The organism is Lysobacter sp. cf310 (genome assembly GCF_900114355.1).
Taxonomy (GTDB): Bacteria; Pseudomonadota; Gammaproteobacteria; order Xanthomonadales; family Xanthomonadaceae; genus Lysobacter.
Map to the genome: position 1 here is coordinate 1 of NZ_FOSS01000006.1, position 114,393 is coordinate 114,393.

Here is a 114,393-nt window from a genome sequence, read left to right on the forward strand (position 1 = left end):
CACATCGAGCCACGCCGCCGCTTCACTGACTTCGCGGCTCACGCCGCTCCCACAGAAAGCAGCAACCGCGACGGCGGCGGGGTAGAGACGTCGCTTGGAGTATCGCGGTCGCGGTTTGCGCCGCTCCTACCCCTGGCGATCTAGCGTCCTCGTTGGGGTCGCCATGGAGCGAAAAGAGGCGGATATCGCTGCCTCATCTGTTTGCGGATCCTGGCGCTTCGCTCGCGCGGCTGCATCGGTCATCGGCTCTGGGTACACTCGCTATTGCCGTCGTGCGATTCAGCGCGGCGTGCCGGTCGCGGCCCGCTCGGGCTCGCGATCCTACTGATCCCCGGATGGGGAGGAGACTTGAGCATGAAGTTCACCAGCATCGGCGCGGTACACCGCTAAGTCCGCACACGCGGCCTGGTTTCAGGCCGCGCCAGGCAGACCGTCCGCCGTCAGGGCCTGTTGTGGCCGCTGATCGCGCGCGCTCGTCCGCCGCCCCACTCCCGATTCGTTGATCCGGCGCCGCTGGCGCCCGTTCGTCTACGCGCGTTCGCGCTCGAGCCCCATGGCCGAGGCGTTCGCCGCGCGACGGGAGTTTCCACGCTCAAACTAGGCTCAAGGCCATGATGATATTTCGTTGGTTCGAATCCCTGATCGACCCGTTCCGCCCCGCGCCCGAGGTCATGCCTCCGCGTACGGTCGCGGCGTTCTACTGGCATTACATCCGCCAGGCCTGGCCGGTGTTCGCGGTCCTGACCGTGGTCGGCTTCTTCGTCGCGATCGTCGAGGTGGTGATGTTCGACTACCTCGGCAAGGTCGTCGACTTGGTCAACACCGCAACGCCCGGTCGGCTGTTCGCGCAGCACGGCGGCGAACTGCTGTGGATGGCGGCGGTGATGCTGATCGCGCGGCCGTTCTTCCTCGGTCTGCACGATCTGCTGCTCAACCAGACCGTGCATCCCAGCATGACCAACCTGGTGCGCTGGCAGACCCATCGCTACATGCTGCGGCAGAGCCTGGGCTTCTTCCAGAACGATTTCGCCGGCCGCGTCGCCAATCGGATCATGCAGACCGGTCCCTCGTTGCGCGAATCCACCACCCAGGCCTTCGACGCACTGTGGTACGTGATCGTGTACTCGGGCTCGGCGATCTATCTGTTCGCGCAGGCCGACGCCTGGCTGGTGCTGCCGCTGCTGATATGGATCGTGGTCTACATCGGGCTGCTGCGCTATTTCGTGCCGCGGGTGAAGTTGCGTTCCTGGCGCGCCTCGGACGCGCGCTCCAAGCTGATGGGACGCATCGTCGACGGCTACACCAATATCGCCACGCTCAAGCTGTTCGCGCACTCGCGGCGCGAGGAGGAGTACGTGGCCGAGGCGATGTTGGAGCAGACCGGGCGCTCGCGCGAGATGACCCGCATGACCACGCTGATGGGCATGAGCATCACCGTGGTCAACGGCCTGCTGATTGTCGGCACCTGCGGCCTGGCGCTGTGGTTGTGGCATCGCGGCGCGATCACGGTCGGCGCGATCGCGCTGTCTACCGGCCTGGTGATTCGCATCCACAACATGTCGGGCTGGATCATGTGGACGGTGAACGGCATCTTCGAGGACATCGGCACGGTGCAGGACGGCATCGAGACGATTTCGCGGCCCTTGACCGTGGTCGATCGCGAGGACGCCAAGACCCTGACGGTGAGCGAGGGCGGCGTGCGCTTCGAGAACGTGCACTTCCACTATGGCCGCGATAGCGGGCTGATCGCCGACCTCGATCTGACGGTGCGACCGGGCGAGAAGATCGGCCTGGTCGGGCCGTCGGGCGCGGGCAAGTCGACCTTGATGAACATCCTGCTGCGCCTGTACGACCTGGAGGGCGGCCGCATCCTGATCGACGGGCAGGACATCGCCGGCGTGACCCAGGAGAGCCTGCGTTCGCAGATCGGCGTGGTCACCCAGGACACCTCGCTGCTGCACCGTTCGATCCGCGACAACCTGCTGTACGGACGTCCGGACGCGAGCGAGGACGAGATGCGCGCGGCCGCGCGCGAGGCGCGCGCGGACGAGTTCATTCCGCGTCTGGTCGACGGCGAGGGCCGACAGGGTTACGAGGCTCTGGTCGGCGAGCGCGGCGTCAAGCTGTCCGGCGGTCAGCGCCAGCGCGTGGCGATCGCGCGCGTGCTGCTGAAGAACGCGCCGATCCTGATCCTGGACGAGGCGACCTCGGCGCTGGACTCGGAGGCCGAGGCGGCGATCCAGGACAGCCTGGATTCGCTGATGCAGGGCAAGACGGTGATCGCGATCGCGCACCGGCTGTCGACGATCGCGCGCATGGATCGGTTGGTGGTGATGGATCAGGGACGCATCATCGAGACCGGTACGCACGAGGAGCTGATCGCGCGCGATGGGCTGTATGCGCGTTTGTGGAAGCGGCAGACGGGCGGGTTTGTGGGGGTGGATGCTTAAGAGCCGCCCTCACCCCAACCCCTCTCCCGCGGTGCGGGAGAGGGGCTTCAGCAGGCGGCTGTGCGGTGTTGCGGCTGCTTGCGGGAGCGGGGCCAATGCGAAGGCGGTTGGGTTCTCAGAACAGCGAGCCGGTGCTTCCGCGCTCGCCATCGCCGGGTTGGCCGCGGCGTTTGCGTACCCAGCCGCCGACGCCGGAGGGTTGGTGCGTGCCGGCGGCCGGTTTCGGTTCGGTGCCGTCGCGCGCCTGGCGGTGCACGGTCTCGGCCAGCACATTGAACTGGCGCAGTCGCTGCAGCCAGAGCTCGTCCATGCTCGGGTCGGCGACCAGCGACGCGGCGCCGAGGTCGGCTTCGGTGGCTTCGTCGGGGATGTGGCCGAACGGAATGCGCATCGGCGCCGCACCTTGGGCCAGGGCCTCGTGCATCGCGCCGAAGTACAGGCGATTGTTGCCGTAACGCTGGTTGACCCGGTCGAGCACGCGGGTCAGGGCCTGGTTGCGATGGCGATCGGCGAACAGCGCGCCGGTCTCGGCGGCGCAGGGCTGCAGGTCGATCAGCGACACCGCCACCGACAGCGGCGGATGGCGCTGCAGATTCCAGCGCCCGTTCGCGGCGGCGCGTACCAGCGGTTCGACCGCCTCGGCCAGCAGTTGCAGCAGGGTCGGGGTGTCGTCCAAGGCGGCGAAGGACAGGCTGCGGTCGTAACGCTGCTCGCGGCCGATGAAGCGCACGTGCAGGCTGAGCCCGCGCGCCTGGCAGCGCTCCTGACGCAGCCGCATCGCGGCCTTGGCCAGCAGCTTGAACATCACCGAGCGCATGCCTTCGGCGTTGCGCATCTGCGGGTCCAGCACATGCGAGTGGCCGACCGAGCCCACCGCCTTGCGCTGGCGCGAGGGCGGTTCGATGCCGCGCAGTTGCGCCCAGAAGCGTTCGCCCTCGATGCCGCCCCAGATCGCGCGCAGGTGTTCGCGCGGCGCGGCGGTGAGTTGCGCGACCGTGCTCAGGCCGGCCTCGTGCAGGCGCTGCAGCATCGAGGGGCCGACGCCGCAAAGATCCTGCAGTTCCAGACCGTGCAGCGCCTGCGGCAGATCGGCCAGCTCGAGCACGGTCAGGCCGTCGATCTTCTCCAGGTCGGAGGCGGTCTTGGCCAGGAAGGTGTTGGGCGCGATGCCGATCGAACAGCGGATCGCCGGACTCAGGCCGCGATCGATCAGGGTTTGCTTGATCCGCCGCGCGATCGCGATGGCGTTGTCGCGCTGGCGCTCGCGCCCCATGAGACGACACGCGACCTCGTCGATCGACAGCGGTTTGCCGTCGATCGGGATGCAGTCCTCGATCGCCGCGATCAGTTGGTGGTGCAGCTCGACATAGCGCGCCGGTCGCGCCTGCACGATCGCGATGTCGGGGCAGCGCTCCAGCGCCTCGCGCACCGGGGTGCCGGTCTTGACCCCGTGCCGCTTGGCTTCGGGGCTGGCGGCGATGCAGCAGGTGGTCGCCGCCATCACCGGCACCACGCCGACCGGACGCCCCCGCAGATCCGACCGGTCGTACTGCTCGACCGAGGCGAAGTAGGAGTTGAAGTCGACGAACAGGCAACGCAGGGTCACGGCGGCGGGCCACGCAGGGGTAGCGAAGTATCGCGCCGCGAGGCGGCCCCCGCGAGGGCCGCCGGCCGACGATCCGCCGAATCTGCCGGCGGATCGTCTCGGGTGCTGAGATCTACTTTCGGATCAATCGTTTACAGAACGATCGGCGGTTCGCCGCCGACGATCACGACATCGGCCGGGCGACGCGCGAACAGGCCGACGCTGACCACGCCCGGGATCTGGTTGATCGCGGTTTCCAGCGCCACCGGGTCGGTGATCGCCAGGCCGTGGATGTCGAGTATCCAGTTGCCGTTGTCGGTGACCACGTTCTCGCGCCAGACCGGCTGGGCGCGGGTCATGCCCAGGATCTCGCGCGCGACCAGGCTGCGCGCCATCGGCACCACTTCCACCGGCAGCGGGAACTTGCCGAGCACGTCGACGCGCTTGGCCGGATCGACGATGCAGACGAACTTGGCGCTGGCCTCGGCGATGATCTTCTCGCGCGTGAGCGCGGCGCCGCCGCCCTTGATCAGGCGCTTGTGCGGATCGCACTCGTCGGCGCCGTCGACGTACAGCGCGAGCGGGCCGGTGGCGTTGAGGTCCAGCACCTCGATGCCCAGCGCCTTCAGGCGCGCGGTGCTCTGCTCGGAGCTGGACACCGCGCCCTTGATGCGCTCCTTGATCCGGCCGAGCGCATCGATGAAGTAGGCCACCGTGGAACCGGTGCCGACGCCGACGATCATGCCGTCCTCGATGTAGTCGATGGCTTTTTCGCCGGCCAGGCGCTTGGCTTCAGTCATGGGTAGGGATTCGGGAGTGGGGATTCGGGATTGGTCAGAGCGGGCGGCGGCGTGGATTTCGGGGATTCGTTCGAGTATCGAGGCGCTTTTGCGAATCCCGAATCCCAAATCACGAATCCCGGCTTCACTATTCCATCGCCAACAGCAGCTTCCACTGCGCCGCCGTCACCGGCAGCACCGACAGGCGGTTGCCGCGCCGGGTCAGGGCGAAGTCCTCGCCGAGCTCGTCGGCGCGGGCCTTGATCTCGTCCAAGGTGATCACGCGCTTGAGCTTGCGTTCGAAGGCGACGTCCACCAGCAGCCAGCGCGGGTCTTCGCGCGTGCTCTTGGGGTCGTGGTAGTCGGACTTGGCGTCGAACTGGGTCGGGTCCGGGTAGGCGGTGCTGGCGATGCTGGCCAGGCCGGCGATGCCGGGCACGGCGGTGTTGGAGTGATAGAACAGCACGCCGTCGCCGGGCTTCATGCCGTCGCGCATATAGTTGCGCGCCTGGTAGTTGCGCACGCCGTTCCAGGGCTCGGTGCGCACGCGCTCGAGGTCGTCGATGGAAAAGGTGTCGGGTTCGGACTTCATCAGCCAGTAACGGCGGCGTGCGGTCATGGGGGCGTTCACGCGATCAGGGAATGTCGGCAGTCGTAGACGGCGGCGTCGCTGCACACGGCGTCGAGGGCCACGTCCCAGTCGGCGCGGTCCAGCGCGTCGACGCGCTGGACCTCGAACGCGGCGCCGACCAGCCAGGGCGGCGCGGGCTCGCGCTGGCGGAACGCGAAGCTGCGATCGTACCAGCCGCCGCCCATGCCCAGCCGGTGGCCGCGCGCGTCGAAACCGACCAGCGGGGTCACCGCCAGGGCGAGGTCGCGCGGTTCCAGCAGCGAGCTTGCGGCCACGTCGGGCTCGGGGATGCCGTAGCGGTTGCTGACCAGCGGATCGCCCGCGCGCCAGGGCGCGAAGCGCAGCGCGCCGTCGTCGCCGAGCACGGGCAGGCAGTAGATGCAGTCCGGCGGCAGCCGCAGCTGCCAGACGTGCAGGCCGATCTCGCCGTCCAGGGCCCAGTAGCCGGCCACGTAGCCGGCCTGCGGCGCGAACGGCAGGCCCAGCAGCTGCGCGGCCAGGCGCTCGGCGCCGGCGATGCGGTCGGCCGCGCTCAGGGCGCGGCGGCGCTCGCGCAGATCGCGGCGCAGGGCCGCACGGTCAGCCGTCATGCGGCGGGGCTTCCATCTGGGGGCGGTACGCGACCGCACGGAGCGGCGCGCCAAGAAGGAGCGGGCGCCGCGAGGCGCCCGTCCGGGATAAGTAGTCCTCCGCCAATGGCGATGCATGCCAAACGACCTTGAACCCGGGGTTCAAGTGGGGACGCTTGGCTGCCTTCGGGCTTCCCGCTACGAGGCGGACTTGCACTCCGGGCTTCCGCTGCGCCCCCGTGGTCGTCATTAAGGGACAAGGCGAATGTTTGTGCACGCCGTCGCGCACAGCAGAGGACGTCGGCGAAGTATAGCGCGGGAGTGCGGGTGCGCATGCCCGCTCGTCGGCAATGCTGCGTTGCGATTCATCGATACTGTGATCGCGTCGATGCCTGCGGCGATGCCGGGCTTGCGTTCACGGACGGCGCTTGCGCGCGTTGGCCGCGGAACCGAAGAAAACGCGGATTCAGCGCGGCGCGGCGTCGAACAGGCCGTCGAGCTTGCGATGCAGATCGCCGAGGGTGCGCGCGAGTTCGCGGTCGCGGCTTTCGTTCTCGCCGCGCAGCTGCTGCAGTTCGTGGGCGAGATTGAGCGCGGCCAGCACCGCCACGCGATCCAGTGCGGCCATGCGATTGCCGCCGCGGATCTCGCGCATCTTGCTGTCCAGCAGCTTGGCCGCCGACAACAGGCTGTCGCGTTCGGACGGCTCGCAGCCGACCGTGTACTCGCGGTCGAGCAGGCGGATGCTGACGGGTTCGCTGGTGCTCATCGGCTCGTGCTCAGGTGTGCTGCTCGAGCGACTTGAGCCGCGCGATCATCGCTTCGACGCGGGTGCGTGCCTGCTCATTCTTGGCCAGCAGGGCCGAGCGTTCGCCGGCCAGCTGTTCCTGTTGCTGGCGCAGGCTGCGGTTCTCGTCGTGCAGACGGCGCGCGCGCTCGGCCAACTCGTCGACGCGGTCGGCGAGCGATTGCATTTGGGCGAGCAGTTCGGCGCGGTCCATGCGGCCACGATAGGCAGGGAGCCGGGAGCCGGTCAAGCAGGCCAGGGCGCGGACCGCACCGCGAGGTGAACGGATGCGCCGGAGCGGGGCGGCGGTCTCAGTCCGCCGCGGGCGGGGGCGCGGCCGCCGCGGGCGTGCGCGCGAGGATGAAGGCCAGGCACTGCTCGACCTCCAGCGGCCGCGCCAGCCAATAGCCCTGGATCTCGTCGCAGCCGTGCTCGCGCAGGAACTCCATCTGCGCCTCCGACTCCACGCCCTCGGCGACCACGTTCAGGCCCAGCGAATGGGCCATGGTGATGACGGTGCTGGTGATCGCCTCGTCGTCCGGGTCGCGGCCGAGGTCGCCGACGAACTCCTTGTCGATCTTGAGGGTGTTGATCGGCAGGCGCTTGAGGTAGGCCAGGGAGGAATAACCGGTGCCGAAGTCGTCCACCGCCAGGCCGACGCCGAGGTCGCGGATCGCCTGCAGGGTGGCCGCGGTCTGCACCGCGTTGGCCATGATCACGCTTTCGGTGAGCTCCAGCTCCAGGCGCCAGGCCGGGATGCCGCTTTCGTCGAGCGCGCGCGCGACCGTGCGCGGCAGGTCGCTGCGCAGCAACTGCAGGGCGGAGACGTTGACCGACATCGACAGCTGGTCCAGGCCCTGCCGGCGCCAGCGTTCCAGGGTGCGGCAGGCCTCGTGCATGGCCCACTCGCCGATCTCCAGGATCAGTCCGCTTTCCTCGGCCAGGGGGATGAACTGCGCGGGCGAGATGTCGCCGTACTCGGCGCTGCGCCAGCGCAGCAGGGCTTCCACGCCGGTGATGCGCTGGTCCTGCAGCGACAATCGCGGCTGGTAGACCAGGCGCAGCTCGCCGCGGTCCAGCACCTTGCGCAGCGCCGCCGAGATGGTGGCGCGGCGGCGGATCTCGACGTCCATGGCCTCGGTGTAGCGCATGTAGGTGCGGCGGCCGGCGGCCTTGGCCTGGTACATCGCGGTGTCGGCGTGCTTGAGCAGATCGGTGGGGACCTGGGCGTGGTCGGGGTAGAGGCTGATGCCGATCGAGGGCGAGATCGAGACGTCGTGGCGCTCGTCGAAATCCAGCGGGGTTTCGAACGCGCGCATCAGCCGGCGCGCGACCGCCTCGGCCTCCTCGGGCGTGTCGATGTTCTCCAGCACCACGGTGAACTCGTCGCCGCCCAGGCGCGCGACGGTGTGCTCGGCGCCCACGGTTTCCTGCAGGCGGGTCGCGGCGGCGCGCAGGATGCGGTCGCCGGCGGCGTGGCCCAGCGAATCGTTGATGTCCTTGAAGCGGTCCAGGTCCAGGAACAGCACCGCGATGCGGTGGCCCTGGCGGCGCGCGCGCACGATCGCGCGCGACAGCCGCTCCGACAGCAGGGTGCGGTTGGGCAGGCTGGTCAGGGTGTCGTAGTTGGCCAAGTAGCGCAGTTCCTGTTCGGCGCGCTTCTGGTCGGTGATGTCGCTGAGCACCGCGACGTAATGGCTGCGCTGGCCGCCCGCGTCCAGCACCGCGCTGCTCTGCAGCCAGCACAGGAACTCGGCGCCGTCCTTGCGCGACTGCCAGATCTCGCCCGACCAGCGCCCGCTGCGCTGCAGCTCGGCGCGCATCTCCTGATAGAACTCGGGATCGTGCTGGCGGCTGTCGAGCAGGCTGGCCGAACGCCCGATCACCTCGGCGTCGCCGTAGCCGGTCATGTGGGTGAAGGCGGGATTGATCGAGACGAAGTGGAAGTCGCGGTCGATCACCGCCACCGCCTCGGCCATGCTGCGCAGGACCTCGCTGGAGATGCGGCGGTCGCGCTCGGCGCTGCGGTTGGCGGTGATGTCGCGCGCGGTACCGGCCACGCGCAGGGCGCGGCCCTTGGCGTCGCGCTCGACCACGCGGCCGCGCGCGCGGATCCAGCTCCAGCCGCCGCTGGGATTGCGGATGCGGTGTTCGGACAGGAACAGCGCGGCGTCGCCGCGCAGATGCTGCTTGAGCAGGTCGAGCACGCGCTGCTGGTCGTCGTTGTGGATCTCGTGATCGTCGACCACGTGGGTCTGGACGCCGATGTCCGGGGTCTGCGCGTGCTGCTCGTCGACGCGCATGCGGTGCATCTCGCGCCGGCTCAGGTCGTAATCCCAGAACTGCTCGCCCGAGGCCCACAGCGCCAGCTTCAGGCGCTCCTCGCGCTCGCGGATCTGCTGGAAGTAGCCGCGCTCGCGCTGGCGCGCGCGGTGCCAGCGCCAGCCCGCGCTGGCGAGCAGGGCGATCAGGGCCAGGGCCGCGGCCAGGATCACCATCGGGTGCCGCCACAGCGGCGGCGCGACGTGGATCGGGATCACCAGCTCGCGCGAGTTCCACACGCCGTCGCGGTTGGTGGCCTGGGCGCGGAAGGTGTAGCGGCCGGCGGGCAGGCGGGTGTAGGTGATGTCCTGGCGCATGCCGTTCTCGATCCAGCCGCGATCGAAGCCGTCCATGCGGTAGCGGTAGCGGATGCTGGAATCGGGCGCGAAATCCAGCGCGCCCACGCGCAGGCGCAGGATGCCGGCCGCCGCAGGCACGTCCAGGCGCGCGGGCTGCCACAGCGCGCCGCTGTCGACCGTGGCCTCGGCGCCGATCCAGGCCCCGAGCAGGCGCACCGGCGGGGTGTAGCGCGAATCGACCATGCGCGCAGGCAGGAACAGGTTCAGGCCGCGCACGCCGCCGAACACGAAGCGGCCGTCGCGCAGCTGGGTGACGGCGCCGCCGTTGAATTCCAGATCCTGCAGGCCGTCGGCCAGGCCGTAGCGGCGCACCCAGCCCGGCGCCACGTCGAAGCGGAGGATGCCGGCGTCGGTGCCCAGCCACAGGCGCCCGTTCGGCCCCTCGGCGATGGTGAACACCACCGGCACCGGCCGTTCGTTCAAGGCCGCGCCCAGCGGATGCACGAAACGGAGCTCGCCGCCGCGTTCGACCACGCGGTCGAGGCCGGCGTGGCCGCCGACCCAGATCGTGCCGTCCTCGGACTGGTGCAGGGCACGCACGAGGTTGCCGGCCAGGCTGTTGGGGTTGTCGGCTTCGTGGCGGTAGTGGCGCATGCGCCCGCTGGCGGGCTCCAGCAGGTCCAGGCCGTCGCCGGTGCCCAGCCAGATCCGGTGCTGGCGGTCCTCCAGCAGGGCGTGCACCACCGGATGGCTGAGGCCCTTGGGGTCGCCCTCGCGGTAGCCGTACTGGGCGATCGCGCCACTGGCGGGGTCGTAGTGCAGGGCGCCGGAGCCGGTGCTGCCCAGCCATAGGGTGCCGTCGCCGGCGACGAGCAGACTGCGCAGCGCGGTGGCGCTGTACGGGCCCAGATCGATGCGTTCGAGCTGGCGCGTGGCCGGATCCAGCCGGCGCAGGCCCTGGCTGGTCGCGACCCAGAGCCGGTCGCGGTCGGCGCGGCCGAAGGCCATCACCCGCACGCCGTCGCCGACCAGGCGGGTGTAGTCCTCGAAGCGGTCCTGCTGCAGGTCGTAGCGCAGCAGGCGCGCGTTGTCGCTGCCCAGCCAGAGCGCGCCGCCGGCGTCCTCGATGATGGCGCGCATGCTGTCGTCGGCGGCGGCATTGCGCGGGCGCCCGCCGTCGATGTCGAGCACGTAGCTGAAACGGGTGCCGCGCGGATCGGCCAGGGCGACGCCGCGGAAAGTGCCGCCGACCCAGAGCAGGCCGCCGTGATCGACCATCAGGCTGGCGATGGTGTCCTCGGGCAGGCCGGCGCCGATGCCGGCGTCCTCGCGCACCGCCTCGACCTGGCCGCTGTCCGGGTCGTAGCGGCGCAGGCCGTCGCCGAACACCGACAACCACAGGCGGCGATCGGGCGCCTCGACGATCGCGCGCACGTCGGCGGGCGGCGCCGGCTCGGCGCTTTCGGCCGGCAAGGCGCGGATCAGGCTGCGGCCGTCGCTGTGCAGGCGGAACAGGCCGTCCTTGCGGCCGATCCAGATCTGGCCACGGTGGTCGCGCAGCAGGCTGGCCACCGGCTGCGGGTCGATCCGCTCGACCCGGTCGTCGGTGCCGATCCGGTACAGGCCGGCGGCGTTGCCGTACCAGACGTTGCCGTCGATGTCGGACACCAGCTTCTGCCAGGGCCGGTCGCGCGCGCTGTCGGGCAGCTTCAGCAGGGTCTGGCGACGGCCGCTGGCCGGATCCATGCGTTCCAGCCCGGCCAGGCTGCCCACCCAGACCCGGCCGCCGCGGTAGAGCAGGGCCATGACCTGGCGCGAGGCCTGGCTGCCGCCCGCGGCCGAGTAGCGGCGGATGCGGCCGCTGGCCAGGTCCAGCCGGGCCACGTATTCGGAGTAGGTGCCGACCCACAGCGCGCGCTCGCTTTCCATCGCCAGCGCGGTCACGTAGCTGTCGGGCAGGCTGGCCGGATCGCGCGGATCGTGGCGGTAGGGCACGAAGCGCTGGCCGTCGTAGCGGTGCAGGCCGCCCTGGGTGCCGACCCAGACGAAGCCCTGGGCGTCCTGGGCCAGCGCGGTCACCGAGTTCTGGGCCAGGCCGATTTCGCTGCCCAGACGGGTGAAGTAATAGTCCCGGGTCGCCGCCGCGACCGGCAACACCATGCCCGCCAACGCCAGCAGAGCGCTGAGCAGACCGGCGACGCGAATAGCGGCGATGGAGGATGGACGCACGGACACCGGGGCGCAGGGCGTGGCAGCGCGCAGTGTAGGCAGGCGTCGTCCGCCGCAACAAGCCGCGCGCCGGCGTTGCTAAACTGGCGCAACCCCCACGCAGCCATGCCAGTGCCCTCCATCGAACTGCCCGACCTGTCCGCCGTCGACGCCCAGAGCCGCCAACTCTCGCTCGCCGCCTCGCCTTCCGAACTCCATGGGGCCCTGTGCGGCTGGCTCGCCGGCGGCGGCGCCTCGCTGCGCGAATGGCCGGCCAAGGTCCTGGCCGACGATGCCGTGGCCACGCCGGAGGCCGACAGCGCGCTGGATCGGCTGCGCCTGGCCAGCGCCGCGCAGTTGTCCGACCGCAGTTTCGATTTCGCCCTGCTGCTGCCCGACGCCGAGGCCTCGTTGTCCGAGCGCAGCGGCGCGCTGTTCGACTGGTGCCGCGGTTTCCTCGGCGGCTTCGGCCTGGCCGGCGCCTCGGCCAACGCGCTGTCGGTGGAAGGTCGCGAGGCGTTGGGCGATCTGGCCAAGCTCGCGGTCGCCCAACCGCAGGACGACGGCGACGAAGAGGACGAGGAAGCGCTGGTCGAGATCGAGGAGTTCGTGCGCGTGGCGGCGCTGCTGCTGCACGGCGACTGCGTGCTGGCCAGCCAGCATCGGCAACGTTTGAACTGAACCCGAGGACGTCGCGACGATGACTACCGCCGGCATCGCCAGCCAGATTTCCGCCAAGGCCTACGCGCGCCGCCGCAAGCAGCTCATGCGCATGGCCGGCGACGACGCCATCCTGGTGCTGCCGTCGGCGAACGAGTTGATCCGCAGCCGCGACACCCATTACCCGTACCGGCAGGATTCCGATCTGTGGTACCTCACCGGTTTTCCCGAGCCCGAGGCGGTGCTGGTGCTGGTGCCGGGCCGCAAGCACGGCGAAACCCTGCTGTTCTGCCGCGAGCGCGATCTCGAGCGCGAAGGCTGGGACGGTCCGCGTTTCGGCCCCGAGGGCGCGGTCGAGGCCTTCGGCCTGGACGACGCCTATCCGATCGCCGACCTCGACGACATCCTGCCCGGCCTGCTCGAAGGCCGTTCGCGCGTGTACTACCACTTCGGCCGCGATCAGGAGTTCGACCTCAAGCTGATCGGCTGGCTCAACCGCGTGCGCGCGATGGTGCGCCAGGGCGCGCAGCCGCCGCACGAGTTCCTCGAGCTCGGCCATCTGCTCGACGAGATGCGTCTGTTCAAGGACCGCGACGAGCTCAAGCTGATGCAGCGCGCGGCCGACATCAGCGTGCAGGCGCACGAGGTGGCGATGCGCGCGGCGCGTCCGGGCGTGCGCGAATACGAATTGCAGGCCGAGCTCGAACGCGTGTTCCGCATGCACGATGCCGAGCCGGCCTACGGCAGCATCGTCGGCGCCGGCGCCAACGCTTGCGTGTTGCACTACCGCGCCAACAACGGCGTGGCGCGCGACGGCGATCTGGTCCTGATCGACGCGGGCGCGGAATTCCGCGGTTACGCGGCCGACATCACCCGCACGTTTCCGGTCAGCGGCCGTTTCAGCGCGCCGCAGCGCGCGCTGCACGATCTGGTCGGCGCGGCCCAGGCGGCGGCGCTGGCGCAGGCACGCCCGGGCGTGGCTTACGAGGCGGGGCACAACGCGGCGGTCGAAACCTTGACCGAAGGTCTGCTCAAGCTCGGGCTGCTCAAGGGCAAGCTGGAGAAGAACATCGCCGACGGCAGTTATCGGCGCTACTACCGGCACAAGACCGGGCATTGGCTGGGCCTGGACGTGCACGATGTCGGCGAGTATCGGATCGAGGGGGAGTCGCGCCTGCTGGAGCCGGGGATGGTGTTCACCATCGAGCCGGGGTTGTACGTGTCGGCCGACGACACCAGCGTGGATCCGAAGTGGCGGGGTATCGGCATCCGCACCGAGGACGATGTGTTGGTCACCAAGGATGGCTATCAGGTGCTGACCGACAAGCTGGCGCGCAGCGCCGATGAGATCGAGGCGTTGATGGGGTAGGGGGCGTTGTTTTCGCCCGCGCCCCTCGTTCTGGTCGCTCGCTGTCGCTGTCGCTGTCCCTCGGCTGTGCTCGCCACTTCTCGCGCTTCGGGCTGGTCTAAGGTCGGCTCTAGTTGTTGCTCGTCATCTCCGCGAAGGCGGGCTCCGCTTTACTTCGGCGGAGCCGAGCATCCAGTGTCTTTAGCATGCGCTCACATGCAAGTCCGCTTTCGCCTTTGATTCCCTCCTTCGGGCCATTTTCTTTTGCCCCTAGCTCCCTCCTTTGGAAAAGGAGGGTTGGGGAGGATTTGCTTTGGCTTTGCTTTCGTCTCTCCGTCACGAAGGTCAAAGGCTTCCGCGCGCTTCGCGCACGGGTCACTTTCTCTTGCTAGCCCAAGAGAAAGTAACCAAAGAGAAGGGCTAGCTTGACCAAACCTCCCCTGCGGGTTCGGGGCTGGCGCGGGGATTTTTCGAATGGACGTCCCTGTCCATTCGAAAAACGGCGCGCGTCCTGCGCGCCGCCCTTCGGGTCTACGGTTGGTCGGGTGAGTGCGGGGCTTTTGGAATTGAATGCCGGGGCAACAGCAACAGCAACAGCAACGGCAACGACAACGACAACGACAACCGCAATGGTGTGCTGGCGCTGTCTCGCGGACGCGATCGGACTCGTAGGATGTGGTGAGCCGTAGGCGAACCGCATCGTTGCGTGGTGGCTGTTGCCGGCGAGGGGTGCGTGCAAGCTTTAGGTCGACATGCGCAGCGGCCAGCGCATGCCTGGCCCTTGGGCCTACGGCCCCATCGCGGCCAACACCGCGTCCACGAAGCGGCTGAGCTTGGGCAACGGCTGGCGGTCGCGTGGGTACAGCAGGTGCACCGGGCGCGGCGGCGGTAGGTCGTGTTCGAACAAGGGCAGCAATCGGCCGGCGGCGAGGTCGTCGGCCAACAGCACTTCGGGCTGCAGCAGAATGCCGCAGCCGTCCAGGGCCGCGCGACGCAGGGCGTCGCCGTGATTGGAGGCGAAGCGGCCGCTCAGGCGCAGCGGCTCGCCGCCCAGGCTCGCGAATCGCCAGCCCGCCTTGGGGTGCCAGAGCAGATGATTCAGGCAACTGTGCTGCGCCAGTTCGCTCGGGCTGTGCGGCGTGCCGCGTTCGCGCAGATAGTCGGGCGAGGCGCACACGATCATGCGGTAGGGCCGCAACGGGCGCGCGACCAAGTGGTCGGAATCGGGCAGGGGGGCGATGCGGATCGCGGCGTCGTAGCCTTCGGCGATCAGGTCGCTCATGCGATCGGCCAGGAACAGATCCACCGATATGTCCGGGTAGGCGCGTAGGAACGCGGTCACCATCGGCGCGACCGCGGCGGTACCCAGGGTCAGGGGCGCCGTCACCCGCAGATGCCCGCGCGGGCGCGCGTGGTCCTGCAGGCGTTCGGCCACGGTCTCGGCGCGGCGCACCTGCTCCAGCGCCGATCGCGCTTCGTCCAGGAAAGCCGCGCCGACTTCGGTCAACCGTTGCTTGCGGGTGTCGCGCTGAAGCAGGCGCGCGCCCAGGTGCGCTTCCAGCTGGCGTATGTGCTTGCCGACCATCACCGCCGACACGCGTTGCGCCTGCGCGGCCGCGGCGAAGCTGCCGGTGTCGGCGACCGAAACGAATACCGCCATCGCGCGCAGCAGGTCCATGGCTAACCGGGAGTTAGGAGTGCCCGAAATGCTAGCGCATAGCCCGACGCGGATCCGGCGCACAGACTGAGGACCTTCCCCACCGATGGAGTTCCACCATGAAGATCCTGCTAGTCGGCGCCAGCGGCACCCTGGGCCGCGCCATCGCCCAGGCCCTGTCCCATCACGACGTGCTGGCCGCCAGCCGCAACAGCGCCGACTATCCGGTCGACATCACCGACGACGCCAGCGTCGCGGCGCTGCTGCGCAAGACCGGCAAAGTCGACGCCATCGTCTCCGCGGCCGGCGTACTGCACTTCGGGCCGCTGCCGGAGATGACGCCGGCGCAGTTCACGGTCGGCTTGAACGACAAACTGCTGGGCCAGGTGCGCCTCGCCCTGCTCGGTCAGCACGCGCTCAACGACGGCGGTTCGATCACCCTGACCACCGGCATCGTCGCCGACGAGCCGATTCGTTCGGGCGCCAACGCCAGCGCGGTCAACCGCGCGCTGGAAGGCTTCGTGCAGGGCGCCGCATTCGAGCTGCAGCGCGGCGTGCGCATCAACGCGGTCAGCCCCAGCGTGCTGACCGAATCCTGGGGCGACTACGGCGCTTTCTTCCCCGGTTTCGAACCGGTGACCGCCGCCCGCGCCGCGTTGGCCTACCAGCGCAGCGTCGAGGGCGTGCAGAGCGGTCGGGTGTATCGGGTCTGGTAAGGCCTTGCGGCGCCCGCGCCGTAGCGGCGCGGGCGCGCTGCGCAGGGCCCCGTATCGGCCGTCGCGCGAACCTGGCTCACAAGTACCGCGGCACCTTCGCTTCCAGCAGCCGCACCAGCGCCGGGTCCATATAGTCGTACTCGTCCGGTATATCCAGGCACACCACGCGCTTGCCCAGCAGTTGCGCGCGAAAGCGCTGCTGCAGCTTGGCGCGCTGCGCCTTCTCCATCACGAAGATCAGCTGCGCCCATTCCACCAGTTCGGCGCCGAGCGGTTGCTCGGCGTCGTGCTTGAGGCCGGCCGAGGCGACCTCCAGATCGGCGCGGTCGCCGAACAGGTGTTCGGCGGTCGGGCTGCGCAGCCGGTTGTGGCCGCACACGAACAGCACACGATGCGGGGGCGTGCGTTGCAAGTGCGTGCGCGTCTCAGGCCGCTTCCGCGAAGCCGTCGCGGGTGAGGTTGATCGGGGCGCCGTCGGTGCAGACCACGTCGTCCTCGATGCGGATACCGCCGTAGGGGCGGAACTGGTCGATCCGGTTCCAGTCCACCGCGTCGGCGTGCGGGCCCTGCTTGAGGCCGTCCAGCAGCAGGTCGATGAAGTACACGCCCGGTTCGATCGTCACCGCCATGCCCGGCGCGAGCTCGCGGGTCAGGCGCAGATAGGGCTGGCCCTCGGGCTTGGCGATGGTGCCGCCGCGGTCGGAGGCGGCGAAGCCGGCGACGTCGTGCACCTGCAGGCCGATGCCGTGGCCGATGCCGTGCGGGAAGAACACGTTGCTGACGCCGGTTTCCAGCGCCGACTCCGGCGAGAGCTTGATCACGCCGAAGTCCTTAAGGATGCCGGACAGGGCCAGGTGGGCGTCGAGGTGGATGCGCTTGTAGTCGTGACCGGCGCGGACCTGGTCGCACATCTTCAGCTGGGCGGCGTCGACCGCGTCGATCAAGGCCTGGAACTCGCTGCCGGCATCGGCGGCGTAGGTGCGGGTGATGTCGCAGGCGTAACCGTGGTGGCTGGCGCCGGCGTCGATCAGGAAGCTGCGCAGCTGCGCCGGCGCCTCGCGGTCGAGTTCGGTGTAGTGCAGCACGGCGCCGTTCTGGTTCAGCGCGACGATGTTGTTGTACGGCAGGTCGGGGCCTTCCTGGCGCGCGGCCGCGCAATAGGCCAGGTGGATGTCGAACTCGCTGCCGCCGTCGCGGAACGCGGCCTCGGCGGCGCGGTGCGCGCGCACGCCGCGGCGGGTCGCCGCGCGCATCATCTGCACTTCGTAGGGCGTCTTGTAGGCGCGGTGGAACTCGAGGTAGTCGATCGCGGCCTGCGGGTTGTTGGGCAGGTAGGCGCCCAGCGCGCTGTGCGGCTCGCCCAGGATCGCGCAGCGCGCGGGATCGGCCGGCAGGTGGGCCAGGGCCTCCTCGGGCTTGCGGATCACCACGATGTCGTAGTGCTCGACCCAGTAGCCGCTGGGCGCCTGCGGCACCACGTGCCAGTAATCGAAAGGCTGCAGGTAGATCAGCTTGGGTTTGCGCCCGGGCGTGGCGATCAGCCAGCTGCCGGGGTTGCGGGTCAGCGGCAGCCAGGCCTTGAACTGCGGGTTCACCGCGTAGGGGTAGTCGCGGTCGTCGAACACCTGGTAATGCGAGGTGCCGCTGGGTACGACCAGATGATCGAGGCCGGCGCGCTCCAGCGCCTCCTCGGCGCGGCGCTGCAGCTCGGCGAGATGGGCGGGGTACAGGCTCGCTGGATCGTGCGACATCGTGGGCGGTCTCGTGGGGTCGTGCGGGGATTTTGACGGATTCCGCTCGCCGCCGCAGGCCGCCGGCGCGCGTAGCGACGCGCGCGACTGTGCCGGATCGGTCGGCGTGGCGCGCGCGCCGACGGCGCTGCGACCGTGCGCTTGCGTTCATGGGGCCGGCGCCGAGACCCTCGCGGCGCCGGAGCCTGGTTCCGCGTCGGCGAAATGCTGCGCCGCCGCATCCTGCGCGCTCCGAAAAAAAGCTGATTTCGGCTGGAAAAACGTGGTTTCGCGATGCGGCGACGACGCGTGCGCGGGCGTATACACGAGTGCCAGTCCGACGGAGTATGCTGCCGGCCTGCGCATACCAACGCGTATGGGGAGGTGACTCGATGGCCGATCCGGCGCCGTCTACGCGCGAACCGGCATCGCTCGCCGACTACGGCGAGGATTGCTCCAGCCAATGGGAGAACATCTCCCAGCAGTACCGCGCGCCACTGCGCGGATTCTTCTCCAAGCGAGTCAAGGATCCCGCCGAAGTCGAAGACCTGACCCAGGAAGTGTTCCTGCACCTGCTGCGGCGCGCGCGCGGGGGCCCGATCGAGCACGTCAAGCAGTACGTCTTCCAGATCGCCGCCAACGCCCTGCGCGACTGGGGCCGCCGCCGTCAGGCCCGCGACCAGGACGCGCACGTGTCCTTCGACGAAGAAATTCATCAACCCGCTACGGAAATCTCGCCGGAGCGCGTCTTACTGGGGGAGGAGGCGGTGAAATTGGCTGTCGCCGTCTTGCGCGCGCTGCCGCAGCGTACGCGCGACGTGTTCGTGTTGCGCACCATGGAGAAGCGGAAATATATGGACATTGCCAACATGCTGGGTATTTCGGTGCGCGCCGCCGAAAAGCACATGGCCAAAGCGCTGGCGCAATTGGGCCGGGCGATGGACGCGGAGAAGCCGGAATGAGCCGGGCTGCCTGCCTCCGGGTTCACGGCCCGGTCGTCCGCGCCCGCGCGCCGGGCCCGTCGCATGGAGGTGTGCGATGAAATGGCACGCCACCCCCATCGCCAACGGACCGGGCCCGCTGCCGGACGATATCGACGAAGCGGCCGCGCGCTGGAGCGAGGTTCTGAGCGAGGCCGACGGTGCCGACGGCACCCTGCGCGCCGCCTTCGAGGCCTGGCGCGACCGCTCGCAGGCGCACGCGGCCGCGTTCCGGCGCGTGGAGGCCGCGCGCGCGCTCGCGCAGGCGGTCGCCGATGCGCCCGACATGCTGGCGCTGCGGCGCGAAACCCTGGCGCGCGCTTCCAAGTCGCGGCTGTCGTGCGCGGCGCGCACCTACGGCTATTCGATCGCGGCGTCCTTGCTGGTGGTGGCCGCGGTGGGCCTGCTGATCCTGCGCCCGGACGCGCCGGGCCGGATGGTGCAGGGCGTGCAGGACGCGATCGCCGGCAATGTGCACGAGACCCGCATCGGCGAACGTTCGGAAGTGACCCTGGCCGACGGCTCGGTGATCACCTTGAACACCGACAGCCGCGTGTCCGTGCATTACGAGGGCAAGACCCGCGCCGTCACCCTGGAGCGCGGGCAGGCCTTGTTCAAGGTGGCCAAGGACCGCACGCGGCCCTTCATCGTCACCGCCGACGGCCGCCAGGTCACGGCCCTGGGCACCGAGTTCGAAGTGCATATGTCCGAGCGCCTGTTCGAGGTCACCTTGCTCGAAGGCCGGGTCAGCGTGACCCGGGAGCGCACCCGCACCGCCGCGATCGCCGTCGCGCCGACCGCGGAGCTGGCGCCCGGCCAGCAGTTCGTCGCGGTGGCGGCGACCGTGCCGCAAGTGCGCGTAGCCGACGTGAGGCGCGAGGTGAGCTGGCGCCACGGCCAGGTGGTGTTCGAGAACGAGAGCCTGGCCGACGCGGTGGCCGAGATCAATCGCTATTCGCGCAACCAGATCGTGCTCGGCGACACCCGCCTGGCCTCGCTGAAGATCAGCGGCGCGTTCAATACCGGCGACACCGACACCTTCGTCGAGGCGGTGACCGCCTACTTCCCGATCGAGCGCGCGCCCGACAAGCGCGACGCGATCGTGCTGAAGCCGCGCGCTCCAGAGCGCGGCTGAGGCTGCCCGACGCGTGTGGCGCGCGGCGCAACGATGCGCCGCGCCCTTTTTTGGATATCCCCCGCCCGTCGCGCGCCGGCCGCGGCGGCATCGCTGTGCGCGAATAGCACGCGCGTGCTTGTTGCGATGCAAAAAAATCTTGGGCGAGACGCGCGCACCGATTGCGCCGAAGCGGGTTCGGGTTTTCGAGCGCGCTGCGTCCCTATAGACACGAGGCCATGCGAGCGGGCCCGCAACCGGAGGGGAATCGATGCGAGTGCGAGACCAGAAGCGACTGTCGAGACGTGTGCTCCAACCCTGTGTGCTGCTGCTGGCCTTGCTGCCGTGTCTGAGCGCCTACGCGCGTGGCGACGTGGGCAACGCCAAGTTCGATATCCCGCAGCAACGGCTCGACGCGGCCCTGTCGGAGTACGCGCGCCAGAGCGGACAGCAGTTGCTGTACGCGCCCGAGCTCGCGGTCGGCAAGACCGGTCGCGCGGTGCGCGGCGAAAAGCCGGCCTTGCAGGCGCTGGACGAACTGCTCGCGGGTACCGGCCTGCAATACTCGACCAGCGCTTCTGGCGCGATCCTGATCAACGGCGGCGGCAACGCCAGCTCGGCGGCGGGGGCCGCCAAGCCCGCCGAACCGGCGCCACCGGGAAACGCAGAGGGGACCGCTGACACGCAGCCGGCGGCGGATTCCCCGGTAGAGTCGACGGCGCCCAATCCCACCGCCGCGGCCAATGCGCAGGCGGCGACCAATCTCGACACCATCGTCGTTACCGCGCAGAAAAAGGTCGAGAACATCCAGAAGGTGCCGATCGCGATCAGCGCCTTCAGCGGCGACGATCTGGGCAGCCGCAAGATCGAAACCGGCGGCGACCTGGTCACCGCGACGCCGAACGTCAGCTTCAGCAAGACCAATTTCGCCAGCTACAACTTCCAGATCCGCGGCATCGGCACCCAGGCCTTGTCGGTCACCACCGACCCGGCGGTGGCGATCAGCTTCAACAGCACGCCGATGATCCGCAACCGCCTGTTCGAGCAGGAGTACTTCGACGTCGAGCGGGTCGAGGTGCTGCGCGGCCCGCAGGGGACCCTGTACGGTCGCAACGCCACCGCCGGCGTGGTCAACATGATTCCCAATCTGGCCAGCCTGGACGGCTTCGACGCGGACGTGAAGGCCGAGGTGGGCAACTACAACACGCGACGCATCAACGGCATGATCAACGTGCCGCTCAGCGATACCTTCGCGCTACGCCTCGCGACCCAGTACACCAAGCGCGACGGCTACGACCACAACACGGTCACCGGCAAGGACATCAACGATCGCGATCTGCTTTCCACCCGCCTGTCGGCCAGCTATACGCCCAGCGACCGCTTCAACGCCAGCCTGGTGTGGGAGCACTTCCAGGAAGACGACACGCGCTCGCGCACAGGCAAGCAGCTGTGTCACAACGATGCCGGGCCGACCTCCATAGGCAACGTGACATTGCGGCCGAACGATGTCGGATTCCTGAGCCAGGCCTGCAAGGACGGGTCGCTGTACGACAACGATGCTTTCGGCGTGCCCAACGGCAACAGCCTGCCGTCGGTGCTGGCCGCGCAGACCACGGCGGGCGCCTTGGGATTCTTCGCGGACAACTTCAATCCGGCGTACCTGATCTCGCAAGGCGTCGATCCGTATTCCGGAGTCAAGCAATCGCGCGATCTGCGCGAGATCGCGACCAGTTACGACCCGAAGTTCCACGCCACCAACGACATCCTGCAGTTCAATTTCGATGTCGGCATCGGCGACCACCTGAACCTGGTGTCGCAGTCGCTGTATACCCGCGATCAGTACTATTCCACGCAGGACTACGGACGCTTCCAGTCCAACCCGATCTTTACCGACTCGAACAAGGTGGTCCAGTTCGATCCGGACGGAAACCTCGTTCCCGCCTACCCGCTTACGCCCGGCGGCGTGTTCTGCGACCCGCAGCTGGGCTGTTCCGACCGCCTGTTGCTGGTCGACCTGGTCGATGCCGACAGCCGGCAATGGTCGCAGGAGTTCCGCCTGCAGTCCTCGTACGACGGGCCGTTCAATTTCAGCGTCGGCGCGAACTATCTGGAATTCAAGATCGACGAAAGCTACTACGTTTTCAGTAACCTCTTCACTGCTGCTGCTCAAAACTTTTTCAACGGAAGAGGCGGTGTGCTGAGTCCAGCCACCTGTACGCCAGGGACGGCCCTTTCGGTGGAGACTGACTTCTTCGGAAGGCATTTTCCTTGCGTGTACATCGACCCCAATCCATTGGGATCCATCAATGGCCAGGGACACAACTACTTCCGTAGCCGCAACATCGCCAACACCCGCTCGTCGGCGGTCTTCGGCGAGGGCTACTGGCAGATCAACGACAAGTGGAAATTGACCGCCGGTCTGCGCTGGACGCGCGACGTCAAGACCACCACGCCCGTGCCCAGCCAGCTGCTGCTGGCGAGCTCCACGGATCCGGACTTCCCGCTGCTGGGCGGCGGCTACGTCGGCTACGGCTATCCGGCCATCGGCAAGATCAAACAGACCTGGAACGAGCCGACCGGGCGTCTGGTGCTGGACTGGTCGCCCGATCTTTCCTTCACCGACAGCACCATGGTCTACGCGTCGTTGTCGCGGGGCTACAAGGCCGGCGGTACCAACTCCCCGGGCATCGGCGCCAATCCGGAGGTGCTGTCCTTCACGGCGAAGGACCCGCGCTTCAAGGCCGAGTACGTCAATGCCCTGGAAGTCGGCATGAAGAACGTGATGGGCGGCGGCCGCTTCATCCTCAACGCAACCGCCTTCTACAACGACTACAAGGGCTACCAGGTCTCGCAGATCATCGACCGGCAGACGGTGAACGAGAACTTCGATGCCAAGACCTGGGGCGCCGAGATCGAGGCGGTGTGGCGGCCCACCTCGCAGTTCCAGCTCAGCGGAAACGTCGGCCTGTTGCGCACGCGCATCGGCGCCAACCAGTACTCCATCGACGTGATGGATCGAACCGCGGGCAATCCGGACTGGGTGGTCGTGCGGCCGTGGATGCAATTGGCGTCGAACTGCATCGCGCCCAAGGCGATGGTGGAGCGGTTCTTCGAGAACTTCTACCAGATCTTCGACGAGAGCAGCCTCGCCAATTACTTGAACAGCTTCTGCACGGTCAATCTTCCCACCGGCCTGGGCGGCTTCACCCAGGATCGGGGCCTCAATGGCGGGCCCGGCGACAACGCCTGGCTGCTGGGCGGCGCTTTCTACAATCCGGAAATCGACGCGCCCAACGGAGGCGCCGGATTCGCCAAGAACGTGGGCGGCCATGAACTGCCGAACGCGCCCAAGATCACCGTCAGCCTCAGCCCGCAGTACACGTTCGCGCTGGCCGAAAGCGACCTGACCCTGCGCGCGGACTTCTATTACCAGGGCAAGAGCTGGGCCCGCGTCTATCAGGACAGGATCGATCGCCTGCACGACTGGGGCAACGTCAATCTGTCGCTGACCTGGTACAAGCCCGAGCAGGATCTGACCGTGCAGCTGTACGTCAAGAACGCGCTGGATGGCGAGGCGATCACCGGCACTTTCCTCAACAGCGACGACAGCGGCTTGACGTCGAACGTGTTCCTGCAGGACCCGCGCATCTTCGGACTTTCGATCCGCAAGGGGTTCTTCTGAGTAGCGATTTCACCCCATCAACCGCCTGCAGCCGCGGGCGGTCGATACAGACCAAGGACGCATCTGTTTCAGCGCTCTGGCGAATGAGAGCAAAAGTTCGAACAGGCTGATGTTCGGTGCCCCTCGGTTCGGTGCCGCCACGGCACTTGCCTTTCCCCCGTGGCACGACCTCCGCGCGCTTCGCGTTCGGGGATTTCGATAATCGACTGTGGAGCAAATACGATGAGTAAGTTGAAAGCCACCCTTCTCGCCTCCCTGATCGCGGTGGGCCCGCTCGTGGCCTCGCCCGCGTTCGCCGGTTGGGAGTATTGGAACGGTAGCGCCTGGGTGAATACCACGCCCGCCGGTACTTACGTAACGATCACCGGCAGCACCACCGCTACGGTCTCGGGTATCGCGGTTCCGTGTTCCAGCGCCACCTTCAACATGCAGCTGGCCAGCGGCGTCGCGTCGATCGCCAGCGCCACCTTCACCGGCGGCTCGGCCTGCACGGGCAACGTGACGGCGGAGAACCTGAGCTGGGGCGTTTCCCCGGGCGTGGGGTCGGGCGCGACGAGCTCGAGCGTGACGATCGGCGGAGCGTCCTATCCGAACGCGATCCAGGTCAGGTTCAACACGCCGGCGCGCGTGTGCACGGGCGGTGTCGCCACCGGCACGCTCAATAACCTGAACAACACCGCGACCAACGCGACCTTCACCTTCACCGCGCAGTTCCTCCCCGCCCCGTCGCCTTGCACCAACGTCCGGTCCACGTCGACGCTGACGGCCAACGCGCCGCTTCGCTTCATGTAAGTCGGCCGCGAATCTCCTCGTCGCTTGGAGCGGTTGCCGAGGGACGCGGGGATGTCGTGGAAATAGCCGTTCGGCCATCCGCTGCATCAGGCGTGCGACTACGCGCCTGATGCGGCGTTCTTGGCGGGCGGTATCGAAGGCGCTGGGGCGGAGCATCGGGCCCCTCCGGTTGGATGGGGCTCGATCGAACCGGCGCAGGCAGCGATAGCCCGGTGATGCGGCGATCGCCAACGGGCGGCGGACTTGCGTCCGCTGGGCGCAGATCAGGATTCTTCCTTAGATTCAGGAGTTCATCATGTCCAAGGCATTGCTACTCACGGCCCTTGCCACGGCGTTGGCCGGAGTCGTCGTCACGCCCGCCGCGACGGCGGCACCACCGGCCCCAGGTTACGAGCGGTTCCAGTTCTGCCCGTACGAAAGCCTGCCCCTTCAGGAAGAAGGGACCGCTTGCGTGCACAGCGTGACCAGCTCGGGCTCGTTCACCATCGGTACCACCACCTTGCCGATCGACAAGCCGATCGTCCTGCAGGGCGGCATCACCGGAATTCAGCCGTCGCCGTTGTTCGAGGCGGTGGGCGCGCCGACGCTCAATTCCCCGCCGGGCAAGGTCCCGGGCGGTCTGCTCGGCATCGTCAACCCGGCGCCGAATTGGCCGCTGCCCTTGTGGCAGGCGTTCTGGAGCGTGGTCAATTCGGTCAACGACGTGACCGCGACGATGGAGCCCGTGCAGACGATACAGACCGATTTCGGTGCGGCCCTCAACCCGAACTGGGGTGGCGATCCGACCGCGGTGCGGCTTGCGCTGCGCGTGCGTCTGCAGAATCCGTTCCTCGGCAACTCCTGCTACATCGGTTCCGCGCAGAATCCGGTCGTGGTCAAGCTGCAGACCGGCACCACCGCTCCGCCGGCGCCCACCGCGCCGATCTCGGGCAGCCCCGGCAGCCTGGATTCCATCCAGGTCGGTAACGACCCGTACGCGTATTTCCAGAACACCGGCAATATCCTGGTCGACAATACGTTCGCGGTGCCGGCGGCGAAGGGCTGCGGCAACATCGCCCTGGGTTTGCCGATCCTGACGCAGTTGCTGGACTCGCTGGTCTCGGGTGCGGTTAATCTTAAGGTGGGATTGCCGTCGGCCGCGGGCAAGAACCAGGCGATCTTGAAGGGCGACACGGGCATTGCCGCCGCCGCATACGTGCGGGACGGCTCTCCGTACCAGTAGTGGTTCGCTGGTGAGCGCAGGGCGGCCTCGCGAGGGGCCGCTCTGCCGGTCACGTCCCGTCGCCGGTGCTTGTTGCGGTTCTGGAGTGGATTCGGGAATGCAATTTCGCTACATCCTGATCGCCTTGGTCGGACTGGCCGCATTGATCGGCGCCTACTTCCTGGGGCGAGGTCGGAGCCCGGAAGCCGCGGCCGCGGCTGCGCCGATCGCCACTGCCCGGGCGCAGGCAGGCGCGAATGTCGCCTCGATCGATCCGGTTCGGATGATGGCATCGCTGCCGGCACGCGATATGCCGCTGAAGCGCATCTTCAACGACCTGCGCTCGCGCGCCGACGCCGGCGATGTCGCGGCGGCCACGCGCTTGTACCAGGACCTGCGCACCTGCGCCGGTCTCGACAATCTGGAATGGTTCCTGACACGGGTAGCCGACGAAACCCTGGCCGACAAGATCGACGGGACCAGCGCGCAGGCGTTGGAGCGCTATCGGGTGCAGCTGGAGGCGGTGGAATCGCACAAGCAGGCCATCCACAAAACCCGCACGCTCTGCGACGGGCTCGATCGCGGCATGTTGGATTCGCAACTGTCCAGCTTGCAAAAGGCGGCGCAACTGGGCGAGGAGCATGCGCGCGCCTGCTACCTCGCCAGCGGGCCCGGCTACGATGCACGGGGACTCATGCGTCATCCGGAGTGGATCCAGGACTACCGCAGCAGCGTCAAGTCGTTGGTGGATGCCGGCATGGCCGCGGGCGATTGGAAAGTGGTGGACATACTCCGCCGCTCGTATGAGCCGGGCGCGGACGGCATGCTCGCCGGAACCTTGGGTTCGGATGCCGTCCAGTACTACCGTTATCTCAAGCTCTACCGCCTCGGCGCGGAACGCGGCCGCGCCGCCGATATGGATCGGAAGTTGGCGCTGGCGGCCGCACGCATCCAGCCGGAGCAGCGCGCGGACGCCGATCGGTGGGCGCAGGAAAGATTCCAGAACGAGTTCGGCAGCAGCAATTCCACCGATACGACCGCCCCCGGCTGGGATCCATGTTCGTTCGCGACGCCTCAAGAATGACGACTTTTTCGCTACGATCCGTGTGGATTTCGCTGCGAACCGGCCACCGAATCCGGCCCTTGCCGGCCCCCGCATCCAAGGCTTCGACATGAGCCCCTATCGACTCGCATTTCTGGCCGTCCTGGCCCTGGCGGCCATCGTCGGCGCCTACCTGTACGGCCGCAAGGAAGGCGCGAGCGTGCCTACGCCGCTGGAGTCGGCCGCAGTAACCGAGCAGCCGGTCGGCGGAGCGCCGGGCAGCAACCTGGCCATGGTCGCCCAGGCTTCGTTGAACTTCGATCGCGGCGCGCGGCTGCCGCCGCTGGGCGCGCCGCTCAAGTCGGTGTACGCCCAGCTGCAGGCGCAGGCGAACGCCGGCGACGGTCGCGCCGCGGCGCGGCTGTTGCGCGACCTCAACCGTTGCAGCCGCCAGCGCGCGATCGAATGGTCGACGATGCGCAACACCCACGATCTCACCGAACAGAAGACCGAGAACCTGAGCGCCGCGCAGTTGCGCACCTACCAGGCCTTGCTCGACACCGCCGCGATTCGCCAACGCGACGTCGACCAGGGACGGACGCTGTGCGAGGGCGTCAGCGACGAAATACTCGACACATTGAACGCGAACCTGGCGCAGGCGGCCAGGCTCGGCGACGCCGATGCGCGCGCCTGTTACCTCAGCCGCGGGCCGCTGTACGACACGCGCGGCCTGCTCAAGCAGCCCGGCGCGCTCGGCGTCTACCGCCAGCAGGCGACCCGGCTGATCCAGAGCGGTTTGGCCGCCGGCGACTGGCGCGTGGTGGACCTGCTGCAAAGCGCCTACGAGCCGGGTGCGCAGAGCATGCTCGCGGGCCTGGTCGGCAGCGACCCCTATCAGCACTATCGCTATCTCAAGCTCTACCGCCTTGGAGCGGAGAGCTTCCGGGTCGCCCAGATCGATCGCCAGCTCGCCATGGCGGGCGCAAGCCTGAGCCCGGCGCAGCGTGGCGAAGCCGACGAATGGGCGCAGACCACGCTGCGCGACAATTTCCGCGGCGACTCCACGGCCGGCACGCCGCAGGGCTGGGACGCCTGCGCAGCGCTGGGCGGATGAACCGCGCCGTCGGCCGAAGCAGGCCGCGCAAGCGGCCCGTCTGACGACGCGCGCCGATGTGCCGCGAGGCGGAATCGATGGCGGCGATCGTGTCGCCTTCGTCACAAAACATCGCAGCCTGCGTCACAGAATCCGACATCGACGCCGCCGCGCCGCGAGCGCGGGCCTGGCCGGTGGCCGCTGACCTCGCCCTGATTGCGTAAAAGGTCTGATAGACGAGTCGCAATACGCGGCGGTCGGGGACAGGCGTTTGCGCGCTGGGCGAATCGACGAGTGCGAGCGGGCGGGTACCCGCTTCGTGAACGAGATGTCGAAGCATGGCGAGGTGGGCCGGGTATAGGATCGCCGGATCGCGGGACTTCATGGAGGGTCGCTTGGGGACGTCCAGGGATGCAGAAGAGGTCTCTTCGTCCTCGCGGCCAGGTGCCCCGGGCGGCGCCCGCCGCTATGGCGGCGCGGCCGAGCCGCCGGCTGCCGGCGTGCCCGAACGGATCGCGCCGCTGGGCATCCCGGCCTGGGCCTGGAGCCTGCTCGCGCTGGCGTTCGGCGTCGGCCTGACCCTGTGGCTGGGCGGCGCGCAGCAGCGCCGGGTGGTCGACGACCGCACCGCCGCGCTCGACAGCAGCGCCGAGCGCGGTTACCACGCCATCGTCGATCGCCTGCAATCCTGCGAACTGCTGCTGCGCTCGGTCCAGACCCTGTTCCTGACCTCGGACACGATCACCGCCGACGAGTACGCCAACCTCTACGCCAACGTGCGTCCGCGCAACCGCTTCCCCAGCCTGGAGGCCATGGCCTATTCGCGCCGCGAGTCGCGCGTGGACGGCGATCACTACATCACCGAGCTGGTCGCGCCGCTGCACGGCAACGAGCGCCTGATCGGCCTGGACGTGAACCTGCAGCCGACCAACCTGGTCGGCGTGCTGAGTTCGCGCGACAGCGACCAGGCGGTGCTGTCGGCGCCGTTCCGCCTGGCCCAGCAGGCCGCGGCCGATCCGCGCCGCGACGGCGTGACCATGCGCCTGCCGGTGTTCTCGGCCGGCCCGCCGCCGCAGGACGTCGAGCAGCGGCGCGCGCGCATGCGCGGCTCGATCGCGATCTCCTTCCATGCCGGGCAGCTGATCGAAGGCAGCCTGGGCGAGGACGCGCGCCGCGAGCTGCAGGTCGAGGTCAGCGACATCACCGACGCCCCGGCGCCGCTGTTCGCGACCGGCCCGGCGCCGGCGACGGACACCGGTTATCGCTTCGAGCGTCGGCTCGACTACGGCGGCCGCCGCTGGCGGGTGCGCATGCACGCGCTGCAGCCGGTCGCCGATGCGGCCAGCGAACGCAACTGGGTGCTGCTGCCCGGCCTGCTCGCGAGCGTGCTGCTGGCCCTGCTGGTGTGGTCGGTCGCGCGCACGCGCCGGCTCGCGCTGGAGCTGGGCTCGCGCATGAGCCGGCGCTATCGCGAAAGCGAGGAGCGTTTTCGCGCGCTCAACGAACTGCTGCCGGCGCTGGTGCTGCTGGCGCGCCGCGACGACGGCCGCATCTCCTACGCCAACCAGGCCTCGCGCGCGCGCCTGGGCGAGACCGTGTACGAAGTGCCGCTGCCGGAGCTGTTCGAGGACGAACTGCTGCGCGACAAGCTGCGTGCGGCCGACCTGGTCGACTGCGCCAACGCCGAGGCGATGCTGCGCAGCGTGAACGGCGACCGCTTCTGGGCCAACGTCTCGATCACCAGCGTGGTGCTGGAGGGGCACGCCAGGCTGCTGATGGTGGCCTCCGACATCTCCGAGCAGCGCCAGCTCACCGAACTGCTGACCTATCAGGCCAGCCACGACACCCTGACCGAGCTCTACAACCGGCGCGAGTTCGAGCGCCGGATCGAGCGCGTGCTTGCCGGCGTGGCCGCGGGCGGACCGCCGTGCGCGCTGCTGTACATCGACCTGGACCAGTTCAAGCTGATCAACGACACCTCCGGCCATGTCGCCGGCGACCAGTTGCTGAGCCAGCTGGCGACCATGATGAGCAGCCACCTGCGCGGCGGCGACGTGCTCGCGCGCCTGGGCGGCGACGAATTCGGCGTGCTCGCCACCGAGGTCCACGACCAGGCCGGCGCGGCGCTGGTGGCCGAACGCTTGCGCGAACACATCGACGGCTATGTGTTCGTGTGGGAACAGCGCACCTACACCATCACCGCCAGCATAGGCGGAGTGATGCTGGACCGGCCCAACGTGACACTCAAGGACCTGCTGTCGCAAGCCGACACCGCCTGCTACATGGCCAAGGAGGGCGGACGCAACCGCGTGCACTTCTATTCCGAGCACGACGACAACGCCGCGCGCCGGCGCAGCGAGATGGAATGGGCCAACCGCCTGCGCTGGGCGATCGACGAGGGCCGCCTGCTGCTCAAGTACCAGGAGGTCTGGCCGCTGTCGCCCAGCGCGGAATCCGGACTGCATCTGGAACTGCTGCTGCGCTTCCGCGATGAGCAGGGCCGTTTGGTCGTGCCTGGCGCCTTCATCCCCGCCGCCGAACGCTACGGCCTGATGCCGATGATCGACCGCTGGGTGATCGAGACCGCGCTGGCCAATTTCGATCGCCTGCATCCCTCCGGCGCGCAACTGCGCACCGCGACGATCAACTTGTCCGGCGCCAGCATCGAGGACGAGACCCTGGCCGACCTGATCCTGGAGCTGCTCAAGCGCCATGCGGTCGCGCCGGAGCGGGTCTGCTTCGAGATCACCGAGACGGTGGCGGTGCGCAACCTGGCTCAGGTCGCGCGCTTCATCGAGCGCCTGCGTGCGGTCGGTTGCCGCTTCGCCCTGGACGATTTCGGCGCGGGCATGTCCTCGTTCGGCTATCTCAAGAACCTGCCGGTGGACATCATCAAGATCGACGGCGCTTTCATCCGCGACCTGCTCACCGATCCGATGAGCCATGCGATCGTGAAGGCGGTGACCGATATCGGCCATCAGCGCGGCCTGAAGGTAATCGCCGAATGGGTGACCAGCGACGAGATCCTGCTGGAGTTGGGCGCGCTGGGCGTGGACTACGCGCAGGGCTATGCGCTGCACCAGCCCGAGCCGGTGCCGTTCCACCGACGTTGAGCGCCTTGGCGCGGCGTTTCGGGCTGATGGCGATGGTGCGGTCGCCACCGCACCCTACGGCGGGCCGGCCAGGCCACCGAATCGGACGACGGACGTAGGATGTGGTGAGCCGAAGGCGAGCCGCATCGTCGCGCTGCGCCGAACCGCCTCGACACGCCATCCCATGTATCGAACATGGCGCGCGTCGCAAGCGCCCCCCGCTCGCTACTCACTCCTCCCCGCTCACTCCTGCCTTACCCGCTTCACTCGTAAGTGCCGCCCGGCGAATCCAGCCACTGCCTCAGCTGCAGCATCTCGCTCTCGAGCATGGTGATGAAGCGGAAGCCGGTCCAGGTCTGCCCGGGCATGCTGGTGCGGTCCTGCCACAGCAGGTGCGCGCCGACTTCGATGGGCGAGGTATGGTGCGGAGCATCGCGCAGGCTGAAGCGCAGTTGGTAGAGGGCGTCGTCGACCAGCGGCGTGTTCGCGATCAGCAGCATGCCGGTCTCGGACAGATTGCTGAGCTGGCCGATCACCACGTCGGTCATGGTGTCCACGACCTGCACCGTGTCCTGGACTCGGCGCCGGCGCACGCGGCGGAATTCCTCGCTCATGCCTGCGCCTCCTCGGTCTTCTGGCCGCCGCCGACGAAGCCGCGCAGCACGCTCAGCGCCGCGTTCCAGGCGCGGTCGACCAGGCGGCCCTTCTCGGCGGTGACCACGCGCGCCTGGCCGTGCGCCATCATCCGCGCCAGGCTGTCCAGCGACTGTTCGCCGATGCGCTGGCCGCGCTGGTTCACGAACAGCGCGTTGTCGGTGACGGTGCTGAACCACGACAGTCGTCTGCGCACCGCGTCGCCCTGTTGATTGGTCACGAATTCGAACCAGGTGCCGAAGGGCAGGGTGCGGATGTGCTCCCAGCAACTCTGCTCCTGCTCGTTGCGCGTCGGCAGATCGCGCTTGACGACGGTGCTGTCCTCGCCCAGGCGCGCGCGCGCCTTGAGCTTCATCGCCAGTTCGGTGCGCGAGGCCACGTCGTCGTTGGCGGCCGCGGCGCCGACGGTGAGCTGGCGCGAGATCGCGTTGGCCTCGTCGGCGTGATAGCCGACCAGGGTCAGCGCATGTTCGATGTCGCCGTCCAGCCCGCCGGGCGCCTGCTGGCTGGCGCCGACCACGTTGGCGGCGACGATCTGACGGGTCGCCTCGACCTGGCGCCGCCATTCGTCCGAATCCTCGCCGTGGCGCAGCAGGGTCAGGGTCAGCACGTCCGACCAGGCCTGGGTCAGCAGGGCCTGCACGAACTTGGGCAGGCTCTGGCCGTGCACCGCGGACTGGATCGCCTCGCCGGCCTGCTGCTTGGCCATCTCCAATTTTTCTTTGCCGCGCGCGGCTTCGACATGCCGGCGCTCGGCGACCTCGGCCTTGCGCGCCATCGCGCGCAGATGGTCCTGCAGGCTCTGGTTGGCGGCTTCGAACACCGCCGCGTCGCCGTCGTAGTGCTCGACCACGTGCTCGACCGCGCGCCGCAGTTGATCGTTGAGCAGCGGATCGGACTCCTCTTTCGGGATCCAGCTCGCGCCGGCTTCGGCGACCGCGTTCAACAGTTGGCGTGCCGGATGCTGGCTGCGCACGAAGAAGGCGCGGTCCTGCAGCGCCAGGCGCAGGAGCGGCACCTGCAGGCGTCCGAGCAGGCCGGTGGTGGCGGCGTCGCCGCGCAGCTCGCGCTCGATCTCGCCGTAGAACAGGTCCAGCAGCTCGAAGGCGTCGCTGTCCTCGCGCGACAGGGTCGCGGCCTCGCCGCGCTGCTGGCGGGCCTGAGCGAGCAGGGTCTGGCGCAGGTCGGCGACGCTGCGCTGCGGCGGCGCGGCCTGCGCGGGCGTGGCCTGGAGCGCGCGCAGGGCGTCGATCAGATCGTGAGTGGGCAGCGGCGGGCGCGCCGCGGGCTGCGCGCCGGGGCGCAGCTTGCCCAGCAGCTCGCGACGCCCGGACAACAACTGCTGCAGCGAGGCGTAGTCGCCGCTTTCGTCGCCGCTGGCGGCGACCGCGGCGGCATCGGTCTGGCCGGTCCAGGCGGTGTAGGGGCGCGCGCCGCGCGGCGTACGGCCGGCGTCTTCGCGCGCGGCGCGCGGGTCTTCGCCGCGATCGACGTTCTGCGCGGTCGGGCGCGCGCGAATCGGCACGAACGACAGGCTGGGCAGCACGTTCTCGCGCGCGAGCAGGGCGTTCATGGTTTCGACCAACTGCGCGTAGCCGGTCATCACCTGCAGGTCGTAGACCCGGTACAGGTCGAGCTTGGCTTCCTGGCCGATCTGCAGCACCGAGCAGGCCTCGGCCAGGATCCGGCCCAGGCTGTGCGGGCCCAACGGCAGGCGCTCGGCGTCGTAGGCGGGCGTGCCGGCGAGCACGCCGAAGCGCTGGCCCAGCAGCATCAGGGGCAGGCCGGCGCGCGCTTCCTGGCGCGTCGCGATCGCGCGCAGGGCGGTGTTTTCGTCGATTTCGCGATCGTCGACCAGGCGCAGGTCGCGGAAGGTCGGCAGGGCCTGCTGGTCCTCGACGGTCACCACCGGCTCGCGCACCTTGGTCAACGCGGTTTCCAGCCCGACCAGGTAGCGCGGCACCAGGTCGACCCGGTTCAGGCGCACCAGGCGCAGGGTTTCCAGATGCACCGACTGCAGGCTGGGGTTGCGCGCCTGGTCGGCCTGGCGGAACAGCTGCTGCTCGTACTCGACCAGCATCAGGTCCAGCGCGCGCGCCATTTCGTCGGAGACCAGGGCGTACAGGTGCTCCAGCACCCGCCGCACGCGCTTGGGCATCGCCGCGGAGGCCAGCGTGGGCCGCGGAAACGATTTGCCTAGCGGTTCGAACGTCGCGGACATGCGGGGCTCACCAATACCGGATCGGGCGATCTAATCACGCCCCCTTGAGACCCGCCAGCCCTGTCGCTGCCAAGCGGCCGGAATGGAGCGACCACCGATTCGAACGCAGGCCGGGGCCGCGCGCGGCCAGCGCGCGTTGGCGGACGGTCGGCCGCCATGCTGCGGGACAGCACGGCGGGCGCGCGAAACGCACGCGGGCGCGGGCGCTCAATCTTCCAGGAACAGCGCGACCACGTCGTTGGTGTAGCGCCGGCCGAGCTCGGTCGGGCGCACGCGCGCGCCCTCGCGTTCCAGCCAGCCGCGCTCGTAGGCGGCCTGCAGCGCCTCGGCGATGGTCGCCTCGGGCAGGCCGGTGCGGGCCTCGAAATCGCCCAGGGCGAAGCCGTCGACCAGGCGCAGCGCATTGAGCATGAACTCGAACGGGCGCCGCTCCGGCCCGATCCGATCGTCGCCGCCGATCGCCTCGGCGCTGCCGGCGCGGGCCAGGTACTGGGTCGGATGCTTGATTTTCCAGCGCCGCAGCACCGCCTGTTCGGCGCCCAGGGTGATCTTGCCGTGGGCGCCGGCGCCGATGCCCAGGTAGTCGCCGTAGCGCCAGTAGTTGACGTTGTGCGCGCAGCGCCGGCCCGGCTGCGCGTAGGCGCTGACCTCGTACTGGGCGTAACCGTGCGCGGCCAGCAGGGCCTGGCAATGCTCCTGCATGTCCCAGGCGCCGTCGTCGTCGGGGATGCCCTGCGGCGGGCGCGCGGCGAACACCGTGTTCGGTTCCAGGGTGAGCTGGTAATGCGAGACATGCGCGGGCTGCAGCGCGAACGCGCGCTCCAGGTCGTGCTCGGCCATGGCCAGGCTCTGTTCGGGCAAGGCGTACATCAGGTCGAGATTGAGATTGTCGTAGCCGGCGTCCTGGGCCAGTTTGACCGCCGATTCGGCATCGGCGCTGTCGTGGATGCGGCCGAGGCGGCGCAGGCAGCCGTCGTCGAAGCTCTGGATGCCGAAGCTCAGGCGGTTCACGCCGGCCGCGCGGTAGAGCTCGAAGCGGCCGTGCTCGGCGGTGCCCGGGTTGGTTTCCAGGGTGATCTCGCAAGCCGGCGCGAAACGCAGGCGCGCGCTCGCGGCCTGCAGGAAGCGGTCGATGGCCTCGGGCGGGAACAGGCTGGGCGTGCCGCCGCCGAAGAACACCGTCTGCACGGTGCGGCCCCAGACCAGCGGCAGGTCGTGGTCCAGATCGGCGAGCAGGGCGTCGACGTAGTCCGCGAACGGCAGCGGGCCGCGGCCCTCGTGCGAATTGAAATCGCAGTAGGGACATTTGCGTACGCACCAGGGCAGGTGCACGTACAGCGACAGGGGCGGCAGCGACAGCATGGGCTTAGCGCGCGGCGCGCGGCTGGCGCGCGCTCAGGTCGATGCGGTAGTCGAGGATGCGGATGCCGTAGTCGCGGCGCATCGACAGCGGGTCCAGCAGGGCCGCGTCGTCGGCTTCGCCGGCGTCGGGGCCGATCACCACGTAGGACGGCTGGTCGCGGCCCTGGTTGACCAGCAGCTCGCAGTCGCCGGGGTCGTAGGCGACCTGGCGGTCCTTGCGCGGCGCGCCCACAGCCAGGTACAGGCCGCGGCCTTGCGCCAGCGACATGCTCCAGCGGTTGGCGTTGTCGCAATCGCCGAGGTATTCGCGGCCGCGGTACACGCAGATCAGGCTGTTCTCGACCACGCTGCGGCGGCCGTCCTGTTCGTATTCGATCCGGATCGGGAAGGCGTAGCGGCGCTGCGCGGGCGTGGCGTCGCCCTGTTCGCGGATTTCGTCGCGGCTGCAGGTCAGCGGCGATAGGCCGTCGAACGAGCTGCAGGCGCTCAGGCTCAGTGCGCCGGTCAGGGCCAGTGCGGCGGTGCGGAGCGGGAAGGAAGACGGCATGCGGGTCGGAGGGGGTTCGATGGGGCGGGGCGGCCCGTGGAGGACGATGCGGCAGGGCTCAGGATACGCGGGCGGGGAGCGTCGGCCGGTGACGCGCGCCGCGTTCCGGTGCCGCTGTCGTGGACCGCGCTCATAGCCCGCGCGTCTATAAGCCTTGATAACGGCCGATGCGGCGTTCGGATAGGGTCAGCGCGTCGCCGCGCGCATCGATCTGGGCGTAGCGCGGCTGCTCGGCGGCGAGGAAGGCGTCGTAGTCGGCCTGCGAGGCCCAACGGTCCATCGTCAGGTAGTCGCCGCTGGCTTCGTCGCGCCACAGTTCGGTGCCCAGGTAGCCGGCATGCTCGCGGAACAGCGCGACCCAGTCGCCGTCGGGGCCGTACAGGGCCTCGAACGCGGCCTGCGCGCCCGGACGCAGCTGGTATTGCCACAGCACCGCGAACATGGCCGTCAGCGTATCGCGTCGAGCAGCTTCTCGCGCAGCGCGGCCAGGGCGCGGCCGCGGTGGCTGAGGCGGTTCTTGAGCTCGGTGTCCATCTCGGCTGCGGTCAGGCCGTAGTCGGGATCCAGGAACACCGGGTTGTAGCCGAAGCCGCCGGTGCCGCGGCGCTCACGGATGATCAGGCCCGGCCACACGCCTTCGGCGATGATCGGTTGCGGATCGCCGGGGTGGCGCAGCAGCACGATCACCGCGTAGAAATGCGCGGCGCGCTGGCCTTCGGGCACGTCCTTCATCGCCAGCAGCAGCTTGTCGATATTGGCCTGGGCGTCGCCGTGCACGCCCGAGTAACGCGCCGAATACAGGCCCGGCGCGCCGCCCAGGGCGTCGACGCAGATGCCCGAATCGTCGGCCAGCGCCGGCAGCCCGGTGATCGCGCAGGCGTGGCGCGCCTTGAGCAGGGCGTTTTCGACGAAGGTGCTGGCGGTTTCCTCGGCGTCTTCCACGCCCAGGTCGCTCTGCGCGACCAGTTCGATGCCGGTGTCGGCCAGCAGTTCGCGCAGTTCGACCAGCTTGCCTGGATTGCTGCTCGCCAACACCAGTTTCATCGCTTCAGCTCCAACAGATCCCAGCGGTTGCCGTACAGGTCCTCGAATACCGCCACGGTGCCGTAGGCCTCGTGGCGCGGCGCCTCCATGAAACGCACGCCCCGGGCCGACATCGCGGCGTGGTCGCGGGCGAAATCGTCGGTGTGCAGGAAGAAACCGACCCGGCCGCCGGTCTGGCGGCCGATCGCGGCGCTTTGTTCGTCGCCGACGGCCTGGGCCAGCAGCAAGGCGGTCTCGTTGCCCGGCGAAGGCGACACCCGCACCCAGCGCTTGCCGCCGCCCTGGTCGACGTCCTCGAGCAGGACGAAGCCGAGCGCGCCGGTGTAGTAGGCGATCGCCTCGTCGTAGTCGCGCACCACCAGGGTCAGGCTGCCCAGCGTGCGCTGCGTCGCCGTGCCGCTCATCGCGCCAGGGCGTCGCGCTGGTGCTGGATCAGTTCGGCGATGCCGGCTTCGGCCAGGCCGAGCAGGCCGTCGAGTTCCTCGCGCCGGAACGCATGGCCTTCGGCGGTGCCCTGCAGCTCGATGAAGCCGCCGCCGTCGTTCATGACCACGTTCATGTCGGTGTCGCAGTCGCTGTCCTCGGCGTAGTCCAGGTCCAGCACGGGCACGCCGCGATACACGCCGACCGAGACCGCCGCGACCGCGCCGAAGATCGGGTCCTTGGCGATCTCGCGCCGCGCCTGCAGCCAGCGCACCGCGTCAACCAGGGCCACGTAGGCGCCGGTGATCGCGGCGGTGCGGGTGCCGCCGTCGGCCTGCAGCACGTCGCAGTCCAGGGTGATGGTGCGCTCGCCCAGGGCCTTGCGGTCGATGCAGGCGCGCAGGGCGCGGCCGATCAGGCGCTGAATTTCCAGGGTGCGCCCGCCCTGCTTGCCGCGCGCGGCCTCGCGGTCGCTGCGGGTGTGGGTGGCGCGCGGCAGCATGCCGTACTCGGCGGTGACCCAGCCTTCGCCCTTGCCGCGCAGGAAGGCCGGCACCTTGTTTTCGACGCTGGCGGTGCACAACACGCGGGTCTGGCCGAAGCTGACCAGCACCGAGCCTTCGGCGTGGGCGGTGTAAGCGCGTTCGATGCGGACTTCGCGCATCTGCCCGGGCGTGCGCCCGCTGGGACGCGCGAAGGCGTCGGTGGGGGCGGCGGAAGTGCCGGTCATGGCCATGAGTTACCGTTTTGGTGGCTGGCGAGTTTACCATTCGCTCCCTGTAGGCCTTGGACCACCGCATGATCCGCAGCATGACCGCCTTCGCCAGCGGCGAACGCGTCACCGAATGGGGCACGCTCGGCTGCGAGCTGCGCTCGGTCAACCACCGCTTCCTCGAGCTGGGCCTGCGCCTGCCCGACGAGCTGCGCGCGCTGGAACCGGCGCTGCGCGAACGCATCGCCAGCCGCGTCAGCCGCGGCAAGCTCGACTTCGTGCTGCGCCTGCGTGCGCCCGAGGGCGCCGCCGCGCTGCAGCTCAACCCCAGCCGCCTGCGCGAGCTGGGCGATCTGGCGATCGACCTGCAGGCGCGTTTCCCGGGCCTGCGCACCGAACTCACCGATCTGCTGCAGTTCCCGGGCGTGCTGCAGACCCCGGCCACCGACCAGGCCGCGCTGCAGGCCGCCGCGCTGGACCTGCTGGACGGCGTGCTGGACGAATTCCTGGCCGCGCGCGAGCGCGAGGGCGCCAAGCTGGCGACGGTGATCGCCGAGCGCGTCGACGGCATCGCCGCGATCGCCGCCGATGTGCGCGGCATGATGCCGGGCATCCGCACCGGCCAGCGCACCAAGCTGGAAACGCGCCTGGCCGATCTGGCCCAGTCCAGCGGCGTCGGCGGTTTCGATCAGGGCCGGGTCGAGCAGGAACTGGTGCTGTGGCTGCAGAAGCTCGACGTGGACGAAGAGCTGGACCGGCTCGACGCCCATGTCGCCGAAGCCCGGCGCGTGCTCAAGCTGCGCGAGGCGGTCGGTCGCCGGCTCGATTTCCTGCTGCAGGAATTCAACCGCGAGGCCAATACCTTGGGCTCCAAGTCGGTCGACGCGCGCAGTTCGGCGGCGGCGGTGGAGCTGAAGGTGCTGATCGACCAGGTCCGCGAGCAGATCCAGAACATCGAGTAGTGAGCGAATGGAAGTGAGGCGCGAGCGGAACCTCCGCCGCTGCTCATTTCTCACTCCTCCCAGCTCACTCCTGTTATCAATTGGTCTCAGCCTAATGCGCGGAACCCTCTACATCGTCGCAGCCCCGTCGGGCGCCGGAAAATCCAGCATCGTCAACGCGGTGCTGGCCCGCGACCCGAACATCAGCCTGTCGATCTCGTTCACCTCGCGCCAGCCGCGGCCGGGCGAGCGCCACGCCGAGCACTACCACTTCGTCAGCGCCGAGGAGTTCGAGGGCATGGTCGAGGCCGGCGATTTCTTCGAGCACGCGCGTGTGCACGGCGACTGGAAGGGCACCGCGCGCCAGTCGGTGGAGCCGCAGTTGTCCAGCGGCCGCGACGTGCTGCTGGAGATCGACTGGCAGGGCGCGCGTCAGGTCCGCAGCAAGGTGCCGGGCGCGGTCAGCGTGTTCATCCTGCCGCCGTCGCGCCAGGCCCTGGAATCGCGCATGCGCACGCGCGGGCAGGACAGCGAGGAAGTGATCCAGCAGCGGCTCGCGGCCGCGCGCGAGGAGATGTCGCATTACGGCGAGTTCGACTACGTGATCGTCAACGAGCACTTCGACACCGCGGTGGACGAGATGTGCGCGATCTTCGTCGCCAGCCGTCTGCGCCGCGATCCGCAGGTCGCGCGCCATTCGCGCCTGATCACCGCCCTGCTGGCCGACGAGGGCTGAGCCGGGCAGGGGTAGGCTGGTCTTATCCGCCCTGGGGTAGGAGCGGCGCGAGCCGCGACCCGGCGGCCCTGGACCTACCCGTAGTGACGCCAGAGCCCATAGGCGCGGTCGCGGCTTGCGCCGCTCCTACAGTCGTTGTGCCGCTGTGGCGCGGGTAAGTGATTGATTCTTAATGTCGAAAGGTCCCGAATCTTGCTCTAGGGCGCGGGCGCGGCTAAACTTCCCGGTCCCCATCCGCTGTAAAGACGGCCGCACCGGCCGCCAGGAGCCCCATGGCCCGCATTACCGTCGAAGATTGCCTGGAAGTGGTCGATAACCGCTTCGAACTCGTCATGCTGGCCGCCAAGCGCGCCCGTCAGCTGGCCAACGGCGTCGAGCCGCAGCTGGACAACAGCGAAGCCAACGACAAGCCGACCGTGTTGGCGCTGCGCGAAATCGCCGCGCGCCAGATCAACCCCGAATACATCGACGCGGTCGAGAAGTCCGAGCGCGAGCGCAAGGAGCGCGAGGCGCTGGAATGGGCCGCCGCCGAAGTGGTCGCCGACGACGACCTGTCCAAGGGCGACGACTGAGTCCGGCCGCGGCCTCAGGGCCGCGCCCGCGAGACCAACGGCTCCGCCTCGGCGGGGCCGTTTTCGTATGCGGATGCGATTGCGGCGCCTTGGCGGCTCTGGCGTCGGTTTCCGGGCTTGATGCGGGAGCGGCGTAAGCCGCGATTGAATCCCGGGTCGGGACCGCGCGATCGCGGCTTACGCCGCTCCCGCAGGAAGCAGGGGAGTGCAGTCGCGGCCGCCGCGAACGGGCCTTCCCTTAGCCCCGGAATACCGGCCTTCCACATACGGATTCCGATAATCGCCACCATATTCATGTTTCCGGCGCCGGATTCGCATGCGACCGCGTTGCAAGCCGCGCCGCCGCCCGCGTAGATTGCCCTTATGACCCCCGCCGAGCCCGCGCTGCAGTCCTATCCGGTTCCCGCCCACGACGACGCGGACCTGCCGGACTATGTGCGCGAGTTCGAGCAATCCGCGCATTACCTGCCCGAGGCGCAGCGCCAGTTGCTGCGGCGCGCCTGGGCGATCGGCGCCGCCGCGCACGCCGGCCAGACCCGCAAGTCGGGCGAGCCCTACATCACCCATCCGGTGGCGGTGGCCAAGGTGCTGGCCGACCAGGGCCTGGACGTCGAGACCCTGATCGCGGCGATCCTGCACGACACCATCGAAGACACCCCGCTGACCCGCGAGGGCCTGGCGACCGAATTCGGCGAGACCGTGGCCGAGCTGGTCGACGGCGTCACCAAGCTGGACAAGCTGCAGTTCCGCGACCGCCAGGAAGCGGCCGCCGAGAGCTTCCGCAAGATGCTGCTGGCGATGGCGCGCGACCTGCGCGTGATCCTGATCAAGCTCGCCGACCGCCTGCACAACATGCGCACCCTGGGCGCGCAGAGCGCCGAGGCGCGCGAGCGTATCGCCCTGGAAACCCTGGAGATCTACGCCCCGATCGCGCAGCGCCTGGGCATGAACCTGATCAAGGCCGAGCTGCAGGACCTGGGCTTCCGCGCCCTGCATCCCTGGCGCCACGCGGTGATCGAGAAGCGTATCCGCACCCAGCCGGTGGTGCGGCGCGAATCGCTGGTGCAGATCGAAGCGCACCTGGCCCAGCGCCTGGCCAAGGAAAAACTGCAGCACCGCCTGATCAGCCGGGTGAAGTCGCCGTGGAGCATCTACACCAAGATGCACCACGAGCATAAGAGCTTCACCCAGGTCATGGACGTGTTCGGCTTCCGCGTCGTCGTCAAGAGCGTGCCGGACTGCTATCACGCGCTCGGCGTGGTGCACTCGGCCTACAAACCGCTGGACGCGCGCTTCCGCGACTTCATCGCCATTCCCAAGGCCAACGGCTATCAGTCGCTGCACACCGTGCTGTTCGGGCCCTACGGCTCGCCGGTGGAGGTGCAGATCCGCACCGAGGAAATGGACCTGATCGCCGAGCGCGGCATCGCCGCGCACTGGTCCTACAAGCACGGCGGCGAAGGCCCGAACAGCGCCCAGACCCGTGCCCACAGCTGGATCGCCAGCCTGGTCGAGTCGCAGCGTTCGACCGGTTCCTCGCTGGAGTTCCTGGAGAACGTCAAGGTCGACCTGTTCCCGGACGAGGTCTACCTGTTCACGCCCAAGGGCGACATCCTCTCGCTGCCGCGCAATTCGACCGCGCTGGATTTCGCCTACGCCGTGCACACCGACGTCGGCAACCGCGCGGTCGCCGCGCGCGTCGACGGCAAGCTGGTGCCGTTGCGCACCAAGCTGGCCAGCGGTCAGCGCGTGGAGATCATCACCGCCAAGTCCTCGACGCCGAAGCCGCAGTGGCTGGAGTTCGTGGTCTCGGGCAAGGCCCGCACCTCGATCCGCCAGCAGCTCAAGCAGCTCGAGCACGAGGACGCGGTCCAGCTCGGCCATCGCATGCTCGACCGCGCGCTGGAAGCGCTGGAGACCTCGCTGGATCGGGTGCCGGCGCTGCGCCTGGAAGCCTATCTGGGCGAGAACCGCTACCCGCGCCTGGAGGCCCTGCTGGCCGACATCGCGCTGGGCAACCGCATGCCCAACCAGGTCGCGCTGGCGCTCGCGCGCGAGACCCCGGGCAAGCCGCGCGGGCGCACGATCGACCGTCCGCGCATGACCGAGGACAAGATCCTGATCACCGGCGCCGAGCGCGGCGTGATCAGCTTCGCCAACTGTTGTCTGCCGCTGCCCGGCGACGAGATCATGGGCTACCACACCGCCGGCAAGGGCATCGTGGTGCACCGCCTGGACTGTCCCAACGTCGCCGACTACCGCAAGTCGCCCGACCGCTGGGTTGCGATCGGTTGGGACCGCCAGGTCAGCGGCGATTTCGGCGCCGCGCTGCGTATCGAGGTCGACAACCGCCCCGGCGCGCTGGCCCAGGTCGCCGCGGCGATCGCCGAGGCCGAGTCCAACATCGATCGCGTCGAGTATCTGGAGCGCGATTCCAACATCGCGATCATGCGTTTCTCGATCGAGGTCGGCGACCGCCGCCACCTCGCCGACGTGATGCGCAAGGTGCGCCGCCTCAACGTGGTGTTGGGCGTGCAGCGCATGTAAACGCGCCGGCGCGCGCGCTGCGGTTCGCCTTCGGCTCACCGCATCCTGCGGGTCGCGCGTGGACGACAGAACGATGCGCTGCGCAACCCGATACGTCACGCCCCGAAGCGCGGGCGACAAACAGCAGTCAGCGCAGACCCCGATTCGTCATCCTCGCGAAGGCGGGGATCCAGTGATTTAAGCGCTTCGCCGCGTGTTTTGGCGAATGGTGGTTAGCAAGGTCAACGGCTTTCGCCCGCTGCGCGTGCGAGTCACTTTCTCTTGCTTGCCCAAGAGTCCGTCTGGATTCCCTTCGGTCAAAAGTAACCAAAGAGAAGGGCAGGGTCTCGCCAAACCTCCCCTGCGAGAGCGGGGTGTGCGCCGGGATTTTTCGATAGGACATCCTTGTCCTATCGAAAAACGGCGCGCGTCCTGCGCGCCGCCCTCCGGGTCTGAGTGGAGGCTGGGCGAGTTCGATGCTATGGATTCAATTGCCGCGGCAACGGCAACGGCAATGGCACGGCAACCGCGCTGTCGGCGGGTTGGGGGGGCTTTCTTTTTTGCTCGTCATCGCCGCGAAGGCGGGGATCCAGTGACTTCAGCGCCATGCCGCCAAAGCCGTCGGCGCGACGATCCCGAATTCGCCCGCCACACCCCGCAAACGCAGACGCCGCCCGAAGGCGGCGTCTGTCGTATCCCGGCGCGGTCGCAGGTTTAGTTCGCCTTGCGATCCTGGTTGTCCAGCGCCGACTTCTCGCCCGCGAACGGGTTGAGCTTGCGCCAGTTGCCCGGGTAGTCCGGCCACTCGCCACTCTGCAGATACGGGTGGTTGGGGTCGTTCTGCTGCAGCACGCGCTTGGCGTCGGCGGCCAGGGTGTCGTTGCCCAGGCCGGCGTAGGCCACCGCCAGGGTGGCGACGGCGTCGTTCTGGTACTTGCTCTGCGGGTAGGTCTCGAGCAGGTACTTGGCGCGCTCGGCCGCGGCCACATAGGCGGTGCGGCGCAGGTAGTACAGGGCGACGTCGAGCTCGTGGCGCGAGAAGGTATCGCGCAGCGCCATCATGCGCTGGCGCGCGTCGGCGGCGTAGCGGCTGTTCGGATAGCGCTCGGCGACGATCGAGAAGTCGTTGTAGGCCTGCATCGGCGTGGCCAGGTCGCGACGGCTGGAGTCCAGGCGCCACACGCGCTGCAGGAACACCGTGTCGCGGCTGGAGTTCACCAGGCCACGCAGGTAGTACATGTAGGAGGCGTAGCGGTGGGTCGGGTAGGTACGGATGAAGCGGTCGATACTGCTGATCGCGTCGTCGTGCTTGCCGGACTTGAACTGGGCGTAGGCGGTCTCGACCAGGGCCTGCTCGGTGTAGGGACCGTAGGGGTACTGGGCGACCAGGCGCTTGAAGGTGCTCTCGGCGGCGGCCCAGTTGCCGTTGGTCATCGAGGTGTGGGCCTTGTCGTACAGCGCCTCGACCGGCTGGCCCTCGTCCGCGTCCTTGTCCTTGAACATCTTGCCCAGCCGGCCGCAGCCAGTACCGGCGAGTACCACGATCAGCAGCAGGGACAGCAGTCGGACGAGACGGTGTGAACGGGCGAAACGAAGGGTCATGGCAAGGTTCGCGGGCGCCGGAGGCACGAAGCGCCGATAATAGCAGTCCCCGCGCCCAGCCCCTGAATCCTGCCCATCCGATGAACGAGTCCGTAAACCCCCTCCAGGCCACCGTGCCCGACAGCGCCGCCGGGCGCCGATTCGACGCGGTCCTGGCCGAGCTGTTCCCGGACTATTCGCGTTCCCGGCTGGCCGCCTGGATCAAGTCCGGCGATGCCCGCCTCGACGGCCGCGAAGTCCGCCCGCGCGATCCGGTGCGCGGCGGCGAGACCGTCACCCTGACCGCCGTGCTCGACATCCAGACCCACTCCGAGCCCGAGGACATCGCGCTGGACGTGCTGTACGAGGACGAGCACGTGATCGTGATCGACAAGCCGGCCGGGCTGGTCGTGCACCCGGGCGCCGGCAATCCGGCCGGCACCCTGGTCAACGCCCTGCTGCACCGCGACCCCGGCCTGGCCGCGCTGCCGCGCGCCGGCATCGTCCACCGCCTCGACAAGGACACCTCGGGCGTGATGGTGGTGGCGCGCACCCTGCCGGCGCACACCGCCCTGGTCGAGCAGTTGTCCTCGCGCGAGGTGCACCGCCAGTACCTGGCCGTGGTGGTGGGCGCGCTGGTCTCCGGCGGCACCGCCAACGCCCCGATCGACCGCCATCCGCGCGACCGCATCCGCATGGCGGTGCGCGAGGACGGCCGCGACGCGGTCACCCATTACCGTCTGCGCGAGCGCTTCCGCGCCCACACCCTGCTGGAATGCCGGCTCGAGACCGGGCGCACCCACCAGATTCGCGTGCACATGGCCCACCTCAAGCACCCGATCATCGGCGATCCGCTCTACGGCGGCCCGCTCAAGCTGCCGCGCGGCGCCACCCCCGAGCTGATCGAGGCCCTGCGCGGTTTCCGTCGCCAGGCCCTGCACGCCGAGACCCTGGAGTTCGTCCACCCGATCAGCGGCGAGCCGGTGCGCTGCAGCGCGCCGGTGCCGGCCGACATGCGCGCGTTGATCAAGACCCTGCACGACGACACCGTCGCGGCCGCCGAAAAGGCGCGCTGAGCCATGCGCGACGGCGATGCCTGGCTGCAAGCCGACTGGCCCGCGCCGGCCAACGTGCGCGGCTTCACCACGCTGCGCACGGGCCCGGGCGTATCGGCGCCGCCGTTCGACCGCTTCAACCTCGGCCTGCGCGCCGGCGACGAGGCCGATGCGGTGCTGCGCAACCGCGCCGCGCTGATCGAACACGCCGCGCTGCCGTCGCCGCCGCGCTGGCTGCGTCAGGTGCATGGCGTCGAGGTGGTGCGCTTCGAGGGCGAGGCGGGCTCCAGTGCCGACGAACCCGCGGCCGACGCCTCGGTGACCTCCACGCCCGGCTGCGTGCTGGCCATCCTCACCGCCGACTGCCTGCCGGTGCTGTTCGCCGCGGACGACGGCAGCGAGGTCGGCGCCGCGCACGCGGGTTGGCGCGGCCTGGCCGCAGGCGTGCTCGAAGCCACGGTCGCGGCCCTGCGCACGCCGCCGTCGCGGTTGCGCGCCTGGTTGGGACCGGCGGCGGGTCCGCAGGATTACGAGATCGGCGCCGAGGTCTTCGAGGCCTTCGTCGCCCAGGACGCCGGCGCCGCCGAGGCCTTCGTCGCCACCCGCGCCCAGCATTGGCGCGTCGATCTGTACGCGCTCGCGCGCCGCCGCCTGATCGCGGCCGGCCTGGATTCCGCCCAGGTGTACGGCGGCGGGCTGAGCACGATCTCCGACCCGCAACGTTTCTATTCGCACCGCCGCGACCAGCGCGGCGGGCGCATGGCCAGCCTGATATGGATGACGTGATGCGCGCCGCCCGCCGATGCCTGCTGCTGTCTCTCCTGTCGATGGCCGCGCCGCTGCCGGCGATGGCCGCCGACTGCCAGTCGCGCGTCTACGACCTGCTCCAGGCCGCCTATCCGGGGGCGCAGGGCGAAACCGGCGATAACGGCGAGCTGTTGCGCCTGCCGGGATCGCCCGCGCGCTGGATCAACCTCGGCGAGGTGGTCTGCAAGGTCTGGCCGGCCGCGCCGGACAAGACCCTGCTCGCGCTCAAGCTGCAGCACGAAGCCGCCACCGACCCCGAAGTGGAACCGGCCGATCTGGAACTGCTGGTCGCCGACTCCGCGCGCCCCCGAATTCTGCAGCGCTACCGCGAGGCCAATGCGCTGGACTCCGACGCGATCCGGGTCAGCGGCCTGAGCCTGGACACCGCGCGCTACCGTCTCGACGAGCGCACCACCGCCTTCGGCCTGCGCGTGAGCTACACCGGCGCCTCGCGCGCCAATCCCTACAGCAGCACCTCCTTGAGCCTGTACGTGCCCGACGGCGCTGGCCTGCGTCCGGTGCTGAGCCGGCTGCAGGTCGCGCTGGATCGCGGCGAATGGGACACCCAGTGCGCGGGCGAGTTCGAAAGCGTGCAGCGCACCGTCGCCATCGACGGCAAGCGCGATCACGGTTACGCCGGCCTGCTCGTGGCCAGCAGCGCCAGCACCCATCGCAACGAACAGGAAAGCGACGGGCAGTGTTCGAACGTCGAAAGCCCCGCGCGCAAGAGCCGCGAACGCCTGTATTACGACGGCCGCGAGTACGCGGTGCCGCCCGCGCTGCGCGGTCTGGACTGAAGCGAATGGCGCGCGCCGTGCACGCCGGATCTTCCTGCGCTTGCGGAGCGATGCGACGGTCGCGTCGGCCTGACCGGCGCTCGGCCCGGGGCCCGATCGGATGAGCGTCGCCGCGGTTTCGCTGTATCGGCAACTGCTGGGCGCGCGCTACGAGGCTTTACCGCCGAGCGTGCGCGCCTTGCACGAACGCGCCGGCCTGCACCGTTATCGCGGCCAGGTCGAATCCGAGCGCGGCGCCGGCTGGCTGTCGCGACTGTGCGCCTGGGCGACGCGCCTGCCGCCGGCCACCCGCGACGCGATCGAAGTGGAGATCGTCGCCAGCCCCGAATCCGAACGCTGGCTGCGCCGTTTCGCCGGCCACGACATGCCCTCGCGCCTGTGGGCGCAGGACGGCCTGCTGTGCGAGCGCCTGGGCCTGGTGCGCTTCGGCTTCGCCCTGGACGTGGAGGATGCCGGACTGCGCTGGCGCGTCGCGCGCGTGCACGCGCTGGGCCTGCCGCTGCCGGCGCGCTGGTTCGACGGCGTGAGCGCGCTCGAGTCCGAGCGCGAGGGACGCTATCGTTTCGACGTGCGCGCGGCGCTGCCGCTGGCGGGTCTGTTGGTGCATTACCGGGGCTGGCTGGATGTCGACTGAAACCCGCGAACCCGCGTTGCCGGCGTCGCCGCGCGACAGCGCGGCCGACGATCGCTCGATCATCGTCTTCGACGGCGTGTGCGCGCTATGCAACGGCTGGGTGCGCTTCCTGCTGCGCCACGACCGCCAACAACGCTACCGGTTCGCGGCGATGCAGGGCGGGCAGGGCCGCGCGCTGCTGTCCGCGCACGGACTGGATCCGGACGATCCGATGTCCTTCCTGTTGATCGAGGGCGGGCAGGCCTGGACCGACACCGACGCGATCGCGCGCGTGCTGGTCGGCCTGGGCGGCGTCTGGCGCCTCGCGGCGATCCTCCGCTGGCTGCCGCGCGCGCTGCGCGATCCGCTCTACCGCCTGATCGCGCGCAACCGCTACCGCTTGTTCGGCCGCTACCAACACTGCCTGCTGCCGACACCGGAGCAGCGCGCGCGTTTTCTCGATTGAAGCCGCGCCACAGCAGCGCAGGCCGACCCACGCCCGAATAGCAAATCCTCCCAACCCGCCCGGCCGACGGGCATAGCCTGCGGACGTTCACTCGCGCACGAACCTGCGGTTCGTAAACGCACGGCTTCATCCTTTTCCAAAGGAGGGAGCAAAGCCCGGTGCTTACACACTTCGGAACCCTCTAGCGAAACCCGGAACAGCAGCGCCGCCGCCGGTCCTCCCCCTTTGAAAAAGGGGGATTGAGGGGGATTGAGGGGGATTTGCATTTACCGTGCAAGTTCGTCGCTATGTGCGACCACTCGCCGCAAGCGCGATGCGACACCCACCAACATCGCCGCCACCCTTGCGCCGCCCCGCCGGCCCGGCAACCATGCAGCGACCGCCCCGGAGCGCCCGACCATGCCACGTCACGGCCTGCTGCTGTCCCTGTGCCTAGCCCTGAGCGCCTGCGCCAGCGTCGCGCCTGCGCCCGTCGATCCCGCCCTGCACGGCGATGCCGCGCGCCCGGCCGCGGCGCAGGCCTGGATCCGCAGCGAGCTGTACTTCAGCGTCGGCACTGAAGGCCAGGACCAGACCCGGATCGACGAGGCGCAATGGCGCGCCTTCCTCGACCGCGAAGTCACCCCGCGCTTTCCCGACGGTCTGACCGTGTTCGAGGGTTACGGCCAGTGGCTGTTCCGCGGCGCCGCCGCGCCCGAGCGCCAGCGCGCCAAGGTGCTGGTGGTGCTGCACGAGGACACGCCCGCGCGCGTGGCCGACATCGAGGCGATCCGGGTGGCCTGGAAACGCATGAGCGGGCACCAGTCGGTGCTGTGGTCGCGCCAACGGGCGGACGTTTCGTTCTAAGCCAGACGCTGTTCGCGCGGCCCATCCAGCCCGCACAATCCCAGGTCGTCCCCGCGTTCGCCCAGGATCCGCCGATGACCGCTTCCCCTTCGCGCCGCTGGTTCGTCGCCGGCGACTTCAACGGCTTCTTCGGCCTGGTCGTGGACAACCTGTCCATCCTGGGCTTCATCGCCGCCGCCCTGATCGGCATATTCGGTTTCCCGGCCGAGGTGGTGTACACGCGCATGTTTCCGGGCACCGCCTTCGGCGTGCTGGTCGGCAACCTGATCTACACGGCGATGGCGCGGCGTCTGGCCGCCAAGACCGGCCGCGACGACGTGACCGCGATGCCGCTGGGCCTGGACGCGCCGACCAGCATCGGCATGGCCCTGCTGGTGCTGGGCCCGGCCTTCGTCGCCTACAAGCAATCCGGGCTGGACCCGCAAGCCGCAGCGATCGCGACCTGGCAGTTGGGCATGGCTGCGCTGGTGGTGATGGGCTTGCTCAAGTTCGTGCTCTCGTTCGCGGGCGACGCGGTCACCCGCCTGATCCCGCGCGCGGGTTTGCTGGGTTCGATCGCCGGCGTGGCGCTGGTGCTGATGGGCTTCCTGCCGCTGGTGGAAACCCTGCGTTCGCCGCTGGTGGGCTTCGTCACCCTCGGCCTGCTGCTGTACGTGCTGATCGCCAAGGGCCGCCTGCCGGTCAAGCTGCCGGGCGTGTTCGTGGCCTTCGTATTCGGCACCGTCCTCTACTACGGCCTGGGCGCGCTGGGCCTGGGCGCGCCGGGTTTCCATTGGCCGGAGGCGGTGCCGCCGAGCCTGGTGCTGCCGTGGCCGAGCCTGGGCTTCATCGAGGGCCTGCCCGCGACCGTGCCCTATCTGCCGCTGCTGCTGCCGTTCGGCCTGCTGATGGTGGTCGGCGGCATCAACGTCAGCGAAAGCGCGCGCGCGGCCGGCGACGACTACCGCACCCGCGACATCCTGCTCGCCGAGGCCTTCTCGACCCTGGTCGCGGGCTTCTGCGGCGGCGTCGCCCAGACCACGCCCTATATCGGCCAGCCCGCCTACAAGCACATGGGCGCGCGCAGCGGCTACACCCTGCTGACCGGTCTGTTCGTGGGCCTGGGCGGCATGCTCGGCATCGTCTCGGGCCTGGTGCAGTGGCTGCCGCTGGCGGTGCTGGCGCCGATCATCGTCTATGTCGCGCTCGACATCACCACCCAGGCCTTCCAGGCCACGCCCAGCAAGCACGCCACCGCGATGGTGTTCGGCTTCCTGCCCTCGGTGGCCTACATGCTCGCGATCAAGACCGGCAATCCCGGCTGGATCGCGCCCGAGCATCACGCCCAGCTGATGAGCGCGCTGGACGGCCACGGCCTGCCGGAACTGGCGGTGATCGTGACCCTGGGCAACGGCTTCATCATGACCTCGATGATCTGGACCTCGGCGGTCGCGGCCATGGTCGACGGCCGCCTGCTGCGCGCCTCGGCCTTCCTGCTCGCGGGTGCGGCGCTGGCGCTGTTCGGCATCATCCACTCGGTCGATCCGCGCGGCGGCATCTACCTGCCGTGGGCGCTGGAGGGCCTGCCGCGCGTGATCGCCTGGCAGTTCATCGGCGCCTATCTGGCGCTGGCCGCGCTGATGGCCCTGCTGTCGCTGCAGCGACGCCGCGACGAAGCGCCGGCTTGAGGCGGCCGTCGCGCGTCCTCATATCGTTCGCTCCCCCTTCGACTCCGACCCCGCCATGTCCCTGCAGACCGAACTCGACGCCGTGCCCGGCGTGACCGCACGCCCCGAAGCCGCCACCCGCGACTTCGTGTTCAACCACACCATGCTGCGGATCAAGGATCCGGCGCGGTCGCTGGACTTCTACACCCGCGTGCTCGGCTTCACCCTGGTGCGCAAGCGCGATTTCGCCGAGGCGCAGTTCAGCCTGTACTTCCTGGTGCTGGTGCCGGACCCGGCGCAGATCCCGGCCGAGGAACCCGCGCGCGGCGAGTGGCTGCTGAGCCAGCGCGGCGTGCTCGAGCTCACCCACAACCACGGCACCGAACACGATGCCGCGTTCGCCTACCACCACGGCAACAGCGAGCCGCGCGGCTTCGGCCACATCTGCGTCTCGGTACCGGACGTAGAAGCCGCCTGCGCGCGCTTCGAGCAACTGGGCGTCGCGTTCCAGAAGCGCCTGAGCGACGGCCGCATGAAGGACATCGCCTTCATCAAGGACCCGGACGGCTACTGGGTCGAGATCCTGCAGCCGACCAGCCGGGTCTGATGCCAATGCTGCTCCCCCCTTTGAAAAAGGGGGGCAGGGGGGATTGGCTTCTGCCCGCGCAACAGCAAATCCCCCGCGCCTGAACATCGCTCAGCATCCGGCCATCCCAGGCGCCTGCCCCTTTTTCAAAGGGGGCGATGACTCTCTTCCTTCCTTTGAAGAAGGGGGGAAGGGGGATTTGCTTCTGCCCGCGCAACAGCAAATCCCCCGCGCCTGAACATCGCTCAGCATCCGGCCATCCCAGGCGCCTGCCCCCTTTTTCAAAGGGGGCGATGACTCTCTTCCTCTTTGAATGGGGGGATTTGCTTCTGCCCGCGTAAGGGCCGCCGATCGCGCCCGCGCCGCAGCGCAGCCTGAAGCATCGCCCCGGCCGCCAGCCTGCGCCGCTTGAATCGCCCCATCCAGCCCGCATTAACAGGTCATTCGCGGCCGTCGCGCGACACTCGCGCCGGGCCGCCACACCTTTCGGAGAACCCTCCATGCGGATGGACAAGCTCACTTCGCGTTTCCAGCAGGCGCTGGCCGACGCGCAATCGCTGGCGGTCGGTCGCGACCACAGCGTGATCGAACCCGTGCACCTGGTGACCGCGCTGCTGGAGCAGAGCGGCGGCAGCACACGCCCGCTGCTGGCGCAGGCCGGCGTCAACGTGCCCCTGCTGCGCGAGCGCCTCGGCGAAGCGCTGGAAAAACTGCCCAAGGTCAGCGGCCAGGCCGGCAACGTCTCGCTGGGCAACGACCTGGCGCGCCTGCTCAACGTCACCGACAAGCTGGCCCAGCAGCGCGGCGACGCCTTCATCGCCAGCGAGCTGTTCCTGCTGGCCGCGCTCGACGATGGCGGCGAAGTCGGCCGCGCGCTCAAGGCCGCGGGCGCCAACAAGGCCAAGCTGGAACCAGCGATCGACAAACTGCGCGGAGGCGAGAGCGTGCAATCGGAAAACGCGGAAGAGCAGCGCCAGGCGCTGGAGAAATACTGCATCGACCTGACCGCGCGCGCCGAATCGGGCAAGCTCGATCCGGTGGTCGGCCGCGACGAGGAAATCCGCCGCACCATCCAGGTGCTGCAGCGCCGGACCAAGAACAATCCGGTGCTGATCGGCGAGCCCGGCGTGGGCAAGACCGCGATCGTCGAGGGCCTGGCCCAGCGCATCGTCAACAACGAAGTGCCCGAAGGCCTGCGCGGCAAGCGTGTGCTGTCGCTGGACATGGGCGCGCTGATCGCCGGCGCCAAGTTCCGCGGCGAGTTCGAGGAACGCCTGAAGGCGGTGCTCAACGACCTGTCCAAGAACGAAGGCCAGGTGATCCTGTTCATCGACGAGCTGCACACCATGGTCGGCGCCGGCAAGGCCGAAGGCTCGATGGACGCCGGCAACATGCTCAAGCCTGCGCTCGCGCGCGGCGAGCTGCACTGCATCGGCGCGACCACCCTGGACGAGTACCGCAAGTACGTCGAGAAGGACGCCGCGCTGGAGCGCCGCTTCCAGAAGGTGTTCGTCGGCGAGCCCACGGTCGAGGACACCATCGCGATCCTGCGCGGTCTCAAGGAGCGCTACGCGGTGCATCACGGCGTGGAGATCACCGACCCGGCTATCGTCGCCGCGGCGACCCTGTCGCACCGTTACATCGCCGACCGCCAGCTGCCCGACAAGGCCATCGACCTGATGGACGAGGCCGCCTCGCGCATCCGCATGGAGATCGACTCCAAGCCCGAGGAGCTGGACCGCAAGGAACGCCGCCTGATCCAGCTCAAGATCCAGCGCGAGGCGCTGAAGAAGGAGAAGGACGCCGAATCCAAGCAGCGCCTGGCCGACCTCGAAGCCGAGATCGCCACCTTGGAGCGCGACTTCAACGACCTCGAGGAAGTCTGGAAGGCCGAGAAGGCGACCCTGCAGGGCGCGACCAAGATCAAGGAGCAGATCGAGCAGGCCAAGCTCGAACTGGAAGCCGCGCAGCGTACCCAGGATTTCGGCCGCATGAGCGAGATCCAGTACGGCAAGCTGCCGGAGCTGGAAAAGCAGCTCAAGGCCGCGCAGGAAGCCGAAACCCAGGGCTTCAAGCTGCTGCAGGACAAGGTCACCGCCGAGGAGATCGCCGAGGTGGTCGCGCGCTGGACCGGCATCCCGGTGTCCAAGATGCTGGAAGGCGAGCGCGAGAAGCTGCTGAAGATGGAGCAGGCCCTGCACCAGCGCGTGGTCGGCCAGGACGAGGCGATCCGCGTGGTCTCCGACGCCGTGCGGCGTTCGCGCGCGGGCCTGTCCGATCCCGACCGTCCCAGCGGCTCCTTCCTGTTCCTGGGCCCGACCGGCGTGGGCAAGACCGAGCTGTGCAAGGCCCTGGCCGAATTCCTGTTCGACTCCAGCGACGCCATGGTCCGCATCGACATGAGTGAGTTCATGGAGAAGCACGCGGTCAGCCGCCTGGTCGGCGCGCCTCCGGGCTATGTCGGTTACGAAGAAGGCGGTTACCTGACCGAGGCGGTGCGCCGCCGTCCCTACAGCGTGATCCTGCTCGACGAAGTCGAGAAGGCGCATCCGGACGTGTTCAACATCCTGCTGCAGGTGCTGGACGACGGCCGCCTCACCGATGGCCAGGGCCGCACGGTCGATTTCCGCAACACCGTGATCGTGATGACCAGCAACCTGGGCTCGCAGATGATCCAGGAGCTGTCGGCCGACGACAGCGCCGAGAGCTACACCCAGATGAAGGCGGCGGTGATGGGCGTGGTGCAGGCGCACTTCCGTCCGGAGTTCATCAACCGCCTGGACGACATCGTCGTGTTCCATCCGCTGGACAAGAGCCAGATCCGCGAGATCGCCAAGATCCAGATGGTCGGCCTGGAGAAGCGTCTGGGCGAGCGCGGCCTGAAGCTGGCGCTATCGGACGCGGCGCTGGCGCTGATCGGCAACGTCGGTTTCGACCCGGTCTACGGCGCGCGTCCGCTCAAGCGCGCGGTGCAGCAGCAGTTGGAGAACCCGTTGGCGCAGAAGATCCTCAGCGGCGAGTTCGTCAGCGGCGATGTCATCCAGGTCGAGGCCGAGGCGGGGCACCTGGTGTTCCGCAAGGGTTGAGGGCTGAGCGAAACGGCCCGCAGTGGCGGGCCGTTTCGCGCTCCGTGATCTACGTCGTTTGTGGGATTCGATCGCGGCTTACGCCGCTCCCACACGCAGCGCGCGATCGCTTGCCGCTCCCACGCAGAGCGAGCCATCGCTCGCCACTCCCATACAGCGGGACCATCGATGTCGCGGGAGCGCCGCTTCCTGTGGGAGCGGCGTAAGCCGCGATCGAGCTACGGTCGCGACCTTACTCCGCGACCGCGGGCTTCTTCCTCGGCACGATCCCCAGCGCCTGCTCGATCTCGCCCGGGTCGTAGCGCTTGCCGCCCTTGAACACCGCGTCGACCTTGCGGATATCGCGCATGTCGGCGAGCGGGTCGCCATCGATCAGCACCAGGTCGGCGAGCTTGCCCGGCGCGATCACGCCGCGGTCCTTGTCCACGCCCAGCACCTGCGCCGGGGTCAGCGTCGCCAGCCGCAGCACCTCGGCGTTGGCGATGCCGGCGCGCGAGTACACCTCCAGCTCGGCGTGCAGCATGTAGCCGGCCAGGGCGTCGGTGCCCGGCAGGATGGTCACGCCGGCGTCGTGCAAGGCCTTGAGCAGACGCATCATGCTCGGCAGCGCCTGCTTGTAGGCCTCCTCCTTGCCGTGCGGCGGCTTCAGCGCGCCCCAGCTCAAGCCGCGCTGGGCCTGCGGCGGGAAGCGCTCGGCCACGCCGCGCAGGCCGGGCGGGGTCTTGGCGTCGGGATCGCCGCTGTACAGGTCCTCCTCCAGCGCCATGGTCGCGTCGATGACGGTGTGGTGGCGCTTGAGGAAGTCGATGAATTCGCGCACCTCCGGCTTGTCCGGCGGAAACTCGTAGGCGTGCTCGCCGACTTCGGTCAAACGCGCCTTGGTGCGGGTGTCCTGCACGCGCGGATACATGAAGTTGAGTTCCACGAACAACAGATGCTGCAGTTCGTCGGCGCCGGCCTCGATGAACTGGCGCGCCGACATGAAGGCCGGCACGTGCCCGCTCACGCGCAGGCCGCGCGCATGCGCGCGGTCGGCGATGATCGGAAACAGCTCCGGCTTCAGCGAGGAATAGGTCTTGATCTGCATGTAGCCGCGGTCGGCGTAGAAGTCCACGGCCTTGAGCGCTTCCTCGGGCGTGTCGACCAGCATCTTGGTCGGTCCGGCGTAGGGGCCGGGGCCGTCGATGAACCCGGCCATCAGCACGCGCGGGCCGATTTCGGTGCCGGCGTCGAAGCGCTTCACGCGCTCGGGGAAGGTGTCGAAGTTGTTGGCGACGTCGCGCGCGCTGGTCACGCCGGCGGCGATGTCGAGGGCGCCGTCCTCGATCGACGCATAGTGCTTGTGCACGTCCCACAGGCCCGGCATCAGGAAGCGGCCCCGTGCGTCGAGGATTTCTGCGTTCTCCGGCGCCTTGAGCTGGGCGTCGGGCGCGACCCGGACGATGCGCTCGCCTTCGATCAACACGCTGGTGCCCGCGGTGGCGGCGAGGTCGCGCGGATCGAACACGCGCGCGTTGCGGATCAGCAACGGCCCCTTGGGCGCATGGGTGAGGCGCTGGGTCATCTCGGCGGCCCACGTCGCGTCCGCCTGTTCCTGCAGCTCCAGCAGCTTCGGCAGCGCGCCTTGCAGATCGGCGTCGATGATCACGAACCAGCCCGAGGCTACGATCAGCGCGGCGGTCTCGCCGTCGCCGCGCAACCATACCGAGCGCGGGGTGAAGTCCAGGCCGACGATGCGCTGCAGGGTCAGCGACACCGGGCCGTTCTTGCCGGCGACTTCGTACTCGCCCAGGGTCTGCAGACGCGCCTCGCCGCCGGGCAGGATCGCGAGCTTGCGCTCGGGCGCCTGCAGCAGCGCGCGCGCGAGCGCGCCGGAGATTTCCGGCGCCGCCTGCAGCGGCAGGAAGAAGGCCGGCGCGGACAGCGCGCGTTCGCCGCTTTCGCTGGGATTCTTCCAGCTCGCGCGGCCGTCGCGGACCTGATAGCGCTCCTCGAAGGGATTGAGCAGGTAGTCGTTGCCGCTGCCCGCGTAGTCGGCCAGGGTGCCGTCGGCATTGAGCGTCCAACGCGTCTTGCTGCGGTCGCCGCGGCCGCGATCGGTGAAGTGGTATTCGACCTGCACGCGGCCGTCGGCCGCGGTTTCCACGACCTGCTTGCCGGCGACGTTGCCCTGCATCAGCACCACTTGTTCGCGGCGGGCGGCGAGGGCGTCGGAGATCGAGAACGCGAGTACGGCGGGCAGTGCGAACGACAGCAGCAGCGATCCGGCTAAGCGCATGGCGGCCCTCCTTGGGCGGAGACGTCGAACCGCGCGCGGCTTGGGAATCCGCAAGGCCGGCGCGGCGGGGTGACTCCTTATAGCCGATCCCGGGCTGCGCGAATGCGCCGCCGCCATCGTTTGGGCGCACCGGCGCGGCATTCGCCGGTCGAAAAAAGACGACGGCCCGGAAGTCCGGGCCGTCGTCGCATACGGGGCATTCCAACCGCGCCGCTCAGATCACCACTTGTAACCGGCCTTCACGTAGACGAAGGCGCCGTTGAAACCGAACGGCGAGGCGGTGTTGTAGGGCAGGTAGTTGCGCGTGCCCAGCACCAGCTTGGACTCGTCCGGGTACTCGTCGAGCACGTTGTCGCCGCCGACGGTGAAGTCCCAGTTGTCCAGGTGGTAGGTCGCGGCCAGGTCCAGCGTCCACTTGGCGCTGAAGGTCTGGTCCAGCAGCGGATTGGTCGCGTGCAGTTCGGTGAACTCGCCGTAGCGGGTGGCGGTGGCGTTGAAGCTCCAGTTGCCGGTATCCCAATCGCCGGCCAGGAAGAACTTGTCCTTGGGCGCGCCCTTGGTGATGCGGCCGATCTCGGTGCGGCCGATGCGCACCGCCGCCGGGTCGATCGCGGCCAGGCGCGCCGGGTTGGGGGCGATCTTCTCGATCTCGGTCTTGGAGTAGTTGTAGCCCAGGGTGAGGCCGAACTTGCCCGAGGCCAGGTCCCAGTTCTGGGTCGCGATGATGTCCACGCCCTGGGTCTTGGTGTCGACGGCGTTGGTGAAATAGCGACCGCCGCCGATGCCCGGATAGCCGTTGGCCTGCAGGTAGTTGCGCACCGCGGTGCTGGTCAGGTTTTCCGACAGCAGGATGCGGTCGTCGACCTTGATGTGGTACGCGTCGATGGTGATGTACAGGCTGTCGCTGGGCTGCAGCACCAGGCCCAGGCTGTAGTTGGTGGATTCCTCGGCCTTCAGCGATTCCGAGCCCAGCGCGATCGCGGCCGGATTGTCGACGCGGAAGGTGCCGATCTCGTAGGGAACGCCGCTGATGAAATTGGTCGCGATCGACTGGAAGAACTGCTGCTGCAGCGAGGGCGCGCGGAAGCCGGTGGAGGCGGTGGCGCGCAGGGCGACCTTGTCGGTGAAGGCGTAGCGCGCCGACAGCTTGCCCGAGGTGGTGTCGCCGAAATCGCTGTAGCTTTCGAAGCGCGCGGCGATGCCGGCGGAGAACTTGTCGGTCAGGTCGGCCTCGACGTCGGCATAGAGCGAATAGCTGTGGCGGTCGAAATCGCCGGCGTCGCTGGCGCGGAAGCCGGAGAACACCTGCGCGCCCGGAATGATCTGGCCGTTGGAGGCGGGCACGCCGCCGTTGGCGTAGGACAGCGGTTCGCCGGCGTGCTGCGAGAACTCCTCGCCGCGCCATTCCGCGCCCCAGGCGAAGGTCACCGGATACTGCCAGCCGAAATCGACCGGACGCGCGAAGTCCAGATTCAACACGTGCTGGGTGACTTCCAGCGCGCCGGCATAGAACTGCGTCGGCGAGGTCGGGCCCAGGCTGCGGTTGAGGGTGTGCTCGATGTCGAAGCTGAGTTCGTTGTGGCCGTAGTTGTAGCTGAAGTCGATCTGGGTGCCGCCGGCGGTTTCCGAGCGCAGGCCGACCACCGCCGAGCGGTCCTTGCTGATGTTGTGGATCTGCGGCAGGAAGCCGTTCGGGTAGATCGAGGGGATGTTGCGCGGGTCGGCGGCGAAGCGGAAATAGCCGTTGGAGAGCACGTCGCGCTTGCTGTAGCTGCCGAAGGAATAGAAGGTCAGGTAGTCGACCGGACTGTATTCGCCGTTGTAGGACACCGCGCCGCTGTCGATCTCGGGATCGCCGTAGCGCTGTTCGACCACGCCCTGGAACGGGCGCGCGCGGTTGGTCTGGTCCTGGTGGCCGCCCTGCGCGGCCAGATGCAGCTTGCCGTTCTCGCCGAGCTTGAAGCCGGCGTCGCCGGACAGCTGGTACTGCTCGCCGTCGCCGGCGCTGTACTGGCCGTAGCGCGCGGCGACGCTGCCGCCGTGGTCGCTGCCCTTGAGCACGATGTTGACCACGCCGGCGATCGCGTCGGAGCCGTACTGCGCCGAGGCGCCGTCGCGCAGCACTTCCACGCGCTCGATCGAGGCGATCGGGATCGCATTGAGATCGACCGGCGAGGAGCCGCGGCCCTGGCTGCCGTTGAGGTTGATCAGCGCAGTGGTGTGCCGGCGCTTGCCGTTGACCAGCACCAGCACCTGGTCCGGCGCCAGACCGCGCAGCTGCGCGGGGCGGACCGCGTCGGTGCCGTCGGTGATGGCCGGGCGCGGGAAGTTCAGCGAGGGCAGGGCGCGCGCCAGCGCGGTCGCGAGCTCGACTGTGCCGGTGGCCTCCAGCGCCTCCGGGGTGATGATGTCGATCGGCGCGCTGGACTCGGCGACGGTGCGATCGCTGACCCGGGTGCCGGTGACGATCACCTGGTCCAGGGTGTGGGCCTCGGAGGCGGGTTCGCCCGGAGCGGCCGCGTCCTGGGCGTAGGCCGGGGCGGCGAGCGCCGTGAGCAGGGCCAGCGACAACGGGGCGAGGACGAGCGGACGGCGTACGGCGCGGACGGCTACGGACATGGTGCGCGGCTCCTTGCGGCGGGGGGATTGGTAGCGATGTCATTTTGGTTTAACACGCTTATAACAACCCGGTCAAACCCACTTTCGTATAGGGAAATAGCCGTACGTCATGGTTTCGGGAATTGGGTGTGCCGCCGATCTGCCTGATGACACACCCGCCGGGTCCAGTGCGGCAGCGGGCGCCCACGACGCCCGGCCGCGGTCCGGCTCATGCCGTTTGCTCATGGCGGCGGAGCTGGCCCGGGCTGCTACCATGCGCGGGCTTGAGGTGATCGCCGGCCCCGCCGGCGATTGAAACGGGAATCCGGTGCGCCAGTCCTCCGAACGGAGCGACGGCCATTCCGGAGCTGCCCCCGCAACGGTAAGTAAGACGAACGATCCGCAACGAAGCCACTGTGCGCATGCATGGGAAGGCGCGGACCGGAGGGCTGGAGGCCCTCGCTTGCAAGCCCGGAGACCGGCCTGAGGCTGACCCGACACGCGGTGGGCGCTGTCATGGGGCCGCCTTGCGTCCGCGCGTCGCCGCCTCGTCGTTCCCTCGGCGTGTCTCCGACCCATCGTTTCCGCGCGGGTAGGCGCGGATCAGGAGCCATGCTTTGAATTTCCACCCTCACGCGCTTCGCCGCACCGCGCTGGCGACGGCGTTGCTGTCCGTCGTCTCCCCGGTCTGGGCCGCCGATGCCGCCACCGACCTCGACCAGGTCGTGGTCACCGCCAGCCGCACCGCTCAGACCCAGGACGCGACCCTGGCCTCGGTCACCGTGATCGACCGCGAAGACATCGAACGCCTGCAGCCGGCCAACTTGCCCGACCTGCTGCGCGGCACGCCCGGCCTGTCGATGGCCAACAACGGCGGCCCCGGCAAGTCGACCTCGCTGTTCCTGCGCGGCACCGAGTCCGACCATGTGCTGGTGCTGGTCGACGGCATCAAGATCGGCTCGGCCACCAGCGGCGGCGCGTCCCTGCAAGACATTCCGGTCGAACAGATCGAGCGCATCGAGATCGTGCGCGGTCCGTTCTCCAGCCTGTACGGCTCCGAGGCCCTGGGCGGCGTGATCCAGATCTTCACCCGCCGTCCGCAGGGCGCGTTCGCGCCGCACGCCAGCGCCTCGATCGGCAGTTGGCAGACGCGTCGCGGCACCCTGGGCGTGGGCGGCAAGGGCGACAACGGCTGGTACTCGATCAACGCCGCCAGCGAGGACACCGACGGCATCAACGCCTGTCGCGGCAAGCCCTCGCCGGGCGGCGCCGGCTGCTTCACCAACTCGCCCGACCGCGACGGCTACCGCAACCTGTCGCTGACCGCGCAGGGCGGCTACCGCTTCAGCGACGCCTGGGACGCCGAAGCGCGTGTGTTCCGCGCCGAAGGCCGCAACGAGTACGACGGCAGCACCAACAACCAGAGCGACACCGTGCAGCAGGTCGCCGGCGGACGCCTGCGCTACGCCCCCAGCGAACAGGCCACGCTGATCCTCAACCTGGGCCGCAGCAGCGACCTCAGCGACAACTACCGCAACGGCGTCTACTCCAGCACCTTCAATACGCGTCGCAAGCTGGGCTCGCTGCAGGGCGACTTCGGCCTCGGCGGCGGCCTGCTCACCCTGGGCTACGACTGGCAGCGCGACGAGGTCGAAAGCAGCACCGTCTACGCCCACGACCGCCGCATCAACCGCGGCCTGTTCGGCCAGTACCAGCGCGAATCTGGCGCGCACGCGCTGCAGGCCAGCCTGCGCCGCGACGACGACAGCCAGTTCGGCGGCCAGACCACCGGCAGCGCGCTGTGGGGCTGGAACCTCAGCGAACAGCTGCGCCTGACCGCGAGCTACGGCACCGCGTTCAAGGCCCCGACTTTCAACGAACTGTACTTTCCCGGCTTCGGCAACGCCGATCTCAAGCCGGAGGAGTCGCGCAGCTTCGAACTCGGCCTGCGCGGCGAACACGCCTGGGGCGGCTGGTCGCTCAACGCCTACGACACCCGGGTCGACGAATTGATCGCGTTCGATGCTTCGATCGGTCTGCCCGGCAACATCGATCGCGCGCGCATCCAGGGCGTGGAGGCCACGGTCGATACCGTCTTGGCCGGTTGGGACCTGCGCGCCAGCGCGACGTGGCTGGATCCGCGCAACGACAGCCGTACCGCCAGCCGCGACAAGATCCTGCCGCGGCGCGCGCGCGAAAGCGCACGCTTCGACGCCGACCGTCGCTACGGCCGCTTCAGCCTGGGCGGCAGCGTCTACGTCGCCGGCGAACGTTTCGACGATCTGGCCAACACGCGCCGCCTGGACGGCTACGCCACCACCGACCTGCGCCTGGGCTTCCGTTTCGACGATTCCTGGAGCCTGCAGCTGGCGGCCAACAACGTGTTCAACCAGCGCTACGAGACCGCGGCCTACTACAACCAGCCCGGCCGCAACTACCTGTTGACCCTGCGCTACCGCGCGGCGAACTGATCGCCGCGCTTTCGCCGCCACCGTCCCGTCCACGCCACCGAGGCCGCCGATGAACGCTCCCAGCCGATCCGTCTACTACAGTCTGTTCACCGCACTCGCCGCGGTCATGGTCGCCACCCGCTTCCACCACTTCGGCGACGCGCTGCACCTGCCCGATGCGTCGATGGCGGTGTTCTTCCTCGGCGGCCTCTGGCTGCGCAAGCACCTGGGTTTCGTCGCTTTCCTGGTGCTGGCGGTGGCGATCGACTGGATCGCGATCCAGGCCCAGGGCAAGAACTTCTTCGAGCACTACTGCGTCACGCCGTCGTACGCCTTCCTGCTGTTGGCGTACGCGGCGCTGTGGTACGGCGGCCGCGCCTATGCGCAGCGGCTGCAGGCGACCCCGCGCGCGCTGTTGGGCGCGCTCGCGGTCGGCCTGGTCGCAGCCTCGGTGTCGTTTCTGATCTCCAACGGCGCGTTCTACTGGCTGGGCGGACGCTACGAGGATCCGAACCTGAGCCAGTACCTGGCGCGGGTGTGGCAGTGGGGGCCGCTGTTCGTGCGCACCACTCTGAGCTACATCGCGGTGGCCCTGGCCGCCTATGCGCTGATCGCGCGCGTTCTGCCGGTGCGGGTCGCGCCGCGCGACGCCCAGGCCTGATCGAGGATGACCACCATGACCGCAAGCCCCACGCATTCCCTGCCGCTGAGCTCGTCGCGCGCGCAGATCCTGGTCGGCGTCGCTCTGGCGGCGCTGATGATTGCCACCCGCGGCCAGCACTTCGCCACCATCGACCGCCTGCCCAGCGCGTCGTGGGCGATCTTCTTCCTCGCCGGCGCGCTGTTGCGGCCGATGTGGATGCTGCCGCTGCTGTTCGTGCTGGCCTCGCTGCTGGACATCGTCAGCCTGGCCTCGGGCACGATCGGCGACTGGTGCCTGTCGCCGGCGTACTGGGCGCTGGCGCCGGCCTACGCGACGCTGTGGCTGGCCGGTCATTTCTACGCCCGCATCCACCGCGATCGCTGGACCGCCCTGCCGCGCCTGGCGCTGGTACTGGCGGTGGCCGCGTTCGCGACCTATGTCTTCTCCGGCGGCGGCTTCTACTTCTTCTCCGGCCGCTACCCGGATCCCACGCTGGCCGGCTTCGCCGCGCGCATCGGCCAGTACTATCCGCGTAGCCTCGGCACCCTGGCCGGCTATGTCGGCACCGCGTTCGCGCTGCTGGCGATAGTCCGCGGCATCGGCGCCCTACGTACCGCCCAGCAGGGAGCCCGCGCATGAGCGACACCGTCCCGACCCAGGAAGAACGCCACCGCGAACGCATGCAGCGCAAGAAGGAGCTGGTCGATCGCAAGATCGCCCGCGCCACCATCGAGCGCGGCGTGCTGGTGGTCAACACCGGCAACGGCAAGGGCAAGAGCTCGTCCGGCTTCGGCATGCTCGCGCGCTCGCTGGGCCACGGCTTCCGCTGCGGCGTGGTGCAGTTCATCAAGGGCAGCTTCTCGACCGGCGAGGAAGCCTTCTTCCGCCGCTTCGAGGGCGACCAGCTCGCCTACCACGTGATGGGCGAGGGCTTCACCTGGGAAACCCAGGACAAGGCGCGCGACATCGCGGCCGCGCAGGCGGCCTGGGCCAAGGCCGCGCAGATGCTGGCCGACGAATCCTGCGACTTCGTGCTGTTGGACGAGCTCAACATCGCGCTCGCGCATCGCTATGTCGAACTCGACGCCGTGCTGGCCGCGGTCGCCGCGCGCCCGCCCTTGCAGCACGTGGTCATCACCGGCCGCGGCGCGCCCGACCGCCTGATCGAGGTCGCCGACACGGTGACCGAGATGCGTGTGGTCAAGCACGCGTTCCAGGCCGGCATCAAGGCCCAGAAAGGCATCGAGCTCTAAGCCATGACCGCAACGCACGCAGCGCAGGCCGTACGCCATTGTCCGGCCCTGCTGGTGTCCGCGCCGGCCTCCGGCCAGGGCAAGACCAGCGTCACCGCCGCGCTCGCGCGCTGGCATAGCCGTCAGGGCCGCCGGGTGCGGGTGTTCAAGACCGGTCCGGATTTTCTCGATCCGATGGTGCACGAGCGCGCCAGCGGCGCGCCCGCCTATCAGCTCGATCTGTGGATGTGCGGCGAGGACGAGGTGCGCGCGCGGCTGTACGAAGCCGCGGGCGAGGCCGATCTGATCCTGGTCGAAGGCGTGATGGGCCTGTTCGACGGCAAACCCTCCAGCGCCGACCTCGCGCTGGCGCTGGGCCTGCCGGTGCTGGCGGTGATCGACGGCTCGGCGATGGCGCAGACCTTCGGCGCGCTAGCCGTGGGGCTGGCGCGCTACCGCGACGGCCTGCAGGTGCATGGCGTGGCCGCGAACCGCATCGGCAGCGCCTACCACGCGCAGTTGCTGCGCGAGAGCCTGCCGGCGTCGCTGCATTGGCTGGGCGCCTTGCCGCGCGATCCCGCGCTAGCCCTGCCCGAGCGCCATCTGGGCCTGGTGTCCGCGGGCGAGCTCGGCGATCTGGACGCGCGCCTGGATGCGCTGGCCGACGCCTGGGCCACGCATGCCGAGGCCACGCTGCCGCCGCCGGTCGCGTTCGCGCCGGTCGAATCCGCCGCCGTGCCGGCGCTGCCGTCGGGCTGGCGCGTCGCGGTCGCGCGCGACGCCGCGTTCTGCTTCCTGTATCCGGCCAACCTCGATCTGCTGCATGCGGCCGGCGCGGAGCTGCGTTACTTCTCGCCGCTGGCCGGCGACAGCCTGCCCGACTGCGATGCGGTCTGGTTGCCCGGCGGTTATCCGGAACTGCATCTGGCGGCGCTGTCGGGCAACCGGGCCCTGCGACGCGACTTGCACGCCCACCGCGATGCCAGCAAACCCCTGCTGGCCGAATGCGGCGGGCTGCTGTACCTGCTCGACGCGCTGACCGATAAGGACGGCGAGCGCCAGGCCATGGCCGGCCTGCTCGCGGGCAGCGCCGCCCTGCAGCCGCGACTGGCCGGCCTGGGCATGCAATCGGTGAGCCTGCCGGAAGGCGAGCTGCGCGGTCATACCTTCCACTACGCGCGCGCCGAGATCGCCGCCGAGCCGATCGCGCACGCGGTCAATCCCAATGGCGGGCCCAGCCGCGAGGCGGTGTACCGCGACCGCCGCATGAGCGCGAGCTTCGTGCATTTCTACTTCCCGTCGAATCCGACGGCGGCGCTGCGCCTGCTGCAGCCGTGAGCGCCGTGCTCGCCGTCGCCGCGATGTGGGCCGCGCTGCTGCTGGATCGCGTGCTGGGCGAACCGCGGCGCGCGCATCCGCTGGTCGGCTACGGGCGCCTCGCGCAGGCGATCGAACGCGCGCTGTATCGCGACAGCCGCGCGCGCGGCGTCATGGCCTGGCTACTGGCGGTGTTGCCGCTGACCCTGTGCGCCGCGGCGTTGCAATGGGCGACGCTGCGGGTCTCGCCGTGGCTGGCGGCGCTCTACTCGGCCGGCGTGCTGTACCTGTGCGTGGGGCTGCGCAGCCTGGACGAGCACGCCGCACCGGTGGCGCGAGCGCTGCGTGCCCAGGACCTGGCGGCCGCGCGCGCCGCGGTCGGACGCATCGTCAGCCGCGATACCCAGGCCCTGGATGCCGAACGCGTGGCCGCGGCGGCGACCGAGTCGGTGCTGGAAAACGGCAACGACGCAGTGTTCGGCGCACTGTTCTGGTTCGCGTTACTGGGCCCGGCCGGCGCGGTGCTGTACCGGCTGGCCAATACCCTGGACGCGATGTGGGGCTACCGCACCGCGCGCTACGAACGCTACGGCTGGGCCGCCGCGCGCAGCGACGACGCGCTCAACTATCTGCCCGCGCGCCTGACCGCGCTGACCTACGCCGCGCTCGGCAACGCCGGCGCGGCGCTGCGCTGCTGGCGCAGCCAGGCGCCGGCCTGGGACAGCCCCAACGCCGGCCCGGTGATGGCGGCCGGCGCGGGCGCGCTGCGCGTGCGCCTGGGCGGCGCGGCGCCGTATCACGGCGTCTGGGAGTCGCGCCCGCTGCTGGGCGAGGGCGACGCGCCCGACGCCGCGGCGATCGTGCGCGCGCAGTCGCTGGTACGGCGCGGCGCGCTGTTGTGGCTGTGCGTACTCACTCTGATCGCGGCGGTGGCGACGTATGTCTTCAACTACTGATCGCGTGCCCGCACCGCCATCCGGAGCCTCCACCCATGCTTGAGCACGGCGGTCGTCTACTGCGCGCCGCGCAGCGCTACGGCATCGCGCCCGCGGACTGGCTGGACCTGTCCACCGGCATCAACCCCGAGGCTTGGCCGGTGCCGGCGATCCCCGCGCGCGCCTGGCATCGCCTGCCCGAGGACGAGGACGGCCTGCACGCGGCCGCGCGCGAATACTACGGCGCGCCGGAGGTGCTGGCCGTGGCCGGTTCGCAGGCCGCGATCCAGGCCTTGCCGCGCTTGCGCGCGCAGGCCCGAGTCGGCGTGCTCGCACCCGGCTACGCCGAGCACGCGCATGCCTGGCGCCAGGCCGGGCATGCGGTCGAGCTGTGCGAGTCGGAGCGCTTGCTCGCGCAGAGCGAACGCTACGACGTCGTGGTCCTGATCCATCCCAACAATCCCGGCGGCGAGCGCTACGAGCGCGCGACCCTGCTGGACCTGCACGCGCGACTGGCCGCGCGCGGCGGTTGGCTGTTGATCGACGAGGCCTTCATCGACGCCACGCCGGAACGCAGCCTCTGCGCCGATAGCGCGCGCAGCGGGCTGATCGTGCTGCGCTCGATCGGCAAGTTCTTCGGCCTGGCCGGCGCGCGCGCCGGCTTCGTCTGCGCCGCACCGCCGCTGCTGGCCGCGTTGCGCGAACGTTTGGGCCCGTGGACGCTGAGCGGTCCCAGCCGGCATGCGGTGCAGCTGGCGCTGGCCGACCGCGACTGGCAGGCGCGCATGCGCGGTCGCCTGCTGGCGCAGGGCGAGCGTCTGGGCGCCGTGCTGCGCGCGCGCGGTTTCGCGCCCGACGCCGGTTGCGCCTACTTCCAGTGGCGGCGTTGCGAGGATGCCGTCGAGCTGCACGAGGCGCTGGCGCGGCGCGGCATCCTCACCCGTTTGTTCGAGACGCCGGCCAGTTTGCGCTTCGGCCTGCCCGGCGACGACGCGGCCTACGCGCGCCTGGACGCGGCCCTGGCCGAGATCGCCGCCGCGCGGAGCGCCGCATGAGCGCGTGCGTGCTGATGGTGCAGGGCTGCACCTCCGACGCCGGCAAGAGCGCGCTGGTCACCGCGCTTTGTCGCTGGCTGCAACGCCGCGGCGTACGCGTGGCCCCGTTCAAGCCGCAGAACATGGCCCTGAATTCGGCGGTGACCGCCGACGGCGGCGAGATCGGCCGCGCCCAGGCGGTGCAGGCGCAGGCCGCCGGACTGCCGCTGCACACCGATTTCAATCCGGTGTTGCTCAAGCCCAACAGCGACACCGGCGCGCAGGTGATCCTGCACGGGCGCGCGGTCGCCAACATGGACGCGCGCGGCTACCACGACTACAAGCGCGTCGCGATGCAGGCGGTGCTGGCCTCGCACGCGCGCCTGGTCGCCGGCTACGACGCGGTGATCGTGGAAGGCGCGGGCAGCCCGGCCGAGATCAACCTGCGCGCGGGCGATGTCGCCAACATGGGCTATGCCGAGGCGGTCGACTGCCCGGTGCTGCTGATCGCCGACATCGATCGCGGCGGCGTGTTCGCTCATCTGGTCGGCACCCTGGCTCTGCTGTCCGAGAGCGAACGCGCGCGCGTGGCCGGCTTCGTGATCAACCGCTTCCGCGGCGATATCGCCTTGTTGCAGCCCGGATTGGACTGGTTGGAGCGCGAGACCGGCAAGCCGGTGTTGGGCGTGCTGCCCTATCTGCAGGGCCTGCACCTGGATGCCGAGGATGCGCTGCCGCGCGCACGCGAGCGCAAGGCCGGGGCCGCGCTGCGGGTGGCGGTGCCGGCGCTGCCGCGGATCAGCAACCACACCGATTTCGATCCGCTGCGCGCGCATCCGCAGGTCGAGTTGCATTACGTCGGACCCGGCGAAACGCCGCCGGCCTGCGACCTGATCGTGCTGCCGGGCTCCAAGTCCACGCGCGCCGATCTGGCCTGGCTGCGCGCGAACGGCTGGGAGCAGGCGATCGCGCGCCATCTGCGTTACGGCGGCAAGCTGGTCGGCATCTGCGGCGGCCTGCAGATGCTGGGTCGCGCGGTGCACGATCCGCTCGGCATCGAGGGCGCGCCCGGCTCCAGCGCCGGCCTGGGCTGGCTGGATCTGGAAACCACGCTGGAGCCCGACAAGCAGCTGCGCAACGTCGTCGGCCGGCTGGCGCTGGACGATGCACCGGTGCGCGGCTACGAGATCCATTGCGGACTCAGCCAGGGCCCGGCGCTGACGCGCGCCAGCGCGCACCTGGACGACGGCCGCAGCGACGGCGCCCGCTCCGAGGACGGCCAGGTGTTCGCGACGTATCTGCACGGGCTGTTCGACGAACCCGCCGCATTGACCGCCTTGCTGCGCTGGGCCGGACTGGACGAGGTCGAGCGCGTGGACATGCACTCCTTGCGCGAAGCCGGCATCGACAGACTGGCCGATGCGGTCGAAACCCACTTGGATACCGCCCGCTTGGCCGCGCTGCTCGGCCTGCCGGCCACGACCGGAGCCGCGCCATGCGCACCCTGATCCTCGGCGGCGCGCGCTCGGGCAAGAGCGCCCTGGCCGAGCGCCTGGCCGCACGCAGCGCCGACGTGGTCTACATCGCGACCGCGCAGGCGCGCGACGGCGAGATGGCTGCGCGCGTCGCCCATCATCGCCAGCGTCGCCCCGCGCAATGGTGCACCCTCGAAGAACCGCTGGCGCTGGCCGCCGCGTTGCGCGAGCACGCGCGCGAAGGCCGTTGCGTGCTGGTCGACTGCCTGACCCTGTGGCTCAGCAATCTGCTGGACGAAGCGCAGGCCGCGGATCGCTACGAACGCGAGCGCGAGGCGCTGCTGCAGAGCCTGCCCAGCCTGCCGGGCGAGATCGTGCTGGTCAGCAACGAGGTCGGCCTGGGCGTGGTGCCGCTGGGCGAGCTCACGCGCCGCTTCGTCGACGAAGCCGGCCGCCTGCATCAACACCTGGGCACGCGCTGCGAGCGCGTGCTGTTCGTCGCCGCGGGTCTGCCGCTGGCGCTCAAAGGAGATCTGCCTTGAACGATATCGCTACCCCGTCGCCGTCGCGCGACTGGACCCTGGACGCCTGCGCCGTCGCCGATCCGGACTGCGCAGCGCAGGCCCTGGCGCGCCAGGCCCAGCTGACCAAGCCGCCGGGTTCGCTGGGCGCGCTGGAAGCGCTGGCGGTGCGGCTGGCGGCCTTGCAGCATCGCCCGCATCCGCGCGTGGAGCGGGTCTGGATCAGCGTGTTCGCGGCCGACCACGGCGTCGCCGCCGAGGGCGTGTCGGCGTTTCCGCAGGCGGTGACCGGCGAGATGGTGCGCAACTTCGCCGGCGGCGGCGCCGCCATCAGCGTGCTCGCGCGCGCCCTGGGCGCAACCCTGGACGTGGTCAACCTGGGCACGGTCAACGACCCGGGCGAGATCGCCGGGGTGCGGCGCGCGATCGTCGCCGCCAGCAGCGCGAATTTCTGCGAGCGGGCGGCGATGAGCGAGGCGCAGCTGCAGGCGGCCTTGGACGCGGGCGCCGACAGCCTGCGCCTGGCGCGCGCGGACGGCGCGCAGCTCTACATCGGCGGCGAGATGGGCATCGCCAACACCACCGCCGCGACCGCGCTGGCCTGCGCCTTGCTCGGGCGCGCGCCCGGCGAACTCGCCGGCGCCGGCACCGGCCTGGATGCCGCCGGGATCGCGCACAAGGTCGCGGTGATCGAGCGCGCTTTGGCCCTGCATGCCGGCGCGCACGATGCGCGCGAGCAGGTGCGGCGTCTGGGCGGTTTCGAGATCGCGGCCCTGAGCGGCGCCTTCATCGCCGCCGCCCAGGCCGGCGTGCCGGTGCTGGTGGACGGCTATATCGCGACCGTGGCCGCGCTGGCCGCGACCCGGCTCAATCCCGGCGTGCGCGAGTGGCTGCTGTTCGCGCACCGCTCGAACGAGCGCGGACACGGCCTGTTGTTGCAGGCGCTGGACGCGCAGCCGCTGCTGGACCTGGGCATGCGCCTGGGCGAAGCCAGCGGCGCGGCGGTGGCGGTGCCCTTGCTGCGCCTGGCTTGCGCGCTGCACGAAGGCATGGCCACCTTCGCCCAGGCCGGCGTGTCGGAACGCGCATGAGCGCGACCGCGATCGAGCTGCTGCGTCACGGCGACACCGGCCAGCGCAGCTACCGCGGGCGGCTCGACGATCCGTTGTTGGAGCTGGGCTGGACGCAACTGCGTGCGGCCGTGGTCGGCCGCGACTGGGACGCGATCGTGTCGTCGCCCTTGCGGCGCTGCGCCGAGTTCGCGCGCGAGCTCGCCCAGGTGCGCGCACTGCCGCTGCGCCTGGACGCGCGCCTGGCCGAGTACGACTTCGGCGATTGGCAGGGCGTGCCCATCGAAACCCTGGCGACCGAGCAGGGCGAGGCCCTGGGACGCTTCTGGGCGGACCCGGTCGCGCATCCGCCGCCGGGCGCCGAACCCTTCGCGGCCTTCCAGTCGCGTCTGGTCGCGGCTCTGGACGAGGCCGCAGCGGCCTGGCCTGCGCGGCGCGTGCTGGTGGTGACCCACGGCGGCGCGATCCGTCTGCTGCGTTGCGTGCACGAAGGTCGCGGCTTCGGCGACATGGCCGGCATCGACGTCGCGCACGCGTCCTTGCATGCGCTGCAATGGAGCGGCGCGCACCGCGCCGGGTCGGCCTGATGCGCGCCTGGCTGCACGCGATCGGTTTCCTGACCCGACTGCCGGTGCCGGCCTCGGTGTTCGAGGATGCGCGTGCGAGTTCGCGTTCGCTGATCTGGTATCCCTGGGTCGGCGCGATCGTCGGCGGCTTGCAGTGTCTGCTCGCCTGGGCCTTGCAGTCGGCGCCGCCGTTGCTGGCGGCGGCGTTGCTGCTGCTGGTTTGGGTACTGCTGACCGGCGCGCTGCATCTGGACGGCCTGGCCGACAGCGCCGACGCCTGGATCGGCGGCATGGGCGCGAGCGCGGCCGAACGCCGCGAACGCACCCTGACCATCATGAAGGACCCGCGCAGCGGCCCCGCCGGCGTGGTCGCGCTGGTGCTGGTGCTGCTGCTGAAGTTCGCCGCGCTCGCCAGCCTGCCCGCGCCGGCCTGGGCGGCCCTGTTGCTGGCGCCGGTGCTGGCGCGCGCGGCGCTGACGCTCGCGTTCGTGAGCACGCCGTACGCGCGCAGCGGCGGGATCGGCAGCGCACTGGTCGATGCGCCGCGCGCCGCGGCGGTCGCCAGTCTGCTGCTCAGCGCCGCGGCCTGCGCGCTGGCGGGTTGGCGCGGCGCGCTGGCGCTGGCGGTGTCCGCGGCGAGCTTCTGGCTGTGGCGCCGCGCCTGCCTGCGTCGCCTGCAAGGCATGACCGGCGATACCTGCGGCGCCCTGGCCGAAGCCATCGAGGCCGTGGTGCTGGTGAGCCTGGCGCTGTCGTACTGAGATCGCCCGACACGAACCGGGCCGCGCGAGAGCGCAAGATAGGAACCGCCGCCGGCGCGGGCGGCCGCCATGCTGGCGACCGACTCCCGACCCAGGTGCACGCCGATGGCCGCCGACTCCGATGCCCCGCGTTCCGAACCCCAGGCCACGCGCAGGGCCGATCCGCAGCGCGTAGACACCCGCGACGGCTATCGGCGCCGCATCGAGCGCGCGGTCGCGCTGATCGAGCACGCGATCGCGCAGGGCGAGGATCCGCCGGAACTCGCGCGCCTGGCCGAAGCCGCGGCGTTCTCGCCCTTTCATTTCCATCGCGTCTACCGCGCCATGACCGGCGAGACCAGCGGCCAGACCGTCGCGCGCCTGCGCCTGCTGCAGAGCCTGCGCCTGCTCGCGGGCGAGGGCCGCAGCATCACCGACACCGCGCTCGCGGTCGGCTACCAGACCCCGCAGGCCTTCAGCCGCGCGTTCCGCCAGGGCATCGGCGGCACGCCCAGCGAGCTGCGCGCCGAGCCCGAACGCCTGCGTCGCGAGATCGCGCGCCTGGCGCGGCCGCCCGGCGCCGCGGCCGCGGCCGCGCCGCTGCGGGTCGAAGTGGTCGAGGTCGATCCCTTCCAGGTGCTGGCCTTGCGCGTGACCGGCGGCTATCCGCAGCAACATCATGGCTATGAGCGCCTGTTCGGCTGGGCCGCCGAGCACGAACGCATGGAACAGCTCTGTGGCCTGTATGGCGTGCCCTGGGACGACCGCCGCGACGTGACCGAAGCCGATTGCGCGTTTGACTGCATGATCGCCTTGAGCGCGCCGTTCGAGACCGAAGGCGAGGAGTTCCGGCGCGTGTCCCTGGGCGGCGGGCGCTATGCGCGCCTGCGTCACGTCGGCCCGTTCGACGGCCTGGAAGCGCTGACCGACGCATTGCTCGCGCAGTGGCTGCCCGACAGCGGCGAACGCCTGCGCGATGCGCCGCTGCACCACGAGTATCTGGACGATCCCGACGAAACGCCGGCGGCGGCGCTACGCACCGATATCTACCTGCCGCTGGCCGCGAATCCTGCAGCCTGAGTCGGGCTCAGGCGCCGGCCGCGTCCAGTCGCGCTTCCAATTCGGCGATCCGCGCTTCCAGCGCGGCCACGCGTTCGGCCAGCGCCGATCCGCCACCGCCACCGCCGCGGCTGTCTTCGTCGCCATCGCCGCTGGATGCGTGCCACACCGGTTCGCCGCTGAGCAGGTGGCCGTAGCGGTCCTCGCGCTGGCCGCTCTGGCGGCCGAGCAGGCGCACCAGCGGCGGCGACTGCTGGGCCAGGCGTTCCAGCGCGTACTGGACATCGCCGACGTTGTCGAACTTGGCCATGCGCTCGCTGCGCGACAGCAGTTCGTGCAGGGTCTGCGGGCCGCGCAGCATCAGCAGGGCCAGCAGCGCGGTCTGCGGCCGGGTCAGATCGAGCAGCGTGCCGGCGCGGTGCGAATAACGCTCCGAGCGGCCGGTGTGCTGCGACTTCACCCAGCCGCGCGGTTCCAGGCGGCGCAGCACGTTGCCGACTTCGCCCTGTTCCAACTGCATCGTCGGTTCGCGCGCGGTCTTCTGGTTGCAGGCCACGACGATGGCGTTGAGGGTGAGCGGGTAGACGTCGGGCGTGGTGGCTTCCTTCTCGATCAGGCAGCCGATGATGCGCGCCTCGACCGCGTTGAGCCGCGCTTCGGGCGTGCTGTCGGCTTCGCCGGCGGGGGTGGGGCTGTCGGTCTCGCTCATGATCGCTCGCTGCGGGTGCTTGGGGGTGTGCTTCGGTATATCGCGCTTTAGTCGCCGATGCGGTCCTGCTCCGATCGTCGCGGATCGCTCAGACCAGCGCGGTGGACGGCGGCAGGTGGCGCTCGCCGCGGTAGATCGGCGCGGCCAGCACCATTTCGGCCAGGCTGTGCGCGAGTTCGCGCTCGGCCATCACCGCGCCGTCGGCGCCGTGCTCGATCAGATGGCGGACCTCGTTGTCGCTGTGGGCGCGCGCGACGATGCTCAGGCCGGGGTTGATCGCGCGCAGTTTGGCGATGATCTCGCCGGCTTCCAGCGCCTGCGGGATCGCCAGCATCACCGTGGTCGCGCGCTCGGGCACGGCCTCGCGCAGCACGCGGTCGTTGACCGCGTTGCCGAGGATCGCCGGCAGGCCGGCGGCGCGCGCCTTGTCGATCAGGCTGTCCTCGCCGTCGATCACCACCAGCGGCACGCGGCGCTCGGTCAGCAGGCGTGCCAGCTCGCTGCCGACGCGGCCGTAGCCGATCAGGATCACGTGATTGGCGATATCGGCCGGCACCGGCGGCACCACCGGATCGACCGCGGCCTCCTGCAGGGCGGCCGCTTCGCGCGCCTGCTTGCGGTCCAGCCAGGCGAACAGCAGCGGATTGACCACGATCGAGAGCAGGGCGCCGGCCAGGATCAGGTCCTGGCCTTCCTGCGGCAGGATCTCCAACTGCAGGCCGAGGCCGGCGAGGATGAAGGAGAATTCGCCGATCTGGGCCAGGCTGGCCGAGATCATCAGCGCGGTCGGGCCGGGCTTGCCGAACGCGCGCACGATCGCGTACGCGGCGATGGATTTGCCGACCACGATGATCGCGAAGGTCGCCAGCACCGGCAGCGGCTTCTCGATCAGGATCATCGGATTGAACAGCATGCCGACCGAGACGAAGAACAGCACCGCGAAGGCGTCGCGCAGCGGCAGGGTTTCGTTGGCGGCCTGATGGCTGAACTCGGATTCGTTGAGCAGCATGCCGGCGAAGAACGCGCCCAGCGCGAACGAGACGCCGAACAGTTCGGCCGAACCGAAGGCCACGCCCAGCGCGATCGCGAGCACGCACAGGGTGAACAGTTCGCGCGAGCCGGTGCCGGCCACGCGCTCCAGGATCCACGGGATCACGCGCCGGCCGACGATCAGCATCACCGCCACGAAGGCGCCGACCTTGGCGAAGGTCTTGAACAGCGCCGCCCAGACCTCGCTGGGGTCGCCAGCCTCGCCCTTGATCACGCCGGCCAACGCCGGCAGCAAGACCAGCGCCAGCACCATCGCCAGGTCCTCGACGATCAGCCAGCCCACCGCGATCCGGCCCTTGACGGTCTCGACCAGGCGGCGCTCTTCCAGCGCGCGCAGCAGCACCACGGTGCTGGCCACCGACAGCGCCAGGCCGAACACGATGCCGGCGCCGTGCGACCAGCCCAGGAAACGCGCCAGCGCCCAGCCCATGGCGGCGGCGGCGGCGATCTGAACCACCGCGCCGGGCAGGGCGATCGCCTTCACCGCGAGCAGGTCGCGCATCGAGAAGTGCAGGCCGACGCCGAACATCAGCAGGATCACGCCGATCTCGGCCAGCTGCGGCGCCAGGGTCTGGTCGCCGACGAAACCCGGGGTGAAGGGGCCGGCGATGATGCCCGCGATCAAATAGCCCACCAGCGGCGACAATCGCAGGCGTTGCGCCAGCGCGCCGAAGATGAACGCCAGTACGAAGCCGGCGACGAGGATCGCGATCAGGGAGGTGTGATGCATCGGATCTCCTGTCGTGTCGGCTTCCAAGAATGTGGGCCGATACCCGCCGATGCAAGCAGCGCGACGAAGTTGGGGCCCGAAATACGGCCGTAACCGCGGTGCGAGCGCCGATTCGGCAAGCGCTGCCGCCCGTTGTCGAACAGCCTAATCCCTCGCCGCGACGGCTGTGCGAACAGGGGCGAAGACGGCCGATTCGGCCCGGGTCCGGGCCGCAAATCCGCCTCCGCGGCCGGATCCGCACGCGATCGTGCGGGCGGCAATGGCCTCGGTCCCGCTACACTATGCGCATGATTGCCTTCCGTGATTTCGCCCTTCGGCGCGGCGAACGCCTGCTCCTGTCCAAAGTCGACCTGACCCTGCAAGCCGGGTGGCGGGTCGGCGTCATCGGCCGTAACGGCACCGGCAAGTCCTCGCTGTTCGCGGCGATCCAGGGCGAGCTGGAGTCCGATCTGGGCAACCTGGACATGCCCAGCCGCGTGCGCATGGCCAGCGTGGCCCAGGAAACCCCGGCGCTGGACGATCCCGCGCTGGACTTCGTGCTGTCCGGCGACGCCACCGTGTACGAGGTGCTGATGGCCGAGCGCGCCGCGGTCGAGCGCGAGGACTGGGAGGCTGTGGCCGAGGCCCACCACCGCCTGGAGGAGCTCAACGGCTACGACGCCACCGCGCGCGCCGGCAAGCTGCTGCACGGCCTGGGCTTCTCGCCCGACACCCACGAGCGCGCGGTCAAGGAATTCTCCGGCGGCTGGCGCGTGCGCTTGAACCTGGCGCGCGCGCTGATGACGCCGTCGGACCTGCTGCTGCTGGACGAACCCACCAACCACCTCGACCTCGACGCGGTGCTGTGGCTGGAGCAGTGGCTGCTGAAGTACCCGGGCACCTTGATGCTGATCTCGCACGACCGCGAGTTCCTGGACGAGGTCACCACCCACACCCTGCATCTGCACGACGGCAAGGCCAAGCTCTACACCGGCGACTACACCGCCTTCGAGCGCCAGCGCGCCGAGCACCTGCGCCTGCAGCAGATCACCCACGAGAAGGCCCAGGCCGAGCGCGCGCACCTGCAGAGCTTCATCGACCGCTTCAGCGCCAGCGCGGCCAAGGCCAAGCAGGCGCAGTCGCGGGTCAAGCGCCTGGCCAAGATGGCCGGTACCGAGGCGGTGCGCGCCGAGCGCGTGCTGCGCATCGATTTCCCCGAGCCGCTGAAGCTGCCGCACGCGCTGCTGCGCCTGATGCACGCCGACTGCGGCTACGGCGACCACACCGTGCTCAACCAGGTCGGTTTCATCCTCGAGGCCGGCGACCGCGTGGCCTTGCTGGGCCCCAACGGCGCCGGCAAGTCGACCCTGGTGAAGTCGCTGGTCGGCGAGCTGGAACTGCTCAGCGGCGAGCGCGGCGGCCATCCGGATCTGCGCATCGGCTACTTCGCCCAGCACACGGTGGAATCGCTGCGCGAAGGCACCACCGCGATCGACCACCTGGCCGACATCGCGCCGGGCGTGGCCACTCAGCAGCTGCGCGACTTCCTGGGCAAGTGGAATTTTCCCGGCGACCGCGCCTTCGAGAAGGTCGATTCCTTCTCCGGCGGCGAGCGCGCGCGTCTGGCCCTGGCCCTGATCGCCTGGCGCCGCCCGAACGTGCTGCTGCTGGACGAGCCCACCAACCACCTCGACCTGGACATGCGCGAGGCTCTGGCCGAAGCGCTGAGCAGTTTCGACGGCGCGATCGTGCTGGTCTCTCACGATCGTCACCTGATCGGCCTGGTCTGCGACACCTTCTGGCGCGTCGCCGACGGCGTCGCTCAGCCCTTCGACGGCGATCTCGACGCCTATGCGGTGTGGCTGCGCACGCGCGACAGCAGCAACGACGGCAAGGCCGCGGCCAAGGCGATCGCCGCGGCCGCCGCGGCGGTGGTGCCGGAGGCGCCGCCAAGCAAGCCGCGCGCCAAGGTCAATCCGCACAAGTTGGCGCAGGCCGAGGCGCGCGTGGCCGAGTTGGAATCCAAGTTGCGCACGCTGGACATGGATCTGGCCGATCCGACCAAGTACGTCGGCGGCGGCGACAACGCGGCCGAGCTGGCGCGCAAGCGCGAGGCGGTGGCGGCGGAGTTGGCCCAGGCCGAGGCGGAGTGGTTGGCGCTGTACGACGCGGCTTGAGGTTCGCGGGCGGGTCCCTTTCTTCTGCTCCTGCTCCTAGCTCCCTCCTTTGGAAAAGGGTGAAGCCGTGCGGCTTACGAACCGCAGGTTCGTGCACGGCTGAACGCCAGCAGGCTCTTGCTCTTAGCTCCCTCCTTTATCAAAGGAGGGTTGGGGAGGATTTGCTGTTGCTGTTGCTTCGTCGGCTCGGTCCGAAGGTCAACGACTTCCGCCTGCTGCGCATGCGGGTCACCTCCTCTTGCTTTTAGCTCCCTCCTTTGAAAAAGGAGGGTTGGGGAGGATTTGCTTTGCCTTGCTATCGCTTCTTCTGACCGAAGGTCAACGGCTTCCGCCTGCTGCGCATGCGGGTCACCTTCTCTTGCTTTTGGCTCCCTCCTTTGGAAAAGGAGGGTTGGGGAGGATTTGCTTTTGCTTTGCTGCCGTCTGTTCTGACCGAAGGTCAACGGCTTCCGCCTGCTGCGCATGCGGGTCACTTTCTCTTGCTAGCCCAAGAGAAAGTAACCAAAGAGAAGGGCTAGCGTGACCAAACCTCCCCTGCGGGTTCGGGGCTGGCGCGGGGATTTTTCGATAGGACATCCATGTCCTATCGAAAAACGGCGCGCGTCCTGCGCGCCGCCCTTCGGGTCTACGGCTGGTCGGGTGAGTGCGGGGCTTTTGGATTTCAATGCAACAGCAACGGCAACAGCAGCGGCAACAGCAGCGGCAACGGCTGCGTTCGAAGCAACTTCGAGGTCCGGAGCGGGGGTGACTGTTTTGGTCGTCGCTGTCTATAGCCTTACTGCAAACGTACTTCCAGATCGCGTTTGGCTCCGGCCATGTTGCCGCTGTAGTCCTTGGCGGTGATGCGCAGCGTGTAATCCCCTGGCGGCAGCTCGGTCGGTACCCATAGGCCGGTCGCGAGCTTGCCGTCGCGGGCGGTGTTGGTCAGCACGTAGCGGAAGCGGGTGATCGCGTTGCCGTGGACGGTGATGCCGCTGCCGTCGGCGTAGATCACCTTGGGCGCCTCGTCCTCGGACGGCATGCGGTCGAACTGGATGTTGCTGCGTGGCGTCTCGTAGCCCGGCATCGGCGTGCCCGCCGCGTCCAGCCACTGGTAGCCCAATGCGTACAGGCCGAGCCGGCGCCGCGCCTGGTTGCCGTCGACCTGGTCCCAGGCGTCGACCACGATCTGCAGGCCGGGCAGGGCGCGCGACACCACGACGCGCCCTTGCTCGCGCTGTTCCAGCGGCTGGGCCGCGTCGTCCAGCAGGGCCACGCGCTCGATCTGCGGCGCGTAGCGGTCGGCGAACCCCAGGAAGCCCAGGCTGATCGCGTTGCGCTGGTAGCCGTCGGGGCCGACGATCAGATGCACGTGGGCCATGGGGTTGATCGTGCCCAGCGCGTCGCCGACGCGGAAGCGGGTGCCGCGCGGGACGCGCACGCGTTCGAGCTTGCCGGCTTCGTCGAATAGCGGCTGGAAACGCGCGGGGTCCAGCGAATCACCGCGCGCATCGCGGCCGACGCGCATGTGCACGTAGCCCAGCGTGTCCAGGCCCAGGCCTTCGCCGAGCTGGCCCAGGCCCCAGGTCGCGTGCGGGCTGCTGACCTTGGCGTCGGCGATCGCGAGCACGCGCTCGCCGACGTCGCCGGCGATGTCGAGGCCGCCGTGCAGGTGGTGACGGCTCTCGCCATCGCCGTCGCCGCGTACCTCGCCCAGGGTGCCGACCACTTCGTGCCAGGCGGTCTGCGGCGCCAGCGGCCAGCGGCCCTCGCTGCGCGGCAGCGGGTTGAGCGGCGAGGGGCCGACCGCGTCGGCGATCGCGGCCGCGCCGGGCACGGCCGGCGCCAGGCGGTGCACGCGGTAGCCCAGGGCGTCGGCGACGTAGAGCGTGTCGTCGGGCGCGATCGCCAGCGCCGACGGACGCGCCAGGCGCTGCGCCGAGACCGCGCCGCTGATAGTGTGCATCACGCCGCCTGCGCCGATCTGCAGCACGCGTCCGCGCGCCATCTCGCCGATGTAGATCACCCCGTCGTGGCTTACCGCCACGCTCAGCGGCCGGCGCAATGCGTCCGCCGGATCCTCCGGGAAAGTTTGCAGCAGGGTGCTGACCGCGCCGTCCAGGCCGATGCGCCGGATCGCGTTGTTGCGCAGGTCGGCCACCAGCACGCGCCCGTGACGGTCCACCGCGAGCGCGGTCGGGGTGTCGAAGCGCGCGACCGCGCCGGGGCCGTCCTGATAGCCCGGCCGCTCGCCGCCGGCCAGCGTGCGCACCTGCCCGTCCAGACCGATCACGCGGATGCGATCGTTGTAGGTGTCGGCGACGTAGACCTGGCCTTTGGCGTCCACGGCCACGCCGGTGGGGCCGTTGAAGCGCGCGACCGCGCCGGGGCCGTCGAGATAACCCGCGCTGCCGTCGCCGGCCACGGTGCTGACCGCGCCTTGCGGGCTGATCTTGCGGATCGCGTGGTTGCCGGTGTCGGCCACATACAGATTGCCGGCCGCGTCCAGGGCCAGGCCCGAGGGCGTGTCGAACGCCGCGGCGGCGCCGACGCCGTCGCGGAAGCCTTCGTCGGAACCGGCGAAGGTGGCGACGCTGCCGTCGGCGCGGATGCTGCGGATGCGGTTGTTGTCACCGGCGTCGGCGACGTAGAGCGTGCCGTCGCGGCCCAGCGCCAGCCCGTAGGGATCGGCGAAGCGCGCCTGCGCGCCCGCGCCGTCGCGCCAGCCCTGCACGCCGTCGCCGGCGCGCAACTGCAGCTGCCCGGTCCAGCCCAGCGGCGTGCGCTTGGGGGCGGCGGGCTTGAGCAGCGCGCCGGGTTCGAACACATAAGTCGCGGCCAGGGCGGCGGCGGTGAGGCCGATCGCCAGGCCCAGCCAAATATTTCGGGACATGCGGTTCCTGATGACGACGGCCGCGCGCACGGCGGGCCTGGAGCGAACCGGGATTCTAGCCGCGGGTTCGCGCGGCGAGTGGACCGATCCGGCGCGAGAATTCACCTCTCAACGCAAAGTGGTCGGTTTCGAGCGCGTGAAGCATCGACCCTGCGCCTGCGCTGGTTTAGATTTCGACGCGGCGCGTCGGGATCGCCCGAGGGCCACCACTGGGGATGGGAATGCGTCGAAACAGGAAGTGGCTCGCGGCGACGACCGCGGTCGTGATGGTGGCCGCGTTCGCGGCCCCGGTTTTCCATAACGTCATTCAGTCGGCGCTGGCGCGCGCGGCGAGCATGCGCGTGCTGCCGCAAGCGGCGCCCGGCGATCCGGCCGAGCCGATCGAGGTGCGCGGCTCGCAGCCCAAGCGCCCACCGGTCAGCCTGACCATCGCGGGCGAGATCAGCGGCCTGGCGCCGGGCGCGGCTCCGGATTCGATCCTGGTCCGGGTCGGCAACCGCAGCTTCTCCGGCCAGATTCAGGGCGGCGGCTATGTGGCCACCATCGACGCCCTGGACCCCGCCGAGATGGTCGACGTCCAAGTGCTGTCGCAGCGCGTGCGTTATCGCAGCGTGGTCGGCAGCTTCGGCAAGCTGATCGCGCATACCGGCGGCGACCGCCGCGTCGACGCCGTCGAGCTGCCGACGCTGCGGGTATCGCCTTGGAGCAGCGCGCTGGCGTTTCTGGTGAGCAAGGTGCTGGACGGCCGCGACGCGGCGAGCGACCGCGAGTTCGAGCAGGCCAGCCGCAGTCTGCTCGGAGACGACCTGTTCGGCGCGCGCTCCCTGCTCGAGGGCGTGTCCTCCGGTACGGTCGCCCTTCCGAACGGTTACGCCGATGGTCAGCAATTGCTGGAGAACGAAGCGGCCTACAGCGCCTGGCTCAACAGCGACAAGCTCAAGCCCGAGGCCGTGTTCGCCCAGGCGGACTATGCGCCCCTGGCGTTCTTGTCGCAGTTGCCGCCGCAGACGCTGATGATGGCGCCGATCCAGCGCGACAACTTTCCGGTGTTCTCCAATGCCCCCCAGTTGCTGCTGAGCAACACCGACGGCAGCTACAGCCTGTACGAAGGCGATTCCGAGGAAGCCCGCCCTACGTACACTGCCCAGCTGGCGGCTTCCGGCGACGTACTGTTGCTGCCGCGTACGCCGCGCGTATACGAACGCTACGAAGGCGTGACGCGCATGCGCCTGAGCTTGGACCGCATCGTCCTGCGGCGCCTGTTCGACGGCGAGCATTACGACCTGTGGGCGACCCGACAGGAGTGGACCAAGACCGCCGTCGATCAGCCGGCGCTTCCGCCGCAACCCTACTGGTCGATGCGGCTATGGTCGGTCTCCGATCTGCAGGAGGTCGCGCGAGCCGGGTCTTGGATATCGGCGCCTACCCGGCGCGCTTTGCCGTGGCCTTGCACGCAGCGCACGAGCCAGATGAGCAGCGGCCTGCGCTTGGAAAACTGCGATTTCGTCCAGCACCGCTTCGATGCGGGCGGCGGCGGCCTGACCGAGGACCACGGCTTCAAAGTCGGCGCCGACATGCAACCGCAGGCGGCGGAGGCAGGCGTCGCGTTCGCATGGTACGTGGAGGGCCGCGCGCTGGTGGTGGACACGCCGCTGGCCACGCTGCGCTACTGGAGCGTCGACGGCGACGATGCCGTCGATACGGTGGTCTACATCGCCAACGGCAAGGGCGCCAACGCCGCGCAGACCTGGAGTGGCGTGAGCGGTTCACTAGCGGTGGATAGCCTGCAGTTCGAGGTCGCGCAGGCCCAAGGCGTCTGGACCCTGGCCTCGGCCGCCACCTTGGCGACGGCGTACCCGAACCCGCATTACACACTGGAAATCCAGCGCGATGCCGGCGGTGTCGGCGAGCAGCGCCAAGACGGCTATGGGCTGGGGCCGCGTGCCGTGCCCAACAAGTGGGACATGGTGCAAGGACGCGTCTACGACGTCCTCACCACTGCCGAATTCGGTCCGGGCCAGGGTAGGCGCAACGTGCACGATTGCGTCAGCGCGTTCGCGGCCGGGGCGCTGACCTGCGCGCCCGCCCGCATCCGCACATTCCGTCCGCTGCACCGAGTCGGCGACGGCCTGTACGGGATCGAGGAACTGCACATGCAGTTCGAGCAGAAGCCACCGGGTTACGCCGGCGTCTATGATGTGGTCTCCAGCGCCCGGCCGAACTTCCAGCGTTGCCTGGCCGGCGCCTGCCTGACCCCGCCGGCGCTGCGGCTGCCCGCGGCCCCGGCCCTACGCCTCCCCGCGAGCCCGGGCGTGGTTGAATCGCGGCCTGTCACCCCCATCCTTGCTGTCGTCCGTCCCGGAAAAACCCGAACCGCAATGCCTATCTACGCCTTCCAGTGCAGCGCCTGCGGGCACAGCTTCGACCGTCTGCAGAAGCTGTCCGACGCCGATCCCAGCGTATGCCCGTCCTGCGGGGCGGAAGCCGTGGGCCGTCAGCTCACCGCGCCGCAGTTCCGCCTGGCCGGCGGCGGCTGGTACGAGACCGACTTCAAGAAGGACGGCGACAAGAAGCGCAATCTGGTCGACGGCGGCAGCGGCGCGCCCAAGCCGGCCGAAACCAAGGCCGAGCCGGCCAAGAGCGAGCCCAAGCCGGCCGCCAAGCCGGCCGCGTCCTCGGAGTGAGCCCCAGGCCCCGGAGCGATCCGGGGCGGTCGCCGCGAGGGCCGGTGCCTATGAGGCGCGCGCCGGGAAGCGGCAAAAGCGACGGGCGCCGTTGCGGCGCCCGCCATGGGCCTATCAGTTACCGAATTCGCCGCGGCAGCCGCGGCTGACCCAGATCGCCGTGCGCGAGCTGATGCCCCAGGTATTGCCCTGGATGCAGGGCTGCTTGGAGATCTGCCGCAGCAGGCGCGGCACGCCGTAGCCGGGCGGCCAGGCGCAGGTGGTGGTGCGGTTGTCGACGCTGGAGCAGGTCACCCGGCGCGCGCCGGGTTGCGGCGGCTGGATCTGGGCGCCGGCCACGAAGTCGGCGCGGCAGCCCTGGGTGACCCAGACCTGGCCGTTCTGCGACTGCCAGGTGCGGCCCTCGATGCAGGCCGAGCTGGACAGCTGGCGCGACAGCCGGGTCTGCCCGTACCAGGGCACCGAGCAGGTGCGCGGGCGGTTGTCGGTGCTCTCGCAGCGCACGGTCTGGCCGACCGGCGGCACCGGCGGGCTCAGGCCGGGGCCGAACTCGCCGCGGCAGCCGCCGCTGACGTAGATGTTGCCGTCGCGCGACTGCCAGGTGCTGCCCTCGGTGCAGGGCGTCTTGGACAGCTGCCGCAGCAGGCGCGAATAACCGGGCCAGCTGGTGCGGCAGGTGCGCGGACGGCCGTCGCTGCTCTCGCAGCGGATCGTGCCGCCAGGCTGGGGGCCGATCCCGCCGCCGTCGCCGGTCAGGGACTGCGAGATGTCGGTCTTGATCCGGCTGAAGGTCCAGTTGGAGCGGTTGATCTGATCGATATAGAAGCGCAGCTGGTCGTCCGGAATGCGCCGGCCGTTGGACTGTTCGGAGTACTCCAGGCTGATCACCCGGACCTGGTCGTTGTAGGACAGGTTGCGCAGGTTTTCGGGCGCGTAGGCCCGCACCTGGGGCTGGGCCAGGACCTGGACGGGAGCGGCCAGGGCCGCCAGACACAACGCCAGCGACAACGGTTTGAGCAGTTTCAGCATGGCCTATCCCCTAGCCGGATGGAGCACGCGGCGGACCGGGCCGCGGCCGGTGGTGCGGGTGCGTACGGGACGGCCAGTGGGCGGATTCGATGTGGACGAAATCCAGCCGTGGGCGCCGCTGCGGGACAAGTAACCGGCTGGAGCCGTTAAGATAGCGTGTTCCTGGCCCAGGCCCGGACGCGCGCCGGCTCCGCCCGGCGCCCCCCACCGTGCCGGCCCCGCGCCGGCCGCCGTTTCGATCCCGGAGTTTCCATGCGTACCCACTTCTGCGGCCTCGTCGACGAGGCGCTGATCGGCCAGACCGTCACCTTGTGCGGCTGGGTCAACACCAACCGCGTCCAAAGCCACGTGGTGTTCACCGATTTGCGCGATCACGAGGGCGTGGTCCAGATCGTGGTCGATTCCGACATGGTCGAGCTGTTCAAGATCGCCAGCGACCTGAGCGTGGAGAGCTGCGTGCGCGTGACCGGCACGGTGCGCGCGCGCCAGGCCGCCAACGACAAGATCCGCAGCGGCAAGGTCGAGATCCTGGCCGCGACCATCGAGGTGCTGAACAAGGCCGAGCCGCTGCCGTTCCATGCCCACGAGAACGCCGGCGAGGAAACCCGCCTGACCTATCGTTACCTGGACCTGCGCCGTCCCGAGATGCAGAAGATGATGCGCACGCGCATCCGCCTGGTGCAGTCGCTGCGCCGCTGGCTGGACGCGCGCGGCTTCCAGGACATCGAAACCCCGATCCTGACCAAGGCCACGCCCGAGGGCGCGCGCGACTTCCTGGTGCCGGCGCGCATGCACCCGGGCGAGTTCTATGCCCTGCCGCAGTCGCCGCAGCTGTTCAAGCAGATCCTGATGGTGGCCGGCTTCGACCGCTACTACCAGATCGCGCGCTGCTTCCGCGACGAAGCCCTGCGCGCCGATCGCCAGCTCGAATTCACCCAGCTCGACATGGAGTTCGCCTGGGTCTCCGAGCGCGACGTGCAGGACACCGTCGAGGACATGATCCGGGTGGTGTTCAAGGAATCCATCGACGTCGAGCTCGACGCCCAGTTCCCGCGCATGACCTACGCCGAGGCGATGCGCCGCTACGGTTCGGACAAGCCGGACCTGCGCATCGAGTTGGAGTTCGTCGACATCGCCGAGCTGGTCAAGAACTGCGAGTTCAAGGTCTTCACCGACTGGGCCAACCACGCCGACGGCCGCGTGATCGCGCTGCGCGCGCCGGGCGCCGCGGGCTGGTCGCGCAAGCAGATCGACGACGCCGGCGCGCACGCCGCCAAGCATGGCGCCAAGGGCCTGGCCTGGATGAAGGTCGAGGACCTGTCCAAGGGCCGCGAGGGCATCAACTCGCCCATCGCCAAGTTCTTCGACGACGCCACCCTGGCCCGAATCGTCGAAGCCAGCGGCGCCCAGAGCGGCGACGCGATCTTCTTCGGCGCGGCCGACTACAAGACCGCCAGCGACTTCATGGGCGCGCTGCGCCTGAAGCTGGGCAAGGACCTGGGCCTGGTCGGCGCGGGCTGGAAGCCGCTGTGGGTCACCGACTTCCCGATGTTCGAGTGGGACGAGGAGGCGCAGCGCTACGTCGCCCTGCATCACCCCTTCACCGCGCCGGCGGTGGACGACATCGCCGACCTGCGCGCCAACGCCAAGACCGCGGTGTCGCGCGGCTACGACATGGTGCTCAACGGCAACGAGATCGGCGGCGGTTCGATCCGCATCCACCGTCCGCAGATGCAGTCGGCGGTGTTCGATCTGCTCGGCATCGGCGCGGAAGAGGCCGAAGCCAAGTTCGGCTTCCTACTCGACGCGCTCAAGTACGGCGCGCCGCCGCACGGCGGCATCGCCTTCGGCATCGACCGCATCGCCGCGCTGATGGCCGGCACCGAGTCGATCCGCGACGTGATCGCGTTCCCCAAGACCACCACCGCGCAATGCCTGATGACCGGCGCGCCGTCGCCGATTCCGGACGCGCAGCTGGCCGAAGTGCACGTGATGGTGCGTCCGAAGGATCCGGCCTAAAGCCGTGCACGGCCTTGGGGTAGGAGCGGCGTAAGCCGCGACCGCGCCCCATCGGCCGTCGGCGCCGCGACCACCGCGCCGGCGGCTGCGGCTTCGTGCCGCGATCGTTTTGGGCCGGTGTATGCGATTGCGCGGTCGCGGCTCACGCCGCTCCTACATAAGGCAGACAGCCATGAGCGACGACTACCGTATCCGCCGCGCCACCCCCGACGACGCGGCGCTGCTGGCCGACCTGGCCGCGCGCACCTTCATCGAGACCTTCGGCCATCTGTATCCGCCGCAGGATCTGCGCCGCTTCATCGACGAGGCCTACTCGGTCGAGGCGCAGGCGCGCACCTTGGGCGATGCGGACTACGCGGTGTGGTTGCTGGAGCGCGACGGCGTCGCGGTCGGCCACGCCCTGGCCGGCCCCTGCGGCCTGCCGCATGCCGAGGTCGCGGCCGGCGACGGCGAGCTCAAGCGCCTGTACGTGCTGCGCGAGGCCCAGAACGGCGGGCAGGGCGGGCGTTTGTTCCAGACCGTGCTGGATTGGTTGCTGCGCGACGGCCCGCGCACCTTGTGGATCGGCGTGTGGTCGGAGAACCACGGCGCGCAGCGCTTCTACGCGCGTCACGGCTTCGTGCATGTGGGCGACTACGACTTCGTGGTCGGCGACACCCGCGACCACGAATTCATTCTGCGGCGCCCGGCGCAGGGCTAAGCGTCCGGCCGATGCCCGCCTTGCCGGGGTAGGAGCGGCGCAAGCCGCGACCGCGAATCCGCGCACGGCGACGAGCTTTCGATTCCCCGCAGCGACCTGCGATAGCCTGCGCGATGGTCATCGCGCAGGCTATCGAGTCATGGCGGTCGCGGCTTACGCCGCTCCCACCCCACAGCGGTGCGCAAGACTCAGCGCGCCGCCACCACGTCCACCGCACCCAAGCTCAAACGCCCCGCGCTATCGCGGCCCATGTTCTGCGGCGCGATGCCGCGGCGGCCCGGCCAGCTGTCGGCGAGCGCGAGCTTGAGCGTGTAGCGGCCCGGCGCCAGCGTGGCCGGCACGCTCGCCTGCACGGCCTGGCTGTGCGGGGCGCCCGGCAGCAGGCCGGTCAGCGGGTAGTCGAGCGCCGACTTCGCGCGCAGCGTGCCGGACGCGTCCAGCCAGTGCAGTTCGGCCTGATAGACCTGATACAGCGGTGCCACGCCGGTGTTCTCGATGCTCAGCGTGACCGGCAGGGTGGCGCCGGCCACCGTCTGATCGGCCCAGTTCACGCGGCGCACGGTGAACTCGTAGCCCAGCGCGCGCTTGATGCTGAGCAGCTTGGCGCGGAAGGCCGCGGTGCCCGTGGTCTCGTGCTGCCCGGCCGGGCCCAGCCAGGTGAAGTGGTAGTCGCGGACCAGCTTGACGATGTCGGCGGTGCGGTCGGTCCACAGCTTTTTCTGGTCGGCGTAGGGGCTTTCGCCGCCGATCGGATTGAGCCGCCAGTTCTCGCGCGCGGCCGGCACCTCGTTGCGATAGCCCCATTCCAGGTTCCACCAGCCGGTGTCGTCGCAGCGCTTGAGCTTGGGCGAGTAGGCGTTGCACATGGCGGTGAAGGACGGGAAGAAATCCTCGCTGAAGCCGAACGCGGCGCCGCCGACGTCGCTGGCGCGCGCGTAGCGGGTGTGCAGCGGCGTCTGCGTGAAGGCGCTGGTATAGGCGTCGCGCACCAGCGCGCGCGTGGTCGCGTCGGGCTCGTAGCTGGCGCAGCCGGAGGTGTGCCATTCGCCCCAGAAACCGAGCAGGCCGACGTGGACCGCGGTGATGCGCGGGTCGCCGTCGTAGCGGCGCGCGAACGCGCGTACGAACTGCTGCAACTGTTCGCGCATCGCCGGGGTGTTGTAGTCCGGCGCCACGCCGGGGCCGTCGCCGCCGCAGCTGGTGTAGACGCGCCCAGGAATGTTCAACGGGGCCTGGCCGAGAAACTTGGGGTAGTCGCGCTCGGGCTGTTCGCTGTCGTAGTAGTGATGGATGTTGTTGCCGACGCTGTCCGGGTAGTCGGCGACCGGGCGCAGCACGAAGGTGGCGTTGGGGTCCTCGGCCAGGATCGGCGCCAGGTGGCGTTGTTCGAAGCTGTCCCAGTCGTACTGTTCGTCGGCGGTTTCGACTTCGCGCCAGGGCAGGTAGATCTGGTAGATCGAGGCGCCGTAATAGTTGTCGGGCAGGCCGCCGTCGGCGCCGACCGTGGTGCCCCAGAGCAGGAAACCGCGGTGCGGGTTGGACAGGTCGTCGTTGCTTTGCGCGGGGGCGATTTCGCCGGCGTGCGCGGACGACAGGGCGAGCAGGGCGGTCAGCGCGCAGGCCAGGGCGGTGGGTAGTACGGGTCGCAGGTCCATGTGGACTCCGTGAGTGGGGGGCGCGGCGATGGTGAGCGCTGCCCGCGGCGCCGGGAGGGGCGCGGCATCACAGTCCCAGGCGTCCCGTGGATGGGACAACCGTTCCGCTAGCCAGGTCACGCTTGTTCCACGCGATTCGCGCCGTCGACGCCAGCCATCGCATACGCTTTGGGGTAGCAGTGGCGTAAGCCGCGACCGTCATGCTCACGTCCCTGCGCGGGTCGTCCGCGCGTCGTGGTCGCGACGCGCGCCGCTCCCGCACCCGACCGGCGCCGCCCGACTTGGTTAGCATCGACGCAGACCCGATATCGTCCGCAAGGCGAACGACGGAGCGGCGATGGAGCGAGCGACGACGGATACCACGCGCAAGGTGCTGTTGATCCACGGCATCTGGATGCCGGCGCTGTCGATGCGCTGGATGGCCGCGCGTCTGGCCGAGGCCGGCTTCGAGCCTGCTCTGCATGCCTATGCCGGCGCCGCCGGCGGTCCGGACGCGGCCCTGCCCGGGCTGGTCGAGCGCCTGCGTGCCGGCCCCGGCCACGTCCTCGCCCACAGCCTGGGCGGACTGATGACCCTGAGCGCGCTGGCCGCGCAGCCCGAGCTGCCGGTGCGGCGCGTGGTCTGTCTGGGCTCGCCGTTGTGCGGCAGCGCCGCCGCCGGCGGCCTGGCCCGGCGCGCCTGGACCGCGGCCGCGCTGGGCCGCAGCGCCGATCTGCTGCTGCGCGGTTGCCCGCCCTGGCGCGGCGGGGCCGAAGTGGCGGTGATCGCCGGCTCCACCCCGCACGGCCTGGGCCGTTACTTCGGCGATCTCGGGCCGGACAGCGACGGCACCGTGGCGGTCGCCGAGACCCGCCTGGACGGGCTCAGCGACCACGCCGTGATCCCGGCCAGCCACACCGGCCTGCTGTTCTCGGCCCAGGCCGCACGGATGGCGGCGGCCTTTTTCCGCCACGGCCGCCTGCGCGCCTGAGACCCGGCCGGCCCGGCTCGGGCGGGGCGAACCCGGTGGGCGCGCACTTATCGAGTAAAATCGCCGGCTTGTTCACAGATTGAGCCGGTAACGCCATGGGTAGAGGTCCGTCGATCGAAGCGCGCAAGAACGCCGAGGACGCGCGGCGCGGCAAGATCTTCACCAAGATCATCCGCGAGATCAGCGTGGCCGCGCGCCGCGGCGGCGGCGATCCCGGCGGCAATCCCAGCCTGCGCACCGCGATCGACAAGGGCCTGTCGGCCAACATGTCCAAGGACGTGATCGAACGCGCGGTGAAGAAGGCGACCGGCGCCCTGGAAGGGGTGGAGTACGAGGAAGTGCGCTACGAGGGCTACGCCCCGGGCGGCGTGGCGGTGATCGTCGACTGCCTGACCGACAACAAGGTCCGCACCGTCGCCGACGTGCGCCATGCCTTCGGCAAGTTCGGCGGCAACCTGGGCACCGACGGTTCGGTCGCGTTCCTGTTCCAGAAGCGCGGCGTGCTGTGGTTCCCGGCCGGTTCGGACGAGGACCAGATCACCGAAGCGGCGATCGAGGCCGGTGCCGACGATGTCGTGGTCTATCCGGACGACGGCTCGATCGACGTGCTGACCGCGCCGGACGCGTTCGCGGCGGTGAAGGCGGCGATGGAGGCGGTCGGGCTGGCGCCGGCGCAGTCCGAGGTCACCTACCGCGCCGAGAACGACATCGCCGTCAGCGGCGAGACCGCGCAGCAGGTGGTCAAGATGCTGGCCTGGCTCGAGGACCTGGACGACGTCCAGAACGTCTACTCCAACGCCGAACTCGGCGCCGACGCCTACGCGTAGACTGCCTGCGTGATCCGCATCCTCGGCATCGACCCCGGTTCGCAGCGTACCGGCCTGGGCGTCATCGACGTCGCGGCCGACGGCCGCTGCAGCTATGTGCACGCGCAGGCGCTGAAGCTGCTCGACGCCGAGGACTTCCCGTCGCGGCTGGGCCTGCTGTGCGAGGGCCTGGAGGCGGCGCTGGACGAATGGCAGCCGCAACAGGTCGCGATCGAAACGGTGTTCATGGACAAATCGGCGATGTCGGCGTTGAAGCTGGGCCACGCCCGCGGCGCCGCCCTGGCGACGGTGGTGCGCCGGCGCATCCCGATCAGCGAGTACGCGCCGCGCGTGATCAAGCAGTCGCTGGTCGGCCGCGGCGCGGCCGACAAGGAGCAGGTCCAGCACATGGTGCGTCTGCTGCTGAACCTGCCGCAAATGAAGCTGCAGGCCGACGCCGGCGACGCCCTTGCGGTGGCCCTGACGCATGCGCATATGAGTGCTACCGCCGCCCGCACCGGCCTGACCGCGGTGCAACTGCGCAGGCGCGGCACGTGAGCGCGCCGTACCGTCATCCCTGGGGAGTGTGTCCGTGATCGGTCGTCTCAAAGGCATCCTGGTGCACAAGGCGCCCCCTTGGATCGTCGTGGACGTTAACGGCGTCGGCTACGAGCTGGAAGCGCCGATGAGCACCTTCTACGACCTGCCCGAGCTGGGCCGCGAGGTCGCCTTGTTCACCCATTACGCGCAGAAGGAAGACAGCGTTTCGCTGTACGGCTTCCTGCGCGAGACCGAGCGCCGTCTGTTCCGCGACGTGCAGAAGGTCAGCGGCATCGGCGCCAAGATCGCGCTGGCCGTGCTGTCGGGCGTGCCGGTGGAGGAGTTCGCGCGCCTGGTCCAGGCCGGCGACGTGACCGCGCTGACCCGCATCCCCGGCATCGGCAAGAAGACCGCCGAGCGCATGGTGGTCGAGCTGCGCGACCGCGCCGCCGATTTCGTCGGCTCCGGTACCGTCCTGGGCGGCAACGGCGTGCCCGCCGACCCGCAGAGCGAGGCCACCGTGGCCCTGCAGCAACTGGGCTACAAGCCCGCCGAGGCCGCGCGCATGGCGCGCGATGCCACCGCCGCCGGCGACGACGCCGCCGCCATCATCCGCAAAGCGCTAAAGTCCGCGCTTCGCTGAGCCCACGGCGGACACCCCGCCCGGAGCACACGCACCATGGCTTCCACCGTTCCTTCCGCCAATGCGCAGCCGCGCAAGAAGTCCCATGACGCCCAGGGCCACGGTCACGGCCACGGCAACAAGGGCCTGCCCGGACTGGTCGTGGGCGCGATCGGCGTGGTCTTCGGCGACATCGGCACCAGCCCGCTGTACACCCTGAAAGAGGCGTTCTCGCCGCACTTCGGTCTGGTCGGCAATCACGACACCGTGCTGGGCATCCTGTCGCTGGTGTTCTGGGCGCTGATGATCGTGGTCACCCTGAAGTACGTGACCATCATCATGCGCGCCGACAACGAGGGCGAGGGCGGCATCATGGCGCTGATGACCCTGGCCCAGCGCACCCTGGCCAAGGGCGGTCGTTCGGCGTACATCGTGGGCATCCTGGGCATCTTCGGCGCCTCGCTGTTCTTCGGCGACAGCGTGATCACCCCGGCGATCTCGGTGCTGGGCGCGGTCGAGGGCCTGGAAGTCGCGGCGCCCGGCCTGCACCGTTTCATCGTGCCGATCACCGTGGTGATCCTGCTGATGGTGTTCCTGGCCCAGCGCTTCGGCACCGAGAAGGTCGGCCGCGTGTTCGGCCCGATCACCGTGCTGTGGTTCCTGGCCCTGGCCGCGATCGGCATCCACAACATCATCGACGCGCCGGAAGTGCTGAAGGCGCTGAACCCGATGTGGGGCGCGCGCTTCTTCATCGAGCACGGCACCCATTCGGTGCTGATCCTGGGCGTGGTGGTGCTGGCGGTGACCGGCGGCGAAGCGCTGTACGCCGACATGGGCCACTTCGGCGCGCGCCCGATCCGTTACGCCTGGTACATCATGGTGCTGCCCTGCCTGATGCTGAATTACCTGGGCCAGGGCGCGTTCGTGCTCGGCCATCCCGACGCGGTGCGCAATCCCTTCTTCGAGGCGGTGCCGTCGTGGGCGCTGTACCCGATGATCGTGCTGGCGACGATGGCGGCGGTGATCGCCTCGCAGGCGGTCATCACCGGCGCTTACTCGGTGGCGCGCCAGGCCATGCAGTTGGGCTACATCCCGCGCATGCAGATCAAGCACACCTCGCACGACACCATCGGCCAGATCTACGTGCCCTACATCAACTGGATCCTGGCGATCACGGTGATCGCGGTGGTGCTGGCCTTCCGCAGCTCGACCGCGCTGGCCACCGCCTACGGCATCTCGGTGTCGGCGACGATGCTGATCGACACCTTGCTGCTGGCCCTGGTCGCGCGTGCGCTGTGGCCGCGCTGGCGTACCTGGGTGCTGCCGCTGTGCGTGGTGTTCTTCATCGTCGACGTCGGCTTCGTGGTCGCCAACGGCGCCAAGTTCTTCGACGGCGCCTGGTTCCCGGTGGTGCTGGGCCTGACCGTGTTCACGGTGATGCGCACCTGGCGTCGCGGCCGCGAACTGCTGCACGACGAGGTGCGCAAAGAGGGCATCCAGCTCGACAGCTTCCTGCCCGGCCTGATGCTGGCGCCGCCGATCCGGGTACCCGGCACCGCGGTGTTCATGACCGCCGACAAGGGCGTGGTCCCGCACGCGCTGCTGCACAACCTCAAGCACAACAAGGTGCTGCACGAGCGCAACGTGTTCCTGACCGTGGAAACCCTGAACGTGCCGCATGCGCCGCGCGAGAAGCGCCTCAAGATCGAGGCCATCGGCGACGATTTCTACCGCGTGCTGATCCGCTTCGGCTTCATGGAAGTGCCCGACGTGCCGCTGGCGCTGATGCGCTCCTGCGACGCCGGCGGCATCTACTTCGACCCGATGGACACCACCTATTTCGCCAGCCGCGAGACCGTGGTCGCCAGCCGCCATCGCGGCATGCCGATCTGGCGCGACCGCCTGTTCGCCTTCATGCACCGCAACGCGGCGCCGGCGACCGGCTTCTTCCGCATCCCGGGCAACCGCCTGGTCGAGCTGGGCGCGCAGGTCGAGATCTGATCCGCGCCGCCGCGCGCCAGCGCAAGCGCCGCCGCGCAACGCAGCGATGCGCGCGGCGACGCGGGAATGAGCGTTCCAGCGGACGCATTGCCGCATCCGGCGCGGCTGCCTAGCCTCGAGCGCTCCTCTTCCGAGACAGCGCGATGCCGAACGCCGGTGCGATACCCGATCCCGATGCGTCAGCCCAGCCCAAGACCTACCTGATCCAGGAGCGGTCCGCCGAGACCGTCGCCGGCACCGGCAGCCGCCTGTGGCTGCTCGCCGACGCCAGCGATTGCTGCGGCGCGCTGGGCGTCAACCGCTTGCGCCTGGGGGCCGGCGCCGCCGGCGCCAAGCCGCATTTCCACGCGCGCTCCAGCGAAGCCTTCTACGTGCTCGAGGGCGTCCTGCGCATGGTCGTCGACGGCGAACCGGTGAGCGTGGATCGGGGCGGTCTGGTGGTGATCCCGCCCGGCGTCGTGCATTCCTTCGGCGCCGGCCCCGACGCGGTCGCCGACGTCCTGGTCACCCTGACCCCGGGCGTGGACCGTTTCGACTATTTCCGCCTGCTGCCCAAAATCCTGCGCGGCGAGGCCGACCCGCGCGCGCTGGCCGAGGCGCCGCAGCGCTACGACGTGCATTTCGTCGACGCCTGAGCCGCCGCATCGCCGGAACGTGCGCCGCGCCGTGGGCGGGCCGCGCGCGGCCATGCGAACATAGGCGCATGACCGAAAACCGCATCATCGCCCCCGGCGCGAGCCGCGAGGACGAGGCCCTGGAGGCCTCGATCCGGCCCAAGCGTCTGGACGAATACCTGGGCCAGCAACCGGTCCGCGAGCAGCTCAAGATCTACATCGAGGCCGCCAAGGGCCGCGGCGAGGCCCTGGACCACGTCCTGATCTTCGGCCCGCCCGGCCTGGGCAAGACCACCCTCAGCCACGTGATCGCCAACGAGCTGGGCGTGAACCTGCGCCAGACCTCGGGCCCGGTGATCGAGAAGGCCGGCGACCTAGCCGCGCTGCTGACCAATCTGCAGCCGCACGACGTGCTGTTCGTCGACGAGATCCACCGCCTCTCGCCCGTGGTCGAGGAGGTGCTGTATCCGGCGATGGAGGACTACCAGATCGACATCATGATCGGCGAGGGCCCCGCGGCGCGCTCGATCAAGCTCGACCTGCCGCCCTTCACCCTGATCGGCGCCACCACCCGCGCCGGCCTGCTGACCGCGCCGCTGCGCGACCGTTTCGGCATCGTCCAGCGCCTGGAGTTCTACAGCGCCGAGGAGCTGACCAAGATCGTGCGCCGCTCGGCCCAGATCCTGGGCATCGACTGCGTGCCCGAGGGCGCGGCCGAGATCGCCAAGCGCTCGCGCGGCACCCCGCGCATCGCCAACCGCCTGCTGCGGCGCGTGCGCGATTTCGCCCAGGTGCGCGCCGGCGGCCGCATCGATATGGAGACCGCCGACGCCGCCATGGCCATGCTCAAGGTCGACCCGCAGGGCTTCGACGAGCTCGACCGGCGCCTGCTGCTGACCATCATCGAGTCCTTCGACGGCGGCCCGGTGGGCGTGGAATCGCTGGCCGCCGCGCTCAGCGAGGAGCGCGGCACGCTCGAGGACGTGATCGAGCCCTACCTGATCCAGCAGGGCTATCTGGTCCGCAGCGCGCGCGGCCGCATGGCCACGCCCAAGGCCTACCGGCACGTCGGCCTGAAGCCGAAAGCCAATATCGTCGGGCTTTTCGAAGAGGATTGAGCGAGTGATTGCACCGGCGTTCAGTTGGCCGACACGCGTCTATTGGGAAGATACCGACGCCGGTGGCGTGGTCTACCACGCGCAATACCTGGCGTTCCTGGAGCGCGCGCGCAGCGAATGGGTGCGCGCGCAGGGTTACGGCCAGGAGCGGTTGCGGCTGGAATTCGAGCTGGTGTTCGCGGTGCGCGCGATGCAGGTCGACTTCCTCAAGCCCGCGCGCCTGGACGACGCCCTGTCGGTGTCGGCCGAGCTGCGCGAGTGCCGCCGCGCCAGCCTGGTGTTCGCGCAGGCCATCCACCGCGGCGACGAGCGTCTGTTCACGGCGACGGTGCGCTTGGCCGCACTGGACCCGCGGGACTTCCGCCCGCGCCCGATTCCGGCGGCGCTGTACGAGCCGCTGCAAGCGTTGGTCACCCCGGCGCCGCAAGAACCAACGTAACCATCAGGCCCGTGTTGCGGGCTACGGAGAAACAAGCATGACGTCATCGTTGATCGCGCTACTGGCCACGACCGTGGAAGCCCTGCCGGAAGAGGCCGCCAGCGCGGTGACGCAGGCCGCGACCGCCGCCACCGCCGCGGGCGGCGACTTCAGTCTGCTGGCGCTGCTGCGCGACGCCAGCCTGCCGGTGCAGTTCATCATGGCCCTGCTGGTGCTGGCCTCGGTCACCTCCTGGATCATCATCTTCCGCAAGTGGAAGGTGATCCGTCGCGCCAAGCACGAGGCCGACCAGTTCGAGGAACGCTTCTGGTCCGGCGCCGAACTCAGCAAGCTCTACGCCGGCACCACCGAGCGCGGCCGCGGCGTCGGCGGCCTGGAGGCGATCTTCGAAGCCGGTTTCCGCGAATTCAACCGCATCCGCCAGCGTCGCGGCGTGGATGCGCGCGCCCAGCTCGAAGGCGCCCAGCGCGCGATGCGCGCGACCGGCTCGCGCGAGCTCGACGGCCTGGAGCACAATCTGGAACTGTTGGCCAACATCGGCTCGACCTCGCCCTACATCGGCCTGGTCGGCACCGTGTTCGGCATCATGGTCACCATGCATTCGCTGATCTCGACCACCAAGCAGGTCGGCATCGCCGACGTCGCTCCGGGCATCTCCGAGGCGCTGCTGGCCACCGCGATGGGCCTGTTCGTGGCGATCCCGGCGGTCTGGGCCTACAACCGCTTCGCCACCGGCGTGGAACGCCTGTCGGTGCGCTACGACGCGTTCTCCGAGGAGTTTTCCTCGATCCTGCAACGGCAGTCCCACCTCGACGAAGGCTGATGCGGGCCCTCCGCACGCATCCGCATCCGAGCGCGTATTCGCGCCTGCGCCTTCCGCCCCCGCGGAAGGCCTCGTAAAGAAAGAGAGGTAAGGCCATGTCCGGCATTTCCGCGCGCCGCCATCGCAAGCGCAAACTCAAGGCCGAAATCAACGTCGTGCCCTACATCGACGTGATGCTGGTGCTGCTGATCATCTTCATGGTCACCGCGCCCCTGCTGACCCTGGGCATCGACGTCGATCTGCCCAATTCCAACGCCAAGTCGATCGAGACCAAGAGCGATCCGGTGGTGGTGCAGGTCGACGCGGCCGGCAACTACTTCCTGGCGGTGAAATCCGACAAGAAGGAAGGCGTGACCGCGCAGACCCTGCGCACGCGCATGAGCGCGCTGGTCGCCGAGAACGGCAAGGATAAGGTCCAGGTCTACGTGGCCGGCGACGGCCAGTCGAACTACCAGCGCGTGATGGATGTGATGAACATCCTGCAGGGCGCCGGGGTCGAGAAGGTCGGCCTGATCAGCCAGCCCGAGAAGAGCAAAGCCCGATGAGGGAAACCAAAGCCGACACCGCGCAAGCCGTCGGTTTGGCCCTGGCGCTGCACGGGCTGCTGATCGTGGCGCTGTTGCTGAGCGCATTGCAGTGGGGCGGCGCGCCGGAAGGCGGCGGCTCGCCCATGGCCACCGAACTGACCGACGCCTCCGACCTGTCGGCGGCGATGCAGCGCACCCTGCGCAGCAAGGTCGCGCCGGTGCAGGACCCGCTGCCGCAGCCCGAGCCCGAGGACGCGCTGCCGCAGCCGGAGCCCGAGCCCAGCCCGCAGGACGCGCCCACCCCGCAGCAGCAGGCGCCGCAGGACTTCATCCCGGTGCCCGACGACAGCGTCCAGGAGCAGGTGGTCGACACCCCGACCCCGAACAAGGCCACCGAGCAGACCGTGCAGGAGGCCAAGCGCCAGCAGGACCAGGTCGACCTGACCGAGCAGGAGCGCCAGTTGGAGATCCAGCGCCAGCAGCGCCTGACCGCGATGGAGCTGGAGCGCCAGAAGCAGCTCGAGGACATCCGGCGCAAGCGCGCTGCCGCCGCGCGCGAGGCCAGCCTGGCCGAGCAGCGGCTCGCGCAGCTCGCCGACGCCCAGGCCCGCAACGCCTCCTCGGCCCAGGCCGACGCCAGCCAGCCGACCCCCGGCGCGGGCGGGCAGGGCGATCCGGGCCTGATGGCGGCTTACCAGGCCGCGCTGCAGGCGGCGATCAAGGCCAAGTGGACCCGGCCGGACAGCGTGCCGCTTGGCGCGAAATGCAAGCTGGTCATCCGCCAGCTCCAAGGCGGCACCGTCATCGACGTGCAGGTATCGTCGCCGTGTTCCTACGACGAGCAGGCCCGGCGCTCGATCGAGGCTGCCGTGCTCAAGGCCCAGCCCTTGCCGTACGCGGGCTTCGAAAAGGTGTTCAACCGCCAGCTCAACTTCACTTTCACCGCCCAGGACGAGTAAATCCGGCCCGATTGGGTGGTTCAGCCTGAATTCGTTCAGCTTTGAGGCGGCGTTCACCTCCAAACTGTTAAGAATCCCAAGCTGAACAAGTGTCCGCGTCCGAATGACCCGTAATGGAGTGCCGATGAACCGACCCCTGTCCTGGCTGGCCGCGCTGCTCGCGCTGCTGCTTCCGTTCTCCGCCGCCGCCCAGGGGCTGGATGTCGATATCGTCGGCGGCAAGGCCGCGGCGCTGCCGATCGTGGTGGTGCCGATGCCGTATCAGGGCGCCGGCACCGCGCCCGGCACCGATATCGCCAAGGTGATCCGCGACGACCTCAACCGCTCGGGCCAGTTCCGCGGCCTGCCGGTGGAGCGCATGGCCAGCCAGCCCAGCCGCGGCGCCGACATCAACTATCCGGAATGGCGCGCGATCAACCAGGACTACATCGTGGTCGGGCGCGTGGTCGACGGCGGCGCGGGCGCGTACCGCATCGAGTACGAACTGTTCGACGTGGCCAAGCAGCAGCGCCTGGCCGGCTTCGCCTACACCGCGCGCGCCAACGTGGTGCGCGATGCCGCCCATCAGATCGCCGACGCGATCTATCAGAAGATCCTCGGCGTGCGCGGCGCCTTCTACACGCGCATCGCCTACGTCACCGCCAACGGCACCGGCCGCGGCGCCGACTACGTGCTCAAGATCGCCGACTCCGACGGCTTCAATCCGCAGCCGGTGGTGCGCTCGCCCGAGCCGCTGCTGTCGCCGGCCTGGAGCCCGGACGGCAACCGCCTGGCCTACGTCAGCTTCGAAGGCGGCAATTCCTCGATCTACATCCAGAACATCAGCTCCGGCAGCCGCGAGCTGGTGGCCAAGTTCCGCGGCATCAACGGCGCGCCCTCGTTCTCGCCGGACGGCCGCCGCCTGGCCCTGACCCTGTCGCGCAGCGGCAACCCCGAGATCTACGTGATGGACCTGGGCAGCAAGGCGCTGACCCAGCTGACCAACCATTTCGGCATCGATACCGAGCCGACCTGGAGCGCCGACGGCAGCAAGATCTATTTCACCTCCGATCGCGGCGGCAAGCCGCAGATCTACCAGGTCGCCTCCAGCGGCGGCGGCGCCACCCGCGTCACGTTCCAGGGCAGCTACAACGCCACCCCCAGCGTGTCTTCCGACGGCAAGAAGATCGCGGTCGCGCAGGGCGCGGGAAATACGTATCGGATCGCCATGATGGACAGCAGCCTGGGCGCCGCGCGCTGGAGCACGCTGTCGCCGGGCTCGCTGGACGAGTCCCCGACCTTCGCTCCGAACGGCGCCATGATCATTTATGCTGCGCGCGAAGGCCGCCGCGGCGTGCTGTATTCGGTCTCCGCCGACGCTCGCGTGCGCGAGCGCGTGGTGCTGGACGACGGCGACGTGCGCGAACCGTCGTGGGGTCCCTACCGCACGCCGCAGTGAATCCGCGCCAGCTCCCAATCGATCCCCCGGCACCTGTTGTCCCGCTAATCCTGCCCCCTGTTACACCAGACGAGGAAAACCAATGAACAAGATCGCTCCCGCCACCGTCGGCAAGGTCGTGCTCGCCGCGCTGCTTTGCACGCTCGCCGTCGCCTGCTCGAAGAAGGTCAAGGAAGTTCCGCCGACCGACAGCGGCACCGGCAACACCGGCACCACCCAGCCGTCCGACGGCGGCGGTCCGGTCGCCTCGGGCGCGTACGGCCCGAACGATCTGGACACCGACGCCTGCCTGCGTCAGCGCGTGGTCTACTTCGATCTGGACCAGGACAGCCTGAAGCCGGAGTTCCAGGCCATCGTGGGCTGCCACGCCAAGTACCTGCGCGACCGTCCGTCCTCGCGCATGACCCTGGAAGGCAACGCCGACGAGCGCGGCAGCCGCGAGTACAACCTCGGCCTCGGCGAGCGCCGCGGCAATGCGGTGTCCTCGGCGATCCAGGCCAACGGCGGTTCGGGCAGCCAGATCACCGTGACCTCCTACGGCGAAGAGCGCCCGGTCTGCACCGACTCGAACGAGGACTGCTGGGCCAAGAATCGTCGCGTCGAGATCGTGTACACCGCCAAGTAATCGGACCCACGATCGATGCGCACGTTCGCACAGACCCTCGCGGCTTCGATCGTCTGCGGAGCGGCGGCCCTCACGGCCGCCGCCCCCGCTTACGCCCAACGCGCCAGCCTGGCCGACCGCGTCGCGGTGCTGGAGCAGCGCGCGGCCAACAACCAGGCCAACGTCGACCTGTTGAACCAGGTCACCCAGCTCAAGTCCGAACTGCAGGCCCTGCGCTCGCAGGTCGAGGAATTGCAGCAGCAGAACCAGCAGCTGCAGCAGTCCAGCAAGAACCAGTACCTGGACCTGGACGGCCGCCTCAACCAGCTCGAAGGCGGGGCGCCGCCGGCCCCGGCCGCCGCGCCGGCCGCCGCCGCGCCCAAGCCCGCCGCGCCCGCCGCCGTCGCAGCGCCGCCGCCGGCCGCGCATGCCGCCGCCCAGGACCGCCCGCCGGCGGTCTACGGCGACCCCGGCGCGGTGGCCCAGAGCGCCGACGAGCGCAGCGCCTACGACATCGCCTTCAACGCGCTCAAGGCCGGCCTCTACGCCGACTCGGCGCGCATGTTCCAGGCCTTCATCGAGACCTACCCGAACGGCACCTACACGCCCAACGCCTTGTACTGGCTGGGCGAGAGCTACTACGTGACCCAGAACTACCAGCTCGCGCTGGTCCAGTTCCAGTCGCTGTACGAGCGCTACCCGACTCACGACAAGGCCCCGGGTGCGCTGCTCAAGCTGGGCCTGTCCCAGCAGGGCCTGCGCCAGATCGACGCGGCCGAACGCACCCTGGGCGAAGTGGTCGCGCGCTTCCCCGGCACCGACGCCGCGCGTGCGGCCTCCGACCGCCTCAACGCCCTCCAGCTCGGCCGTCTGCGCTGACGCGACGGCACAGGCTGCGCCTGCCTGGGCGGGCTGGGCCGGCCTCGACGCCCGATCCGGCAAAGCCCCGGCACCGCAGCATTCCAGCGCCGTTCGGGCCCGCGGGGTCCGGCTCCGATAAACTAGGCGCATGAACGCCGTATCGACCGACGCGGCCCTGGCGTCGCCCGAGCGCCTGCGGCTGACCGAAATCTTCCTGTCCCTGCAAGGCGAAGCCCGCAGCATCGGCTGGCCGACCGTGTTCGTGCGCCTGACCGGCTGCCCCTTGCGCTGCCAGTACTGCGACACCGCCTATGCCTTCCACGGCGGGCAGTGGTGGCAGATGGACGACGTCCTGGCCGAGGTCGCCCGTCACGGCGCGCGCCACGTCTGCGTGACCGGCGGCGAGCCGCTGGCGCAGAAGCGCTGCATCGGTCTGCTCAGCCGCTTGTGCGATGCCGGCTACGAGGTCTCGTTGGAAACCTCGGGCGCGATCGACATCGCCGAGGTCGACCCGCGCGTGTCGCGCGTGCTCGACATCAAGACCCCGGATTCCAAGGAAGCGCACCGCAACCTGTGGAGCAACCTGGCCCTGTTGACCGCGCGCGACCAGGTCAAGCTGGTGATCTGCAGCCGCGAGGACTACGACTGGGCCAAGGACGTGGTCGCCCAGCATCGCCTGACCGAGGTCTGCGACGTGCTGTTCTCGCCCAGCTTCAGCCAGATCAAACCCAGCGACCTGGCCGACTGGATCGTCGCCGACCGCCTGCCGGTGCGTTTCCAGCTGCAGCTGCACAAGATTCTTTGGAACGACGAGCCGGGGCGTTGACGGCCGGGATTGGGGATTGGGGATTCGGGATTCGCAACAGCGGCTTCCGACTCCGCCGGATTCTGCGTTCTTCCCATCGCTCGCTTCGACCAATCCCTAATCCCCAATCTCGAATCCCGAAATGAAAAAAGCCGTCGTCCTCGTCTCCGGTGGTATGGACTCCGCCGTCGTCATCGCCATCGCGCGCGAGCAGGGCTACGCCGTGCATGCGCTGAGCGTGCGCTACGGCCAGCGCCATACCTCCGAACTCGACGCCGCCGCGCGCGTGGCCCAGTCCCTGGGCGCGGTCGCGCACAAGACCGTCAACGTCGACCTGCGCAGCATCGGCGGTTCGGCCCTGACCGACGAGGCGATTTCGGTGCCGCTGGACACCGATCACCACCCGGTCGGCGTGGACGCCGCCAAGGACGACATCCCGGTCACCTATGTGCCCGCGCGCAACACCATCATGCTGTCGGTGGCGCTGGGCTGGGCCGAAGTGCTCGGCGCGGCCGACATCTACTGCGGCGTCAACGCGGTCGACTACTCGGGCTACCCCGACTGCCGCCCCGAATTCGTCGAGGCCTTCGAGCGCCTGGCCAACCTGGCCACCAAGGCCGGCGTCGAGGGCGCGGGCCTGCGCGTGCGCGCGCCGCTGCAGTACCTGAGCAAGGCCGACATCGTGCGCGAGGGCCTGCGCCTGGGCGTGGATTTCGCCCAGACCGTGTCCTGCTACCAGGCCGACGACGAGGGCCGCGCCTGCGGTCATTGCGACGCCTGCCGCCTGCGCGCCGAAGGCTTCGCCGCCGCCGGCGTGGCCGATCCCACGCGCTACGTCTGAACCGCCGAGCCGGCCTCGCAGGACTGGGGCCTGACTCCGCGACTAGGGCTTGTTAGAATGTCCGACTCCGGCGTGCCGCCGGCGTTGCACCGGGCCGTTAGCTCAGTCGGTAGAGCAGAAGACTTTTAATCTTTTGGTCGTAGGTTCGAATCCTACACGGCCCACCAAATACGCAAGACGCCTGGGAGCGATCCCGGGCGTTTCGCTTTTTTGGCTCTGGCCGAGCGCGCAAGAGGTCTGCGCTGGCGAAGCCCTCACACGCCCATCGCGATCTCCAGCAGCACGCGCCAGGCGTTCATGGGCAGCCAATCCTCGTAGCCGTCCCAGTGCGCGTACTGCGGCAGCTTCACCGTGTCGGGAATCTTCATGAAGGGCGTGCCCTGTTCGAGCTCGGCGGAAATCGCGGCCCTCAGGTCGCGCAGAAACCGCAGCTGATCCGCCACGCTGGTCCTGGGGCCCACGGGCGCGTTGTGGGCGTACATCACTTGCTCGAAGTCCAGCGCGTCCAGCTCGGCCAGGGTGCGTTCCCATTCGCGCGGAGAGAAATCGGGCATGTAGGTGAAGGCCACCCGATGCGGCACCACCAGGTCGACGGTGTAGATCGTGCGCTCGCGCGGAAACCGGAACACGGTCATGCCTGCGCCGTGGTTCTCGCCGAAGTACAGCAGCTCGATACGGCTGCCGCCCAGCTTCAATTCCGACCTGGCCCCGGACCAGGTTTGGTCGGGCACGACCACGTCCGGACTGGGATGGCGCTTGAGCCAGTCCGCCGTGGCCGCGTGGCTGAGGACGGTGGCGCCCGCGGCCTTGAAGACCGCGCCGCCGCCGATGTGGTCGTAGTGGTTGTGCGAATAGATGAGATATCGAATGGGCCGGTCGGTGACCTTGCGGATGGCCGCGAGCGAGGCGGCGGCGAAGTCCTGATCGAAGCTGTCCATGACCACCACGCCTTCGTCGGTGACCATGAAGGCGTTGAAGGCCATGCCCGCGCCGAAGCTGTATAAGCCGGGCGCGACCTCGGTGGTCCGGTAGGCCGGCTTGGCGGCCTGAGCCGAGCTGACCGGGCTGTAGGCGCCCGCGGCCAGAGCGAGGAGCAGCAACAACCTGGCGAGCGGGTTCGTGAGAGACATCATGGGCCGACTCCATAGCGCAGCTGCATAGAGCGGCAGCTCGGCGCCTTGCGTTCAAGGGATGCGCGTCACCTGCGCATAGGTGGCCAGCCAACGGCCGTCGCGCTTGGCCCAGACATAGGCCACGCGCAGGCGGCGCGTGTGCTGCTTGCCGTCCTGGGTCCAGTGCAGGTTCACCAGTCCGCCGATCACCGCGCCGTCGCCCCAGACCTTCCGCACCGGCTGTTCGATCGTGTACGGCTCGATCTTGAATCCGGGCAGGTGGAAGTCGGCGAGGAACTGCCGCTTGTCCTCCACCGACGCGTTCGAATTCACCAGCAGATAGTCCTCGTCGACCAGCCGCGAGAGCGTGGCGACGTCGTTGTCGAATTGCGCGCGGTCGTAGTCCGCCACCGCCTGGGCCAGATCCGGCGGCAGCTCGGCCGCCAGCGCCGGCGATGCGCTCAGTACGAGCAGAAGCGTGGCTAGTCTCATGACGGTCTCCGCGGATCGGTAGCGAGCTGGGCGGGCGCTGCAGCCGATGGCCTGCGGCGATGTCCGGCGTCTGCGCCGTGGCGCCCACGTTGCCGTCGAGGCGGCTATGACACAATGACCACTAAGCCTGTTTCGTGGATAACCACTTGGGCAAGCGGTCCGCACGCGAGACCTTCGTACCCTTCGTCGCCGTCGCGGCGGATGCGCGCCCGCTCTATCGCCAGATCTACGACGGATACCGCGTGGCGATACTCGAAGGCCGCTTGCGCGCGGGACAGCGCATCCCCTCGACCCGGGCGCTGGCCCTGGAGCTGGGCATCTCGCGCCTGCCGGTGCTGACCGCGTTCGAGCAACTGCTGCATGAGGGCTATCTGGAAGGGCGCTCAGGCTCCGGCACTTTCGTGGCGTCGTCCATACACGAGCTGCCGGCCACGGCCGCGTCGGCCGCGGGAGCGGCGCATCGGCGCGATTCGCGTGACCGCGCCATCGCCACGTCCTCCGCGTCGTCCAAGCCGCCGCAGGCGCGGGAACGCAAGGCCGAGTTCGGCGCGTTCCGGGTCAGCCTGCCCGCGCTGGATCAGTTTCCGAACCGGCTGTGGGCGCGCCTGGTCACGCGCCACGCGCGCGCCATGTCGGCCGAATCGATGGCCTACGGCGATCCCGCCGGTTACCTGCCGCTGCGTCACGCCGTGGCCGACTACCTGCGCACGGCGCGCGCCGTGGCCTGCGATGCCAGCCAGGTGCTGATCGTGTCCGGGTCGCAGATGGCTCTGCATTTGTGCGCGCGCGTGCTGCTCAAGCCCGGCGACACGCTGTACTTCGAGGATCCCGGCTATCCCGGCGCCCGCACGGCGCTGGCCGCGACCGGCGCGACGGTGCGGCCGGTGCCGGTGGATGCGGAAGGACTCGCGGTGCGGGCGATGCGCCCCGCGAAGGGCGGCGCGAGCGCGATCTACGTGACGCCGTCGCATCAGTACCCGCTGGGCGTGTCGATGAACGTGGCCCGGCGGCTGGCGCTGCTCGAATGGGCGCGGCGCCAGCGCGCCTGGATCGTCGAGGACGACTACGACAGCGACTATCGGTATTCCAGCCGCCCGCTGGGCGCCTTGCAGGGCATGAACGGCGCGGACCGGGTCATCTACACCGGCACCTTCAGCAAGGTGCTGTTCCCGGCGCTGCGCATCGGCTATCTGGTCGCGCCGCCGTCGCTGGTGGGCGCGTTCCTCGCCCAGCGCCTGGCCCTGGATCTGTTCCCGCAGACCCTGGATCAGCTGGTGCTGACCGACTTTCTGTGCGAAGGCCATTTCGCCCGCCATGTGCGCCGCATGCGCGCGATCTACCAGGGCCGTCGGGACGCCCTGGTCGCGGAAATCGAACGGCGCCTCGGCGGCCTGTTGAGCATCGTCAACGCCGACGCGGGCATGCACCTGACGGCACGGTTGCCGGCGGGCTTCGACGACGCCGAAGTCGTGCGCCTTGCCCGCGCCCGAGGCATCAGCGCGATCGCGCTCTCCAGCTGCTATGTCGCCAACACCCGCGATCCCGGCCTGGTGTTGGGCTTCGGCGGCGTGCCGGAAGCGGACCTCGTCCGCGGCGTGCAGGCGCTGTCCCAGGTGCTGGCGGAGGTCGGTCGCCGCTGAAGGTAGCGGCAGCGCCAGGACGACCCTGGGGCTGCGCCGCGCCGGCGGGCGTGCGGCTCAGGCGCAGGCCTCGAGGATCACGACCAGTTCGTCCGGCTTGTCGACCGGCACGTCGTGGCCGGCGTCGACTTCGTAGGCGCTCCAGCCCGGCGTGGTGCGCGCGTCTTGCAGCGCCTGCGCGAACGGGCCGTCCCAGCCGGTCGCGAGCACGAAGGCTTTCTTGGGCAGGTCGCGATAGGCGCCGCCGACGCGCAGCCGTTGGGTGAAGGTGCCGGTGGGTTGCGGCGTGGCTTTGGCGTCGACCCGGGCGCGGTCCTGCTCGCGCAGGTAGTCGCCGGGCGAGGACGGCGGGACCGGCGTCATCGGCAGCGACGGGTCCAGCCAGGTGGCCAGGTCCGCGAAGCACTGCCCGTCCTCCGGGATGAAGGCTTCCAGATAGACGATCGAGGCGATGCGCGCGGCGATGCGCTCGGCCACGCCGGTGACCACGAAGCCGGAATAGGAATGGCCGACCAGCACGATGCCGTCGAGGTCGTTCCACAGGATCTCGTTGACCACGTCGTCGATATGGGTGTCGAGGTCGATCACGTGGCCGGGCAGGTGCGAGCGCTCGCCCAGGCCGCTGAGGGTGGGCACGTGCACGCGGTGCCCGCGTGCGCGCAGGCGCGCGGCCACGCCCGCCCAGGCCCAGGCGCCGGCCCAGGCGCCGTGCACGAGCACGAAGGTGGCGCCGGCGGGCGCGGCTGGGGTGGCGGTGTGCGGATCGGCGTTGCGCGGCTGGCTGGACATGAGAGCTTCCTGTGGAGGTTGATGTCTTGCGACGCTATCGCCGCGGCCCCATCCTGGACCAGCCAATTTTCTTGCTGGCGCCCATTAGGAAACCGAATGGCGACAGGCGTACGCGATATCGACATAGCCCTGCTGCGCGCCTTCGTGGCGGTGGTGAGCACGGGCAGTATGACCGCCGCCGCGCGCGTGGTGCATTTGAGCCAGGGCGCGGTGAGCCAGCAGATCAAGCGTCTGGAAGGCCTGCTCGACGCCATCCTGTTCGATCGCGGCGGCGACAGCCTCAAGCCCACGCCCGCCGGCCAACGTCTGCTCGCGCATGCGCAGCGTTTGATCTCGCTCAACGACGAAGTGGTGCGCGCGATGCGCGGCGCCGACGAACCCGGCGAGATCCGCCTGGGCGTGGCCCACGACGTCGCCGAACTGATGGCGCCGACGGTGTTCCAGGAGTTCCGCCGCCGCCATCCGGAGGTGCAGCTGACCTTGCTCAGCGACAACAACCAGAGCATGCGCGAGCTGTTGCGCGGCGGGCAGGTCGATCTGGCCCTGTTGGCCGAACGCGAGCCGGGGCAGGGCGAGGAACTGCTGCTCAGCGACGATCTGGTGTGGGTGGGCGCGCGCGGCGGCGAGGCGCCGCGACGCCGGCCGTTGCCGGTCGCGGTCTGCCACGAAGAGCGTTGCGGTGTGCGCGCGGCGACCATCGAGGCGCTGGGCCATGCGGGCATACCCTGGCGTCCGATCGGCCACCTCGGCCATCTGGAATCGGTGACCGGCACGATCGAGGCCGACATGGCGGTGTCGACCTTCCTCGCCAACAGCGTGCCCGATGGTCTGGACGTGCTGCGCGAGCACGGTCTACCGGCCTTGCCGCACTACTACGTCAATCTGCGTCGCCTGCCCGGCGCGAACGGCGACGCGCTGCGCACGCTCGAAGACTGCATACGCGAGGGCTTCGCGCGCGGCGAGGCTTGAGCGATTGCTCGGCGGTAGCTGGCGGCTGCGAGGCTGCCGGCGCGCGGGACCCAGGACGGTCTGCCGTGAGATCGGCCCATGCGACGCGTCTGTTACCGGCAAGCCGCGCGGGCGACGTTGGATGCGCAGTTGTCTTGCGCGATTTGGCATCGCCCATCAACGACTGTCCCCCTGAAAGGAGGTTTGCGCCGAAGCGCGCGCGGTTTGCGCTGAAACGCGCGCTAGCTCCCTGGACTTCGATGCCCGCATGGCGGAGAGTTTTTCGCTGGCTTCGGAGCCCGAAATGAAGACATCCCGCATGGCCGTGGCCATCCTCGCCGCGATGATGACGACGCCCGCGATGGCGGGCGAATGGTGGCTGGTGTTCATGGGCGGCGAGAAGCCCGGGCGCCTGATCGTGGCGGTCGACGAGGCCTTTCTCGACCCGGTGCCCTTCGCCAAGAACACCTACAAGCTGGAAACCTTCTCGCTGATGGAGCATCCGAAGTCGCCCGATTCGGTCACCTCCAACATCTTCATCGATTGCGACCGGAAGACGTTGGAGGAAAAGCTGATTCAGGTCTCGCCGCGCGACGATTTCATCCAGACCGTGCCCGACCAGCCCGCGCATCCGCCCAAGGATGCGGTCGGCCACAAGCTGGTCGAGTTCGCCTGCGAGATGGGGCCGAAGAATCAGGCCGAGCGGAAGGCCATGCGCGCGCTCAACAACAGCGAGCGCGGCTTGCTGTTCATGGGGCCGCTTACGACGTCCGACATCCGCGAGTTCGCCTGGAAGAACTTCTGGAACGACGGCAAGCGCCCGGTGGTCGCCAGCAAGCGGTCCAAGCAGGAGATCGACGCGAAGATGGCCGAGCTCGCGACGCGCAGGACCGCGGCGCTCGCGCAAGCCAACGCCATCGCCGGTCAGGTTGTGGAGGCCGACAAGCGCGACCAACAGCGCACCGCGGACGTGATGGAACTGACCGCCGCCAACGCGGCCATCGTCAAGGCGCGCAAAAGGCGCGAGCCCAGCGCGGTGCGTGGCGCGCTCGACCCCTGGATCGGGCGCGGAGAAACCGAACTGGTCGGCGCCTGGGGCCGGCCGACCCACTTCGAGGACCAGGGCGCCCGGCGCTTCCTGCATTACTACCGGACCGGCGTCCTGCTGGGCCCCGATCCGTCGCAGGGCTGCGGGGCGGGCAACATGTATGTGCCCGATCCGAATTCCAGGAACGGCGGCATGATGTGCGTGGGCGGCGCACCGCCGCGATCGGAAACCCAGGTCGACTGCACCGCCATCTTCGAGATCCGGGACGGTGCCATCATCGATTTCGTCACCAAAGGCCAGAGTCTGCAAAGCCTGAGCTACAGCAACAGCTGCAGCGCGGTGTTCGGTCAATCGAACTGAGGGCGGTGGCGGCGATTGGCCCGATCCGCGCGGTCTGGCCGACGCGCGCCCGCCTGGTGTGCGCGTTCCAAGCTGGCATACCTCGCGGCCTCGCGCGCGTCGGAACGCTCGTGGGCGAAGCGCTCGTCCAGGTCGCCGCGGGTGCCCATGAAGCGGCTGACCGCATCCCCCACCAGGGCCACGCCGGCGATCGCCACGATCCACAGCAGGGTTTCGCGCGCGCCGCGTTGCAGGGACAGCCGCCAGCGTTCGAAGCGGCCCTGCAGGCGGCGCCCGGCGAACACATACAGGGCCAGCAACAGCAGCGGCGGCGCGACGAAGATCGCGTTGTAGATCAGCAGCAGCGGTAGCCACTGCCAGAACGCGAGCGGGGCCGATGTCATCAGGGCGATCGCGGCGAAGTAGGGCAAGGCGGTGACCATCTCGATCGCGGTCACCGTCATCCCCAGCAGGACCATGCCGATCAGGCCGCCGACGCGCGGCTGCGGCTGTTCGGGCGCGTGCTTGCCCTGCTTGGGCGCGAAGATGCCGTAGCCCAGCATGCCCAGCCCTAGCGCGAGCTGCAGCGCCAGCACCAGCGGATGATCGAAGGCGGCGTCGTAGCGCTCGACCGTGGCGCCCAGGCCCAGCATCAGGGCGATGCCCAGCGCGGTGTAGGCGACGGCGATGCCCGCGATGTAGGCCAACAGACGCGGCGCCGCGCCGGGGCGCGCCATCCACCACAGCGCGACGGCCAGGGCGGACGGATTGACGCTGTCGATGACGGCCAGCCCCAGTACCGGCAGTGCGATATCGGTCATGCGCATCCGATCGCGACGAGTGGACGTGGATTGTGCCGGAAGCCGGCGGGCATCGGTGCCTACGGGTTGCGCGACCGCAGCAGCGAAACGACGGGTCGCGCAAAGCCCGCGGCCTGGCTGCCCGCGCGTCGCGCTCGCGATTGTCGAAGACCTGGACAGCGTCTATCGTGACCGACGCCCCCGCGGCATCCATCCCCCTCGAAAGGACTCCCATGCTTCGTTCCTCGTTTTGTCTGTTGCTGGCGTTCGCCGCCGCGACGCCCGTGCGCGCCGAAAAGATCGCGACGCCCGCCATCGCGGCACCCGATGTCGCGCACGCCAAGAAGTACGCCCAGGACGGCATCAGCGTCTCGCTGCCGGGCAACTGGACGGTGACCGAGAACACCGCCATGGACGAGGGCGGCGGACGCGCGCTGGGCATCGAAGCCGACAAGCCGGACTTCGAGACCCTGGGCCTGGACATCACCCTGCAGGTCTATCCCGAAGACAGCGCGCCCTCGCTGGAAGGCGCGGCGGAGTTCCTGGTCGCGCGTCAGATCGACGGCTCCAAGAACTACAGCGAGCCCAAGCACAGCGACTACCAGCTGGGCGGGCGCTTTCCGGCCCTGGTCTCGCGTTACACGCACACCGTGTTCGATGCCGATTCGGCGTACGCCAAGCGCGTCGATCTGTATGCGCTCAAGCCCTGCGGCGAGGGCTGGGTCTGCCTGCTCTACACCCAGACCCTGGCCGCGAACGAAAGCGCCGCCAGCGCCGGCATGGCCAAGCTGTACGAAACCATGAAGTTCGCGCCTGCGCGCAAGTGAGCGCACCCGCCGCGACGCGCGATACGCGTGTCGCGGCCTTTCGCTCGCCGCGCCGCGTAGGCGGCGTCGGCCGCGGGCGCCGGCGCCCGCCTCACCAGATCTTCCAGAACGGCTTCTTCTTCGGCGGCAGCGCCTCGGCCTCGCCCTCGGGCGGCGTGTAGTCGAGATAGGGAATGGGCTGGCCGCTGAAGCCGTCGATGCCCAGCGGCAACGGCTCGAAGTGCTGGCTCAGCCAATCGGCGTGCTGCCGCCGCGCCGCCTCGGCCTCCGCATTATTCAGCACCAGAAATCCGTGGGTGTCGGAGCCGCGGTAGGAATCGCTGTGCACGAACACGCTGTAGCGGTCTTTCAGGATTCGCGCGACGGAGGAGATCATCACGTAACGGTCGCGTCCGCTTTCGGTCAGCGGGATCGCATAGGTCGCGCCGCGATGGACCAGCTCCCGGGGCTCGTCCTCGTCCAGCATGCCGATCGCGTCGTCTTCGGCCAGTTCATCGGAAAAGCCGGTGACCACCTCGGACTCGAACGAGCGCCAGTCGATCCAGATCAGCGCGTCGGACAGCTCGTCCTCGTCGAGGGCGACCAGAGTGGCTAGCGGGGTGCGCATGAAGTGCTCCTGTAACGCCAAGGGCCGTGAGCGAACGTTTGGAAAGCCTAGGACATCCGATCGCAACTTAGCGCCATCTGCTTGCAGCGCGGGCAGGCGTCGCCGGCATGGAGTTCGACTTTAAGCACGCCCTGTTCGCAACAGGCCGGGCAGGCGGTGGTGGCCAGCGTGAAGAGGTCGGACCAGGTCGCGGCGTCGGCGAGCTCGTAGAACTCCAGGTACTCGCCGCTGCCTTGCAGGCGGACCTGGCCCTGCTCGGTGGACATGGCGCACAGCTCCATGCGCTCGCCGTCGGCGGGGCCGCGCGCGCCGCGGGTCGGCACCATGTGCTCCGTCGCGCAGTGGGCGCACACCACGTAGAAATATCCGCCCATCGGCGGGTCGGCGCGATAGCTGCCGTGCGAATGATGGCTTGAGAACCAGAACTCGCAGTTCCGGCACTCGCAGGTGCTGCCCCAGAGCGATCCCATGATTCCTATGAGTTCCTTCGGTGCGACCGGCCAGGTGGCCGACTACGCGAAGCGATCGGCCAGGGCATCGGTCGCGCCGACCAGCACGTCCACGATCGCCGGATCCGCCGCGCTGTGCCCGGCCAGCACCACTCGGAACTCGGCCTCGGGCCAGGCCTGGGCGAGGTCGTAGGCGCTCTTCACCGGACAGATGACGTCATAGCGACCCTGCACGATGGTCGCCGGAATATGGCGGATGCGGCCGACGTCGCGCAGCAGCTGATCCGGTTCCAGGAACACGTCGTGGCGGAAGTAATGCGCTTCGGCGCGCGCCACGCTGATCGCCAGGTGCGGTTCCTCGAAGTTGCCGGCCTCGTCGGGGTCGTGGATCAGGGTGGTGCTGCCGCCTTCCCAATAGCCCCAGGCTTGCGCAGCGGCCAGGCGCACGGCCGGGTCTGCGCTGTCGAGCCGGCGCCAGTAGGCCTCGGTCAGGTTGTCGCGTTCGGCGGCGGGGATGTGCGCGACATAGCGCTCCCAGCGCTCCGGGAAGATCCAGCGCGCGCCGCCGTCGAGTTCGTTGAACCAGCGCAGTTCCCCGGGACGGCCCAGGAAGATGCCGCGCAGCACCAGTCCCAGGCAGCGCTCGGGATGGGACTGGGCGTAGGCCAGAGCCAGGGTGGAACCCCAAGAGCCGCCGAACACCACCCAGCGTTGGATGCCGAAGTGTTCGCGGATGCGTTCGATGTCGGCGACCAGATGCCAGGTGGTGTTGTCGCGCAGTTCGGCGTGCGGCGTGGATTTGCCGGCGCCGCGCTGGTCGAACAGGACGATGCGGTAGCGCGCGGGATCGAAAAAGCGGCGGTGGTAGGGCGAGACCCCGGCGCCCGGGCCGCCGTGCAGGAAGATCACCGGCAGCCCGTCGGGATTGCCGCATTCCTCGATGTGCAGTTCGTGCAGATCGTCGACCGCCAGGCGGTGCGTGCGGTAGGGCTCGATCTCGGGGTACAGCTCGCGCATGGCGCCGCTCCTTGGGTGTTGCGCCAAGCATACGGCGAGGCGGTGGTGCGGACGATGGTGGGGCGGGGGTAGCGGTGGATCGGTAGGGGCAGCGGCGTGGGCGATCGGGAGCGAGGGTCCGTCCCTGTGGCAGCGGCGTCGCACCGGGATGTTCTGCGGTCATAAGCCGCGATCGCGTTGCGGCGTGTGGCCGCGTCGTTACCCGTCTGGCTATCGATGCGTCGACTGCGGACTGGCTTGCGTCGGCGGATGGAGGTCGTGGTCGCGGCTTGCGCCGCTCCTACAGGGGGCGGGGCGGGATGTTGCGGAGCGTGGCTGGCGTCGGCGGATGGAGGTCGCGGTCGCGGCTTGCGCCGCTCCTACAGGGGGGCGGAGCGGGATGTTGCGGAGCGTGGCTTGCGTTGGCGGATGGAGGTCGCGATCGCGGCTTACGCCGCTCCCACAGGGGGCGGGGAGAGGGTGCGCGATGCTTGGCTTGCGCTGGAGGGTGGGGGTCGTGGTCGCGGCTTGCGCCGCTCCTACAGGGAGCGGGGAGAGGGGCGCGGTGCTTGGCTTGCGCCGCTCCTACAGAGGGGCGGGGCAGGTTGGTTGCGATGAGTGGTTTGCGCAGGCGGTGGTGGTGCGGCTCAGGCGTGGTCCAGCAGGTGTTGCAGTACGGCCTCGCCGTAGCGGTCGAGTTTGCTGGCGCCGATGCCGGGGATCTGCGAGAGGTCGTCGAGGTCGTCGGGTGCGGCTTCGGCGATCGCACGCAAGGTGGCGTCGTGGAAGATCACGTAGGCGGGCACGTTCTGTTCGCGCGCGGTGGTCGAGCGCCATTCGCGCAAGGCGTTGAAGCGCGCCAGCGAGGCCGGGTCGAGGTCGATCATCGGCGCCGCGGCGGCGCCGGCGCGCGGTTTGCGGCTGCGCGCGGTCTTGGGTTGTTCGGTGCGGAAGCGCAGGTCGCGCTCGCCGCGCAGCACCGGGCCGCTGTCGGCGGTGAGGCGCAGCGCGCCGTGGCGCTCGATGTCGGCTTCGAGCAGGCCGCCGGCGACGAGCTGGCGGAACACGCTGCTCCACTGGCGCGCGTCCAGGTCGCTGCCGATGCCCCAGGTGCTGAGGCGGTCGTGGCCGAACTTGAGCGCCTTCTCGGTTTCGACGCCGCGCAGCACGTCGATGACATGGCCGGCGCCGAAGCGCTGGCCGGTGCGGTACACGCAGGACAGCGCCTTGCGCGCGGCCTGGGTGCCGTCCCAGCTCTGCGGCGGGTCCAGGCAGTTGTCGCAGTTGCCGCAGGCGCCCGGGTGCGGTTCGCCGAACCAGCCCAGCAGCGACTGGCGCCGGCAATGGGTGGATTCGCAATAGCCGAGCAGGGCGTCGAGCTTGCGCAGCTCCAGGCGCTTGCGCTCTTCGCCGGCCTCGCCCTGCTGGATCAGCTGGCGCAGGTTGACCACGTCGCCCAGGCCGTAGCAAAGCCAGGCCTCGGCGGGTTCGCCGTCGCGGCCGGCGCGGCCGGTTTCCTGGTAGTAGCCCTCGATCGACTTGGGCAGGTCGATGTGGGCGACGAAGCGCACGTCGGGTTTGTCGATGCCCATGCCGAAGGCGATGGTGGCGACCATGACCACGCCGTCCTCCTGCAGGAAGCGGCGCTGGTTGGCGGCGCGCGTGGCCGCGTCCATGCCAGCGTGGTAGGGCAGGGCGCGGATGCCGGCTTCGACCAGTTGTTCGGCTACCGCGTCCACGCGCCGGCGCGAGAAGGCGTAGACGATGCCGCTGTCGCCGCGGTGGGCGGTCAGGAAGTCCAGCAGCTGGCGGGTGCCGTTGTCCTTGTGGATCACGCGGTAGCGCAGGTTGGGGCGGTCGAAGGAGCTGACGAAGCGGCGCGCGTCCTCCAGGTTCAGGCGCTCGGCGATCTCGCGCTGGGTCGGGGCGTCGGCGGTCGCGGTCAGGGCGATGCGCGGGATCTGCGGCCAGCGCTCGTGCAGGATCGTGAGTTCGCGGTACTCGGGCCGGAAGTCGTGGCCCCATTGCGAGACGCAGTGGGCCTCGTCGATCGCGAACAGGGCGATCGGGGCGCGGTCGAGCAGGGACATGAAGCGCCCGGTCAGCAGACGCTCGGGGGCCACGTAGAGCAGATCGAGCTCGCCGGCCAGCAACTGGCGCTCGACCTCGGCCGCGGCGGTCGCATCCAGGGTGGAATTGAGGAAGGCCGCCTGCACGCCTAGCTGGCGCAAGGCCTCGACCTGATCCTGCATCAGCGCGATCAGCGGCGAGACCACGATGCCGCAGCCGTCGCGCAGCAGCGAGGGCAGCTGGTAGCACAGCGATTTGCCGCCGCCGGTGGGCATCAGCACCAGGGCGTCGCCGCCCTCGCTGACGTGATGGACGATCTGCGCCTGTTCGCCGCGGAAGTCGGAATGGCCGAAGGTGCGGCGCAGCAGGTCGAGGGCGTGGTCTGACATGGCGCTAGTGTAACGAGCGCCGCCCTTATGGCCGCTAAGCGGATGCCGTGGCCCGCTGTAGGAATTCGCCGCGAGCGGTCCGGGGCGCGTTATCCGGGCCTGCGTCCGCTACCGGCCGACAGGGGCGACGAGGTCGGCCGCCATCGGTAGCTGCCCCTGTGGGAGCGGCGTGAGCCGCGATTCGGAGCGTCCGCGCAGCGGCGGTCCCGACCCGATCGCGGCTCACGCCGCTCCCACAAGGGGCTAGGCTAATCGCTTACTGCAGCAGCGAGCGCAGCATCCAGGCGTACTTCTCGTGGGTCTGCAGGCGCTGGGTCAGCAGGTCCTCGGTCGGGGCGTCGTCGACGTCGTCGGCCTGGTCGAGTACCTTGCGCGCGGTACGGCACACGGCTTCGTTGCCGACCACCAACTGGCGGACCATCTCGCGCCAATCGGCGGC

General features: G+C 69.5%; 96 protein-coding genes, 1 tRNA gene, 1 other RNA gene, 1 pseudogene and 1 riboswitch (1 of these 100 only partly in view). Of the genes and pseudogenes, 63 read left to right on the forward strand and 36 right to left on the reverse strand.

Annotated elements, in window-relative coordinates; genetic code table 11:
- Positions 1-617: 617 nt before the first annotated feature.
- On the forward strand, positions 618-2,450 hold the full coding sequence (locus BMZ45_RS18695) for an ABC transporter ATP-binding protein (protein WP_139215599.1): 1,833 nt from the start codon (positions 618-620) through the stop codon (positions 2,448-2,450).
- Positions 2,451-2,565: 115 nt separating this feature from the next.
- Here BMZ45_RS18695 and BMZ45_RS18700 read toward each other — a convergent pair whose 3' ends face one another.
- The 8 genes from BMZ45_RS18700 to BMZ45_RS18735 form a co-directional block, all read right to left on the reverse strand.
- The gene (locus BMZ45_RS18700; protein WP_091638052.1) at positions 2,566-4,056 is read right to left on the reverse strand and encodes a DNA polymerase Y family protein; all 1,491 of its coding nucleotides are present in this window, start codon (positions 4,054-4,056) and stop codon (positions 2,566-2,568) included.
- A gap of 131 nt (positions 4,057-4,187) precedes the next feature.
- Entirely contained in the window at positions 4,188-4,835 is a 648-nt protein-coding gene (rpiA, locus tag BMZ45_RS18705) for a ribose-5-phosphate isomerase RpiA (protein ID WP_057164729.1), read from the reverse strand.
- Between the two features lie 127 nt (positions 4,836-4,962).
- On the reverse strand, positions 4,963-5,433 hold the full coding sequence (locus BMZ45_RS18710; protein WP_091638053.1) for an EVE domain-containing protein: 471 nt from the start codon (positions 5,431-5,433) through the stop codon (positions 4,963-4,965).
- Between the two features lie 8 nt (positions 5,434-5,441).
- Entirely contained in the window at positions 5,442-6,035 is a 594-nt protein-coding gene (locus BMZ45_RS18715) for a 5-formyltetrahydrofolate cyclo-ligase (RefSeq protein ID WP_091638054.1), read from the reverse strand.
- A 92-nt stretch (positions 6,036-6,127) separates the two neighbouring features.
- Positions 6,128-6,314: non-coding RNA, 6S RNA (gene ssrS, locus BMZ45_RS18720), on the reverse strand.
- A 166-nt stretch (positions 6,315-6,480) separates the two neighbouring features.
- Complete coding sequence (locus BMZ45_RS18725; RefSeq protein WP_091638055.1) at positions 6,481-6,783, reverse strand: cell division protein ZapA; 303 nt, start codon at positions 6,781-6,783, stop codon at positions 6,481-6,483.
- A gap of 10 nt (positions 6,784-6,793) precedes the next feature.
- On the reverse strand, positions 6,794-7,015 hold the full coding sequence (locus BMZ45_RS18730; protein WP_055900271.1) for a TIGR02449 family protein: 222 nt from the start codon (positions 7,013-7,015) through the stop codon (positions 6,794-6,796).
- Between the two features lie 97 nt (positions 7,016-7,112).
- Positions 7,113-11,651, reverse strand: coding sequence for an EAL domain-containing protein (locus BMZ45_RS18735; protein ID WP_139215584.1), 4,539 nt, complete (start codon positions 11,649-11,651; stop codon positions 7,113-7,115).
- A 120-nt stretch (positions 11,652-11,771) separates the two neighbouring features.
- On the opposite strand from BMZ45_RS18735, the gene BMZ45_RS18740 reads away from it, so the two are divergent.
- Both BMZ45_RS18740 and BMZ45_RS18745 read left to right on the forward strand, forming a co-directional pair.
- Positions 11,772-12,311, forward strand: coding sequence for a UPF0149 family protein (locus BMZ45_RS18740; protein WP_175489168.1), 540 nt, complete (start codon positions 11,772-11,774; stop codon positions 12,309-12,311).
- A gap of 19 nt (positions 12,312-12,330) precedes the next feature.
- Positions 12,331-13,659, forward strand: coding sequence for an aminopeptidase P N-terminal domain-containing protein (locus tag BMZ45_RS18745; RefSeq protein WP_091638058.1), 1,329 nt, complete (start codon positions 12,331-12,333; stop codon positions 13,657-13,659).
- 766 nt (positions 13,660-14,425) lie between these two features.
- Here BMZ45_RS18745 and BMZ45_RS18750 read toward each other — a convergent pair.
- Positions 14,426-15,316, reverse strand: a complete 891-nt coding sequence (locus BMZ45_RS18750) for a LysR family transcriptional regulator (protein ID WP_091638059.1) — start codon at positions 15,314-15,316, stop codon at positions 14,426-14,428.
- A gap of 98 nt (positions 15,317-15,414) precedes the next feature.
- Between BMZ45_RS18750 and BMZ45_RS18755 the strand changes: the two genes are divergently transcribed.
- Positions 15,415-16,011, forward strand: a complete 597-nt coding sequence (locus BMZ45_RS18755; protein ID WP_091638060.1) for a short chain dehydrogenase — start codon at positions 15,415-15,417, stop codon at positions 16,009-16,011.
- A gap of 76 nt (positions 16,012-16,087) precedes the next feature.
- On the opposite strand, the gene BMZ45_RS18760 is transcribed toward BMZ45_RS18755, so the two are convergent.
- Together BMZ45_RS18760 and pepQ are read right to left on the reverse strand one after the other, a co-directional pair.
- Positions 16,088-16,423, reverse strand: a complete 336-nt coding sequence (locus BMZ45_RS18760; RefSeq protein WP_254776694.1) for a low molecular weight protein tyrosine phosphatase family protein — start codon at positions 16,421-16,423, stop codon at positions 16,088-16,090.
- 13 nt (positions 16,424-16,436) lie between these two features.
- Positions 16,437-17,762 carry a Xaa-Pro dipeptidase gene (pepQ, locus tag BMZ45_RS18765; protein ID WP_091638062.1) on the reverse strand — a complete coding sequence of 442 codons (1,326 nt, stop codon included), beginning with the start codon at positions 17,760-17,762 and terminating at the stop codon, positions 16,437-16,439.
- A gap of 371 nt (positions 17,763-18,133) precedes the next feature.
- Between pepQ and BMZ45_RS18770 the strand changes: the two genes are divergently transcribed.
- The 8 genes from BMZ45_RS18770 to BMZ45_RS18805 all read left to right on the forward strand — a co-directional run bounded on the left by BMZ45_RS18770 (position 18,134) and on the right by BMZ45_RS18805 (position 30,758).
- The gene (locus tag BMZ45_RS18770) at positions 18,134-18,703 is read left to right on the forward strand and encodes an RNA polymerase sigma factor (protein ID WP_162250682.1); all 570 of its coding nucleotides are present in this window, start codon (positions 18,134-18,136) and stop codon (positions 18,701-18,703) included.
- A gap of 76 nt (positions 18,704-18,779) precedes the next feature.
- Positions 18,780-19,856, forward strand: coding sequence for a FecR family protein (locus BMZ45_RS18775; protein WP_091638064.1), 1,077 nt, complete (start codon positions 18,780-18,782; stop codon positions 19,854-19,856).
- A gap of 286 nt (positions 19,857-20,142) precedes the next feature.
- Positions 20,143-23,517: a TonB-dependent receptor domain-containing protein gene (locus BMZ45_RS18780; RefSeq protein WP_217643245.1), complete on the forward strand. Its 3,375-nt coding sequence runs from the start codon at positions 20,143-20,145 to the stop codon at positions 23,515-23,517.
- Positions 23,518-23,739: 222 nt separating this feature from the next.
- The gene (locus BMZ45_RS18785; RefSeq protein WP_091638066.1) at positions 23,740-24,309 is read left to right on the forward strand and encodes a hypothetical protein; all 570 of its coding nucleotides are present in this window, start codon (positions 23,740-23,742) and stop codon (positions 24,307-24,309) included.
- Positions 24,310-24,604: 295 nt separating this feature from the next.
- Complete coding sequence (locus BMZ45_RS18790; protein WP_139215585.1) at positions 24,605-25,531, forward strand: hypothetical protein; 927 nt, start codon at positions 24,605-24,607, stop codon at positions 25,529-25,531.
- A gap of 97 nt (positions 25,532-25,628) precedes the next feature.
- On the forward strand, positions 25,629-26,594 hold the full coding sequence (locus BMZ45_RS18795; RefSeq protein WP_091638068.1) for a hypothetical protein: 966 nt from the start codon (positions 25,629-25,631) through the stop codon (positions 26,592-26,594).
- An 88-nt stretch (positions 26,595-26,682) separates the two neighbouring features.
- Complete coding sequence (locus BMZ45_RS18800; RefSeq protein ID WP_091638069.1) at positions 26,683-27,666, forward strand: hypothetical protein; 984 nt, start codon at positions 26,683-26,685, stop codon at positions 27,664-27,666.
- Between the two features lie 479 nt (positions 27,667-28,145).
- Entirely contained in the window at positions 28,146-30,758 is a 2,613-nt protein-coding gene (locus BMZ45_RS18805) for a bifunctional diguanylate cyclase/phosphodiesterase (RefSeq protein ID WP_254776695.1), read from the forward strand.
- Between the two features lie 242 nt (positions 30,759-31,000).
- Here BMZ45_RS18805 and BMZ45_RS18810 read toward each other — a convergent pair whose 3' ends face one another.
- The 8 genes from BMZ45_RS18810 to rph all read right to left on the reverse strand — a co-directional run bounded on the left by BMZ45_RS18810 (position 31,001) and on the right by rph (position 37,718).
- On the reverse strand, positions 31,001-31,351 hold the full coding sequence (locus BMZ45_RS18810; protein ID WP_091638071.1) for a PilZ domain-containing protein: 351 nt from the start codon (positions 31,349-31,351) through the stop codon (positions 31,001-31,003).
- Positions 31,348-33,612 (reverse strand): DUF1631 domain-containing protein, encoded by a 2,265-nt coding sequence (locus tag BMZ45_RS18815; RefSeq protein ID WP_091638072.1) that lies wholly within the window; start codon positions 33,610-33,612, stop codon positions 31,348-31,350. The genes BMZ45_RS18810 and BMZ45_RS18815 overlap by 4 nt, the downstream gene beginning before the upstream one ends.
- A gap of 207 nt (positions 33,613-33,819) precedes the next feature.
- Positions 33,820-34,974: a radical SAM family heme chaperone HemW gene (gene hemW, locus BMZ45_RS18820; protein WP_091638073.1), complete on the reverse strand. Its 1,155-nt coding sequence runs from the start codon at positions 34,972-34,974 to the stop codon at positions 33,820-33,822.
- A gap of 4 nt (positions 34,975-34,978) precedes the next feature.
- Positions 34,979-35,521: a hypothetical protein gene (locus tag BMZ45_RS18825; RefSeq protein WP_091638074.1), complete on the reverse strand. Its 543-nt coding sequence runs from the start codon at positions 35,519-35,521 to the stop codon at positions 34,979-34,981.
- Between the two features lie 145 nt (positions 35,522-35,666).
- Positions 35,667-35,963: an antibiotic biosynthesis monooxygenase family protein gene (locus tag BMZ45_RS18830; protein WP_091638075.1), complete on the reverse strand. Its 297-nt coding sequence runs from the start codon at positions 35,961-35,963 to the stop codon at positions 35,667-35,669.
- Positions 35,964-35,968: 5 nt separating this feature from the next.
- Positions 35,969-36,565, reverse strand: a complete 597-nt coding sequence (rdgB, locus tag BMZ45_RS18835; RefSeq protein WP_091638076.1) for an RdgB/HAM1 family non-canonical purine NTP pyrophosphatase — start codon at positions 36,563-36,565, stop codon at positions 35,969-35,971.
- A complete protein-coding gene (locus tag BMZ45_RS18840; RefSeq protein ID WP_091638077.1) occupies positions 36,562-36,969 on the reverse strand; it encodes a VOC family protein in 408 nt (135 codons plus the stop codon). The genes rdgB and BMZ45_RS18840 overlap by 4 nt, the downstream gene beginning before the upstream one ends.
- On the reverse strand, positions 36,966-37,718 hold the full coding sequence (rph, locus tag BMZ45_RS18845) for a ribonuclease PH (protein ID WP_056182608.1): 753 nt from the start codon (positions 37,716-37,718) through the stop codon (positions 36,966-36,968). Before rph ends, BMZ45_RS18840 begins: the two co-directional genes overlap by 4 nt.
- 68 nt (positions 37,719-37,786) lie before the next feature.
- Between rph and BMZ45_RS18850 the strand changes: the two genes are divergently transcribed.
- The 4 genes from BMZ45_RS18850 (at position 37,787) to BMZ45_RS18865 (ending at position 42,496) form a co-directional block, all read left to right on the forward strand.
- Positions 37,787-38,662 carry a YicC/YloC family endoribonuclease gene (locus BMZ45_RS18850; RefSeq protein WP_091638078.1) on the forward strand — a complete coding sequence of 292 codons (876 nt, stop codon included), beginning with the start codon at positions 37,787-37,789 and terminating at the stop codon, positions 38,660-38,662.
- Between the two features lie 94 nt (positions 38,663-38,756).
- Positions 38,757-39,377 carry a guanylate kinase gene (gene gmk, locus BMZ45_RS18855; RefSeq protein WP_091638079.1) on the forward strand — a complete coding sequence of 207 codons (621 nt, stop codon included), beginning with the start codon at positions 38,757-38,759 and terminating at the stop codon, positions 39,375-39,377.
- A 272-nt stretch (positions 39,378-39,649) separates the two neighbouring features.
- Complete coding sequence (gene rpoZ, locus BMZ45_RS18860) at positions 39,650-39,949, forward strand: DNA-directed RNA polymerase subunit omega (protein WP_055900332.1); 300 nt, start codon at positions 39,650-39,652, stop codon at positions 39,947-39,949.
- A gap of 363 nt (positions 39,950-40,312) precedes the next feature.
- Positions 40,313-42,496 (forward strand): RelA/SpoT family protein, encoded by a 2,184-nt coding sequence (locus tag BMZ45_RS18865; protein WP_091638080.1) that lies wholly within the window; start codon positions 40,313-40,315, stop codon positions 42,494-42,496.
- Between the two features lie 693 nt (positions 42,497-43,189).
- Here the strand turns inward: BMZ45_RS18865 and BMZ45_RS18870 are convergent.
- On the reverse strand, positions 43,190-44,077 hold the full coding sequence (locus tag BMZ45_RS18870; RefSeq protein ID WP_091638081.1) for an outer membrane protein assembly factor BamD: 888 nt from the start codon (positions 44,075-44,077) through the stop codon (positions 43,190-43,192).
- A gap of 80 nt (positions 44,078-44,157) precedes the next feature.
- On the opposite strand from BMZ45_RS18870, the gene rluD reads away from it, so the two are divergent.
- From rluD to clpB, 9 genes are all read left to right on the forward strand, one after another.
- Complete coding sequence (gene rluD / locus BMZ45_RS18875) at positions 44,158-45,132, forward strand: 23S rRNA pseudouridine(1911/1915/1917) synthase RluD (protein WP_091638082.1); 975 nt, start codon at positions 44,158-44,160, stop codon at positions 45,130-45,132.
- Between the two features lie 3 nt (positions 45,133-45,135).
- Positions 45,136-45,897 (forward strand): peptidoglycan editing factor PgeF, encoded by a 762-nt coding sequence (gene pgeF / locus BMZ45_RS18880; protein ID WP_091638083.1) that lies wholly within the window; start codon positions 45,136-45,138, stop codon positions 45,895-45,897.
- The gene (locus tag BMZ45_RS18885) at positions 45,897-46,715 is read left to right on the forward strand and encodes a hypothetical protein (RefSeq protein ID WP_091638084.1); all 819 of its coding nucleotides are present in this window, start codon (positions 45,897-45,899) and stop codon (positions 46,713-46,715) included. Before pgeF ends, BMZ45_RS18885 begins: the two co-directional genes overlap by 1 nt.
- Before the next feature lie 100 nt (positions 46,716-46,815).
- The gene (locus BMZ45_RS18890) at positions 46,816-47,349 is read left to right on the forward strand and encodes a DUF4166 domain-containing protein (protein ID WP_091638085.1); all 534 of its coding nucleotides are present in this window, start codon (positions 46,816-46,818) and stop codon (positions 47,347-47,349) included.
- Positions 47,339-47,794: a thiol-disulfide oxidoreductase DCC family protein gene (locus tag BMZ45_RS18895; protein WP_091638086.1), complete on the forward strand. Its 456-nt coding sequence runs from the start codon at positions 47,339-47,341 to the stop codon at positions 47,792-47,794. Before BMZ45_RS18890 ends, BMZ45_RS18895 begins: the two co-directional genes overlap by 11 nt.
- Positions 47,795-48,193: 399 nt before the next feature.
- Complete coding sequence (locus BMZ45_RS18900; RefSeq protein WP_091638087.1) at positions 48,194-48,640, forward strand: DUF3574 domain-containing protein; 447 nt, start codon at positions 48,194-48,196, stop codon at positions 48,638-48,640.
- A 74-nt stretch (positions 48,641-48,714) separates the two neighbouring features.
- On the forward strand, positions 48,715-50,307 hold the full coding sequence (locus BMZ45_RS18905) for a hypothetical protein (protein WP_091638088.1): 1,593 nt from the start codon (positions 48,715-48,717) through the stop codon (positions 50,305-50,307).
- Positions 50,308-50,362: 55 nt separating this feature from the next.
- Positions 50,363-50,893 carry a lactoylglutathione lyase gene (gloA, locus tag BMZ45_RS18910; protein WP_091638089.1) on the forward strand — a complete coding sequence of 177 codons (531 nt, stop codon included), beginning with the start codon at positions 50,363-50,365 and terminating at the stop codon, positions 50,891-50,893.
- Between the two features lie 479 nt (positions 50,894-51,372).
- Entirely contained in the window at positions 51,373-53,958 is a 2,586-nt protein-coding gene (clpB, locus tag BMZ45_RS18915) for an ATP-dependent chaperone ClpB (RefSeq protein ID WP_091638090.1), read from the forward strand.
- A gap of 232 nt (positions 53,959-54,190) precedes the next feature.
- Here clpB and BMZ45_RS18920 read toward each other — a convergent pair whose 3' ends face one another.
- Both BMZ45_RS18920 and BMZ45_RS18925 read right to left on the reverse strand, forming a co-directional pair.
- Entirely contained in the window at positions 54,191-56,236 is a 2,046-nt protein-coding gene (locus BMZ45_RS18920) for an amidohydrolase family protein (protein WP_139215586.1), read from the reverse strand.
- Positions 56,237-56,455: 219 nt separating this feature from the next.
- Positions 56,456-58,855, reverse strand: a complete 2,400-nt coding sequence (locus tag BMZ45_RS18925; RefSeq protein WP_091638092.1) for a TonB-dependent receptor plug domain-containing protein — start codon at positions 58,853-58,855, stop codon at positions 56,456-56,458.
- Positions 58,856-59,104: 249 nt separating this feature from the next.
- Positions 59,105-59,336, forward strand: a riboswitch (cobalamin riboswitch).
- A 151-nt stretch (positions 59,337-59,487) separates the two neighbouring features.
- Between BMZ45_RS18925 and btuB the strand changes: the two genes are divergently transcribed.
- From btuB to BMZ45_RS18990, 13 genes are all read left to right on the forward strand, one after another.
- Positions 59,488-61,305, forward strand: a complete 1,818-nt coding sequence (gene btuB, locus BMZ45_RS18930; protein WP_254776705.1) for a TonB-dependent vitamin B12 receptor — start codon at positions 59,488-59,490, stop codon at positions 61,303-61,305.
- A 49-nt stretch (positions 61,306-61,354) separates the two neighbouring features.
- Positions 61,355-61,945, forward strand: coding sequence for a hypothetical protein (locus BMZ45_RS18935; protein WP_091638094.1), 591 nt, complete (start codon positions 61,355-61,357; stop codon positions 61,943-61,945).
- A 15-nt stretch (positions 61,946-61,960) separates the two neighbouring features.
- Positions 61,961-62,566, forward strand: coding sequence for a hypothetical protein (locus tag BMZ45_RS18940; RefSeq protein ID WP_217643246.1), 606 nt, complete (start codon positions 61,961-61,963; stop codon positions 62,564-62,566).
- Positions 62,563-63,180, forward strand: coding sequence for a cob(I)yrinic acid a,c-diamide adenosyltransferase (gene cobO / locus BMZ45_RS18945; RefSeq protein WP_056182434.1), 618 nt, complete (start codon positions 62,563-62,565; stop codon positions 63,178-63,180). The genes BMZ45_RS18940 and cobO overlap by 4 nt, the downstream gene beginning before the upstream one ends.
- 3 nt (positions 63,181-63,183) lie before the next feature.
- On the forward strand, positions 63,184-64,497 hold the full coding sequence (locus tag BMZ45_RS18950) for a cobyrinate a,c-diamide synthase (protein ID WP_091638095.1): 1,314 nt from the start codon (positions 63,184-63,186) through the stop codon (positions 64,495-64,497).
- 23 nt (positions 64,498-64,520) lie between these two features.
- On the forward strand, positions 64,521-65,432 hold the full coding sequence (gene cbiB, locus BMZ45_RS18955) for an adenosylcobinamide-phosphate synthase CbiB (RefSeq protein ID WP_217643247.1): 912 nt from the start codon (positions 64,521-64,523) through the stop codon (positions 65,430-65,432).
- Between the two features lie 35 nt (positions 65,433-65,467).
- Positions 65,468-66,466, forward strand: coding sequence for a threonine-phosphate decarboxylase CobD (gene cobD / locus BMZ45_RS18960; protein WP_091638096.1), 999 nt, complete (start codon positions 65,468-65,470; stop codon positions 66,464-66,466).
- Positions 66,463-67,953: a cobyric acid synthase gene (locus BMZ45_RS18965; RefSeq protein ID WP_091638097.1), complete on the forward strand. Its 1,491-nt coding sequence runs from the start codon at positions 66,463-66,465 to the stop codon at positions 67,951-67,953. The genes cobD and BMZ45_RS18965 overlap by 4 nt, the downstream gene beginning before the upstream one ends.
- Entirely contained in the window at positions 67,941-68,462 is a 522-nt protein-coding gene (gene cobU, locus BMZ45_RS21870) for a bifunctional adenosylcobinamide kinase/adenosylcobinamide-phosphate guanylyltransferase (RefSeq protein WP_091638098.1), read from the forward strand. The genes BMZ45_RS18965 and cobU overlap by 13 nt, the downstream gene beginning before the upstream one ends.
- Positions 68,463-68,500: 38 nt before the next feature.
- A complete protein-coding gene (cobT, locus tag BMZ45_RS18975) occupies positions 68,501-69,532 on the forward strand; it encodes a nicotinate-nucleotide--dimethylbenzimidazole phosphoribosyltransferase (protein WP_091638235.1) in 1,032 nt (343 codons plus the stop codon).
- Positions 69,529-70,098 (forward strand): histidine phosphatase family protein, encoded by a 570-nt coding sequence (locus BMZ45_RS18980; protein WP_091638099.1) that lies wholly within the window; start codon positions 69,529-69,531, stop codon positions 70,096-70,098. The genes cobT and BMZ45_RS18980 overlap by 4 nt, the downstream gene beginning before the upstream one ends.
- Entirely contained in the window at positions 70,095-70,838 is a 744-nt protein-coding gene (locus BMZ45_RS18985; protein WP_091638236.1) for an adenosylcobinamide-GDP ribazoletransferase, read from the forward strand. Before BMZ45_RS18980 ends, BMZ45_RS18985 begins: the two co-directional genes overlap by 4 nt.
- A gap of 105 nt (positions 70,839-70,943) precedes the next feature.
- Positions 70,944-71,897 carry an AraC family transcriptional regulator gene (locus BMZ45_RS18990; protein ID WP_175489155.1) on the forward strand — a complete coding sequence of 318 codons (954 nt, stop codon included), beginning with the start codon at positions 70,944-70,946 and terminating at the stop codon, positions 71,895-71,897.
- Positions 71,898-71,904: 7 nt separating this feature from the next.
- Here BMZ45_RS18990 and BMZ45_RS18995 read toward each other — a convergent pair whose 3' ends face one another.
- Both BMZ45_RS18995 and ybaL read right to left on the reverse strand, forming a co-directional pair.
- Positions 71,905-72,585 carry a YceH family protein gene (locus BMZ45_RS18995; protein ID WP_091638101.1) on the reverse strand — a complete coding sequence of 227 codons (681 nt, stop codon included), beginning with the start codon at positions 72,583-72,585 and terminating at the stop codon, positions 71,905-71,907.
- An 88-nt stretch (positions 72,586-72,673) separates the two neighbouring features.
- Positions 72,674-74,365, reverse strand: coding sequence for a YbaL family putative K(+) efflux transporter (gene ybaL / locus BMZ45_RS19000; RefSeq protein WP_091638102.1), 1,692 nt, complete (start codon positions 74,363-74,365; stop codon positions 72,674-72,676).
- A 287-nt stretch (positions 74,366-74,652) separates the two neighbouring features.
- Here ybaL and BMZ45_RS19005 point away from each other — a divergent pair, with 287 nt between their 5' ends.
- Positions 74,653-76,521 (forward strand): ABC-F family ATP-binding cassette domain-containing protein, encoded by a 1,869-nt coding sequence (locus BMZ45_RS19005; protein WP_091638237.1) that lies wholly within the window; start codon positions 74,653-74,655, stop codon positions 76,519-76,521.
- Between the two features lie 775 nt (positions 76,522-77,296).
- On the opposite strand, the gene BMZ45_RS19010 is transcribed toward BMZ45_RS19005, so the two are convergent.
- Positions 77,297-79,393, reverse strand: coding sequence for an NHL repeat-containing protein (locus BMZ45_RS19010; protein WP_091638238.1), 2,097 nt, complete (start codon positions 79,391-79,393; stop codon positions 77,297-77,299).
- Positions 79,394-81,771: 2,378 nt separating this feature from the next.
- Here BMZ45_RS19010 and BMZ45_RS19015 point away from each other — a divergent pair.
- Positions 81,772-82,077, forward strand: coding sequence for an FmdB family zinc ribbon protein (locus BMZ45_RS19015; RefSeq protein ID WP_091638239.1), 306 nt, complete (start codon positions 81,772-81,774; stop codon positions 82,075-82,077).
- Positions 82,078-82,191: 114 nt separating this feature from the next.
- Here BMZ45_RS19015 and BMZ45_RS19020 read toward each other — a convergent pair whose 3' ends face one another.
- On the reverse strand, positions 82,192-83,106 hold the full coding sequence (locus BMZ45_RS19020; protein ID WP_254776696.1) for a DUF3011 domain-containing protein: 915 nt from the start codon (positions 83,104-83,106) through the stop codon (positions 82,192-82,194).
- 252 nt (positions 83,107-83,358) lie between these two features.
- Between BMZ45_RS19020 and aspS the strand changes: the two genes are divergently transcribed.
- On the forward strand, positions 83,359-85,125 hold the full coding sequence (gene aspS, locus BMZ45_RS19025; protein WP_091638103.1) for an aspartate--tRNA ligase: 1,767 nt from the start codon (positions 83,359-83,361) through the stop codon (positions 85,123-85,125).
- A 172-nt stretch (positions 85,126-85,297) separates the two neighbouring features.
- Positions 85,298-85,825 (forward strand): GNAT family N-acetyltransferase, encoded by a 528-nt coding sequence (locus BMZ45_RS19030; protein ID WP_091638104.1) that lies wholly within the window; start codon positions 85,298-85,300, stop codon positions 85,823-85,825.
- 188 nt (positions 85,826-86,013) lie between these two features.
- Here BMZ45_RS19030 and BMZ45_RS19035 read toward each other — a convergent pair whose 3' ends face one another.
- Positions 86,014-87,480, reverse strand: coding sequence for a DUF4832 domain-containing protein (locus BMZ45_RS19035; protein WP_091638105.1), 1,467 nt, complete (start codon positions 87,478-87,480; stop codon positions 86,014-86,016).
- A 337-nt stretch (positions 87,481-87,817) separates the two neighbouring features.
- Between BMZ45_RS19035 and BMZ45_RS19040 the strand changes: the two genes are divergently transcribed.
- The 17 genes and pseudogenes from BMZ45_RS19040 (at position 87,818) to BMZ45_RS19120 (ending at position 101,615) form a co-directional block, all read left to right on the forward strand.
- Positions 87,818-88,450, forward strand: a complete 633-nt coding sequence (locus BMZ45_RS19040; RefSeq protein WP_254776697.1) for an esterase/lipase family protein — start codon at positions 87,818-87,820, stop codon at positions 88,448-88,450.
- Positions 88,451-88,545: 95 nt separating this feature from the next.
- Complete coding sequence (locus BMZ45_RS19045; protein WP_091638106.1) at positions 88,546-89,277, forward strand: YebC/PmpR family DNA-binding transcriptional regulator; 732 nt, start codon at positions 88,546-88,548, stop codon at positions 89,275-89,277.
- A gap of 9 nt (positions 89,278-89,286) precedes the next feature.
- Entirely contained in the window at positions 89,287-89,814 is a 528-nt protein-coding gene (ruvC, locus tag BMZ45_RS19050; protein WP_091638107.1) for a crossover junction endodeoxyribonuclease RuvC, read from the forward strand.
- A 34-nt stretch (positions 89,815-89,848) separates the two neighbouring features.
- Positions 89,849-90,439: a Holliday junction branch migration protein RuvA gene (gene ruvA / locus BMZ45_RS19055; RefSeq protein ID WP_091638242.1), complete on the forward strand. Its 591-nt coding sequence runs from the start codon at positions 89,849-89,851 to the stop codon at positions 90,437-90,439.
- Positions 90,440-90,574: 135 nt separating this feature from the next.
- Positions 90,575-92,419: pseudogene (locus tag BMZ45_RS19060) on the forward strand (potassium transporter Kup); the annotation flags it as partial.
- Positions 92,420-92,562: 143 nt separating this feature from the next.
- Positions 92,563-93,054, forward strand: a complete 492-nt coding sequence (locus BMZ45_RS19065) for a cupin domain-containing protein (RefSeq protein ID WP_091638109.1) — start codon at positions 92,563-92,565, stop codon at positions 93,052-93,054.
- A 68-nt stretch (positions 93,055-93,122) separates the two neighbouring features.
- Positions 93,123-94,151, forward strand: a complete 1,029-nt coding sequence (gene ruvB / locus BMZ45_RS19070; RefSeq protein WP_091638110.1) for a Holliday junction branch migration DNA helicase RuvB — start codon at positions 93,123-93,125, stop codon at positions 94,149-94,151.
- Positions 94,152-94,155: 4 nt separating this feature from the next.
- Positions 94,156-94,590: a tol-pal system-associated acyl-CoA thioesterase gene (gene ybgC, locus BMZ45_RS19075; protein WP_254776698.1), complete on the forward strand. Its 435-nt coding sequence runs from the start codon at positions 94,156-94,158 to the stop codon at positions 94,588-94,590.
- 37 nt (positions 94,591-94,627) lie between these two features.
- On the forward strand, positions 94,628-95,413 hold the full coding sequence (gene tolQ / locus BMZ45_RS19080) for a protein TolQ (RefSeq protein ID WP_056182377.1): 786 nt from the start codon (positions 94,628-94,630) through the stop codon (positions 95,411-95,413).
- A gap of 95 nt (positions 95,414-95,508) precedes the next feature.
- A complete protein-coding gene (gene tolR / locus BMZ45_RS19085) occupies positions 95,509-95,958 on the forward strand; it encodes a protein TolR (protein WP_091638112.1) in 450 nt (149 codons plus the stop codon).
- Positions 95,955-96,899: a TonB C-terminal domain-containing protein gene (locus BMZ45_RS19090; RefSeq protein WP_091638113.1), complete on the forward strand. Its 945-nt coding sequence runs from the start codon at positions 95,955-95,957 to the stop codon at positions 96,897-96,899. Before tolR ends, BMZ45_RS19090 begins: the two co-directional genes overlap by 4 nt.
- 124 nt (positions 96,900-97,023) lie before the next feature.
- A complete protein-coding gene (gene tolB / locus BMZ45_RS19095) occupies positions 97,024-98,337 on the forward strand; it encodes a Tol-Pal system beta propeller repeat protein TolB (protein ID WP_091638114.1) in 1,314 nt (437 codons plus the stop codon).
- Between the two features lie 82 nt (positions 98,338-98,419).
- Positions 98,420-98,962 (forward strand): peptidoglycan-associated lipoprotein Pal, encoded by a 543-nt coding sequence (gene pal, locus BMZ45_RS19100; RefSeq protein ID WP_056182367.1) that lies wholly within the window; start codon positions 98,420-98,422, stop codon positions 98,960-98,962.
- A gap of 15 nt (positions 98,963-98,977) precedes the next feature.
- Positions 98,978-99,820: a tol-pal system protein YbgF gene (gene ybgF, locus BMZ45_RS19105; RefSeq protein WP_091638115.1), complete on the forward strand. Its 843-nt coding sequence runs from the start codon at positions 98,978-98,980 to the stop codon at positions 99,818-99,820.
- 130 nt (positions 99,821-99,950) lie between these two features.
- Positions 99,951-100,628, forward strand: coding sequence for a 7-carboxy-7-deazaguanine synthase QueE (gene queE / locus BMZ45_RS19110; RefSeq protein ID WP_091638116.1), 678 nt, complete (start codon positions 99,951-99,953; stop codon positions 100,626-100,628).
- 121 nt (positions 100,629-100,749) lie between these two features.
- Entirely contained in the window at positions 100,750-101,448 is a 699-nt protein-coding gene (queC, locus tag BMZ45_RS19115) for a 7-cyano-7-deazaguanine synthase QueC (protein WP_091638117.1), read from the forward strand.
- 91 nt (positions 101,449-101,539) lie between these two features.
- Positions 101,540-101,615, forward strand: a tRNA-Lys gene (locus tag BMZ45_RS19120).
- Between the two features lie 87 nt (positions 101,616-101,702).
- Here the strand turns inward: BMZ45_RS19120 and BMZ45_RS19125 are convergent.
- Both BMZ45_RS19125 and BMZ45_RS19130 read right to left on the reverse strand, forming a co-directional pair.
- Positions 101,703-102,581 (reverse strand): MBL fold metallo-hydrolase, encoded by an 879-nt coding sequence (locus tag BMZ45_RS19125; RefSeq protein ID WP_091638118.1) that lies wholly within the window; start codon positions 102,579-102,581, stop codon positions 101,703-101,705.
- A 51-nt stretch (positions 102,582-102,632) separates the two neighbouring features.
- Positions 102,633-103,052 (reverse strand): nuclear transport factor 2 family protein, encoded by a 420-nt coding sequence (locus BMZ45_RS19130; RefSeq protein WP_091638119.1) that lies wholly within the window; start codon positions 103,050-103,052, stop codon positions 102,633-102,635.
- A gap of 134 nt (positions 103,053-103,186) precedes the next feature.
- Here BMZ45_RS19130 and BMZ45_RS19135 point away from each other — a divergent pair, with 134 nt between their 5' ends.
- Positions 103,187-104,692: a MocR-like pyridoxine biosynthesis transcription factor PdxR gene (locus BMZ45_RS19135; protein WP_091638120.1), complete on the forward strand. Its 1,506-nt coding sequence runs from the start codon at positions 103,187-103,189 to the stop codon at positions 104,690-104,692.
- Between the two features lie 57 nt (positions 104,693-104,749).
- Here BMZ45_RS19135 and BMZ45_RS19140 read toward each other — a convergent pair whose 3' ends face one another.
- Positions 104,750-105,481, reverse strand: coding sequence for an alpha/beta fold hydrolase (locus BMZ45_RS19140; protein ID WP_091638121.1), 732 nt, complete (start codon positions 105,479-105,481; stop codon positions 104,750-104,752).
- Positions 105,482-105,577: 96 nt separating this feature from the next.
- On the opposite strand from BMZ45_RS19140, the gene BMZ45_RS19145 reads away from it, so the two are divergent.
- On the forward strand, positions 105,578-106,450 hold the full coding sequence (locus BMZ45_RS19145; RefSeq protein WP_175489156.1) for a LysR family transcriptional regulator: 873 nt from the start codon (positions 105,578-105,580) through the stop codon (positions 106,448-106,450).
- A gap of 283 nt (positions 106,451-106,733) precedes the next feature.
- Entirely contained in the window at positions 106,734-107,837 is a 1,104-nt protein-coding gene (locus tag BMZ45_RS19150) for a hypothetical protein (RefSeq protein ID WP_139215587.1), read from the forward strand.
- On the opposite strand, the gene BMZ45_RS19155 is transcribed toward BMZ45_RS19150, so the two are convergent.
- Complete coding sequence (locus BMZ45_RS19155) at positions 107,825-108,637, reverse strand: GAP family protein (protein WP_175489157.1); 813 nt, start codon at positions 108,635-108,637, stop codon at positions 107,825-107,827. The genes BMZ45_RS19150 and BMZ45_RS19155 overlap by 13 nt on opposite strands.
- A 212-nt stretch (positions 108,638-108,849) precedes the next feature.
- Here BMZ45_RS19155 and BMZ45_RS19160 point away from each other — a divergent pair, with 212 nt between their 5' ends.
- The gene (locus tag BMZ45_RS19160; RefSeq protein WP_139215588.1) at positions 108,850-109,443 is read left to right on the forward strand and encodes a hypothetical protein; all 594 of its coding nucleotides are present in this window, start codon (positions 108,850-108,852) and stop codon (positions 109,441-109,443) included.
- Between the two features lie 91 nt (positions 109,444-109,534).
- On the opposite strand, the gene BMZ45_RS19165 is transcribed toward BMZ45_RS19160, so the two are convergent.
- The 5 genes from BMZ45_RS19165 to BMZ45_RS19185 all read right to left on the reverse strand — a co-directional run.
- Entirely contained in the window at positions 109,535-110,050 is a 516-nt protein-coding gene (locus tag BMZ45_RS19165) for a hypothetical protein (RefSeq protein WP_091638126.1), read from the reverse strand.
- A 47-nt stretch (positions 110,051-110,097) separates the two neighbouring features.
- A complete protein-coding gene (locus BMZ45_RS19170; RefSeq protein ID WP_091638127.1) occupies positions 110,098-110,520 on the reverse strand; it encodes a hypothetical protein in 423 nt (140 codons plus the stop codon).
- A gap of 42 nt (positions 110,521-110,562) precedes the next feature.
- Positions 110,563-111,516 carry a prolyl aminopeptidase gene (gene pip / locus BMZ45_RS19175; RefSeq protein ID WP_091638128.1) on the reverse strand — a complete coding sequence of 318 codons (954 nt, stop codon included), beginning with the start codon at positions 111,514-111,516 and terminating at the stop codon, positions 110,563-110,565.
- A gap of 626 nt (positions 111,517-112,142) precedes the next feature.
- A complete protein-coding gene (gene recQ / locus BMZ45_RS19180; protein ID WP_091638129.1) occupies positions 112,143-113,954 on the reverse strand; it encodes a DNA helicase RecQ in 1,812 nt (603 codons plus the stop codon).
- Positions 113,955-114,210: 256 nt separating this feature from the next.
- Positions 114,211-114,393, reverse strand: the 3' end of a protein-coding gene (locus BMZ45_RS19185; RefSeq protein WP_056182314.1) for a Dps family protein. The gene runs 393 nt beyond the window's last position; the window shows 183 of its 576 coding nt (coding positions 394-576); its start codon lies beyond the right edge, outside the window; its stop codon occupies positions 114,211-114,213.

Excerpts from the sequence above, each read along its gene's own strand:
- rpiA (WP_057164729.1), bottom strand. The coding sequence starts at position 4,835 with ATGACTGAAGCCAAGCGCCTGGCCGGCGAAAAAGCCATCGACTACATC.
- BMZ45_RS18710 (WP_091638053.1), bottom strand. The coding sequence starts at position 5,433 with ATGACCGCACGCCGCCGTTACTGGCTGATGAAGTCCGAACCCGACACC.
- BMZ45_RS18715 (WP_091638054.1), bottom strand. The coding sequence starts at position 6,035 with ATGACGGCTGACCGTGCGGCCCTGCGCCGCGATCTGCGCGAGCGCCGC.
- BMZ45_RS18725 (WP_091638055.1), bottom strand. The coding sequence starts at position 6,783 with ATGAGCACCAGCGAACCCGTCAGCATCCGCCTGCTCGACCGCGAGTAC.
- BMZ45_RS18730 (WP_055900271.1), bottom strand. The coding sequence starts at position 7,015 with ATGGACCGCGCCGAACTGCTCGCCCAAATGCAATCGCTCGCCGACCGC.
- BMZ45_RS18745 (WP_091638058.1), top strand. The coding sequence starts at position 12,331 with ATGACTACCGCCGGCATCGCCAGCCAGATTTCCGCCAAGGCCTACGCG.
- BMZ45_RS18750 (WP_091638059.1), bottom strand. The coding sequence starts at position 15,316 with ATGGACCTGCTGCGCGCGATGGCGGTATTCGTTTCGGTCGCCGACACC.
- BMZ45_RS18755 (WP_091638060.1), top strand. The coding sequence starts at position 15,415 with ATGAAGATCCTGCTAGTCGGCGCCAGCGGCACCCTGGGCCGCGCCATC.
- pepQ (WP_091638062.1), bottom strand. The coding sequence starts at position 17,762 with ATGTCGCACGATCCAGCGAGCCTGTACCCCGCCCATCTCGCCGAGCTG.
- BMZ45_RS18770 (WP_162250682.1), top strand. The coding sequence starts at position 18,134 with ATGGCCGATCCGGCGCCGTCTACGCGCGAACCGGCATCGCTCGCCGAC.
- BMZ45_RS18775 (WP_091638064.1), top strand. The coding sequence starts at position 18,780 with ATGAAATGGCACGCCACCCCCATCGCCAACGGACCGGGCCCGCTGCCG.
- BMZ45_RS18785 (WP_091638066.1), top strand. The coding sequence starts at position 23,740 with ATGAGTAAGTTGAAAGCCACCCTTCTCGCCTCCCTGATCGCGGTGGGC.
- BMZ45_RS18790 (WP_139215585.1), top strand. The coding sequence starts at position 24,605 with ATGTCCAAGGCATTGCTACTCACGGCCCTTGCCACGGCGTTGGCCGGA.
- BMZ45_RS18795 (WP_091638068.1), top strand. The coding sequence starts at position 25,629 with ATGCAATTTCGCTACATCCTGATCGCCTTGGTCGGACTGGCCGCATTG.
- BMZ45_RS18800 (WP_091638069.1), top strand. The coding sequence starts at position 26,683 with ATGAGCCCCTATCGACTCGCATTTCTGGCCGTCCTGGCCCTGGCGGCC.
- BMZ45_RS18810 (WP_091638071.1), bottom strand. The coding sequence starts at position 31,351 with ATGAGCGAGGAATTCCGCCGCGTGCGCCGGCGCCGAGTCCAGGACACG.
- BMZ45_RS18815 (WP_091638072.1), bottom strand. The coding sequence starts at position 33,612 with ATGTCCGCGACGTTCGAACCGCTAGGCAAATCGTTTCCGCGGCCCACG.
- hemW (WP_091638073.1), bottom strand. The coding sequence starts at position 34,974 with ATGCTGTCGCTGCCGCCCCTGTCGCTGTACGTGCACCTGCCCTGGTGC.
- BMZ45_RS18825 (WP_091638074.1), bottom strand. The coding sequence starts at position 35,521 with ATGCCGTCTTCCTTCCCGCTCCGCACCGCCGCACTGGCCCTGACCGGC.
- BMZ45_RS18830 (WP_091638075.1), bottom strand. The coding sequence starts at position 35,963 with ATGTTCGCGGTGCTGTGGCAATACCAGCTGCGTCCGGGCGCGCAGGCC.
- rdgB (WP_091638076.1), bottom strand. The coding sequence starts at position 36,565 with ATGAAACTGGTGTTGGCGAGCAGCAATCCAGGCAAGCTGGTCGAACTG.
- BMZ45_RS18840 (WP_091638077.1), bottom strand. The coding sequence starts at position 36,969 with ATGAGCGGCACGGCGACGCAGCGCACGCTGGGCAGCCTGACCCTGGTG.
- rph (WP_056182608.1), bottom strand. The coding sequence starts at position 37,718 with ATGACCGGCACTTCCGCCGCCCCCACCGACGCCTTCGCGCGTCCCAGC.
- BMZ45_RS18850 (WP_091638078.1), top strand. The coding sequence starts at position 37,787 with ATGATCCGCAGCATGACCGCCTTCGCCAGCGGCGAACGCGTCACCGAA.
- gmk (WP_091638079.1), top strand. The coding sequence starts at position 38,757 with ATGCGCGGAACCCTCTACATCGTCGCAGCCCCGTCGGGCGCCGGAAAA.
- rpoZ (WP_055900332.1), top strand. The coding sequence starts at position 39,650 with ATGGCCCGCATTACCGTCGAAGATTGCCTGGAAGTGGTCGATAACCGC.
- BMZ45_RS18865 (WP_091638080.1), top strand. The coding sequence starts at position 40,313 with ATGACCCCCGCCGAGCCCGCGCTGCAGTCCTATCCGGTTCCCGCCCAC.
- BMZ45_RS18870 (WP_091638081.1), bottom strand. The coding sequence starts at position 44,077 with ATGACCCTTCGTTTCGCCCGTTCACACCGTCTCGTCCGACTGCTGTCC.
- rluD (WP_091638082.1), top strand. The coding sequence starts at position 44,158 with ATGAACGAGTCCGTAAACCCCCTCCAGGCCACCGTGCCCGACAGCGCC.
- pgeF (WP_091638083.1), top strand. The coding sequence starts at position 45,136 with ATGCGCGACGGCGATGCCTGGCTGCAAGCCGACTGGCCCGCGCCGGCC.
- BMZ45_RS18885 (WP_091638084.1), top strand. The coding sequence starts at position 45,897 with ATGCGCGCCGCCCGCCGATGCCTGCTGCTGTCTCTCCTGTCGATGGCC.
- BMZ45_RS18890 (WP_091638085.1), top strand. The coding sequence starts at position 46,816 with ATGAGCGTCGCCGCGGTTTCGCTGTATCGGCAACTGCTGGGCGCGCGC.
- BMZ45_RS18895 (WP_091638086.1), top strand. The coding sequence starts at position 47,339 with ATGTCGACTGAAACCCGCGAACCCGCGTTGCCGGCGTCGCCGCGCGAC.
- BMZ45_RS18900 (WP_091638087.1), top strand. The coding sequence starts at position 48,194 with ATGCCACGTCACGGCCTGCTGCTGTCCCTGTGCCTAGCCCTGAGCGCC.
- BMZ45_RS18905 (WP_091638088.1), top strand. The coding sequence starts at position 48,715 with ATGACCGCTTCCCCTTCGCGCCGCTGGTTCGTCGCCGGCGACTTCAAC.
- gloA (WP_091638089.1), top strand. The coding sequence starts at position 50,363 with ATGTCCCTGCAGACCGAACTCGACGCCGTGCCCGGCGTGACCGCACGC.
- clpB (WP_091638090.1), top strand. The coding sequence starts at position 51,373 with ATGCGGATGGACAAGCTCACTTCGCGTTTCCAGCAGGCGCTGGCCGAC.
- BMZ45_RS18920 (WP_139215586.1), bottom strand. The coding sequence starts at position 56,236 with ATGCGCTTAGCCGGATCGCTGCTGCTGTCGTTCGCACTGCCCGCCGTA.
- BMZ45_RS18925 (WP_091638092.1), bottom strand. The coding sequence starts at position 58,855 with ATGTCCGTAGCCGTCCGCGCCGTACGCCGTCCGCTCGTCCTCGCCCCG.
- BMZ45_RS18935 (WP_091638094.1), top strand. The coding sequence starts at position 61,355 with ATGAACGCTCCCAGCCGATCCGTCTACTACAGTCTGTTCACCGCACTC.
- BMZ45_RS18940 (WP_217643246.1), top strand. The coding sequence starts at position 61,961 with ATGACCGCAAGCCCCACGCATTCCCTGCCGCTGAGCTCGTCGCGCGCG.
- cobO (WP_056182434.1), top strand. The coding sequence starts at position 62,563 with ATGAGCGACACCGTCCCGACCCAGGAAGAACGCCACCGCGAACGCATG.
- BMZ45_RS18950 (WP_091638095.1), top strand. The coding sequence starts at position 63,184 with ATGACCGCAACGCACGCAGCGCAGGCCGTACGCCATTGTCCGGCCCTG.
- cbiB (WP_217643247.1), top strand. The coding sequence starts at position 64,521 with ATGTGGGCCGCGCTGCTGCTGGATCGCGTGCTGGGCGAACCGCGGCGC.
- cobD (WP_091638096.1), top strand. The coding sequence starts at position 65,468 with ATGCTTGAGCACGGCGGTCGTCTACTGCGCGCCGCGCAGCGCTACGGC.
- BMZ45_RS18965 (WP_091638097.1), top strand. The coding sequence starts at position 66,463 with ATGAGCGCGTGCGTGCTGATGGTGCAGGGCTGCACCTCCGACGCCGGC.
- cobU (WP_091638098.1), top strand. The coding sequence starts at position 67,941 with ATGCGCACCCTGATCCTCGGCGGCGCGCGCTCGGGCAAGAGCGCCCTG.
- BMZ45_RS18980 (WP_091638099.1), top strand. The coding sequence starts at position 69,529 with ATGAGCGCGACCGCGATCGAGCTGCTGCGTCACGGCGACACCGGCCAG.
- BMZ45_RS18990 (WP_175489155.1), top strand. The coding sequence starts at position 70,944 with ATGGCCGCCGACTCCGATGCCCCGCGTTCCGAACCCCAGGCCACGCGC.
- BMZ45_RS18995 (WP_091638101.1), bottom strand. The coding sequence starts at position 72,585 with ATGAGCGAGACCGACAGCCCCACCCCCGCCGGCGAAGCCGACAGCACG.
- ybaL (WP_091638102.1), bottom strand. The coding sequence starts at position 74,365 with ATGCATCACACCTCCCTGATCGCGATCCTCGTCGCCGGCTTCGTACTG.
- BMZ45_RS19005 (WP_091638237.1), top strand. The coding sequence starts at position 74,653 with ATGATTGCCTTCCGTGATTTCGCCCTTCGGCGCGGCGAACGCCTGCTC.
- BMZ45_RS19010 (WP_091638238.1), bottom strand. The coding sequence starts at position 79,393 with ATGTCCCGAAATATTTGGCTGGGCCTGGCGATCGGCCTCACCGCCGCC.
- BMZ45_RS19015 (WP_091638239.1), top strand. The coding sequence starts at position 81,772 with ATGCCTATCTACGCCTTCCAGTGCAGCGCCTGCGGGCACAGCTTCGAC.
- BMZ45_RS19020 (WP_254776696.1), bottom strand. The coding sequence starts at position 83,106 with ATGCTGAAACTGCTCAAACCGTTGTCGCTGGCGTTGTGTCTGGCGGCC.
- aspS (WP_091638103.1), top strand. The coding sequence starts at position 83,359 with ATGCGTACCCACTTCTGCGGCCTCGTCGACGAGGCGCTGATCGGCCAG.
- BMZ45_RS19030 (WP_091638104.1), top strand. The coding sequence starts at position 85,298 with ATGAGCGACGACTACCGTATCCGCCGCGCCACCCCCGACGACGCGGCG.
- BMZ45_RS19035 (WP_091638105.1), bottom strand. The coding sequence starts at position 87,480 with ATGGACCTGCGACCCGTACTACCCACCGCCCTGGCCTGCGCGCTGACC.
- BMZ45_RS19040 (WP_254776697.1), top strand. The coding sequence starts at position 87,818 with ATGGAGCGAGCGACGACGGATACCACGCGCAAGGTGCTGTTGATCCAC.
- BMZ45_RS19045 (WP_091638106.1), top strand. The coding sequence starts at position 88,546 with ATGGGTAGAGGTCCGTCGATCGAAGCGCGCAAGAACGCCGAGGACGCG.
- BMZ45_RS19065 (WP_091638109.1), top strand. The coding sequence starts at position 92,563 with ATGCCGAACGCCGGTGCGATACCCGATCCCGATGCGTCAGCCCAGCCC.
- ruvB (WP_091638110.1), top strand. The coding sequence starts at position 93,123 with ATGACCGAAAACCGCATCATCGCCCCCGGCGCGAGCCGCGAGGACGAG.
- tolQ (WP_056182377.1), top strand. The coding sequence starts at position 94,628 with ATGACGTCATCGTTGATCGCGCTACTGGCCACGACCGTGGAAGCCCTG.
- tolR (WP_091638112.1), top strand. The coding sequence starts at position 95,509 with ATGTCCGGCATTTCCGCGCGCCGCCATCGCAAGCGCAAACTCAAGGCC.
- BMZ45_RS19090 (WP_091638113.1), top strand. The coding sequence starts at position 95,955 with ATGAGGGAAACCAAAGCCGACACCGCGCAAGCCGTCGGTTTGGCCCTG.
- tolB (WP_091638114.1), top strand. The coding sequence starts at position 97,024 with ATGAACCGACCCCTGTCCTGGCTGGCCGCGCTGCTCGCGCTGCTGCTT.
- pal (WP_056182367.1), top strand. The coding sequence starts at position 98,420 with ATGAACAAGATCGCTCCCGCCACCGTCGGCAAGGTCGTGCTCGCCGCG.
- ybgF (WP_091638115.1), top strand. The coding sequence starts at position 98,978 with ATGCGCACGTTCGCACAGACCCTCGCGGCTTCGATCGTCTGCGGAGCG.
- queE (WP_091638116.1), top strand. The coding sequence starts at position 99,951 with ATGAACGCCGTATCGACCGACGCGGCCCTGGCGTCGCCCGAGCGCCTG.
- queC (WP_091638117.1), top strand. The coding sequence starts at position 100,750 with ATGAAAAAAGCCGTCGTCCTCGTCTCCGGTGGTATGGACTCCGCCGTC.
- BMZ45_RS19125 (WP_091638118.1), bottom strand. The coding sequence starts at position 102,581 with ATGATGTCTCTCACGAACCCGCTCGCCAGGTTGTTGCTGCTCCTCGCT.
- BMZ45_RS19130 (WP_091638119.1), bottom strand. The coding sequence starts at position 103,052 with ATGAGACTAGCCACGCTTCTGCTCGTACTGAGCGCATCGCCGGCGCTG.
- BMZ45_RS19140 (WP_091638121.1), bottom strand. The coding sequence starts at position 105,481 with ATGTCCAGCCAGCCGCGCAACGCCGATCCGCACACCGCCACCCCAGCC.
- BMZ45_RS19145 (WP_175489156.1), top strand. The coding sequence starts at position 105,578 with ATGGCGACAGGCGTACGCGATATCGACATAGCCCTGCTGCGCGCCTTC.
- BMZ45_RS19150 (WP_139215587.1), top strand. The coding sequence starts at position 106,734 with ATGAAGACATCCCGCATGGCCGTGGCCATCCTCGCCGCGATGATGACG.
- BMZ45_RS19155 (WP_175489157.1), bottom strand. The coding sequence starts at position 108,637 with ATGACCGATATCGCACTGCCGGTACTGGGGCTGGCCGTCATCGACAGC.
- BMZ45_RS19160 (WP_139215588.1), top strand. The coding sequence starts at position 108,850 with ATGCTTCGTTCCTCGTTTTGTCTGTTGCTGGCGTTCGCCGCCGCGACG.
- BMZ45_RS19165 (WP_091638126.1), bottom strand. The coding sequence starts at position 110,050 with ATGCGCACCCCGCTAGCCACTCTGGTCGCCCTCGACGAGGACGAGCTG.
- BMZ45_RS19170 (WP_091638127.1), bottom strand. The coding sequence starts at position 110,520 with ATGGGATCGCTCTGGGGCAGCACCTGCGAGTGCCGGAACTGCGAGTTC.
- pip (WP_091638128.1), bottom strand. The coding sequence starts at position 111,516 with ATGCGCGAGCTGTACCCCGAGATCGAGCCCTACCGCACGCACCGCCTG.
- recQ (WP_091638129.1), bottom strand. The coding sequence starts at position 113,954 with ATGTCAGACCACGCCCTCGACCTGCTGCGCCGCACCTTCGGCCATTCC.